Source organism: Streptomyces sp. CT34, from assembly GCF_000805335.1.
In the GTDB taxonomy this organism is placed as follows: Bacteria; Actinomycetota; Actinomycetes; order Streptomycetales; family Streptomycetaceae; genus Streptomyces.
Window position 1 is genome coordinate 5,285,884 of record NZ_KN708638.1, and the last position, 115,343, is coordinate 5,401,226.

The window sequence follows — 115,343 nt, forward strand, 5'->3', positions numbered from 1 at the left end:
CTGTGCTCGTAGCGGCGTAGTAGTTCGGGGGCTCCGGCGAGGTCTTGGGTGATCCGTCCGTGGGAGCGGGCTCGGGTGAGGGTGTCGGCCAGCAGTCGGTCGCCGTTTTGCGCGAGGGCGGATGCGGTGCGTAGTGCTTCTTGGTCGAAGGTGTCGGGGATGGTGAGGGTGCGTCCGGCGAGGAGTTCTCTGACCCGGCTGTGCGGGTCCGGCTCGGCGGGGCGCGGTAGGGCTGTGTACTGGTTGGCGTACTCGGGCCAGAGGGTGCCCAGGACGAGGACCGGTCGGCGTTCGGGGTGGGTGAGGAGGGTGTGGAGGGCGGCCGCGATGCGTTCGCCGATCTGGGGGTTGCCGAGGTAGTGCTGGGCCTCGTTGAGCCACACCACCGTGTAGGGGGCCACGCGTTCGAGGTCGCCGAGCGCGGCTTCGGCCCGGGTCGGGTCGTAGGGATGCCACAGCCGCCACCCTTGGGCCGCGAGTGGCTGGACCGCTTCCCAGCAGGCCCTTGTCTTGCCTGTTGAAGACGTTCCGATCAGGACCAGCATCCGGCTCTTGCCCTGTGCGGCCTCGGCCGCCACCTTTGCGAGAACCCGGTCGTGACCGCGCGGGACGTAGCCGGGCAACACCCACTCCTGCACAGCGCCCTGCTGGTGCCCGCCGGAGGCGGTTCCGGCAGGGTGGACCTCCAGGTCGTGAGGGTTCCACTCGCCAATCGGCTTGCCCGGGCCCAGGTCCTCAGCGAGCACAGGACTGGCCTCTGAGGCCGCGGTCCGTCGAAGGTTCAGCAGTTCCGTGTCTGGCAGACGCAGCACGCGGGCCAAGGCCGCTACCGTCTCAGCCGATGGAGCGGGCGCGCCGGCCCGGAATGCCTCCTGAACGGTGGTGCGGCCCAGTCCTGTTTGGACGGCGAGCTGGGTCTTGGTCAGTCGGGCGCGGGCCAGCCCGTCGGCTAGTTTCTCGCGCAGCTCGGTGAGCGCCGCGTCGCGCTCGCCATGTTCATCGTGCACCCGTCCACCCCAGCTGTGTGCGCTGGTGTTCATCTTCGTCTGGCTGGACCCCGGCGAACACCGTTTCCGCGACCTTCGACTATGTCAACACCCCACCGTCTACAGGGAGTCTGTCGTGACCCGCCTCGCCGTTGTCCTGCTCACCACCGTGCTGGTCGTCGTGTTCGCGCTGCTGGTCGCCGCCGCCGCGGGCACTCTCGCCCGTCTCGACGGCGCCACCTACCCCGCCGCCCTCATGCGGGCCGCCACCACTTTCGCCGCGGTCCTCACCCTCGCGGCCGCCGTGACCGGAGCACTCGCTCAGCTCATCCCCTGAACCCACGTCAGGCCCGCTGCCCGCACCGTGCGACCATGCCGAAGCCACCATTCGCACTCCCGGCAGCCAGAGCACCGGCGCTTCGGCCGCACGCCGTGGGCCTGGCACGGCGGCGGACAGCGAAGCTCACCGACGGCGGGAACGCGGCGAGGTCGCGGGGGAAGTCTGCCCGTCGCAAAGTTCGGGACCAGGACGGGCCGCCCGCGCCCGAGAGGCGGCGCAGCTGCTCGGAGGCCCAGGTTCGGTAACCGTACGCTCGCTGCACCATTGGGTGGGGAATACAGCACCCGTCGGGTGACCCATCTCAAAGCATGTAGTCGTTCGCATCCGGGTGACCTGCGTCGACTGGATTGCGTGAGGTGCGTGGCCTCCGCTCATTGGGACAGGCGACGGGCTGCGTGCCCGTCTCGGACTCAGCGGCGACGTTTCGCTGGTCTCGTTCCCCCCTGATTCGTCAGCAGCAGTTAGAGGGTTGGCCGTGTCTTGGGGGTTGACGATGACCGCGCGTCGTCCGTGTCCGTCCGCGCCGGGTCCGCTGGAGGAGTACGCGGCCCGGTTCGACGACCTCTTCGTCGGTCTGGCCCAACGTCGCGGCTTTCGGGAGTACGTGACCGGGCTGCTGGCGCCGCGGGACCGGAACAAGACGCTGACTGCCTGACCGGGGCGGAGCCGGTCGTGGGCGCCGGGGCACCGTCGGTGCAGCGGCTGCAGTTCTTCCTTTCGGAGTCCACCTGGGACTCCGGGAAGGTCAATGACCGGCGGCTGGAGATGCTGCGCGAGCAGCCGGAGACCGCGCCGCACGACGGCGGGGCCATCGTCATCGACGACTCCGGGGACCGCAAGGACGGCAAAGCCACCGCGCACGTGGGCCGGCAGTGGCTGGGAAGGTGGGGCAAGACCGACAACTGCGTGGTCACCGTCACCACCGTGTGGACCGACGGGCGGGTGTACTACCTGCTGCACGCGGTGCCGTACACCCCGGCCCAGCACTTCCGGCGCGGCCGAAACGATCCGGACTTCCGCGCCAAGCCTCAGCTGTCGGCCGCCCTCGCGGCCGCGGGCAAGGAGGCCGGCTTTCCGTGCCGGGTGGTGGTGGCCGACTGCGCCTACTCCGTCAGCGACGACTGGTGCTACACGCTGCGCGAAGCCCGCCTGCCTTACGTGGTTCACCTCACGCCGCACCGCGGCACTTGGGCGCCGGCCGACCAGCCGCACACAGCCGTCGACGCCGCCCGTGCCCTGGCCTGGCGGGATGCCGGGTACCCCGGTGACTGGACTTCGGTCGAGCGGCACTTCCGTGACGGGCACACCGAGTCCTGGTGGGCGGCCGACGCCACCCTCGGCGGCTGGCAGCCCCACGGCCCGTGCCGCCTGGTCGTCGCCACCACCGACCCGGCCACCCTGCCGGACAAGGCCACCTGGTATCTGGCCACCAACCTGCCCCACCCCGACGCGCCCCACACCGCCACCAGCCCCCACCGGCCGGCCGACCTCGCCGAGATCGTCCGCCTGTACGGGCTGCGGCCGTGGATCGAGCAGAGCTACAAACAGATCAAGGACGAACTTGGCTGGGTCGACTTCCAGGTCCGCTCCGACACCGCCATCCGCCGTCACCAGACCCTGGTGAACTGCGCGTTCACCTTCTGCTGGGACCAGTGGTTCGCCCCACCCGGACCACTGGATGCCACCGCACCGGACCCCTGCCCCGACACCGGGACAGAGAGGGGGACCAACCACACCCCACCAGCCCCAACCGCCCTGCTGGCCCAGGGCCTTACGCGCAGTGCGGTCCTGGCTCACCCCGGCCACCACCCTGCACCGCTGGTGGCAAGCCTGGACAGACAAGGACCCGCCCGCCGAACTCCAAGCCCTGCTCGACGCGGTCACCACCGCCAGACCTCTTGATCTCTACCGCCGGGTTTAACGAACTACCGCTAATGTCCTGAGTCGGGGATTCGTTTGCAGTATGCGGTGACTTTCTCGAGGATCTCGTCGGCGGTCTTGGTCCAGGTGAACGGTCGTGGGTTGTCGTTCCAGTCGGCCAGCCAGGTACGGATGTCGCGTTCGAGGGCCTGGACGGAGCGGTGGACGCTGCGTCGCAGTTTCTTGCTGGTCAGCTCCCCGAACCACCGTTCCACCAGGTTCAACCACGATGATCCGGTGGGGGTGAAGTGCAGATGGAAGCGGGGATGGGCCAGCAGCCACTTCTTGATCGCCGGTGTCTTGTGGGTGGCGTAGTTGTCCAGGATCAAGTGCACCGCGAGCTTGGCGGGAACCTCCTTGTCGAGCTTGATCAGGAACTTCTTGAACTCGGCGGCACGGTGCCGGCGGTGGAGTGATCCGATCACCTTGCCGGTGGCCACCTCCAAGGCGGCGAACAAGGTGGTGGTGCCGGCGCGGACGTAGTCGTGACTGCGGCGTTCAGGTACCCCGGGCATCATCGGCAAGACGGGCTGAGACCGGTCCAGTGCCTGGATCTGCGACTTCTCATCCACGCACAGCACCAAAGCCGTCTCCGGCGGGTCGAGATAGAGGCCGACGACGTCGCGGACCTTGTCGATGAACAGCGGGTCGGTGGACAGCTTGAAGGTCTGTGATCGGTGCGGGGCCAGAGCGAACGCCCGCCAGATCCGCGAGACGGCCGACTGCGACATCCCCGTCGCCGCGGCCATCGACCGCGTCGACCAGTGGGTGGCGTTCGTCGGCTTCTCCTCGAGGGTTTTGACGATCACCCGCTCGACATCGGCATCGGTGATCTTCCGGGGGCCACCGGGCCGAGGCTCGTCGCACAGGCCATCTGGGCCGTGTTCCAGGAAACGCCGTCGCCACTTGCGGACCGTGTCCGGAGCGATCCGCAGCCGGCGCGAAACCTCCATGATGGACAAGCCCTCGGCGCACTCGAGCACGATCCTCGATCGCAGCGACAGGGCCTGCGCAGTCGAGCGGCGACGCACCCACCCCTCAAGCACCGTCCTTTGAGCATCAGTTACCGTCACCGGCGGGATCTTCGGTCCTCGTTGAGTCACATACAACCAACGACGAAAACCCGACTCAGGACACTAATAGATTGTCGCTGCTTAGTTTTGCTGTGTGGCTGGGTAGAGGTGGCGCAGTTTCACGCGGGCGTCGTCGGTGGTGAAGTGCCAGTCGACTTGGCGCTGGTCGCTGTTGGTCTGCTGCTGCCAGGCGGCGAGTTCGGCGTTGAGCACGGCGAGGTCGTCGATGCGACGGTCCAGGCACTGGCGGGTGAGCGCGGAGAGCTCGATCTCGGCGATGTTGAGCCAGGAGCGGTGCTTGGGGGTGTGGCGGATCTCCAGGCGCTGTGCCAGCGTGAAGGCTTTCCCAGGGTCGAACGCCTCATGGAGCGAGGCGATGGTGTGGGTGTTGAGGTTGTCCATCACCAGCACGACCGTGGCGGCGTCGGGATAGTCCACAGTCAGCAGGTGTTCGACCTGGCGCGCCCAGTCGGCCTTGGTCCGGCGGGGCTGGGCATCCACGCGTCGCCATCCGCGCAGCGGTTCAACCCAGCAGAAGATCGAGCAGGTCCCGAGCGGACGTACTCGTCGTCCTCGCGGTGGTCACGGCCGGGCCGCGGGGAAAGCGGGTCGCGGACGTGGCCGAGCAGCTGGTACGGCTTCTCGTCCATGCACACCACCGGACGCTCCGGGTCGCAGGGGCGGCGGTAGGCCGCCAGGACGTCTTCCATCGCCGCGGCGAAGGCCGCATTCGCGGCGGGCGGGATGGTCCAGCACTTCTTCAGGTGAGGACGCAGTTCTGTTTTTTAAAACCCGGCCGATCGTGGAGTGGTCCAGGTTCGGGATGTCCTCGATCAGCGCCACGTGCCTCTCCAACAGGCGCAGCGACCACCGGGCGTGGCCCTTGGGCGGCGTCGAGCAGGCCAGCGCGATCAGCCTCGCCTCGACCTCGCCAGTCACCGGGGAGGGCACCGGGGGGCAGGCGCGTTCCTTCCGGCCGACCGTGGCTCACACATCGCCGCCGGTCTCCGCGTACCGCTTCGAGACCAGCCGGACCGACTCGCACGAGACGCCGACCCGGTCCGCGATCACCGCCCGCGGATCGACCTCGCCGACCGATGTATCCAGCGCGAGCAACACCCGCGCCCGCCTGATCTTCGACGCGCTACGGACTCCCGTCGTGGTCACCCGCACCAACGCCTGACGATCCTCAGCACTCAAGGCAACCGGATACTTCTTCTGTGACGACATGACACCCCCGCCCGGCCGAAGTGAAGCGACGAGGGGAGACTGCTGGCCTTCAACTCCACCAACCAGAACCGTACTTAGCCGCGACAATCCACTAGGGCGGCATCTGATCAGCCGTTAGTGTATGCGTACGCATACCCGAAGCAATGATGTGTCGTGGAGGTGCAGATGAGCACGGAGCGGATCAAGTCCCGCTATCTGCAGTGGATCGACGAACTGTGGCATGCCGATCCGCAGAAGATGGAGGGCTTCACCGAGCAGATCGCGGCACCCGATTTCATCGGTCACTGGCCGGGCAGCGAGGTGCACGGACCGGTGCAACTCGCCGAGATGGTACGGAAAGGCGTATCGCTCTTCTCAGAACACCGGGTAGAAGTTGTAGTGGGCCCTATCGTGGAAAAAGACCTGGTGTCTGCCAGATGGATTTTCCGCGGAAAGTACAACGGCGAACTCCCCGGTTCTCCGGCTGAACCGGGAACGGAAGTGTCCTTCGCTGGGATGGACATCTTCCGCTACCGCGATGGGAAGTTCACCGAATACTGGGTGAGTTCCGACGGGCTCCAGTTCATGGAGCAGTTGGGTTTCGCACCGAAGCCGTGAGGAGAGGCGGCGAGGCGTTCTGGGGCGTAGCAGGAGTCCATCCTGACCGGGTGACTCCGGGGGCACACCATGTCGACCGGGAGCCCGATGGCGTGCGGTCGTGCGGTCACGTCCGCGGTGCCGCCGCCCTTGCCCGTGGGCGATGTGCCCCCGGTGCGGGGGCGACCGGTGACTGCCAGTGGGGGAAGTGCGGTTCCACGAACTCCCCCCCCGCGAGTGCGGGGACGACGGTCACCGAGAGCCCCCTAACGGGTTCCGCACGGAACAACCCCCGCGGGTGCGGGGACGACAGCGCGTCGCCTACCAGCGCACCCCTGGTTCACCGAAGAGGGCTACGCCCTTCACCTTCCCGAAGGCTGGATGACCGGACTGCGCGCCCTGTATGGCCGGGCTTCTTCCAACAGGTGACGGAACGATGACGACCTGCCCGAGCAGCCACCTCGTGGGTTCTGCTGGAGACATGAACAGTAAGACCAGACCTACCCCACTTCTTCAGCGATCTCCCGTCGTACCCGAGGACTTGTCCTAGTGGATTGTCGCGGCTAAGTATGGTTCTGGTTGGTGGAGTTGATGGCCGGGCAGTCTCCCCTCGTCGCTTCACTTCGGCCGGGCGGGGGTGTCATGTCGTCACGCTTTTCATCGCCCACATGTTCACCGAGTCGATCGCGCACCTCGACCAGTCCAACTCCCCACGGGAGCCGAGTTCGTCGAGAACCAGGCGGTGCAGCTTCGCCCACCCCTGGCCCTGTTCCACTCGGCGAACCGCCGATGGGCAGTCGCTCCCGACGGCCCGAAGGACGCCGACGGCAACTGCTGCCAGGTACAGGCCGGACGTCGCCACGAACACGATCGCGGCCAACACCTCGCGGTCGCCGTACCGACGCCGCCCGCCACCTTGAGGACGCATCGGCGCCTCCGGTACCACCCTCTGGAACAGCGCCCACAACCCGTCCACACCAGCCGCTCAATAATCCCCACCACAGCCGACATCTACCGAGACAGCCAAATGAGATGACGTCTAAACGGAGGCGGCTGGGGCACCGTCGAGGTGGACAGCCATGGTTGTGGGTCGTCCCGGCTCGCGTCGTTCGTAGAGGCTCACCCGGCGCCCTCGCTCGATACTGTCTGAGCGGCGCACGAAGTGTTCGTCCAGAACGCGTTGCTTGGCGCGGTCGCGTGCCGTGCCGGCTTGGCGTAGCTCAGGATCGGTGACGAGCACTATGCGCCTTGTGGCCAGCATGGCCCGCTCGATGTCGTGCGGTTCGGCCTCTATGCCTTTGAGCGTTCCTGACTCCACCGGTCCTTGAGCCAGGGCCAGATCCCGCAGGCCCGTGAACTCGCGGGGTGAGACGAGGGCGGTGTCGCGGCGCGCGGCGGGAATGTAGAGCACACCGTCAGCGGAGTCGCGGACCTGTCCGACCGTTGCTGCCGCATTGAGTACGTCGTCGACCCGGCTTTCCACGGTGCGCAGACGGAGCTCGATCGGGAGAAGCGCCAGGAGGGCCAGGGCGACGGCGGCGGGAAGCAGCACTCGGGCGTGCGCTCTGAGGCGCGCGGCGATCGTGGCCAGCAGGGCGCCGATGAGGAGCGCGAGGCCCACGTACGCGAACAGCACATAGCGGGTGATGTAGAGAGGTTTGACGAGAGAGATCAAAGCCAGGCCGACCTGGGGCACCGCGCAGAGGGGAAGCGCGACGGTTGCGAGGTTCACGCGCGCATGCGGCACCTCCTCGCGCACGCTGTCCGACACGCGCGCGAGCGGCAGGCGCGCACAGAGGGCCGCGATCGTGACGGTGATCAGCACCCCGAGCACCGTCGACCAGCCGAGCGGATGGATCCAGGAGACCTGCGAGGCTTGGGCCCGGCTGGCCAGGATCACCGGCAGGGCCACAGCAACGGCCCCGGAGGCGGCAAGAACCCATCTGACAAGTCGAGTTCGGCCAGGACGGACGTACACCATGGTCATGCCGTGCGAGACAACCGCGAGCAGCGAGAACCAGTTGAGCAGCGCGGCGATCAGAACCGCCGTCGCATACCCGGCCCACTGCCGGCTGTGCGGCCGCTCAAGGGCGCCTACGAGAAGCCAGGTCGCGAGGACCACGAAGGCTAGGACGAGGCCGTAGGGCCGCCCTTCCTGGGCGTGCTCCTGGACTGCGGGAACGACTGCCAGGGCGAGCCCTGCCCCCACCCCGACCCGGCGGCTCGACAGCCGGGCGCCAACCAGCGCGGTCAATCCGCATGCAGCGGCGGTAGCCAGCACCGACGGCAGCCGCAGAGTGACCAGACTGTCGCCAAAGACGGCGAACACTCCGTGCATCACCGCGTAATACAGGCCATGGACGATGTCGACCTGGCCGACCATGTGTCCTATCTCGGCCAGCGGCCGATGCGCTGCCTGCCAGGTCGCCGCCTCATCGCGCCACATGCTGTGTTCGCGGGTGATGCCCCATAGCCCAAGGGCGAGTGCGAGGACGGTCGGACTGGTGCAGATGGATATGCGACCGTGCCGCACTGTGCCTCCAATTGCCTATTGTGTAGGGGGTCTGGCTCACCCGACCGAATGCCGAATGTCCCAGCGGCCGCATCCAGGTGCGCGGGGCCGCGCCAGATCATGGCGACGACGCCTGCAAAAACCGCATAGGAGACCTGCTAGACGACAGTGGCACCGGTCAACGTCGCGGCGATGTGCAATGCCATGCTCTGCCAAGGCGTGGTACCTGGGGCACCGGGAAATTCGATCTAACGCACCGGCGCGGGACCTGACGCCTGTCATTCCTCTTCAGTACGGTCCAGTTGCCGTCTGTTGGTCCCGCGCCAGCGGTATGTCATTCCCCAAAGGGGCGCCAGTCGCTCGCCTGCCGGACAGCTGCTCGCGAGCCCCACCACCAGGTAAGGAGAGCCAGGAGAGCGAGTGCGCCAGACGTAGCGGCGAGGATGCTGTTCGACAGTTCAACACCGTCTGCTGGCCGTTCCTGGGGAGCTGCCAACCAGCTTGCAGCTACCACGCTGGTGGCGACTGAGGCCAACAGCGGTACGAGGAGGGTCCAGGCTGCAGTCGAGTAGTAGATCTTTCGATGACCGGTAAGCACGCTCACAGGCGCGATCTTGCGGCTGAAACGCAGGAACTCGGCCAGGTTGGCCAGAGCAACCGCCAGAGCGACGATGAGCACACCGGGCACACCGAAGAACAGCACCCACCTACCATGCGCAACGGATTCCTTGGCGCCGACCAGCCACCCGGCACCCGGAGTATCGACGGTCGCCGAAGAGACCGGCAGTACGTCCCGCAGAAGCTGTTTGATCTGTGTCTCGGGCAGGTCCTTGCCATCGGCGGAAACGAGGACGAGGGTTTCGGGAGCCTTGGACGAGAGAGCTGGCAGGACGGGGGCCTGTCGCACCTCAACCTGATCAACCACGGGGCCGACCCAACGCAAGGTTTCCAGCAGCCGTTGATCCACCCTTTGTGCCGGGGTGACCACAGGCTGGGGTGAACAGGTGAGTTGCAGAGTGCGCAAGGCGTGGCAGGAGCCTTGGATCCGGGCCGGTGCCGAAGAGCTGGGGTTGCTCGGTCGGTACACCGCAAGGGTCTCCACTCCTGCGGGGAGTTGGTGGAGCACGCTGTCCACCTGGTTCCGGGGAAGTCGGTCGGAGACGCTCATCAGCAGCACACTGTGCCCGACACGATTTGCCGTGGCCTGCGCCGCCTGCGCACTCGTACCGAATTGGGCATTCTTCAACTGCACTTGGCTCACGAGCACCAGAGCGATGCTGATCCCGGCGACCAGGCGCGCGGTCACTCCGGGGTGTGCTGCGATGTGCCGGCCGGAGACCAAGGCTCCGACATCACCGGTACGCCTCGACCAACGACCCAACTGCGGGCCCATCGCCGCCGCGCAGACGGCAACGGCACAGGGCAGGGTAGCCATCACCGCCACGACACCGGTGTTGTACAGCTTCATCCTCAGGTCGGCGTAGTGAGAGGGGTCCAGCTGAGCCGGTCCCCACACCGTGGCAAAGAGAAGGACGGGGCAGGCCAGCGCCGCCCAGTGAAGCGCACGGCTTCTACTGGCGGCGAGCCGCGTCGAGCGAGACTTCTTTCGTGCCGCGGGGCGATGCACGAGGCACGCGAGAAGGAGCATCCCGACTGCGGCGGTAAGACCGGCAAGGGCAATCGCCCAAACCCACTGTCGCAGGTCCGCCGACGACAACCAGTAGTCGATCCAGGGCAACCGGACGTTCCCGACGGCCGCCACGGACAGCGCAGGCAGTGTGCCCAGTACGGCACCGGCCACCACGGGTCCCACTGACTCACCGAGGTTGAGCAGAGCACGATGGCGCCAGCGACCGCCCAACGCGCTGACGAGCGCAGCGCGCTTATCCCGTCCTGCAGAGCCCATGCGCAACGCGACAACAGCGAGCGCGGCGGCCGGCAGCAGGATCAGATAGAGGGCGGTCAGGAACTTGCCGCGGTCAGCGATGAACCGCACGTCGCCGGTGGGCATCCCTCGGTCGCCGAAACCGACGATGGGAAATGCGCTCTGCTTGTCGAGCTGTCGGTCTGTGGGGTTGACGTAGGCGTATCGCTCACCGGGACTGGCCAGGCCCTCGTCACGGATGGTTCCAGCCACTTTGCCGTATCTGTTCAACGCGCCTTCAGCCTGCAGAAGGCGCGTCAGCTTCGGCGACAGGAACGCCTCGCCGGGATCGGGCCAGCGATCAACGCCCGGTGGCAGCGCCATGTGAGGGGACAGCGGGCGAACGTAGACCAGGCTGAACTGCCTTCCTTCGATCTCATCGAAGGTCGGTTTCGCCAACGCTGTGACAGGCCGCGTGGGAAAGGCGTCATGGAATTGCGGGCTTCGTGCGGCTGTCCGCTGCGCGATTCCGTCGTATGCGGCGTACGTTGCGGCAACCGTTGTCAGCCCGAGTCCCAGAACGGCCGTCGCCAGCAACAGTGCGACCGCCCGCACCCGACCGCCACCAGCCCGCTTCCCGGCCGCTTGCCCCATCCGCAACAACTGCCACGAAAGCGAATTGCCCTTCATGAATGGCCCCCCGTCATCCGCTGGACGAGTGCCGCATCCGTAAGCTCAAAGCAGCGGTCGGCCCGTTCCGCGACCCCAGAGTCATGGGTCACCACCACGAGGGCGCAACCCCAGCGTCGCGGGACGTCGAAAAGCAGCTCTGCAACGGCGTCCCGGGTAGCGCGGTCCAGCGCGCCGGTCGGCTCGTCCGCCAACAGGACGGCTGGCTGATTAATCAAGGCTCGGGCCACGGCGGCCCGTTGGCGCTCACCACCCGAAAGCTGACCGGTCGGAACACCGTTGCAGGGAACACCAAGGTCACGGAGCAGACTTTCCGCACGCTCATAGGCTTCTCTGGTTGGCACTCCACCCAGCAGGGCCGCCAGGGCCACGTTTTCCACAGGGGTCAGTTCGGGCAGAAGCTCGCCGAATTGGAAAACCACGCCCATGTGACGGCTGCGATGACGCTCCAGGGCACGCTGCCTCATTCGGACGACGTCCTGGCCTGCTACCTCAACTCGCCCTTGCGACGGCCGGATCAGCCCAAGGATGCAGCCGAGCAGTGTGCTCTTGCCGCTGCCGCTGGGACCGACTATCGCTGCCGACTCACCTGCTGCGACCTGCAGATCCAGGCCAGTCAGCAGTACGCGATCAGCTACCGCGTAGTGAAGCCCGCTGATGTTCAATATGCGCTCGTCAACTCGTGCGCCGTTGCCTTGACCCACTGGTCCCTCTCTCACTTCCCGCTCGCAGCACTGGCAGGGTGGGAGGCTCACAACGCCTTTCCCACCCTGCCGTTTCACCTTCTACAACCGCGTGACCTGCAGGTCAGGCGGGTTGCGGCGAAAATCAGCCGCGGATTTCCCAGCGGCCGCACTCGTCGTTGTTGTCCTTGACCCACGTACAGGCGCGCAAGTCGGTTACCCGACCCCCGGTGCCGCTGTACGTGATGCTGCGGGGGCCGCCCTTGTTCCACAGCGTGTAGTAGCTGTCAGGGTCCGTAGTGCGGTAGTAGTTTGCGAAACCTATGTTGCGGGCGCTGTGGAGCATCACTGCGACCTGTGTGTCATTCTTCTGGCTCCATGCCCCGACCTTGCCGCCGGGCGAGTAGCTCTCGAACGCGGCGACGGCGGGCGATGCCCCCACCAGTGCGGCTCCCGCCACAGCGAGCCCGACAATCGTCTTCTTCATCATGATTCTGTGTTCCTGCCCCGAGAGGTTCTGTACCTGCTTGAGTGGTGTCGGCGCCTGAGTGCCTGGGAAGCGAGATCTCTGATCTTTCAGAGCATCAGCCGCGGACTTCCCACCTGCTGCACTGATCGTCGTTGTCCGGAACCCAGTTGCAGGTCCGCAGGTCGGTCACGCGCCCGCCAACGCCGCTGTAGGCGATGTTGTTGACTATCCCCGACTTGTTCCACAGCGTGTAGTAGCTGCCCGAGTCGGTAGTGCGGTAGTAGTCGGCGTGAGCCTTGAGGCCCCGACTGTGGATCATCGCTGCGACCTGAGTGTCGTTCTTCTGGGTCCACGACCCCGCCTTGCCGCCGGGCGAGTAGCTCTCATACGCGGCAAAGGCCGGCGATGCCCCCATCAGCGCCGCCCCGGCAACGACACATCCCACGATCGTCTTCTTCATCACTAGCAGTCCCTCCCTCGTAAAAGGCGCCAACCTGGCGCCATGTCTCTTGATCGCGTTAAAAGCTATATAAGTAGAAAAGATCTTGGCAAGTTGGTGAACTTGAGGCGGAGAGGGTGGAAGTCGGACTGCGCCGTCGTTGTCGGTTTTGAGACGACTGCGGCCACTCCGTCTCGTCGCCCAGGTCGCCCCGCCTCTCCCGCAAGACGGAGACGGATCAACGGTCGGGCCGACGTCCCGCCTAATGCGCCGGGCTCGTGCCAAGCATGCTGCCCGGCAGGCGGGTGCTGAGGCCGTCGACGGACTGTCGGCACTTGCGTACGACGGAGTGGCCCCGTGCGATCGGAAGCGGAGTCAACCTCTCGGGTGGCACGACGAGTCGGGGTGAAGGGGTGGTTCGTGTGGAGGATGGACGTCATATCCAGTCGGCGGTCCTGCGCGCTCGCGAGAAGGGGCTGGCTCGTCGCAATCGCGTCGGGCCTTCTACCCGCGCCGCTCGTAGACCGTCACCTGCCGCCCGCGGACTTGCGTGTCCGTCACCGCTGTGGAGTGTTCCTTGAGCACCGCAGTTTTCGTCGTGTCCCGCTCTGTCGACACGGGCCGGCTTGCGTGGGATACATCAGTGACCAGCAGGATCCGTTGTTGTGCCAACATTGCGGCCCGTATCTGGTCCGGACCGGCTTCACCGCTCGGGAGCGCGCGGAGGCGGATCGCCCAGGTCGGGTCGGTGTGAGCGTGTTGTGCGCCGTGGCGTTGGGAGCCACGACCGTGGCCGCGTGGCAGACGGACACAGGGGGGCGCGGGAGTCCGACAGGTCCCACGCAGCGCTTCCGGCGCCCGTGGCCGCACCCGCACAGGTCAGGGCGCTGCAAGCGGTCGCCTGGCTCCAGTTCGGTGGGCGGGAGCTGATCCTTCGCTATGCCGCTGCCGACGCGGCTCTCGGCAGGGCTTTGCTCCGAGCCGCGGACGCGCACGGCCACATCGAGTCGGCTGTCTTCAAGCCGGTGTGCGAAGCTCGGTCGGGTCGTGCCGGACACCGTTTACTACTTCCCGATCCCCGACCCGCAGGCCGCAGCACCGTGGCGGACGTTCGTGGTTCAGGTGCGGGCAGGTAGCCGGGACTGTGCACTCGCCTTCGATCAGGGCGACAGCAACACCGTTTCATGAGGTCGCTGAAGGACTTCCACAACGGTGACGTCGCTCTCAGATCGGCGCAAGGCCGTATCGCCGAGGTGCGGCGCGCCGGCGGCGGGTCCGCAGCGACCAACGGCCGGTGAAACCGACTTCGAGATCGCCCGCACAGTCCTCCCACAAACCCGGCACCGGCACTCCGCTGGCCAGGAGCTCCGTCGTACCGGTGGGGGAGGGGCCCGCTCCTGGAGCCCCGCCCCTCCCAACCCAAACAGAAACGCTGCTTGACCTGACAAGCCGCCGGACCGGTACGACAGCTATTTACCCAAGTGACTCTTCGTCAACTGCGACGCATTCCGTCACCAGTTCCTGAAGTTCGTATGCGGCTTCCGTGATTTTTTCGGCCTCGGGACCACTATAGAGGGGCGAATTTCCTTCCGTTGCCGGGAAAATGTCGACCAAGATATTTGCTGCGAGGCGCGGAATGGTGTCGCTGGACGCCCAGGACTCGGCGCACTGGGCCAAGGCGGTTTTCAACTGGTTGAACGCCATCTCGTCGAAGCCGCGGCGCATCCTCAATGAAACGTCGAATCGCTCCCACGACGAGGCCAGTTCCGCTACAACGCTGTCCATCTCAGGGACCTCCAACTACCCAAGAAATTGCCTCTGTCGGCACATGCCCGGTCAACAGTACCTCCTGAGACGCCTTGGTCCGGTTGACAGCGGTGACGCCGCGGATGTCATTCGCTGTCCGCCCCTCCGGGGTGGAGAGGTCGTGGATTCCACCAGGGTGCTTGTCAAGATCGATCTTCACCACCCGCCCGGTGGTCCACTGCTCACCAAGTGCAACCTCCTCGCTTCTTGTCGTTGATATGAACTGGGACTTCCAGTTCGGCTTGCTGCCGTGAATTACGTGACCGGCTGGTTTATAAGTGGCGTTCGGGTTTTTCGCGTCAAGGCCATGGCGAGGGTCCTCGTCCGGTCGAAGATTTCGATAGACGAAGTTGCCATCTTCCTTCTTGCCGTCCTGTGCGTAGGGGCTGAGGCCCAGCGGGTCCGCGATACTGTGCGGATTCGGCACGTATGCAGCCGGGTTGGGAGAGGGTTCAAGTCCCAATGGATCCGGCGACAGGTATCGACCTGTTTCGGGATCGTAGTGCCGGAAGTAGTTGAAGTGCAGGCCAGTCTCGACGTCGAAGTACTGCCCTGGGAACCGTAGAGGGGTGTGGGCGGTGGCCTGGCGATTCCAAGTGGTGGATCCCCAGAGCGTGTTGCGGGTGCGCCATGCAATTTCGCCGTTTTCGGAGACGAGCTCTGTGGGAGTGCCGACCAGGTCCGTGATAATCGCGAAGAAGCGGGAGTCGATCACCTCTTGTGAGGCATCTGTCGCCATGATGCGTTCGGTTTGCGCGAGGGGTCGCAGGCCCTGGTGGTCCCAGGTGAGGGTGGCCTGCGTCGCTCGTCCATGGATGATCGTGGTCTCTTCGCACAGGGTGGTGCCGTCCCAGGTGAACGCCACCTGCTCGGCAACGTGCTCGCCGTCTTCAGCCAGGCGTTGTTTGGTGGTGCGGCGGCCCAGCGCGTCGTAGGTGTAGCGCCAGCAGGTCCCGTCCGGGGTAGTGCAGGCGACCAGGCGATCCTCGGCGTCCCAGCTGTAATGCCAGGTGTCGGGCTTACGGGACAGCCGGGTCTTCTGGCGCAGGGTGGTGCGGCCGGCCGCGTCGTATTCGTAGCGGAAGCCTCCGGCGACATTGACGCGGGTTCCGGTGTAGGCGCGCTCACCCCGGGCTTCGGGCGCCGCGTGGCGGTCGGGCCAAGTGGCATGGGTTTGGTTTCCGGCCGCGTCATAGGCGTAGGTCTCGGTCCAGTTGTGGGCGGAGACGGTGGTGACCCGGCCGGTGGGATCGAGTTCGAAGTGGCGCGCGCCGTTGAGGTGGTCGTCGATGCCGGTGAGGTAGCCGTCCGCACGGTAGGTGTACGCACGGTGCTGGATGGTTTCAGCGGCTGACGTGACGTGCTGGTCGGTGAGACGGCCGAGGGCGTCGTAGGTGTGGGCGAAGGTGATGTCGCCGAGAGTGCGGGAGAGCTCCCGGCCGAGTGCGTCGTGTGCGAAGGCCAGGGCGTGGCCGGATGTGTCGAGTCCGGTACGCCGGCCCGCCGCGTCATAGCTCCATCGGCTCACCGCGCCGGTGGGAGTGGTGCGGGATATTCGGCGGCCCAGGACGTCGTAGCTGAAGGTGGTGGTGCGGCCGTTCGATGTCTCGGCAACGACCTGCCCGTGTTCATCGCGGGTCCAGATGAGCTCGCTGCCTGGAGAGTTGGCCTGGAGCGGGCGGCCGGCGGCGTCGTAGGTGAAGGTGGTGATTTCGCCGTCGACGTCTTTGGTGAGGGTTCGGCCGAGGGCGTCGTACTGGAGGCGGATGGTGTGGCCGAGCGGGGTGGTGCGCGAGGTCAGGCGCCCGGCCTGGTCGTGCGTGTAGGTCTGGGTTCGGTTGTCGAAGTCCGTCTCGGAGACCAGGCGGCCCGCTGGGTCGTACTCATAGGACCATGTCAGGCCCTGGGGGTTGGTTACCTGCACGAGCTGGAGTTCGGCGTCGTGGAGGAACTCGTGACGTGCGCCGTCCGGGTCGGTGCGCGTTTTCAGCTTGTCGAAGTGACCGTATTCGAAGGTGGTGACCTGACCCAGGGAGTCGGTGTGGGTGGTGCAGTTGCCCTCGCCGTCGTAAGTCCACGCTTCCTGTGTGGAGTCCGGGTTGAGGCGGGCTACGAGGTGACCTTCAGGGGCCCACTGGTAGTGGGTGGTGTGGCCGAGGGGATCGGTGACGGAAGTGGCGCGGCCGAATGCGTCCCGGTGGAAGGTGGTGGTGGCGCCGAGCGGGTCGGTGACGGTGAGCGGAAGTCCTGCCTCATCGCACTCGATACGGGTGACGCTTCCCAGCGGATCGGTAACGGAGGTGAGGTGGCCGCGTCCGTCGTAGGTGAAGCGGGTGGTGCGTCCGGCGGCGTCCGTGAGAGCAGTCCGGTTGCCCTTGGCGTCGTACTCCTGATGGACAGTCTGGCCGTCCGGGCCGGTGACCTCCGTCGGGAGGCCGAGGTCGGTGTAGGTGGCGGTGTTGGTGGTGCCGTCCGGGCGGACGACTGCGATGAGGCGCCCGCCCTCGTCATACGCAAGATGTGTGGTGGCGCCGAGCGGATCGGTGGTTTGAACAGGCCGGTCGTCCGTGTTGTAGGTGGTGCGGCTGGTATTGCCGAGCGGGTCGGTGACCGCGATGACTTGAAGGCGTTCATTGATCCGGTACCGGGTGCTGGCGCCCTGCCCGTTCGTATGGACGGTGGTGCGTTCGCCGGTCTCCGGATCAGGCTCACCGTAGGAGAAACGGTTGGCCAGGTGGCCTTCGGCGCCGGACTGGCTGATGCAGCGGTGGCGGTGGTCGTAGGTGTACTCGTAGCGGGACTCGTTGGAGTCCACCCAGGCGGTCATCCGGTGCTCGGTGTCGTACTCGAACCGAGTCACCGCACCAGCGGAGTTGGTGACGGTGGTGAGGTTGCCGTCATCGTCGTGCCCGTAGGACCTGATGAGCTGGTCCGAACCGTCCTCGGCTGCGCCGACCAGGTGCAGGGCATCGAGACGGCCCTTCTCGTCGCAGGTCAGCTTCAGCTCGTAGCCGGCGCTGTGCCGGATCGCGTACGGGATGCCGGTCTCATCCGCGTAGTCGAAGGTGATCCGGTGCCCGTTGCGGTCCGTGATCTCATCGGGCAGCGCGATACCGGGCGCGTGCAGGGCGTCGCTGAAGTAGCGGGTCTGTCCGGTCTGCGGGTCGTGGACGGCCCAGTCGCCTTGGATCGTGCGCATCAGCGGCCAGCGCGGACCGTCCGTGGGCAGTACCCGCTCGCCGGTCTCCGGGAGTGTGTAGCGCAGCAGCATCCCGGTCTCGGTGACGAAGACGACGCCCTTGTCGTCGATCTCCAGGTGTTGGTCGATGGTGGAGGACCAGGAGCGGCCGATGTGGTGGCCGATACGGGTCGAGGACTCGTACTTGCGGGTGAAGGCCAGCGGCAGCGCGCCGGGCAGGGTGATGTCGGTCTGGGACAGGAACACCTTGCCCGAGGCCAGGTCGACGGGGTCGGTACCGTCGGTACATTTGCTCTCGTCGCGACGGGTCTTGTCGTTGGGGTGGCCCGACTCGGCTTCGTTACGGGCACCGCGGGACGTGCCTCCGCCGCGAGGACGGCCGGCGCCGCTCGTGGCGTGCGGGGCGCGTGGCATGTCGTGCTTGTTGCCCTTGAGGAGTTTGTCGAGTTCCGCGGCGTGTTTGGCGTCGTTCTCGGCGTGGTTGGTGGCGACCTTCTTCAGCCGGCCCCCGGCATCGTGGTACAGGTCCTGGACGGCCTTGCTCGCGTCCTTGGCCAGGGTCTTGCCCAGTTTCTCCGCGCCGTGCTCCAGCGCCTTGACGATCCGGTTGCTCATTCGAAGCTCACTCCCGCAGCCTTCGATTCGAATTCGGCGGCGTGTGACGCCACGGTCTGCGCATGCCCGCGCAGTGTTTCGGCGCGCTTGTGCAACTCCTCTGGATGGATGGAGAAGCTCGCCCCCGCACCACCCCCGCTCCCGCCGGTGGCAGGGACACCGAGCGCGGATTCAGCGGCCTGGAAGACCATGCCGCTCACCGCCTTGCCCACCACGTCCACCAACGGGTTGATCGCGGCCTCGATGACCTGCCCGATGATGTACTGCTCCAACTGCTGCTCAAGGAAGTTCACCAGCTTCTTGCCCGCCGCTATGACCAGCGCCTCGGCCGCCTCCGCGATCCCCAGGGTGACGGCCGCGGCAGCCTGATCGGCCACGAACGTGATGGCCAGCACGATCAGTTCACCGATCGCCTCCACCTTCATCGCCACGATCGTGTCCGCCGCAATGTCGAGCGCGGTGGCCACCGTGTGGCAGGCGTTGACCAGTTCCGTCATGTGACCGTTCGACAGCTGCCCCCACTTGGCCAGCAACGCCTCGTACGACGCACCCTGATACACCTCGGCCAGCTGGTGGATCGTCGCAGTCGAGTCCTTGTGCGTGTCGTCCAGCTTCTGCGCGAAGTCCCTTACGTGGGAGGCGAATTCACGGACTTTGTCCTCATTGACGTTCGGCCAGTTCACCCCGATGAACTGGAGGAACGAGACCACCTCGTCAGGCAGCTCGATAGCCATGTCGATTCCCCCCTCAGCGTTATCGACGCAACAGTCCATCAGGCGATGACCAAGGAGAGCTAATGGAAAGGTAAAAGCATGTCCCATGTATCGACAGAAGTGCGCCCAGAATGGGCAAAAGCGAACGAGGAGTGATACCAGGTGAATGCTGCTGAGCAGCTCCTCTCGGAGGCCCGGCGCGGGCGGTTCGGCGAATTGCTGCCCGAGCTGCTGGAGATGGCGAAGCGCCCAGGCGGTGCTCATGACCAGGGGGCGGGGCGGAAGGTCAGGCGCCAGCCACAGGGGTCGGCTCCGCTTCGCGCCCTCGGGCCCGGCAGGCTCCTGCGCCGCGGCGGGACGGCCGAGCGGGCCGGCCGTCACACAAACGGCGACCAGCGCGGCGGCGACCAGGACGATCCCGGCCGACCACCAGAAGGCCGTGGTGAACCCGGAGACCATGCCCTCCTGGTGGACGCGCGCCGTGTTCTGGGCACCGGACGAGTGAGTTGCGACGTACGCGCTGGTGATGCTCGCCGCGATGGTGTTGAGCAGGGCTGTGTCGATGGCGCCGCCGATCTGCTGGGAGGTGTTGACCATCGCGGACGCCACGCCTGCGTCGCTCGGCTCCACGCCCACCGCCGCTCCGACTGAGGCGGTTCTGTCGGGCGGGGCGGCATTCGCCGGATCGGCGATGCTCTGCCTGGGGCCCCGTAGTTCACCAGCTACGGGAATGCCGATAGTTGCCTGACAGACACCTGGGCCAAACGGGGTTGACTGAATTGGGTCGACCCCGTTGTCGTCCGTTCCTGAATCCGCGACGGGACAGGGGCGACGGCACACCCACGGCAATCGGGGCGGCCCCGGGCCAGCTTGCGTATTCCACGGTGGTACGGGGCCCATCGTTCAGCCCAGGCCGGGTACTGCCGATACGGGTGTATGGCCTCGGTGTTCCAGCGTTGTAGGACCGACAAGCGCAGCAAGCACTATTAGGACTCCGTTACGTCTTCCCGATCACGGTTTCGGGGAGCATGTTGGGTGGATGGACATGCGACAAGTCAATGGCCTGCGGGCGGAGTTAGCGGAGTTCGTGGCGGATGTGTTCGCCACGGTGCCACGGCGGGACCAGCGGTCCAAGGGAGACTGCTACCTGCGGGGTCTGATGCTGGACGGGCGTCGCAAGTCGATCCAGGCGGTGGCCGGGCGGCTGCCGGACGGCAATGAGCAGAACCTGCAGCAGTTCGTGAATCAGTCGACATGGGATCCGACGCGGGTGCGAAGGCGGATCGCGGAGCGCATGGTCGGTCTGATCGGTCCTGATGCCTGGGTGATAGATGACGTGTCGTTCCCCAAGGACGGGACGATGTCGGTCGGGGTCGCTCACCAGTACTGCGGCACGCTGGGCAAGCAGGCCAACTGCCAGGTGGCGGTGAGCGTGCACGCGGTCACCGACACCGCCTCCTGCCCACTGCAATGGCGCTTGTTCGTGCCCGAGGAATGGGCGCACGATGCGGTGCGACGACGCAAGGTCGGGATGCCCAAGGAGATTCGGCGCCGCGAGAAGTGGCGCCTGGCCCTGGAGACCCTGGACGAGTTGGCCACATGGGGCTTGGTGCCGCCGGTGGTGGTGGCCGACGCCGGCTACGGGCAGAACGCCGACTTTAGGGCGTCACTGGCCGACAGGGGCATCGCCTACGTGGTGGCCATCCGCTCGGATGCGACTGTCCACCCGCACCACGCGGTACCCGTTGCCCCGCCCTGGTCCGGCAACGGCCGCCGGCCGCAGCCCCGCTACCGGGACAAGCCGTCCTCGGTGGCCGCACTGGCAAGCGCCCACGGCCGGCAGGCATTCACCGAGGTGACCTGGCGTGAAGGCTCCCGCGGCCAGATGCGCTCCCGCTTCCTGACCTTGCGGGTGCGGCCGGCCGGCGTCAGGGCCCGCCGCCTGGCCCAGGCCGCCGCCACCGCACGCCAGGGCAGCTGGGACGGCGTCCTGCCTGAGGTAACGCTGCTGGTCGAATGGCCCGAGAAAGCCGAAGCACCCAGCAACTACTGGCTGGCCGACCTGCCTGCTGACACTCCGCCCGCCGAGCTGATTCGCCTGGCGAAAATCCGCTGGCGGATCGAGCACGACTACCGGGAACTGAAACACGGGCTCGGCCTGGACCACTTCGAGGGGCGATCCTGGACCGGATGGCACCATCACGTCACGCTGGTCACCGCCGCTCACGCCTTCCTCACCGAACAGCGGCTCTCCCCAAAAGCCCGCACACCGGCCTCACGCTCTATCAGGTACTGGACGCCATCCAGAGCCTCCTGAACTGCTGGACTGGCATCTGCACCACGTGCCAACAACCGCTTGCCAGAACCGCCCCCAGACACCAAACCACAAGATTCACAACGACCTAACGGAGTCCTACTATCCGTGTGCGAAGTCGCGCTGTGGGCACCCGTGGACGGTCCGGTACCGGGAGCCGGGGGGACAGACGGGGCGTCAGCGCGAGGTGAGCTTCCCGTTGAAGACCCAGGCTCGGCAGTTCGCCGCGCGGGTAGAGCATTTCAAGGACCAGGGACTTTTCCTGGACCCCAAGCGCGGTGCCGTCACCGTCCGCGTATACGCGGCGGACTGGTTGGAGCGCCGGCTCGTCGGGGAGAACACGCACCGCAGCTACGAGAGCTTCCTGCGCTTGCACCTCTTGCCGCAGTTGGGTCGCAAGACGCTGGCCGGTGTGGAGCGGGCGGACATTGACCGGTTTGTCGCCGCCGTCAGTAGCAGGCTTTCGGCGAGTACGGTGCATGACCGCATGACGTTGGTCCGCGGCCTGTTCCAGACCGCGGTGGACGAACGGCGTATCCCCCGCAGCCCGGTGGACGGCGTCAGGCTCCCGCGGGTCGGCACCGGCGCGGTGGACGAGGACGCGATCCCGACCCGGGAAGAGGTCGACCTCATCGCCTGGCACATCGGGCCGTACTACCGGCTGTACAGGCCGGGGTGGGCCTGAGGGTCAGCGAGGCCCTCGCCTTCGCCACCCAGTGCCGCCGGTCCGGCGTCCTGCGGGTGCGGGAGCAGGTGCGCCGCACGGCGCACCGCGCCGACTGCCCGGACCGCTTCGGCCCCCTCAAACACCGCACCCCCGGCGCCTATCGGGACGTTCCGCTGCCCGCCTCTCTGGAGCGGGAGATCGATGCGCACCTGCGGCGCTGGGGCGCCACCTTGGTGGGTGGCCGGGAGGTGCTCTTCGCCCGGCGCGGAGTGGCGGCGGGCACCATGCCGACGGCGACCACCTACGGCCCCGACTTCCGGCGGGCGGTGCGGGCGGCCGGCCTCCTCGGCCGGGACCGGGCCCCTCGGTATACCCCGCACACCCTGCGCCACTTCTTCGCCTCCACCGCGCTGGCGCACGGGGTGCCCCTCCACGAGGTCTCCCGGTGGCTGGGGCATGCGTCGATCAAGACGACGGTCGACATCTACGGGCACCTGGTGCCCGCCGCGTGGGAGCGTTGCTGGCAAGCCCTGGAGCAGGCGCTGGGCCCGGCGCCGGCCGACGCGTCCGCGGCGCCGTGGACGCCCACCGGATGGCCCCGGCTGCTGGATCGTCGCTGGATCCGGTCGGCGGAATCCGGGTTTGCGCAGGTCACTGCCGAGTCGTCGATGTTTCGGTTCATCTCGTCCCCGCCTCCTGGGACCGCTGCCGGGCTGTGATGCAGACCGCTCTGCGTCCCGGATCGCCCGCGTCCTAATCGGGCAGGAACGGTGTCGATCGTGAGCAGGCCCGGACGCCGGATCGTGCCCGGATCGGACGATCACCGAAGGGTTCCGGCTCTTCGGGGTCGGGCCCTTGGTACTCTCCGTGCTGGGATGGCGCTGGTAGGGGCCATGCCCCCTGTGGTGGTGTAGCGGGATCGATCTGCTCTTTGTCCCGGGAGTAGATCGTGTCCATGCTTCCCTGGCGCGGGACCCGGGACCCGGGACCCGGGACATGGGAACAGGGGAGCTGTTGACTGGGGCGGGCAGCTGGTGATCCAGATGGTCCTCGGACTGAAGCGGTAGACCGTGGGTACTTGGCCGCAGGTTCTAATGCGAGGCATCTGTCGAGTGCGCCCGCATGCACAATGGATTTTGTACTCCAATCGGAGAATAGGCAGCCTTCACGCTTGCGCAGCCGGTCACATGATTAACAATTGCGGGTGCCGCGAATCGAGCCGGTAGCACCACGCGGAGTCAGACTCAGCCCAACACTGTGGCGATGGCGAGGGCGATTCGCTCGATCCAGTCGATGGCGTCTGTGACATCGGCGTCCGAGATCTCACGCCTGCGCTTGAGGTCGCCGTCCAAGAGGTCCGCGTCGTGGGCGATGCGATTGCGGCGGTCGGTGATGGAGATGTACTGCTGCTTCAGAGACTGCGCGTTGAACGACGTGCGCTCGTGGTTCCAATGGTTGAGCTGGACGGCGGCCTTCGCCCAGATGTCCTCTTCGGTGACCAGCTTCAGTGCCTCGCTGATCTTACGAGGATTCTGGAGTGCTGCGTTGCCCCACTTTGCCTTGATATGCTCGGAGACGGCGTCGGCGAGCGTGGTTGTACCGCGCCTCACTTCCTCGACCTTGACCAGCGGCAGCTCGAACTTGGTCAGCTGGTATGGCATACAGGGGCTGTCCTCGGCGGCCAGTTCAGCCACACGTCGGTAGAGCTCCTCGTGGAACCAGTGGTCGATGGCGCTGACGGCCTGGACCCAGGCGGCACGGTAGAAGTCGCCGATGTCGATGACCGGAGACTGGAAAGCAGCAAGGCTGCGGCCGGCGACGACCATCTTCCGGGCGTACTCAAGGTTGGTCAGGAACGCCCGGAATTCACGCGTCTGTGGATGTGCGGCTGCCGGCATGGAACGGATCCCCCGTCTCGCTGAAACTGTCTGTGTCAGGATTCCTGTGAAGGCGGGGGATCGGCAACCCGTTGTGGATCAATCAGTTCCAGTTGGCTGGATGTCGTCGGCGTCAGCCGAGACCTCACCGCCGAGTGCCACGGCGATCGCGGCGAACTCGCTGAGCGCGGCCTGCAGATCCTCGACGATCTCCTGAGCGATCACCTCGGGCGGCAGAAGACTGTCAGCGTCGTTGAGCGCAGGGTCCTGCATCCAGGTGATGTCGAGGTTGACCTTGTCGCGGGCGATGAGCTCGTCGTAGTCGAAGGACTTGAAACGCTCGGTCTCCACTCGCTCGTTGCGGGGCTTGCCAGGCAGGTACGCCTCGACGAACTCCTCCAGGGCAGCGCGCGTCAGCGGGTGCTGCTTCAGCGTGAAGTGCTTTGCGGTACGGAAGTCGTATACCCAGAGCTTCGAGGTGTTGTGGGCACCCCCGCTTCGCGGCGGCTTCTTCTCGAAGAACAGTACGTTGGCCTTGACTCCTCCCGCGTAGAAGATGCCGGTGGGCAGCCGCAGGATGGTGTGCAGGTCGAAGTCTTCGAGAAGGCGGCGGCGCACCCTCTCTCCTGCGCCACCCTCGAAGAGCACGTTGTCCGGAAGGACGACAGCGGCTCGCCCGTTCATTTCCATCAGCGACATGATGTGCTGAAGAAAGTTGAGCTGCTTGTTGGTAGTGGTGGCGCGGAAGTCGTCTCGCTCGTAAGAGATGTCCTCCTTCTCGGCCTTGCCGTCTGTCCCGATGACGGTGATTGCGGACTTCTTACCGAAGGGGGGGTTGGCGAGAACGAGGGAGGCGTGCCTGTTGGGCTGTTCTGCGAGGGCGTCGCCGACGGTGATGAGCGACGGCCCGTCTGCGTCACCGATCCCATGCAGGAGCATGTTCATCGCGGCGAGGCGGGCGGTGCCGGTGACCAGCTCGTTGCCCCAGATTTTCCCGGCCCCGAGCGCGAGGCGCTGTTCGCGGGAGAGGTCCCGCATGTGGTGCTCGCGGATGTAGTGGTGTGCTGAGATCAGGAACCCGCCGGTACCGCAGGCGGGGTCGGTGATGGTGTCCTCGGGGCGCGGTTGCATCACGTCGACCATCGCGTCGATGAGCGCGCGGGGCGTGAAGTACTGGCCGGCGCCGGTCTTGGTGTCCTCGGCGCCCTTGGCGAGCAGCCCTTCATAGGCGTCGCCCTTGAGGTCCGTCCCCTGGATCGTCCAGTCCTCCTTGCCGATCAGCTCGACGACGAGCTTTTCGAGGAGGGCAGGCTCGGTGATGCGGTTCTGTGATTTGGCGAAGATCGTGCCGAGGGTGGTGCCGGGGTTCTTCGCGAGTTCTTCGAGGATCTTGCGGTAGTGCACTTCGAGGTCAATGCCCTTGAGCCGGGCGAGCGACTTCCAGTCGTATTCGGCGGGTACAACGGCCTTGGCCTCCTGTTCCGTGAAGGGGTCGGAGGCGATCTCGTCGGCCATCTTGAGAAAGAGCAGGTACGAGAGCTGCTCGACGTACTCGATGGTGGAGAGGCCGTTGTCCCGAAGGACGTTGCAGTAGTTCCAGAGCTTGGCGACCAGGGCGTTGGTCTGTGCGGGTTCCAGGGCGGGGGATGCGGGGGTCACAGCGGAAGCTCCTGCTGAACGGCGGTGGTGGGGGCGGGGATCGAGGCGGCAGGGGGGGGGGGCGGCGGTTTCCCCGCTTGGGCTTGCTGCCGCTGGCTTCGCGCTCGGCTCGGATGCGGTCGAGGAGGACGGAGGCGGGCTCGTCGGTCGGGTCTTGGGGAACCAGGCTGCCGGTGAAGGCCAGTCTTAGTACGGCCTGCCGGAGGTGCTGAGCACGTGAGGAGACAGCTGCTGCCTGCGAGGCGAAGCGATCAGCGACTTCCAACAGCTCGGCGGACTGGGCCACGAGGTTGAGCTGAACATCCATCGGTGGAATCGGCAGGGGCAGTTCGCGGCATGTTGAGAGCGCAACATTGAACTGTCCAGCGGTTGCCTTCGCAGTCTTTTGCAGCATTCCCAGAATGAATGGCGAGCGAAGTGCGAGAGCTAGCCATTGCGGGTGAATCTCGCTGCCCGCGCGAAAAGCAACAATGGCTTGATTGATATTCCATTCGGGATGCTTTTCTGGGACGACAGCTGTTTTCCCGAGGGGTGGCCCTACGATATTGGTGAGGACATCGCCCGGTCGCACGCGTGACCGCTTCAGCTGATTCTCGTGCGTCTCCCGATCGACATAAGTCGGCTTATTGGTGAAGTCTACTCGTCCATCCTGGGTGATGTTGTATACCTTCAGGAAAGGGACGTCGCCGTTTCCTGCGTGCATCAAGTGTGCCTTGGGTGTAGAACCACTGCTGATGAACTCGCAGACGTCAGCGGAGCGGCGCCAGAACCAGTCCTTCGGCAGAGCCGGCAGGGAGGCATAGTCGAAGCGCTTGCTTGAGAGATTCGCGAGGAAGCGTTGACTATCTTCTACTGGATTCTGGCCCGGATGAGTGTTCGATGAAGCTCCGAGCACATTCCTGTCGAGTACAGCGGAAGTGTAAGGTTTGATGCGCCGCCTCGCGTCTGCCACTGCTTTGGTTGCCGCGTCGAGGCGGGACAGGTGGTCCTCGAGAGCCTCGATGATGCGGCGCTGCTCCGCGATTGGGGGGACAGCTGCCAAGAGTTCATCGAACTTACCGCGTGTCACGTGTACCATCCCGGATCCGTGGCTAGCTGCCAGGAGCTCCTGGATTTTGTATTCGATCAGGTAACGAAGGAACGACCGATCAATGAATGATTCAACCTTGAAGATGTGCTGGTTCAAGGCGGCTTCCGGCCCTCGCCAGATGTAGACCCCCAGCGTAGCCGCCCATGAAACAAGAAGATCGCCAGGGTGAACTGTATGGCGATTCTCCAGCTCGCCAGCGTAGTAGTTGAAATTGTCGCCGGATCCGGTGAGATTCTGAATGCGAATAATGGGGCGGCCAGCGTCTGACCACTCAGACTTTTTAAACCCCCGACCGTTGATGTACTCGCCGAGTTCTCCCAGTTGAGACCAAGCCCATCCCGTCGGAAGTTCCACGTCACCCAACCCGCTCAAGCCAACTCTCGATTCAACTCACTCAGCAAAGACCGGACATTCCGCCCCGGAAACGCGTGCTGGAACCCCCGCCCACCACCACGCCCCTTGAAGGGCTCAGCGTTGAACTCCGCGGGGCTGATTCCGACGTCGCTCGCTACCACGTCCCGTATGGCCCGCAGCCACCACAGCTGCTCCTCTGTGAAGTCCGCCCCAGCCTGCTGCTGCTTCAGCAGCCAGCCCTCGAAGCGCTCCTTGACCGTCTCGTGGTATGGCCGCAGTTCATTGTCCACGCCCAACTCGTACCGGATCAGCGAGATCAGATCAGGAACCCCAGCCTCTCGGTCACCGCCACCGGAGTGCACCGCCGCGCCCAGATCCTCGTAGAATGTCCACAGTACCTGCGGCGTCCACGCGTACTGCGGGCGGCGGATCTCCAACGCGAGTTCCTGGAGTGCGGCGTAGGTCTCTGCGGGCGAAACCGACCGCGGGCTGGTCAGCGCGATGTTGACCGCCGCGATGCGGTCGCGCTCGTCCTTCAGGAGCTGGCTCCAGCGGCCAACCTGCTCCCGGGCGCGTTCGGCGCGCGGGATCTCGTTCACGTCCGTCACCTCGACGGCCGTGAACTCGTCGAACAGGTAGTCCTTGTCCCGGCGGATCTCGATGATGTGCTTCCGCAGATCAGGATGCTCGGTCAGGGGCGCGATGGCGTTCTCGATCAGTCGCCGGGCCGCCGCGTGGCCGCCGTCTTCCAGCGCCTGCTCCTGCCGGTCCGGGTCCACAGCTTTGACGATGGCGCCCGCGATCTCCGATAGGGTGCGTCCGCCCGACGCTCGCGTCAGCTGCTCGCGCTCCTCGTCCGTCAGCTGCTGGTTGAGGCGGGCCAGCCGTCCTGCCAAAATCTCGGCCTCGCCCGCGCTGATCGACTTTGTGCCAGCCTTGTCCAGCAGCTTTGCCAGCGAGACCTGCCGCTCACCTGCCGGGACCAGCGGCTTCGCATCCACCAGCGGGGAGTCCGTAACGCCTACTGCATCCACGAGCACGAAGCGGTCCTTGCGCACTGCCGCGTTCGCGTCCGGTGTGACCTCCTGGAGCTCGGTCGCGTCGATCGTCCGGGCGCCGCGTCCCTTCATCTGCTCGAAGAGCACTGCGCTGCGTACCTCGCGTAGGAAAATCACGCACTCCAGTGCTTTCACATCCGTACCGGTCGCGATCATGTCGACCGTGACTGCGACCCGCATACGCGACGACGTCCGCAGCGCGCGGATCAGTTCGTTCGGGTCCTCGCCGGCCTGACGGCTCTTATAGGTGATCTTCTTTGCGAAGTCGTCCCCACGCCCGAAGACCTCCTTGACCTGGGCGAGGACGTCCTCGGCATGGTCCTCACCGACAGCGAAGATCAACGTCTTCGGCAGCTCGGCGCGGCCGGGAAACCAACGCCGCCAGTTGTCCCGGTACGCGGTGAGCACTGCCCGGATCTCGTCCACCGTGACTACCGACCGACCGATCTGTCCGGTGGTGTATGTGAAGTCGTCGTCCAGCTCCTGGTAGCGCTGCCGGCGGGTCTTGCGGTCCTTGACCCGCACCGTCGTGCCGGAATCGATCGTCGCGACGCCCTTGTCTCGCAGGTCGGTCCGCATCCGTACCACATCGAAGTCAACGTTCACGCCGTCCGCGACTGCCTGTGGATAGGTGTACTCGGAGACGAGGTTGCGGCCGAAGAAGCCGAGAGTCTGGAGCGTGGGAGTGGCGGTCAAGCCGACGAGGTGTGCATCGAAGTACTCCAGGACGCCTCGCCACAGTCCGTAGATCGAGCGGTGGCACTCGTCCACGATGATCAGGTCAAAGGACTCGATCGGGACCTTCGGGTTGTAGGACACCTCGATGGGCAGGTCGGTTTGGTACGTGTCCTCGTACGCTGTGCTGTCCGTGGCCTCGTCCGCCGGCTCATCGTCGACAAGCGTCTCCCCGCGCAGCAGCGAGTACATCTTCTGAATCGTACAGATGACCACTGACGAGGTGTCCTGGAGGCCTGCGGCTCCGAGTCGATCCACGTTGTAGATGTCGGACAACTTGCGCCCGTCGTCCGGCGTCGTGAACTTCCGGAACTCGTCGTACGCCTGTTTACCGAGGTTGTTGCGGTCGACGAGGAACAGGACGCGGTGCGCCTTGGCATGTTTGAGCAGCCGGTACGTCTGCGCCACGGCGGTGTAGGTCTTGCCCGCGCCCGTCGCCATCTGGATCAGCGCCCGCACGCGGTCCTCGCCCAGAGACTTCTCCAGGCCGCTGATGGCGTCGATCTGGGCGAGCCGCAGTCCGTTCGGCTCCAGCACGGGCAGTTGGCGGACGGCTGCCCTGAAGGTCGGGGCATCTGGAGATTCCTCGGCGCATCGCATCCAGTCGGCCACTGTTTCGGGACGGTGGAAGGAGAACACCTCGCGGGAGCGCGCGTCGGGGTCGAGTCGGTTGATGAAATAGGTCTCGGTGCCGGTCGTCGCGTAGCGGAACGCGAACGGCTCCGTCGCTTGCCAGACGGCGAGGCTGTGCTCCTTGAGGACGCCGGCCGCGTACCGGTCGTTCTGCTCGACCGCGCTGGAGAGGTGGTCGCCCTCACGCTTGGCCTCCACCACGCCGACGATCTTGCCGTCGACATACAGGACGTAGTCCGCACGACCGGTGGTGAGCGTGAACTCCCGTACGGCCACACCTTGCCCGGCCTTCGGGGCGACCTGGTCGCGGTCCTGGACGACCCATCCCGCCAGGCGCAACATTTCGTCGATCGCTTCGCGGGCCTGTACCTCGTTGAGCGGTGCGGGCCGCTGTGCGCGGTGGATGATCGCTTCCCGCCGTTTGGCGTCGACCTGCCGCGGCTGCTGCCGGTCGGCCTCGTACTTCGCCTCCTGGGCGGTGCGCAGCTCCTTGATCTGTGTGGTGAGCTGCTCAAGGCGTGCGAGCGCTTCATTCTTGTACGCGTCGGCGCTGGCGATCAGGCGCTCCGCCTCGGCCCGTGCCTTCCGCTCGGCTTCGAGAGCGTCAGTGGACTCGGCCAGTCTGGTACGGGCCTGGGTGAGCGCCTGACGGTGGCCGGCGAGTGCTTCTCGCAGCTCTGCCAGCTCGGCCGGGTCCCGGACCTGCGCGTGGTCCCCGGGGTCTGTGGGCGGTACGAACTCGGCGACCGACCGCCGGCCCTCTATCGAGTCGTGGAACCAGAGCCCGAGCTTGTAGCAGACGCGGACAGCGGCGAGAGCCCGTGATGTGTCGAAGAGGTGGCTATGTGCCGCTTTGTTCCGGTCGCGACGCAACCGGTCGAAGTCGTCGCGGATCTCGGGGACAAGTACCCCTGCTCGCGTCAGAGCGGCCAGCCGGTCGATCTGACGATCCCCATCGATACGCATCCCGACACGGGTGACCAGTTCCTCGGCGAGGACCTCTCCGAACTGGCCCGCCTGAACCAAGGACGAGTTGGGGTTGGTGAAGACGGTGGTTTCGGCCGAGGCACCATACAGCGAGAGCAGGGGCTGGTGCTGGTACAGAACTCCGAAGTTGGGTGAGCCCTTCGCGAAGTCGCGAAGCCGGTCGTCCATGCTGCCCTTCCCCCGTGTGTCGCGCCGTACGTATTGGTGGCAGCCCAGCTTACGCAGCCAAGCGCGGGTGAGTTCTCGATCGCGCCAGTTTGCCCACTACCTTGTCCCGAGTCTCCAGGGGGTACTCCTCGTCCCGAAAGGTTCCTGCCTCGGGGGCGAGGCCACCGTAAGGGTGTGGGTACTCGTTCTGGCAGGCTTCCGCCCATGAGGAGCACATGCTGGTCAACTCTTGGCTGGTGGCCGGTCCAGTGACTCTGCGTGTCGGTGGCGGATCTTCAGCAGAGGGGCTTGGTCCCCGACGATGTGATCGGTGGCCGACCAGAATGGCCAGCCACGATCCGTGATCTTGGCGCCTTGCGGATTGGAGTCATTCACCGTGTGCTTCACCGCCACTGCTGCGGTGGAAAGTCTCGTGAACGTCGTGCCTAGTAGGACTCCGTTACGTCTTCCCGATCACGGTTTCGGGGAGCATGTTGGGTGGATGGACATGCGACAAGTCAATGGCCTGCGGGCGGAGTTAGCGGAGTTCGTGGCGGATGTGTTCGCCACGGTGCCACGGCGGGACCAGCGGTCCAAGGGAGACTGCTACCTGCGGGGTCTGATGCTGGACGGGCGTCGCAAGTCGATCCAGGCGGTGGCCGGGCGGCTGCCGGACGGCAATGAGCAGAACCTGCAGCAGTTCGTGAATCAGTCGACATGGGATCCGACGCGGGTGCGAAGGCGGATCGCGGAGCGCATGGTCGGTCTGATCGGTCCTGATGCCTGGGTGATAGATGACGTGTCGTTCCCCAAGGACGGGACGATGTCGGTCGGGGTCGCTCACCAGTACTGCGGCACGCTGGGCAAGCAGGCCAACTGCCAGGTGGCGGTGAGCGTGCACGCGGTCACCGACACCGCCTCCTGCCCACTGCAATGGCGCTTGTTCGTGCCCGAGGAATGGGCGCACGATGCGGTGCGACGACGCAAGGTCGGGATGCCCAAGGAGATTCGGCGCCGCGAGAAGTGGCGCCTGGCCCTGGAGACCCTGGACGAGTTGGCCACATGGGGCTTGGTGCCGCCGGTGGTGGTGGCCGACGCCGGCTACGGGCAGAACGCCGACTTTAGGGCGTCACTGGCCGACAGGGGCATCGCCTACGTGGTGGCCATCCGCTCGGATGCGACTGTCCACCCGCACCACGCGGTACCCGTTGCCCCGCCCTGGTCCGGCAACGGCCGCCGGCCGCAGCCCCGCTACCGGGACAAGCCGTCCTCGGTGGCCGCACTGGCAAGCGCCCACGGCCGGCAGGCATTCACCGAGGTGACCTGGCGTGAAGGCTCCCGCGGCCAGATGCGCTCCCGCTTCCTGACCTTGCGGGTGCGGCCGGCCGGCGTCAGGGCCCGCCGCCTGGCCCAGGCCGCCGCCACCGCACGCCAGGGCAGCTGGGACGGCGTCCTGCCTGAGGTAACGCTGCTGGTCGAATGGCCCGAGAAAGCCGAAGCACCCAGCAACTACTGGCTGGCCGACCTGCCTGCTGACACTCCGCCCGCCGAGCTGATTCGCCTGGCGAAAATCCGCTGGCGGATCGAGCACGACTACCGGGAACTGAAACACGGGCTCGGCCTGGACCACTTCGAGGGGCGATCCTGGACCGGATGGCACCATCACGTCACGCTGGTCACCGCCGCTCACGCCTTCCTCACCGAACAGCGGCTCTCCCCAAAAGCCCGCACACCGGCCTCACGCTCTATCAGGTACTGGACGCCATCCAGAGCCTCCTGAACTGCTGGACTGGCATCTGCACCACGTGCCAACAACCGCTTGCCAGAACCGCCCCCAGACACCAAACCACAAGATTCACAACGACCTAACGGAGTCCTACTAGTGTCCTGAGTCGGGGATTCGTTTGCAGTATGCAGCGACTTTCTCGAGGATCTCGTCGGCGGTCTTGGTCCAGGTGAACGGTCGTGGGTTGTCGTTCCAGTCGGCCAGCCAGGTACGGATGTCGCGTTCGAGGGCCTGGACGGAGCGGTGGACGCTGCGTCGCAGTTTCTTGCTGGTCAGCTCCCCGAACCACCGTTCCACCAGGTTCAACCACGATGATCCGGTGGGGGTGAAGTGCAGATGGAAGCGGGGATGGGCCAGCAGCCACTTCTTGATCGCCGGTGTCTTGTGGGTGGCGTAGTTGTCCAGGATCAAGTGCACCGCGAGCTTGGCGGGAACCTCCTTGTCGAGCTTGATCAGGAACTTCTTGAACTCGGCGGCACGGTGCCGGCGGTGGAGTGATCCAATCACCTTGCCGGTGGCCACTTCCAAGGCGGCGAACAAGGTGGTGGTGCCGGCGCGGACGTAGTCGTGACTGCGGCGTTCAGGTACCCCGGGCATCATCGGATAGAGGCCGACGACGTCGCGGACCTTGTCGATGAACAGCGGGTCGGTGGACAGCTTGAAGGTCTGTGATCGGTGCGGGGCCAGGGCGAACGCCCGCCAGATCCGCGAGACGGCCGACTGCGACATCCCCGTCGCCGCGGCCATCGACCGCGTCGACCAGTGGGTGGCGTTCGTCGGCTTCTCCTCGAGGGTTTTGACGATCACCCGCTCGACATCGGCATCGGTGATCTTCCGGGGGCCACCGGGCCGAGGCTCGTCGCACAGGCCATCTGGGCCGTGTTCCAGGAAACGCCGTCGCCACTTGCGGACCGTGTCCGCAGCGATCCGCAGCCGGCGCGAAACCTCCATGATGGACAAGCCCTCGGCGCACTCGAGCACGATCCTCGATCGCAGCGACAGGGCCTGCGCAGTCGAGCGGCGACGCACCCACCCCTCAAGCACCGTCCTTTGAGCATCAGTTACTGTCACCGGCGGGATCTTCGGTCCTCGTTGAGTCACATACAACCAACGACGAAAACCCGACTCAGGACACTAGGGCGGATATGACGAGGGAGCCGTCGGAGCGGAGCTTCGCGGACACACAGCAGGAGTTGCGCATCGTGATCGTGACCTGTATCGAACGCAGCTACCACCGGCGCCGGCGCCAGAGACGCCTGGCCCGATTTCCCCCATCGAGTACGAGACCGTCATGACCTCACCCGCAGCCCTGGCTGCATAACCCCCCGCTGTCACCCGATCACGCAGCAGTCCCTCGCTGGATCCGGTCGACGGAATCCGGGCTCGCGCAGGTCACAGCGGTTGTGCCGATGTTCGGGTTCCCCTAACCGAGGAGGCGAAGGTGTCGGGCCTGAACGCTTTCCGATGGCGCAGCATGTGGAGCGTGTGGCGATCCTTGTCCTCCGTGTTGCGTGTGCGCGGTGCGTTACTTGCCAACTTGCCAAGCTATAGCGGCGCATTGAAGGGTCACGTAGTCTGCCGGCTGCGGGAGCGGCTTGCCGTCGAACAGGACTGCTGGGGTTCCCTGGAGTCCCGGGCTTCCTGTTCTAGCACGGGCCGTTCCGGGCAGGCGGCCCCCTGGACTTCGCTGCGAGCGGCCGGACCAGCCTTCGGGTCAGCACACGAAGTAGCGCATCTGGGTGCCGAGTCCATCCCGTGGCGCCATTGCGTCTCGCCGGCTAGGTGTATTGATCACGAGCGTTGTTAACGCTGGCCGGGCTTGATCATGGCGAAGACCTCCGGTGTGGTGGGGCTGACTAGGAACGCACCGCACGGAGGCCTTCGTGTCCCACCGTAATGCCCGGCTGACCGTCTTCGGCAGGCGACTACTCGTCGAACGTGTCCATTCCGGACGTCCCATCGCCCATGTCGCGGCCGAGATGAGCGTATCCCGCACCACGGCACACAAATGGTGCGCCGGTGGAGGCACGAGGGAGAAGCCGGGCTGGCCGACCGTTCCGGCCGCCCCCGCAGGACGCCGCACAAGACCGCGGCCGCCACCGAGGGGCACGTGTCTGCCGCCTACGGCAGGACCGCAAGCTCGGCCCAGCCCGCATCGGCCCGATCCTGGGCCTGCCCGCCTCGACCGTGCACCGCATCCTGGCCCGCCACGGCCTGAACCGCCTGGCCTTCCTGGACCGGCCCACCGGCCAACTCAATCAGACGCTACGAACGCGACCGGCCCGGCGAACTGATCCACGTAGACGTCAAGAAACTCGGCCGCATCCCCGACGGCGGCGGCCACAAGATGCTGGGCCGCCAAGCCGGCCGGGCCACCCGCAGCGCGATGGGCTTCGTCTACATCCACTCCGCCGTCGACGACCACACCCGCCTCGCCTACAGCGAGATCCACCGTGACGAAAAGGCAACCACGTGCGCCGGCTTCCTGCGACGGGCCGCAGCCTTCTTCGCCACCTGCGGTATCGACCGCATCGAACGTGTCCTGACCGACAACGCCTGGTCCTACCGCAAGAGCTTCGCCTGGCGGCAGGCGCTTGCCGACCTCGGCGCGGCCGGCAAGCTCACCCGCATCTACCGGCCGCAGACCAACGGCAAGGTCGAACGCTTCAACCGCACCCTGCTCGACGAATGGGCCTACATCCGCCCCTACACCAGCAACACCGACCGCACCACCGCACTGGACAGCTTCCTGCACAGCTACAACCATCACCGATGCCATACCGCACTCGGCGGCCAGCCACCCATCAGCCATGTGAACAACCCTGCGGGTCAATACACTGGGTGTGGACGGAGGCGAGCGAGGCGGCTGGGGCGGGCACGACGATGTCGAGGGTGCCGGTGCCGGGCACGACGACGGACTGTTCGCCGAGCGCGTCGAAGACGTCGTTGACCAGCCGCTGGGCCACGCGCGGCGCCTTGGGCCCGATGAGATCGACGAGTCGGCGGCGGCCGGCCTACCGTAGGGCGGCCGAGGAGCCGTAGCGCTCTAGGAGCCAGGTGACGGCCTGCTGGTCGAGGCGAGGGCCGAGGACGCGTTCGAGGCCGGGATGGAACTGGGTGAGCAGGCCGCGCATCCGGTTGGAAGTGCGGGTGGCCTCCGCGACGAGGTCCTGGTTGAAGCCGACGAGTACGGTCAGCTCGGCGGTGATCTCGTCGGTGAGCTGCAGCGTGCGCAGGGTGCGGGCCGGGTCCACGATCACCCGGACGGTGCCGAACTTCGCGGCCAGCTTGTCGAAGGCGGTCCGCAGCTTCGGCTCGCTGTTGGGAGCTGCTTGTCGAAGACCTTCTTTCCGGCCGGGGTCAGCCCGTGTACCTGATGGGCACTCTTGCCGACGTCCAGGCCGAGAAACACGCCTACGTCTTCGGTGTCGAACATCGCGCCCTTTCATGAGAGTTGAACGTGCCAGCCTCGGTTTCGGTGTCGTACGCGCGCATCCACGTTATGCAGGCCTGCCGCCCGCGAACTGCCCGGTATTGCGCCGGACCGGGCGGTGGCCGAACCTCTCATCAGCGTCTCCGACGGCACCTCCCGGGCCCGGTGACACCACCCCCAGGTCAACCGTTCGACAGGGGGCAACAGTCATGCCGGGCCCGGAGGCCAGCGGCCCTCTTGCAGGATTGCGGAAAACATAACGGGGCGGAGCCGGGCATGGCGTCGATGGCATACTTGTCCCGTGTAGGCCGGCGTCGGCGAGGAGGGACTGTGGCGTGGCGGCTGAGGACCTGGGTGATCGGCTCGACGGCAATGCGGGACAAGTCGATTCCACGGTAGGCCGTTTGACGCGGGGACAGCGGCCTGCGTGCGGCGTTGACCGGGCGCCAGGCAATCGGTGAGCCCGTCGGCTTGGTCCCCGAGGAACTGGGCGAAGATGTAATGGAGCCGGCCGGAGCGGCGAGAACTGGGGACGTGCAAGCTGGAAGCTGGAGTTGGCGCGCTACCATCCCCCTGAGCCTGGCTCGGTGTGGTGGCAGGCGGTTCGGGGGAGTGGATGACATTCGCACAACCAAGGCGGGTAGATTTCCCGTCTTCGGCGCGATCGCCGCGGCTGGCGATTCTGCGTCCTGACAACGACTTACTTCGTCTGCTCGATGCCGACCATGCCAAGGAAAGATCCTACTCCCAACCCTGCCGTGACTGGCCCGAGGTCAAGTCACACCTCGCGATCCTGCTTGCTCCTGCCGACCAGCAGGGTGACGAAGGTGGCGGGGAACAGGGGGAGCGGATATGGGGGCTGGGTATCGTGCGCCCTGCTCATGAGACCGATCGAGACCGGAAGGTCGTCGTCACCCGTGCGCGAAGCCTTCGAGGCCTGGTGCCTGTCTCAGGGCTCTGGTGCGCCGGCGGCGAGCGAGATGCCCCACTCTCCAAGTCGTTACCGGAAAGCGGTCCTGTCACGGTCGGCACGGACACCGTGTTCGCCAATCTCCGGCGGATCTCCCCTGATGTCGAGGCCGAAGTCCAGAGGCTGATGCCTTTGCTCGACGACGCCGAAGGCTGGAGCGAGGGGGAACTCCGCTGGCGTGATGAGCGTGACGCCCTGCTGCTTTTCGCCAAGATAGCCGGGGCGCCCCCTAACGACTTCTCGGAGGTACATCTCTGGGACAGGACAGCCGCCCGGGCAGCCTTTATCAGCGGGTTTATCGGGACTGCGGTTCAGCCGATGCTCGACGACATCCGCGGGCGGGCAGCGGAGAGGTTCAGCGGCATCGGTGAGACCGTCGTCCAAGCATTCGCGAACCGCGGAGGTAACCGAAGCTATGACTTCGAGGCCACGTCGATAACCGATCAGCGGGTGGTGGACGGTGGGGAGGGCTCCCTCGACGCCTACTACTACCACGTCGACACCCGGACGCTCGTCATGCTGCGCTACGTGCGTCTTGGCCCGAACGGGCTCTTCTCGCCTGACGCCCGGCCCAGTCTGGACGACTTCCGCAGCCGTGTTCACCGCCTGCCGAGACGCGCCCGGCGGAGCGCCGACGATTACAGCTTGCTGGACGACCCCCTCTTCCTCCGCATTCATGAGCCGGTGCCCTTTACCGCCACTCTGCACCGGACGAGCTCCGGTGCGATCTACCCCTACGACCAGGTCGCCGCAGAGATCTCGGCCGCGGCGGAACTCGGTCTTCCAGACCCTCGCGGGGGCGCGCTCACCCGCCACCTGGTACCGACCCACTTCGCCCAGCTGGTGCGCGACGGTTGGTTCGGCGCGAGAGAGGTGCCCTTCGAAGTGGCCTTGGACTGGGTGCAGGCCACGATCGACACGGCGGGTGTTGCTTTGGTGGTCGTGGACTTCAGCCATCGGCAGCGCGGCAACGGCTCAGGGATCAAGACGCGGGCCTAGGCCGGCGACAAGACACCACCAGTGGGAAGGCAACCATTCATGGCCACCTCGGGGGCGGACACACCTCGCCAGGTCACGCAGGTGCGCGAGCAACTGCACGAGACATTCGACGGGGTGATAGATGACAGCGACATCGCCCACTTCCGCGGGGACAACTACGAACAGCGTTTCCTCTCCCGTGCACTCGCAGCCCTTGCGGTACGACGCGTGGCCCAATGCACTGTGGCCGATGCTGCCCGGTTCGTCACGGACGGCATCGCGGACCAGGGGTTGGACGCCATAGCCCCCTTGCCGGAGAGCGGGCAGGCCCTGCTCGTCCAGGCGAAGTGGAGCGACAAGGGCATGGCGACCTTCGACGTGGACGCCGCCAAGGCGATGGTGGATGGCCTGAACCGGATCGAGAACGAACTGTACGACCAGTTCAACCAGCGTGCCGGCGCCCTCGCTCTGGAAGCCAGGCCGTTCATCGTCAACAAGAAGGCCATCCTGCTCATCGCGCTGATGGGCACCGCGGAGCCCTCCCCGCCAGCTCTAGAGGTTCTCAACAACGCTCTCGACGAGTTCAACAAGCACGGTGCCCGCTTGAGCGTCGAGGTGCTGTACGCCGCAGATTTCCATGACCAGATCCACGCGGATCTTCGGCCGGAGCCGATCTGCCTGGATGTGCGCCTTGACGACTGGTACCAGCAGAAGGGACCGCTCGAGGCCTATCAGGGTACGGTCTCCGCCGAGAGTGTCGCCGACTGGTACGAGACGCACGGTACCCGCCTGTTCGAGCAGAATCTCCGGGCCCCGCTCGGGACCACCGTCACGAATGCGGAGATCGGTCAGACCCTTACGTCCGATCCGACCAGGTTCTGGCACCTGAACAACGGCATCACCATGATCTGCGACTCGCTCACGGCGAAGAACGACAGCGCCAAGGCACCGCAGAGCAGGCCGACCACTCTCACCGTGACGGGGGCGAGCATTGTCAACGGCGCTCAGACAGTAAGGGCTGTCGCCAGGGCCATGCACGACGACGGTGAGGCCGCGGCCAACGCAACTCTGAGCATCAAGGTCATCAACACGCACGAGGACCGGAAATTCGGCGTACAGGTCTCGCAGGCGGCGAACCGGCAGAACGCCATCGAGCAGCGTGATCACATCGCGCTCGAACCTGTGCACCAGGCGATCAAGGCCAACCTGCGCGCCGAACTGCGTAAGCAGTATGTGATCAAGAGGGGCGAGCCGGTCGCTGCGCCCGAGACCGGTTGTTCACTGGACGAACTCGCCCTCGCCCTTGCCTGCCTCCACCCGGATGCAGAACAGGCCGCCCGGGCCGCCAGTTCCACGGAGAACCTCTGGGAGCAGGGTCCCAAGGGCAGCCACACCCTGCTGTTCAAACGCGAACCCTCTCCACAGAAGGTGTGGCGTTCTGTACTCACACTGCGCGCAGCGCGGAGCGCGGTCTACGAACTGGGCAGTGGGCAGAACAGCCGTGAGGCGGCGACCGCGGAGCACGGTGGCTTTCTCGTCACCCACCTGCTCTTCCAGCATCTCGGCGCCACGAGCATTGATGACCCCGACTTCGACTGGGACAGCGAGGTCCTGGAGAAGATCCCCGCCCTTGCACCGGACCTGGTGCGTCGGCTGACGCACCAGATCGTCACTCGTCACGGGCCGCGTCCTCAGATCAGGACCGCCTTCCAGACCGCAGAGACATGCCGAGAGCTCGCGAAACATGTCCTCGGCGACCTGGCCGATGGCGTCGCCGTTCCTGCACCTCCCGTGAAGGAGCGCAAGCCGCGCCGCCAAAACACGGTGCCGCTCCTGGTCGACCGCCGTGTCATCAAGGACGGATCCCCTCTTCGATACGTGGCTCTGAACGAGCCCGAGCGTGATGCCATGGAAGAGTGGCTCGTCGAAGACGAACGGCGACGCCAGGCGACCTGGGTCAATCACCGGACCAAGCCGATCCTGTGGGCGTACGACGAGCAGCAGTACTCGCCGTCCGGGCTGGTGTCGAAGATGTGGGCGGATGCTGAATGGGACGATCGGCCGGTGGCCAACCAGGGGACGGCTCGCTGGTCCGTCGCGGATGGTTCCAGCCTGTGGGACCTGGCACGGCGCATCCACAGCGAAGAGGACGAAGAGGGTGAGGACGGGGCCTGACGGCACCGGCGGGACGTCAGTAGGGGTCGGGCCCTTCTGGGCAGTGCAGCCGGGCGAGGAGATCGGCGATCTCGCGGGTCTCCTCGTGGTCCCCGCCGAGGAGAACGCACATGTCCTCGTGGAGAGCGTCGAGGACACCCTCGGCCTCGGTGCGGCGGCCATAGGAGAAGAGGAGCACACCGATACTGCGGTGCAGATCGAGAGCGGTCTCGGAGGCGTCCCCGGCCGCGTCGGACACGACCTCCAGGACCTCCTGGAACTCCCGCAGGGCTACCGTAGCCTGACCGAGGTTGGCTCGGCGGTGGGCGGCGTGCCGACGGCACTCCAGCGCGCTTTCATCGGCCGGTCCCGCCGCACGGGCGTAGACGGCGGTCAGCGCGTCGAACTCCGGTAAGGCGCGCGGAAGTCCTCGCCAGCCATGAGGACCGACGCGCGCTGCCGCCGTCGATCGAGCACACGGGCGTTGTGTACGCCGAGGGCGGTGGCCGCCGTCGCGATCGCTGCCTTGAGGACGTCCGCAGCCTGGGCGAACCACCCGCTCTCGGCGAGGTCCGCGGACCGGGCGTAGGCGTCCCGGAATCGTATCCCGCAGCGCAGTGTCGACGCGCGCCGGGACCGGTATGGGAGCCACTGGAACGGGCGAGGGCGTAGGCGCCGTGGTCCGCCGCAGGGGTGCGTTCGGCTGTCGGTAGACCACCGTCGGGTCGGGAACTTCGGGAGGGGAGCCGTCGTGGGTGAGGGCCGCGGGCTCGGCTGTTGATCCCGGTTGCGGCAGGTGCGGCGACAGGCGCTCATACACCGCGTACGCGTCGGCCGGACGCTGCTACGACTACGACCACCTGCGCCGATGGCTTCGCCAGCGCGGCATCCGCCACCGCATAGCCCGCAGGGGCATCGAGTCCTCGCAGCGGCTGGGACGCCACCGCTGGGTAGTGGAGAGGTCCGTGTCCTGGCTGGCCGGCTGCCGACGCTTGCACCGCAGGTACGAGCGCAAGGCCGAGCACTTCCTCGTCTTCGTCGGCATAGCCGCAGCCCTCATTGGCTACCGCCGACTCACCAGATGACGCGCAGCGGCATCAGCGATCCTGGCATGCTCAGCAGTGTGATCGGATGGATACGCCGTACCCCACGGTGGGCAGTGGCACTGATCGTGCTGTACGTCATCGTCCTGGTCGTCGTGGGCGCTGCCTCCCACGTCGCCGCCCTCTTCCGGAGAGGCTTGCACCCTTACCCGTGGGCTCCGCAGTGGCTGAACCTGTTCTGGTCGTCCCTGGCGATCTTCGATCCTCTGGCAGCGGCGCTTCTGGTGTGCGGTAAGCGAGTCGGAGTGGATCTGTCCTGCGGCATCATGGCAACCGATCTGGCCGCCAACTGGTACGCCGCTTACGGCGTCCAGAACACCACCCTGGCCACCCAGCCAGGGCTACGAAAGCTGACGGCTTTCACCCTCCTTGTGTTTCTCACCGGGCCCTTCATACGTTCACGCCTCCGGTTCATCACCATCTGAAACAACGTCTTATTAGTGGGGATGTCGGATACCGGAGATGGGCAGGGGGCATCGCACCCTCCCGATGGTGGGGCATACCCGTCGCCGAGGTCAGTTTTGAGGCGCCACGTCGTGCGCAGTGGCGCCGTGGAGGGCGCCGATGTCGTGGCGGAGTGGTGGGTCTCGGATCCTGCCTGGCGGCCCAAGGCGTAAGGACCTGCCGGGCCGGTCGCCCACGAGTTCCGTCAAGTAGGCGTTTGCCTCCCGGAGTTTGGGCGCGAGCTCCCAGGTCTGGCCGCTCAGATCGGCCCCGGTGAGTTCGCAGCGTCGGCGCCGGTGTCGTCGTACTCGCGTTTCTCAACAGCGCACAGTTGCTTCCCTTGATCACTCCGACGAGGCGGAGAGTGCCTGTCAGAGCATGCTGTCCCAGAGAGCCCGTGGCACGGCCGGTGAATGTGCGGCAGGCATCTGTGGGGCTGGTATGCGCTCTGTCGCTCCCGCCGCTGACCGTCCTACGATCGTCACTTCGCGTACGAGGGCGGGGGCTGGATATGGCGGCAGGGGGATCGGCGTCGCGACGGGCGCAGGAGGCGCGGCGACAGGAGCGGCTGCTGCGAGAGCAGTGGCAGGTGGCCCGCCAGCAAGCCCGCCAATGGGGAGCAGCAAGCGAGGGCGAGCGACGTGTTGCCGCCCAGCTGCTCGTGCTGACCGCGCGCGGATGGCGACTGCTCGTGGACCGGCGCTGGCCGGGCACTCGCACATCGAACGCGGACATGTTGCTGGTGGGACCCGGCGGTGTCTTCGTCGTCGACGTAAAGAACTGGCGCTCTGCCCCAGAGGCCGCGGACGGAAAACTGTGCGCCGGAGGCGAGCCGCGGGACGACCAGGCAGCCAAGCTGCTTGCTGTCACGAAGGCTGTCGAGGGCGCGGTGGCATCCCTTGGTATGTCCCCAGTGGCAGTCCAGCCCCTGATGGTGTTCGCAGGACAGCGCATCGATGCCGGCCTTGGCCGGATACGACTCCTGGGGGAGCAGGAAACCGGTCCCGCGCTGCTGTCACAGCGGCACAGGCTACGGCCGGAGTCGGTCCGCGCCATCGCCGATCATCTGGAGCGGGTCTTCCCGGACTACGAAGGGGCGGCGATCACCCAGCAGGCGCTGCCGGCGTCAGAGCGACCCCAACACGACTCCCCTGATGGACTGTTCGACCTGCAAGGGCTGCGCGACGCCGCATTGGAGGAGGGGATGCGGGCGCCGATCGAGCAGTGGATGACCTTCCTGCACCCCGACCAGGTCGCGCTGGTGCGCCGCAACTGGTCGGGCCCGGCACGCGTCAGCGGCCCGGCGGGTACCGGCAAGACGGTGGTAGCCCTGCACCGTGCCGCCTACCTGGCCAGGCGCACGACCGGCCGCATCCTGTACGTCACCTTCGCCAACAACCTGCCCCGCGTGCAGAGTACGTTTCTCAAGACCATGGCTCCGGCCGTCGCTGACCGGGTGAACTTTCGCAGCCTGCACTCCTGGGCACAGGAGTTCTTGCAGGAGCGCAGCATCCCGGTGAGGCTGCACGGTGACAAGGCGGAGACCGCCTTCAGCCTCGCCTGGAAGCACGTCGGGCGCGAGAGCCGCCTGGTCGAGATCGATCCGGCCCCGGCCTACTGGCGTGAGGAGATTGACTACGTCATCAAAGGACGCGGCCTCACCACGTTCGAGGAGTACGCGACCGTCACCAGGCGGCGGCGGAAGGCGAGCCTGCGCCGAGCCCATCGGCAATCCGTGTGGGAGCTGTACGAGGCATACGAATCGCTGCGCGGCGAGCGCGGTGTGCACGACTTCAACGACGTCCTCTCGCTCGCCCTCACCGAAGCAGCACGCCACCGTGACCGGCCTTTGTACGAGGCCGTCATCGTGGATGAGGTTCAGGACCTCACGCTTGTCGGAGTACGCCTGCTGCACGCGCTCGTTGGTGATGTACCCAACGGCCTGCTGCTCGTCGGGGACGGCCAGCAGGCCGTATACCCAGGCGGCTTCCGACTCTCCGACGCGGGCATCGACATCCGCGGCGATCGCGGACAGGTCTTGCGCACCAACTACCGCAACAGCAAGCAGATCCTGGACACCGCCCTCACCGTCGTGGCCGACGACGCGTTCGAGGACCTCGACGGACTGACCACGCCAGGCCGTCGCGACGTCGACCTCACTTACCACGATGGGCGCGTGGCCCGCGTCACCAGGCCCACGGTGGACGCTCACGACAAGGAACTCCTGGACGCCATGCGAGCCCTGCCCGATGGTGCGCGCGCCGACACCGCGCTCCTGTGCCCCTCTATGCGAGCCATCGGCCACTACCAGCGCCTGCTCACCCAGGCGTCCATCCCGGTGTGCCTGTTGGAGCACTACGACGGCCACGCCGTCGACGCGGTCAAGCTAGGCACCTATCGCAGGGCCAAAGGTCTGGAGTTCAAGAACGTCTTCCTGCCTCAGCACGACGCGGCACTCCCACGTGAGACGCCGGCTGACACCGCCGACGGCACGAAAAAGTCAGAGACGGCTCAGGAACGCGAGCAACTGCTGCGCAGCCAGCTCTTCGTGGCCATGACCCGGGCTCGCGACCTGCTCTGGCTCGGCAGCATCACCAGGTAGCGGCCAGGGAGCCAGCGCAGTACGCGCCCAGTCCCCCTTTCTATTGGAGTACGCGCCGCAGCAGAGGGCGAACTTCGAAGGCGTGCTGGGCCTGGTCTGCATCAAGTCGCGACTGGCCCGCACCAAGTGATTGCGTCCAACAGGGGCCAGCGCCTTCATCGCCCGTGCCAAAAAGCCAGGTCGGAGGAGGTCTGCCGACCCGTCCGTTGGCGGGAAACGGGCTTGTTGTCCGCCTCGGTGCCGTCCGTGGAGTCGAGAACCTCGGTGACATGGTGGCCGATGGTCGGTGGAGCGACGGAGTAATCACAGGTGTTGACGCGAACGTAGTGATCCCGGGTTGTCGCGGCGCGGCCCATCTCCACAACACGTCAAAAGACCTCTGTGACGGTGGACCGTTCTGGCTAGTGGCCCTGTCGCCGCAGAAGCGGCAATCGCAGACGCCAAGGTCCATCGACCCCCGCACCGCTGCTCCTCGTAACGGGTCACCTCTTCTGTACCAGCCGTGCGTAGCCATACCGGAGCGCCGACCAAGATGCGTTGCGCGTCACTCAGATTGCCCCTGAGGGACCGACGGCTCTCGGTCAGTACGACATCGGTGTAGATCTGGGCGAACCACTTGCAGCAATCGGCGTGTCCGAGGGTATAGCCGCGAGTCCAAGGCCAGCCTTCATGATGCGCTTCGCTGCCGGTGCTCCCTTGGTGCACAGCGATTTTCAGGGCTTCGAGAGACAGCGACTCCGGATCGTTCCACTGGGACGTGTTCCGGCTCCCTCGGCTCTCCAGCAGTTCCGCAATCGCGTACCAGGCGGAGGAATACCATCCGTCCTCAGGGCCGTCCGACAGTTGAAATACGCGTCCGGGGATGTTGTCCATGCTGCCGAAGAGGACTAGATCGACCCGCTGACCTCTGCTGCTGGTCGTCGGGATGTGCACCAACGCTCCCTTGTCGCGCTCAGGTCCACCGATGAAACCTGGCAAGGTGGACTTGGCCGACGCCCCTGGCGAAGCGGGCTGGAGGTGGTGTCGCAAAGGTAGACACCGCTTGGCTGCCGATAGCGCTCTCGATCTTGCGTGCCTTCTCAAGGCGTGTCAGTTCTGTCCGTTCCCGGTTGCCGACTTCCGCCCCGACGCCCTGCGGCGCTGCCTTGACAGTCCAGCTGAGCTGCGCGGTCAAGCCGATGCCGTTGTCCAAGTCGATCTGCGCAACGCGACGCTCCGACCAATAGAGGTAGCTGCCCACATCACCCCTGCGCACCCCTGGCCCTCCTGCTGTGATTGTTCAACTCCACAGCGTAGAGCCAGACTTCACCAGGTGCGCTCTAAATGATGCTCAAGGATATGCCGCTCCGGTGACTGCCAAAACTCCCATTGCATTTTCTTGATCATTCTGCCAGGTTAGGCTTGATGTTCGCAGTAAAATCGTCAAGCAGCTTGGCGGGAATTCCATACCGGTCGGGCCCCTTGGTTGGGTCTGATATCTCTGGACCAGGTCGCTGCCCTCCTTGACCGCATGGAGCGAGCACTGGATACGCGCTTCGACTGCGACTCTGTGGTACGTAAGCGCTGCTCGGTTGGAGCACGGACGGATGGTTTCCCTGCCTGCGGCCCCGCGTGGCTCCACGCCTGTTCGCCGAGATAGGGGGCGATCTCACCCGCTTCGAGACCAGTCGCGGCCTGCGGGCATACGCCGGCACCGCCCCGCTGACATGGGCATCCGGGGAAAGCCGGGCCGTCACCCACCGCACCGTCTGCAACAGGCGTTTGAAGAACGCCGTTCATCAATGGGCATTCGGAACGCTCACCAGGTCTCCGGGATGCCGGGCTCTTTGAGGGCGAAAGATGCTCTCGCACCGTCCAGGACCTCTTCCTTCTGCTGCCCACGGCCTCGACGCCCTCCTGGACGTCGAGGCCGGGCCTACGGTGCCGCGCCCGTAGCGGCAGGGCGAAGCCTTCAGACGTCCGGGGGGGGAGACGCACGGCAATAAGCCCCTTTACCATCCGCTGGTTGGCACTCTGGATCTCTCCTTCGAGACCCTTCGCATTCCCGACGAACGGGGCTCGGACGCGGCCCGCAGCCTGCGACTGCTCGCGGGGAAGGCGAAGGCCGAGGAGTGGGAGTAGGAGTGGGAGTAGTGGGAGTGGAGGAGGTCCGTGATGAGGTCTACGACCTTGTTGAGGGTTTTGGGGGTGGCCGGTGCGACATCGTCGAGTTCGGGCAGGCCGTAGTGCCGCAGGGCGCGGGAGAGCAGGTCGGACTGCTCGGCCTCGCAGATGCCCAACTCGGCGCCCAGTAAGGCATATGGGGTGATCAGGCCCTCGGGGAGGGACAGGGCGCGGGCGTAGAGCGCCCGGACCGTCGTCATCAGCTCCCCGCGGTCCGGCACGGCGGCGGCTGCGGGCCCCGATCCGGCGGGCGTGGGTCCCGATGCGGCCACCGGCTTCGCCGATCCGCCGGTCCCGGCATCGCCGGACGCATCGCGGAACGCCGTCGCCCGCCGGCTCACCAGCTGGACGACATCGCGGCCCGCCGCCGCCCAGAAGGCGGCGAACTCCCGCTCCGTCAGCTCGGGCGCCAGCCGCGCCCGCAGCGGCTGGAGGCAGTCGCCCACCGCCAGCCCGGCCTCCCTGAGCGCGGTCAGCGTGTCGGGCAGCCGCAGTTCGTCGCCGTGCCCGGTGTAGAGCGTGGGCAGCACGGTGACGAAGTGGCCCGCGCCCTCCTCGCTCAATGTCCGGTGCACCAGGGAGGAGAGGGTGGCGCCCCCGCCGGTTTCGACGAAGGTCCGCTCGCCGTGCCCGTGCAGGGCCCGTACCGCGTCGGAGAAATTCTCGGTGAGGTTCTCGGTGGAGTTCTCGGAGGGCTTCGCAGGGCGGGTGAGATGGTCGGCCAGCAGGTCGGGCAGCGGCTCGGTCGTTCCGTAGCGGCGTCCGAGAATGGGGGAGTGGACGGGCACCGCCAGCGGCTGTTGGGGCAGGTCGCGGACGGCCGCCGCGAAGCGGGGCGCCACCGTCGCGAGCGAGGGGGTGTGCGGCGCGGATCCGGCGGCGAGATCCGCGTATCCGATGCCCAGCCGGCCGGCCACCGCCTTGACCTGGTCGATCGCCTCGCGCGGCCCGCTGAGCACGGTCTGCGCGTCGTGGTTCTCCGAGGCGACGGACAGCAGCGGATGGTCCACCAGACCCACGAGGTGGGCCGCGCGGTCCGGGGAGACGGAGAGCGTGAGCATCGCGCCGCCGGCGGCGTCCCGCTCGCGGAGCAGGCCGCTGCGGTGGATCACGATTCGCGCACCGTCCCCGACGGAGTACCCGCCCGCGGCCACCAGTGCCGTGATCTCGCCGAGGCCGTGCCCCACGAGCACGCCGGGGCGCAGCCCGTGGTCGGTCAGGATCCGGTGAGCGGCCAACCCCGAGCCGTAGACGGCAAGTTGGAGCACCCAGGGCTCGTCGGCGCCCAGGCGTGCTGGGTCGGCGGGTTCGTCGCCGAGCAGCAGATCGGAGAGGCGGCGTGCGGACAGCTCCTCGGTGACGGCATCGATCTCGTCGAATACGGCGCGGACCTGGGAGTACCCGTGGTCGGCCCGGCTCAGCGCCGGGCCGTCGAAGCCGCCCTGCCCGGGGAAGAGGAGTACGGGGCCACCGGTGCCACCAGTTGGCTTCTCCGTGCCGTGTGATGTCTGTGCGTCCTGTGCGGTCATCGTTGGGTCCCCCTTTGCCCGTACGAGGTGTCGCCTTGTCCGTACGAGGTGTCGCCCTCGGCTGGGCAGCAGTGCTCGGCGGCGCGCTCGTCGTCGTACGCGCTGCCGCAGACCAGGCACATCCGGCGCCGGTAGGCGAACAGGCCGGGCAGTGGGATGAACCGGTGTGGGCCCTGGTGGACGCACTCCAGCTCCCCGAGCGCGACGAGCTGCCGGATACGGGGCCGCGCAAGGCCCAGCAGGGACGCCGCCGTCGGGAGGGGCACGGAGAGCGTCGCCAGGTCCACGGGCCGGTAGTACACCCGGGGCTGGGCTCGGCCGTCCGGCTCGTGGGCGTACGGATCCGGCCCGCAGGCGTACGGGTCCGGGTCGAGGTGCGTACCGGCGGGATGGGCACGGGCGGGGGGCTCGGCCCGTGCGCGCGCCGGGGACGGGCCAGGCGCGGCGCGGGCCGCGGCGTTCGCAGGGGCGGCGGGCAGCAACAACTCAGCCATGCGGGAACCCTAGGCAGCGCCACCGCCCGCGATCCGGCGCTGCGCACCGGAAGAGACACCGGCAGGGGTCGAAAGTGGCATCGGCCGGCGCCCGCGATGTATCCGAAGGGCACGGTTGGACGAAGAGATCCGGTTGGGCGGAGAGGTCCGGTTGGCCCGGGCGAGACCCCGCTGGACGGAAAGATCGATGCCGGATAACATAGAGGGCATTCTTTTTTCTCTAGGGTCGTCAGGGGTCGATCGATGACGCGCACGCGACCGACGCAGGAACGCGCGGTACGGACGCGGGAGTTGCTGCTGCGCGCCGGGGCCGAGGTGTTCGACGAGTGCGGCTACGCCGGAGCCGGCGTCACCAAGATTCTCGAACGGGCCGGGCTCACCGCCGGAGCGCTGTACTTCCACTTCAAGTCGAAGGAGGGGCTCGCCAAGGCGGTGATGAACGCGCAGTCGGGGACCATCGAGCCGCTGCTGGCCTCCGAGGGGTTGCAGCGGCTGGTGGACATCACCCTGGTCTGGGCCCAGCGGCTCCAGGTGGACCCGGTGCTGCGGGCGGGGGTGCGGCTCTCGGTGGAGCAGGGCAGCTTCGGTGTGCAGGACGCCACCGCCTATCTGAACTGGCGGGACATCATGACGGAGTGCCTGCGCCGGGCGGAGAGCGACGGGGAGTTGCTGCCGGACGTGGACCCGGGCCAGGTGGCCGAGTTCGTGGTCGGCGCCTGTACGGGCGTGCAGCTGTATGCGCAGCTGGTGAGCAACCGCGCGGACCTGCCCCAGCGGACCGTCGCGATGTGGCAGCTGCTGCTGCCGGGCATCGCCGGTGCCGATGTCGTACGCCGCATCGACCTGGACCCCGAGCGCGGGCGCGCATGACCGAGGAGCACGGGATGTTGAGCGGCAAGGTCATCATGATCACGGGCTGCTCCAGCGGGATCGGGGCGGCCGCGGCGCGGCTGTTCGCCGCGGAGGGGGCGGCCGTGGTGCTGGTGGCCCGCCGGGCGGACCGGCTGCACTCGTTGGCCGCGGAGATCACCGGTGCCGGTGGCCGGGCCGCGGTGTCGGCCGGGGACGTGGTCCGCGAGGAGGACGTCGAGCGGGCCGTCGCGGTGGCGACCGAGCGGTTCGGCGGGCTGGACGGCGCGTTCAACAACGCGGGCTGGGCCACCGCGGGAAGCACCCTGCACGAGACCGACAGCGCGGTCTTCGACCGGGTCATGAGCGTCAATGTGCGCGGGCTGTGGAACTGCCTGCGGCACCAGATACCCGCCATGCTCGCCTCCGGCCGCGGCGGGTCGGTGGTCAACACCTCCAGCGTCGCGGGCCTATTGGCCACCGGCGCCACTGCCCCCTACGTGGCTGCCAAGCACGCGGTGCTGGGGCTGACCAAGGCCGCCGCCTCCGAGTACGGCCAGCGCGGCATCCGCGTCAACGCCCTGGTGGTGGGCAGCACCCGCACCGAGCTGATGGACGAGATGCTGACGAACACCCCGTCGCTTGAGGGGAGTTTCGTCGACCGCTCGGTGCAGAAGCGGATGGCCGATCCGGCGGAGATCGCCCAGGCCGCGGCCTGGCTCTGCAGCGACCGGTCGTCGTTCGTCACCGGAGCCCCGGTGCCGGTGGACGGCGGCTGGACCGCCGCGTAGAGCGGGTCGCCAAGCCGAAAACGTCGTCGAGCTCCCGGTCACCGGCCGCCGCACGGCGGGGGGCTCACGCCAGCGTGACCGTACTGCCGAAGACGGCCTCCTCGTCCTGGCGGAGGGTGACGCGCACCCGCCGCTGCCCCTGCGCGCTGTCGGGCAGCGGAGCGGTCTCCACCCAGCAGGGCCGGTCGAGTTCGACGTAACGGGCGAAGTCGCAGTCCATGGCGACGGCGGTCACCGGGCGGGGGTGGGCCGCCGCCTGTGCCGCCTGCCGGGCGGCCTCCAGGAGCAGCATGCCCGGCGCATGGTCGACGGGGTGGTCGAAGAGGATCGGGTGGGCGGTGTCCACCCGCAGCTGCCAGCGGTCGGCGGTGTCGGTGGGGGAGAGGACGACGTCCTCGTACCGGTCCCGGCCGACCCGGTGCGCGGGGGCCGGCGGCGGCAGCGGCAGCGCGCGGGCCATGGCGTGTGCCGCGTCGTGGCGCACGCCGCGCAAACGCCGGTAGACGGCGGGGTCCTGAATGGTGAACCGCGATCGCGCGGTGCCCAGCGCCACGCCGTCCCGTACCGCCTCGATCCGCATCGTCATGGCCGCCGCGCGCTCCTTGCGGTAGGCGATGTCGCAGCAGGTGACGTGCAGGGTGAGGCCGGCGTCGGACCCGGTGTCGCGCAGGGCCTCGGGGCGCAGGTCGCTGGTGAAGTCCTTCCAGAGCAGATGGTGTCCGACGGGTACCCGGTAGGCGGCGTGCGACAGCATCGGGAACATCTGGCGGATCGTCTCGGTGAACAGCAGCGGGTCGTGCAGACCGTTGCGGGTGCGGTAGAAGCCGTGGGCGCGGGGCCAGCGGGCGGTGACGGCGAAGCTGTCGGGGCCGGTGCGCCGCCAGTGTGCGAGCAGCACTTCCCGGGCGGACAGCTTGTGGGTGAACAGCTGCGGCACGGCGGTTGCCGTCGCCGGGGCGGGACGCTGAGCGGTGCGAAGCATGGCGAGAGTCCTTCTGGTGGTGCGGAGGCGCCGCGATCCGCGCAGACGCCGGCTAAGGCGCTGGTCAGGTGCGGTGCCGTGAACCTGTGATCCAACATAAAGGTCATTCTTTTTGTTTGTCGACAGGCGGCGGTGTGATGGCCGTCGCACCGCGCCGACGGGGTTGGTGGCCCGTCAAAGCCCAGGTCATCGGGGGGATTTGGCGGCGAGGCGACTCCGGGGTGACTCCCGACGGGAAACAAAACAGAATGTTCTGTATGGTTTTAGCGTCCGCCCGCTCCGTGAGGCCCGTGGGGGAGGACGTGTGTCCGCGCGCCGTGCAACGGCACACGGCACTCCGGGTACCGGTTCCCGAAAGGACCGACATGACTTTGATGACCGTGTCGCCGGCCGGCATGCCCGACCCGTCCGACCTGGCGGGCGTGCTCCGGCCCGGCGAAGCGGCCGCCGTGCTGCGCCGGTTCGAGCTGTCCCTGCCTGGTGTGCTGGATGCCACCGAGCGCCGCTCGGTGGCCCTGCACCACCAGCTCACCGCCTATGCGCGCCGCACGCTGGCCGCCGTCGACCCCGCCCTCGCCCCGCCCGTCGCCCATGACGCGGGGGGCGGTGCGCGGCCGACGCCCCGCCATACGGCCGCGGCGGCCGAGCTGCTGCTCGAATGCGCACTGCTGCAGATTCTGGAGAACGGCGTCGCCAACGAGGAGGCCGGGTTGCTGCGCGGCATCGGTGTCGTACGCACCATCGGCGCCGCCCTGCGGGGCACCGCAGGACCCGCGTCGTGTGGCGGCCCGCCCCGTGACGCCCCCGAACCCCGGGCGTTGGCCCGCCAGTTACACGACGAGGTGGGCAACGCACTGGCCAGCGCGCTGCGCCGGATGGAACTCTGCGAGAGCGGCCCGGCGCCCGCGCGGCAGCTCGCCGCCGCCAAGGACGCCGTACGCGAGGCCATCGCGCACACCCGCGAGATGATCACCGGGCTGCGCGGCCGCGGTGCGCCGCCCCCGCTCGAAAGCGCCCTGGACGTATGCCTCGCCGACCTGGCCCGGCCCGGGGTCGAGGCGAGTGTCCGGGTCGACGGAGAGGAGGCGAGCCTGCCCGAACACCTCCGCCGTGAGCTGTTTCTGATCCTCCGTGAGGGACTGCGCAACGCCTTCGCCCATGCGCGGGCAGCCCGTGTTTCCGTACGGGTGCGGATAGGCGCCCGTACGGTGTGGGCCCAGGTGGCCGACGACGGGGTGGGGTTCGACGCGGCGGGGGCGCCGGGCGCATCCGGCGGCGGGTACGGACTGTGCTCGATGGCCGAGCGCGCCCAGGAGTTGGGCGGCGAGCTGGCCGTGACCTCGTCCGCCGGGCGCGGTACCCGGGTCGATGTCCGGGTGCCGTTGTGAGAGGTGCCGTTGCGGAGGGCCGCTGTGAGGGGTGCGCGACCTGCGCCGCGGCGGGATGAGAGTCTGTGATTCCGTTTGCCCCTCATTCTCGTTCGGGTCCCAACTCCGACCATGAGCAAGGCAGTACGGACCAAACCAACCCAATCAGGAGGTGAACCAGTGGCGCGACAGGAGCGGGCCGAGCAGACCCGGCGAGCGCTGATCGCTGCGGCGGCCTCGGAGTTCGACCAGCACGGATACGCCGGGACGTCGCTCGCGCGGATCGGCGCCGGCGCCGGGGTGACGATGGGCGCGATGACGTTCCACTTCCCGGTCAAGATCGCGATAGCCCGGACGGTGCACGAGGCCGGCGCCGGGGCAACCCGGGACGCGCTGCGGCGGGTCCACGAGGACGCCGGGCCTGGACTGCAGGCGGTGATCGATCTGACGCATGCGCTCGCCGGGATCCTGGAGTCCGACACCCAGGTCCGCGCGGCGGCGCGCCTGGCGCGGGAGAAGCCGGACGCGGTGGGCGACTGGCGGGCCGAGTGGCTGCCGGTGCTGAAGGACCTGCTGGACGCGGCCGGGGACCATCTCCCCGACGGGATCGAGCCCGCGGAGGTCGGGCCGCTGGTCGAGTTCCTGGTCGCCGGGGCCGAAGAGACCAGCCGTGAGCACCACCGGCGGACCGGGGGCGCGGCGGCGGGAGAAGAGTCCGGCGAGACGCGCGAACTTCTCACCGGAATATGGGAGTTGCTGCTGGTCGGCCTCGCCCATGCCTCCGCCCGCGAGGAGCTGCGTCCCGCGGGGACACCGACACCGCGCAGATAGCGCACCTGGCGCACCAACGGGGGAGAGGACCTCACGGGATGGACCCGATACGCATTCTGATCGCCGACGACCACACCCTGCTGCGCAATGCGCTGGCAGAACTGCTCTGCGCCGAGGAGGACTTCAGCGTCACCGGGGTGGCCGCGGACGCTCCCGAGATGCTGCGGCTGGCGGCCGAGACCAGGCCCCATGTCGTACTCATGGACATCGAGATGCCGGGCAACGACCATCCGCCGGCCACCGTGCGCCGGCTGCGGGAGCTGGCGCCGAGGACACAGGTCATCGTGCTGTCGATGCACGACGATCCCGCGCTGGTGCAGTCGTTACTGCCGCTGGGCATCAGAGGATTTCTGCACAAGACCGTCACCCGTCAGGCGCTGGCCGCAGCCGTGCGCGACGCCTGCGCCCCCGGCGGCCAGGTGATGATGCTGCTGTCCGCCGACAGCCTGGCGCAGCCCGCCCCCGTCGCGTCCTCCGTGGTGCTCTCCGAGCGGGAGACGCAGGTGGTGGAGCTGGCCGCGCAGGGGCTGAGCAATCTGCAGATCGCCCACCGGCTCGGCATCGTCGAGGGCACGGTGAAGCGCCATCTGCAGAAGGTCTTCGAGAAGCTCGGCGCCCGGTCACGGGTCGAGGCGGCAAACCGGGCGATCGAACAGGGCCTTATCCAGCCGCCGGTCAGGTCCTTCGGCTCCGACCGGTGGACCCCGGCGGCACGGCCGGTCAGCCGGGCCGGCTAGCCGGGACCTGCCATCACACTCCCGCTGTCCGCACCGAACGGCACGGTGTGCCGCCCCACACCCCCGCCCCACAACTCCCCCGCATCCGGCACCTTCTCGGCCAACGCGTCCGCCAGTGCCGCCAGGGCGTCCCACGTACGGGCATATCCGCAGGTGGTGCAGATGCGTACGGCCGAGGGGGAGGCGCGTACGGTCACCTCGCACTGGTCGGTGGCACGGGCGTGGGCGCGGGCCGCCGCGGGGTGCCGGAGGAGGAATCCGGCGCGGGCGTCCGGGGAGGCGGGGGCGAGAGTGACGCCCAGGGGGGCGAGCCAGGCGGTGTGCAGGGCGCGGATCACCTGCGCGATGTGCTGATGGCGGGCCGGTCCGGGGGGCTTGGCGTCCCAGCGGTCCAGGATCTCCATGTCCGTGCGGGTCAGCGGCGGATGTGCGGCCACCGGTGGCCGCTCCTGGTGTGTGGGACCTGGCATCTTCTCTCTCCTCCTGGTCGCTCGCGGCGGCGGCCGGTCCGCTGGTGCCCACCGGACCGGCCGCCGCCCGTACGTGCCCTGATCAGCCCGCCATCGCGGGCACCGCCGCCGCGGCCGGTGCGACATCGCCGGCGTTCATCGCGAGCGGCACCGGCCGGCCCTCCAGTGCCTGGCACACCGACTCGACCGCCTGGTGGCCGGCGCGGTCCTGAGCCTCGGCGGTGCTGGCGCCCAGGTGCGGGGTGGCGGTGACGGTGTCGAGGTCCAGCAGTGGGGAGCCGGTGGCCGGTTCGGTCTCGAAGACGTCCAGCGCGGCGCCCGCGATCCGGCCCTCGGCCAGCGCCTCGGCCAGCGCCCGCTCGTCGACGATGCCGCCGCGGGAGGTGTTGACCAGGTGCAGCGTCGGCCGGGCCAGGCGCAGTTCGCGCTCGCCGATCAGCCCGAGCGTCGCGGGGTTCTTCGGCAGATGGACGGTGACGATGTCGCAAGCGGACATCAGCTCGTCCAGCTCCACCGAGCGCGCGCCGAAGGCCTGGGCCTGCTCCGCGGTGACGAACGGGTCGTACGCGTACAGCTCGACGTCGAAGGCGGCCAGCCGGCGGGCGACCAGCCTGCCGACGTTCCCGAGCCCCACGATGCCCACCCGGCGGCCGGCCAGTTCGCCGCCCTTGAAGGCCGAGCGCTCCCAGCGGCCCGCGCGCAGCGAGGCTCCGGCGGCGTAGACCTTGCGCAGCGAGGAGATGATGAGCGCGACGGTCAGCTCGGCGACGCTGAGCACATTGGACTGCGGGGCGTTGGCGACCAGAACGCCGGCGCGGGTGGCCGCGGCCACGTCCACATTGTCCAGTCCCACTCCGGCCCGGCTGATGATCTTCAGATGCGGTGCGGCGGCGATCGCGTCCGCGTCGGCGGTGGTGCCGCTGCGGATGAGCAGGGCGTGTGCGTCCCTGACGGCCTCGCGCAGGGCGGCCGGGTCGCCGCCGTCGCAGCGCCGGACGTCGTAGGCGGACAGCGCAGCGAGGGTCGCCGCGGGCAGCGGGTCGGCGACGAGAACTACGGGTTTTTCCGGTGTGCTGGTGTGCGTCGGCGTCATGTCGTCAACAACTCTCTGTCGTTCAAGGGGCGTTAGAGGGCGGCGGCCAGCTCTTCGACCTGGCGGCGGGGCAGGTCGTGGCGGTGCCACAGGGCGTCCAGCGCATCGGCGAAGGCGTGGATCTGGGCCTCGGTGTGGTGCGGGGTCGGCGTCACCCGCAGGCGCTCCGAACCGGTGGGCACGCTGGGGGAGTTGATCGGCTGGACGTAGATGCGGTGCTGCTCCAGCAGCTCGGCGGCGACCGCCCGGCACTTGGCGGAGTCGCCGATGAGGACGGGCACGATATGCGCGTCGTCGGAGACCACCGGGATGCGCCGCTCGCGCAGCAGGTCCTGGAGCAGCGCCGCCTTGGCCTTCATGTCCTCCCGTTCCAGCTCGGAGCGCTTGAGGTGGCGTACGGCGGCGAGCGCGCCGGCGGCGACCGCGGGCGGCAGGGAGGTGGTGAAGATGAACGCCGAGGCGAAGCTGCGGATCGCGTCGATCGCCGAGGCGGGGCCCGCCACATAGCCGCCGGCGATGCCGTACGCCTTGGCGAGGGTGCCCTGGATGACGTCGAAGCGGTCGGCGATGCCCAGCTCGGCAGCCTTTCCGGCGCCCTCGGGCCCGTACATGCCGACCGCGTGGACCTCGTCGAGGTAGCTGAAAGCGCCGTACTCACGGGCGAGTTCGGCCACCCGGGCGAGCGGTGCGATGTCCGACTCCATCGAGTAGATGCTCTCCACCGCGATGATCTTCGGGGTCTCCGGGGCGATGCCGGCCAGCAGCTCTTCCAGGTGGTCCATGTCGTTGTGACGGAAGATCAGTTTCTCGGCGCCGCTGTGCCGCATTCCGGCGATCATCGAGGCGTGGTTCAGCTCGTCGGAGAGGACGACGCAACCGGGCAGCTTGCCGGCCAGTACGGTCAGCGCGGCGTCGTTGGCCGAGTAGCCGGAGGGGAAGATCAGGGCAGCCTCGGCGCCGTGCAGCGAGGCCAACTCCTGTTCCAGCAGGACGTGGTAGTGGTTGTTGCCCGAGATGTTGCGGGAGCCGCCGCTGCCGGCGCCGGTCTCGTCGATCGCCCGGTGCATCGCCTCGAGAACCAGCGGGTGCTGGCCCATGCCCAGGTAGTCGTTGCTGCACCAGACGTTGATTCGGCTGTCGGCGTCGGGGCCGTGGCGCAGGGCGCTGGGGAAGCTGCCGGCCTCGCGCTGGACGTCCAGGAAGGTCCGGTAACCCCCGCGGGCCTTGAGACCGTCGATCTCGGCGGAAAAGAACCCGTGATAGTCGAACAACGATTCCTCCAGGAACACAGGAACATGCGAGCGCATGAAGAAGGGAATGCCGTGCTCCGCGTAAAGGAGCAGGCGGTCGCCTCAAGGGAGAGTCGGTAACGGGCGGACCGGGAATCCGTTCCGCTGCAAAGAACGTATCTGCGGCGCCGTCCGCTGTGAAATGCCGAGCCCCTTCCGCCTATACGGAAGGGGCATGGAAGGGGTGCGTGCGGCGATGTCGGAGACCGTGCGCCGGCGACTTATGTCGTCCCCGTATGGATGGTGCGTCCCGGTATTTCTGTCGCGTCCGCCGGATCATTAGTGTCCTGGACTGTGGACGGACATCGAAACGGCCGAAAGGGCTGCGCTGCTCGGCTCAGTGCCCGGGTGTGGCCTCGTCGGCATCGCCGGCGGCCGCCTGCTCGGCGCGGAAGCTGCCGACCAGGGTCTCCAACAGCCCCGGATAGCGGCTGTCCAGGTCGCCCCGGCGGAGCGAGATCCAGCAGCGGGTGCTCTCCGAGCGGGTACGGGTCACCCCCGCCTCCCGAAGGATCTTGGTGTGGTGCGATGCCGTCGACTTGGGGGTCTCGCCGCTCAGCTCCCCCGATGTGTACTCCCGCCCGTCCATCAGCCGGGCGACCATGCCGAGCCGTGTGTCGTCGCTGAGCGCGTGCAGCACGTCGGCGAGCCTGATGTCCCCCGTCGCGGGGTGTCGGTATCTGCGCACCTCGTCAGGATCGCACACTCGGTCGCCGATGCACCCACCACCTGCTATGTTCAATGTTCTCGAACTTCGAATGATTGAGAGGAGTCGACGGCGCATGCGTCGCATCCTGCTGCTGGCCCTGGGTTCGTTCGCCCTCGGGCTGGACGCCTATGTCATGGCCGGCCTGCTGCCGGTCGTGGCGGGTGATCTTCATGTCTCGGCCTCGGCCGCGGGCCAGATGGTCACCGTCTTCACGCTCTGCTATGCCCTCGCGGCCCCCGTTTTCGCCACCGTGCTCGCCGGGCGGCCCGCTCGCGTGATCCTCTCCCTGGCGCTGACCGTCTTCACGCTCGCCAACGCGCTCTCCGCGCTGTCGACTTCGCTGACGATGCTGCTCATCGCGCGCGCCGTGGCGGGCATCGGTGCGGGCATCTACTCCCCGCTCGCCGCGGCCACCGCCGCCTCCCTCTCGCCGGCCGAGCGCCGGGGCCGGGGGCTGGCGATCGTCATGGGCGGCATGAGCATCGGCACCGTCGTCGGCGTCCCGGTCGGCGTGGTGCTCGCCCACCACATCAGCTGGCGCGGCACCCTCTGGCTGGTCACCGCGCTGGGCTTCATCGCCCTGCTCGGTGCGGCCACCATGCTGCCCAAGCTCCCGGCCTCGCCCCCGCCGGCGCTCAAGGAGCGCATCGGCGTGCTGACCAACCGCCGGGTCGCGCCCATCGCGCTGGTCTCCTTCCTCGCCGGCATCGCGAGCCTGGGCCTGTACACCTACCTGGCCTCCTTCCTCTCCGACTCCGCCGGCCTGTCGGACCCGACCGGGTACCTGTGGGCCTGGGGCATCGGCGGCGTGGTGGGCAGCCTGTGCGTGGGCCCGCTGGTGGACCGGACCAAGAAGGCGTACGGCATCGCCACCGTCATCTTCGTCCTGCTGGTCATCTCCGAAGCCGTGCTGCCCGGCGTCGCCTCGACCCACTGGGGCATGATCCTGCCGCTCATCGTCTGGGGTGCCTCCGGCTGGGCCCTCCAGGTCCCCCAGCAGCACGAGCTGATCGCGGCCGAGCCGGAGCACAGTTCCGTCGCCGTCTCGCTCAACAGCTCCGCCGTCTACCTGGGCAGCGCCGCGGGCTCGGCGCTCGGCGGTCTCGTCCTGGCCTCCGGTGTGTCCCCGTCCGAGCTGCCGTACTGCACGGCGGGGGTCGCCCTCCTCGCCCTGGCGCTGCATCTGACGCTGGTCCGGTGGGGCCGGAGGCGCCCGGTGACGGCACGCGGCGCGGCGCCGGTCGCCTCCGGCGTCGAGGAGAAGGTCTCCGCGTAGGCCCGACGGCTCGGCCGGGGCACTTCCGAAAAGCCGACCGCAGCCCCGAATGCGTTTCCCGCATTCGGGGCTGCGGCACGTTTCCGTATCTATTCGGAATGCGCATAGGGGTCCCCGAATTGGTATTTCCGTCCGTCTCGGAAACCCCTTACGGTCTCCCACCATGAATACGGATCCGCGACCAGCCACCCTTGCCGACATCGACGAACTGATCAGACTGCGCGGCTTTCTCCTGGATACCGGAGCGGGGCATTACGTATCGCCCGACCCCGCAGCCGGCCGCGTCTGGCGGGACAGCTACCGGAACTGGCTGCACACCCACCTGGAAACCTCGGAGCAGATTTACGTCGGGACCATCGGTTCGCCGCAGCGCCTCAGCGCCTGTGCCATCGCCGTCATCGACAACCGAGCGCCGACCCATGCGTACCCCAACGGCAAGGTCGGTTGGGTCCAGACGGTGGTGGTCGATCCCGTCCGGCGCGGCGAGGGCCTGGGCAAGGCCGTCGTCCATCACGTCCTGGACTGGCTGAGCGGGGCGGGCGTACGGGAGTCCGTACTGCAGACCACGCCCTCGGGTACCGGACTCTACTACCGCCTCGGCTTCCAACCGTCCGGCGAGGACCTGCTCTTCAAGCAGCTCGGCGGATCCACCGGGCTCACCGGGCCGCAGCCGCTCTGACGCCCGTCACACCGACAGCTACTCCCACACCCCCACCCCCCCACAGATCCACTGCGAAGGGAAACGGAACATCATGAAGGTCGCCATCGTCGGACTCGGTTACGCGGGGACCCGCTTCCTCAAGGCCTTCCGCAACGTCGCACGGGAGGCCGGCACCGCGCACCGGCTGTCGTTCGCCTACGTCGGACGCCACCGCACCACGGACGAGATCCCCTACTACCCCACCGTGACGGCGGCGTTGGCGGAGTTCCGGCCGGATGTCGTGGTCGTCAGCGTCCCCGAGCACGCCCGCGCCCAGATCTTCACCGAGTTGGCCGGCTACACCGGCTTCGTCGTCTCCGAGAAGAACCTCGCCACCTCACGCGACGACCTCGACCTCGTCGCCAAGAGCCTCGCGGACGTCTCCGGCTTCACCCTGGACCTCGTCGAGCGTTACTCCGAGGCCACCAGGTACCTGCGCGAGTACGTGCGCGCGCACCAACTGGAGCTGGTGCGCGCGAACTTCATCTGGGGCAAGGACCGGATCAACGACCACCGGCCCACCTCCGGCGTGCCCAGCGAGGTCGTGCACTCCCTCGACCTGGTCCCGTGGATCTGCGGCGGCGGGCACCGCCTGGAGGTCGACACCGCCATCGGCACCCGCTCCGACTTCTCCGTATCCGGGCCGGAGGTCCTGGACAGCGTGGCGCTGACGGCGCGGCTGGGCCCAGGAGCCGTCACCGGGTACAGCAGCTTTGTGCACATCACCCGCAAGCGGGAGGTCGACTTCGTCTTCCGCACCCCGGACGCGGAACTGCTCTACGCCAGTATCGTCTTCGACACCCCGGTCTGGGACGCGGACCATCTGCGCATCTGGCAGCGTCGCGACCACGGCGACGAGCTGATCCACGAGCTGCGCACCGACGGGGAGGCCGGCGATCCGGAGCTTCGTACGGTCATCAAGCTGGGGCGGCTGGTGCGGGATGTGGCGCGGTTCGTCGAGGACGGCATCCGGCCCGAGGTGCCGTTCGCCTCGCTGGAGGACTCGCTGTCCCTGCAGCGGCTGCTCAACGACGTGGAGGGCCGCTCGCGCACCGTCGGCCCGGTGTCGTACTTCCCGGACGGCCGGGCGGCCCTGGCGGAGGTGGACTGGGAGCGGCTGGGCTGAAGCGCGGACGTTTCCTCTGGGAGGGGGCGTTGTCAGTGGAGAAGGTTAGCGTGGTGATCGTGCAGCTTCGTTATCAGTACCGCATCGCCTTGACGCCTGGCCAGCGCATCCGCGCTGCGAGGGTGTTCGGGTGCCGGCGTGTGGTCTGGAACGATGCGCTAGCGGTTCAGAAGCTGCGCAAGGCGTCGAACAAGCTGCTGGGAAACCCCAAGGCACGTCTTGCCGAGGGGCCGTATCAGCCGGTCCCGAAGAACGCCGAGCTGGGCAAGACGCTCATCACGGCCGCGAAGAAGTCCGCTGAGCGGGAGTTCCTGTCGGATGCGCCAGTCGGTGTGATGCAGCAGACCTTGCGGGACCTGGATGGGGCGTGGAAGGCACACGAAGACTCCAAGACCGGCAACCGCAGAGGCCCGAAGGTCGCCCCGCCGAGGTTCAAGAGCAAGAAGGATAACCGGCAAACCGCACGGTTCACCCGCTCCGACCGCTTCTCGGTCACCGACGGCGGCAGGCTGCGTCTACCGAAGATCGGCGAGGTGCGGGTGAAGTGGTCGCGTGATCTACCCTCGGCTCCGTCGTCGGTGACACTGATCAAGGACTGCTCAGGTCGGTACTGGGTGTCATTCGTCGTGGAGACCGATCCGGCAGCCGACATGCTGCCCCCGACCGACCGAGACCAGGGTATCGACCTGGGCCTGGATCGTTTCGCCGTGCTGGCGGACGGGTCGCAGATCGCCTCGCCGAAGTACCTGCGGCGGGCGGAGAAGAAGCTGAAGAAGCGGCAGCGGGAACTGTCGCGGAAGAAGAAGGGAAGCAGCAACCGGGACAAGGCCCGCATCAAGGTCGCCCGTGCACATGCCAAAGTGGCCGACTCACGCCGCAATTTCCACCATCAGTGGTCTCACAAACTGACGCGCGAGAACCAAGCCGTCTTCACCGAGACCCTCAACGTCCGTGGAGGACTGGCGCGTACCCGGCTGGCCAAGAGCGTGCACGACGCGGGCTGGGCACAGTTCGTGACGTTCTGCGAGTACAAGGCAATCCGGCGCGGGCGGTCCTCCGCCAAGGTCGCCCGGGACTTCCCCTCCTCGCAGATATGTTCCGCCTGCGGATACTGTGACGGCCCCAAGCCGCTGCACATCCGCGCCTGGACCTGCGCGAACTGCGGCACCCGGCACGACCGGGACTGGAACGCCGGACGCAACGTCCTCCACGAAGGCCGCCGCATCCGCGCGGCCGACACGACAGCACCACCCACCCCCGGACCGGGGGCCTCACGCCGGTAACGGCGGGAGTAATCGCCTGCGGAGCGCACGTAAGACCGGGCGCAGCCCGGCCGCGCGCACAACCCCCACCCGCGTGGGGAGGAACCAGGAACCCACCCGAAGCCGGTGATCTCTCACACGGAGATGCCACCGTCAGACGGAGAATCCTCGGTTTTCAAGCCGATGGAGGAGGTCAATGCAAGAGACACCGCCCCTGGCCGAAAGTGACATCGCGCCCCGCTCCCGGTGTCTCCTTGGGTGCACCGCGCTGCTCCTTCCGTACGCACCGCACCGCCGCCCGGCGGCCCCCGCCATAGGCTCCCGACGTGCCGCTTCACCAGCGGCGATGCCCCGATCCCAAGGAGCCTGTGGTGAACACATCGGTGAACACAACGGATGTGGGTATCCGGCACCTGCGTGCCTTCCTCGCGGTCTGCGAGTCCCTGAACTTCACGCACGCCGCCGACGTACTGGGCACCAACCAGCCCAGCCTCACCCGCCGGATCAAGCGCCTCGAAGAGTCCCTCAGCACCCGGCTGTTCGACCGCACCACCCGCTCGGTGCGCCTGAGCCCCGAGGGCCGGCGTCTGCGCGACGAACTCGCCCCACTCCTTCCCCGCCTGGAACAGGCCCTTTCCCTCCGTACGGACCGGACGGCGCCGCTCCGCTTCGGCTTCACCTGGCTGCTCCCGGACGGCTGGGTCCAGGACGCCGTCGCCCGCTTCGAGGAGGAGACCGGGGCCGAGGTCGAACTCGTACGCCGCGACGAGCGGTACGCGGGCGTCGACCGCGGCACGGTCGATGTGGCCCTGCTGCGCGGCACCGTGGACACCACCGGCCTGCGCGTGGTCCCTCTCCAGTCCGAACGCCAGGTCGCAGCCGTCCCCTCCACGTCGCCCCTCGCCCGCGCCACCGGCCTGAGCCCCGGGATGCTCGCCCCGCATCCCTTGGTGGTCAACACGACGTGCGGACCCGCCCAGTTCGACGAGACCCACGGGGGTCATGAGGGCTCCGGGGGCCCCGAGGGGCACCGCTCCTCCCCCCTCATCCCCTGCAAGAACTTCGACGAACTTCTCGAACTGGTCGCCGCCGGCAAGGGCAACGGCATCGTCCCCGAACCGGCCCTCCGCCGCCGTCTGCACCCCGCCGTACGCTTCGTCCCCCTCACGGGCGCCCCCCAGGTACCCGTCTCGATGGCCTGCCCCCTGCAGGGCTGCCACCCTCTCGCCCAGCGCTTCACCGTCGCCGTCAAGGAAGCCCTGGCGGAACACAGCCGCGGGCAGACACCACCGTTCTACCCGCTCCGCGCGCGGGCTGTGGCCTGAGCCGGCCCTCTGCCTCCCCGCCAGCTGAAAGGACCTCCCACACCATGCCGGATACCAACAGCAGCCCCGACACCCTGTATGTCACGGTCCATGGCCCGCACCATCCCGTCCGTCACCCCGACTTCGACCCCGACGGTCACCCCGATCGCCACGCCCCTCGTCAACGCGACCTCATCGGCAGCCTGTTCAGCCAGCTCGCCCGCTTCGACGCCACCGTTCTGGACGTGGAGCAGGTCCAGCTGCGCGGCCGCCTCGCCCTGTGTGCCCAGTTCGCCACCCCGTCCCGCACCACCGTGACTGAGGACGAACTCCAGTCCGCCGTACGGCAATGGGCCACCACCCAGCAGGTCCACGCCGAACTCACCCAGGCCGCCCCCGCGCGCACGGCATCCGCCCCCACCCGTACGGCATCCCGGCGCAGCCACGTCACCGTCGTCGGCCACCCCCTCACCGCCCGCACAACTGCCGCACTGACCACGGCCATTCACGACACGGGCGGCCACATCGAGCGCATCACCTCGCTCGCCCGCCGCCCCGTGACGGCCGTCGAATTCGATGTCACCGGCGTACGGACGGAAGCCCTGCGCAGCGCCCTGTCCGCCGGTGCCCACGACCTGGGCGTCGACCTCGCCGTCTGCGCGGCCGGGCTCTCCCGTCGGGCCCGCCGTCTGGTCGTCATGGACGTCGACTCCACCCTCATCCAGGGCGAGGTGATCGACATGCTCGCCCGGCACGCCGGCCGGGAACCCCAGGTCGCCGCCGTCACGGCCGCCGCCATGCGCGGCGAACTCGACTTCGAGGAATCGCTGCGCGCCCGCGTCGCCCACCTCGCCGGCCTGGCCGCCACCGCCCTGGACGAGGTCCGCGACGCCGTCGAACTGACCCCCGGCGCCCTCACCCTGATCCGTACGCTGCAACACCTCGGCTGCCGCGTCGGCATGGTCTCCGGCGGCTTCACCCACATCACCGACCACCTCGCCCGCCGCCTCGGCCTCGACTTCGCCCACGCCAACACCCTCGAAGTCGCCGACGGCCGCCTCACCGGCCGCCTCACCGGCCCGGTCATCGACCGCCGAGCCAAGGCCGAACTCCTCATCCGCCAGGCCGACCGGGCGGGCATCCCCCTGGCCCACACCGTGGCCATCGGCGACGGCGCCAATGACCTCGATATGCTCAACACGGCCGGCCTCGGCGTGGCCTTCAACGCCAAACCCGTCGTCCGGGGCGCCGCCCCGACCACCCTCAACGTTCCGTTCCTCGACTCGCTCCTTTACCTCCTCGGCATTCCTCATGAGGAGTTGCGGGGGTGAGGGCATAGCCGGGAGCGATCGCGAGGCGGGGGGCCGCTGCGGCGCCCGATGATCAGCGGGCCAAGACCGGGGGTGCTCATAGTGTCTCCCGACGAGGGTCTGGGGCGAGTGATACTCATCCTGACAGCAGCCGCTGACAACGGAGTTGGGCTCTGAGCGGAGCATGGGCTGCGACCGCTGTAACGGTGTGGGTGAGGACGGCTGCTACTCGGGGCTTGCACAATGGGAATGGGAACGGGGCAGTGTCCTCCACTGATCAGCGGCGTGGTGCGTGTGGTGTTGACGGTGCCGGCGTCCGCCGGCGGCCTCACGAGCATGCCGGCACCCGTCTCCGTGGCCCGACTTCAGCGAGCTTCGCTTCTCCGGTGGGCGTCAGGACGCTGCGGGGTCAGGTAGAAGGGTAGAAGGTGGAGAGGCGTCTGCGGTCTTCCGTGGACAGACCAGCCCGGCCCGGTCCTGCCCGGCGCGCTGCGCGCGGTACGGGTTGCAGCGCTGCGGCGACTCTCCCTTGGGCCGCCGGATCGGGGGACTGGTAGTCATAAGCCAGTGGTCGTAACGGACAGAATCAGGAGCACGGTGAAAGACACCATGCGCGGCCTCACCGAGGCGAATCTCAAGATGCTGGCCGGTGCCCGTTCCTTCGAGCGCGGGCGCGGATACCTGGATGCGGTGTCCGGGGTCGAGGTCGGTGACGGGTGGGTCACCGCGAGCGTCCACGGCACGGAACGGTACGAGGTGGAGCTCGCCCTGGAGGGGCCCGGTGGGCTGTCCGGGGAGTGCGACTGCCCGTACGGCCTTGAGGGCAACTTCTGCAAGCACCTGGTCGCCGTCGGCCTGACCGTGCTCGCCCGACCGGAGAGCCTGCCGCGGCAGCGGAAGGCGGCGCGGGAGCGGGCGCAGGACCTCGACGGATGGTTGTCCGCCCGGTCCAAGGACGAGTTGCTCGCTCTGGTGCGGGAACTGATCGGTGAGGACCGGCAGTTGCGGCGCCGCCTGGAGCTGCGGGCCGCGAGCGCCCGTGGGGATATCACCTCGGTCCGGGCCCGTATCCGTGAACTGCTGGACATCGGCCCGTTCGCACAGTACGGGTACGTCGAGTACGCCGATGCCCGCGCCTACGCGGACCAGGCCGGGCAGGCGGTGTCGGCGATCGGCGCGCTCACCGGCTCCGGACGGGCAGCCGACGCGGTCGTCCTGGCGGGGGAGGCGATGGAGCTGCTGGCCCGGGCGGTGGAGTGCGTCGACGACTCCGACGGGTGGCTCGGGCAGGTGGGTGCCGGTCTCGCCGACGTCCATCTCGACGCGTGTCGTGCGGCGCGCCCCGACCCGGGGGAGCTGGCGCGCTGGCTGGTCGGCCATGCGCTCGGCGAGGTGGACGACGGCCTCACCGATATCGATCCGCTCGACTACGAGGACGTTCTCGGGGGAGAGGGGATGGCCGTCCTGCGGAAGCTGGCGGTCGAGGCGTGGCAGGGCAACCGCCGCGGCTGGGCGGAGAAGTACCTGATGGAGCGTCTGGCCAAGGGGGGAGGCGACGTCGACGCGGTGATCGCGGTGCATGCCGGCGATCTCGCACCGAACGGTCACACGCACCTGGTCATCGCTCGCGAGCTGGACACCGCCCGGCGCCCCGACGAGGCCCTGGGCTGGGCGGAACGCGGCGTCCGGGAGGCTCGGGACCTCGCTGCCGTCGACACCGCCCTCGTCGACCACCTCTGCGACCGCTACGCGCAGGCGGACCGGCTTGCCGACGCCGTCGCTCTGCGCCGCGACCACTTCGGCGCCCGCCGCACCCTGCTCGCGTACCAGCAGCTGCGTGCCGCCGCCCGGGCCGCGGACTGCTGGCCGGCCGAGCGCGAGGGCGCGCTGGCGGTGCTGCGCGCCGATGCGGGGCAGCGGCAGCAGGGCTGGTACGGCGGTGCCGTCCTTGTCGACGCCCTGCTCGACGACAAGGACGTCGACGCCGCCTGGCAGGCCGCCACCGGGACCGGCGCCCATGACCGGCAGTGGCTCGCCCTCGCCGACCAGGCCCGTGCCACCCGCCCCGCAGACGCGCTCGGTGTCTATCTGCGCCTGGCGGAGCCGCTGACCGAACAGACCGGCAACGCGGTCTACGAGCAACTCGTCAGCCTGCTGCTGAGCATCCGGGACTGTCACCGCCGCCTGGGATCGCCGGACCGGTTCACCGAGTACGTCAGCGCCCTGCGTACCGCCCAGAAACGCAAGCGGAACCTGATGCGCTTGATGGACGAGCACAGACTGTGAGCCGGACGACGCCAGGGAGGTCCACCTGCCCGGCACGCCGCTGCCGTCGGATGGCGCTCCGTGAGCCGCGCGACGGCGGCGATCGCCGACTACTGGGTACGGCTGGATCGGACGCTACGACGACCACCGGAACCCAAGGCCGCGTCCGGCCCCTTCCGTCGTGTTGCGCCGAACCGGTGCCGCCGGCCCCTCATGCGCGCCGGGGCGGGAGGAGCCCGTCCAGGTCCAGGCCGACCTCGAAGGGCACCGTGCGCCGGAAGGTGCCGCGGAAGATGCCGGCGGGAGCATAGGCACCGGTGGGCCGGTCCAGCTCGTAGACGTGGACGACGGGCAGTCCGGCCTCGTCTTCGGCGCACCAGTAGTGCGGGATCCCGGCCTCGGCGTACTTGCGGAGCTTGACCGTGCGGTCGCGGTGGGCGGACTCGGGGGAGACGACCTCGACGACGAGCTGGACCTCCTCCGGGGTGTACCAGGTGCGGTCGGGGTCATAGGGGGCGGTCGTCACCAGGAGGTCCGGTTCCGGGCGGTTGCGCGCGTCGAGGCGGATCGTCATCTCCCGCTCGATTTCGAAACCGGCGGGCGCTTCGGCCATGAGCGCGGTGGTCAGGCCGGTGACGAGGCGGCCGTGCCAGGACCGCTGGGGCCACATCAAGAAGACGAGGGCTCCGTCGATCAGCTCGGTGTGGCGGGGTGCCTCGGGGAGGCGGTCCAGGTCCTCCGCGAACCAGCCCTCCGCGCGCGGCGGGCGCATCCGGTCGGGCAGCGCGGTCATGGCTCGACCGTAGCGATGCGGCGAGGCTCAGGCCACGAGATCGTCGCCGCGCAGCCGCCCGCCGGGCGCTGCCCGGGGTCGTGCCGGCGCGGACGTTTCCGGGCCGGCGGGTGTGCTCCTGGAGGGGCTGAGCTGGGGGTCATTACTTTGGGTGAATGTCTGGCTTTGGCTTGCGGTTGGCAACGCGCGGTTGTCACGCTGTTGCTGACTGTCAAGCTGTTGGGAGGGGCCTGTGCCTTTCGGTGAGCAGCCTGCGTACCTCCGCGTCGCCGGTGACCTGCGTCAGAAGATCGTCAACGGGGTGCTGGCCCCGCACACCCGTCTCCCTTCCCAGGCCCGTATCCGAGAGGAGTACGGAGTCTCGGACACCGTCGCGCTGGAGGCGCGCAAGGTCCTGATGGCCGAGGGGCTGGTGGAGGGCCGCTCGGGGTCGGGGACGTATGTGCGCGAGCAGCCGGTGCCGCGCCGTATCGCGCGCGCCGGCTACCACTCCGGGGGCTGCACGCCGTTCCGCCAGGAGCAGACGGACGAGCGGGTGCGCGGCACCTGGGAGTCCAACAGCGAGCAGGAGGCGGCCAGTTCGGTGGTGGCGGCGCGGCTGCGGATCCCGGTGGGCGCCAGGGTGATGCGGACGCGCTATGTGTTCCGCGCGGAGGGCGAGCCGTCGATGCTCTCCACCTCCTGGGAGCCGCTGGCCGTGACCGGGCGGACGCCGGTGATGCTGCCCGAGGAGGGCCCGCTGGCCGGGCGCGGGGTGGTCGAGCGGATGGCCGCGATCGACGTGGTGGTGGACAACGTCATCGAGGAGGTCGGGGCGCGGCCGGGGCTGGCGGAGGAGGCGATGGCGCTGGGCGGTGTGCCGGGGCATGCGGTGCTGGTGATCTCGCGGACGTACTTCGCGGGTGGCCGGCCGGTCGAGACGGCCGATGTGATCACGCTCGCGGCGCGCCATCGGGTGGCGTACCACCTGCCGGTGAAGTGACCGGCGAAGTAGAGGGGGCAGACGGAGCAGACGGAGCAGGGGGCCGGTGAAGTGGCCCGCCTGTCCCCGGTGGGCTCCCCGCGTTCGCCGGGCGAGTCCGTCGTTTTCGTCGTTCGCGGAGCCGTGTTCGCCAAGTAGACGCCCGGTACTGGAATCGAAGGTCCGCTGACCGCGATTTTCGGCCGAGTTCGGTGTCCCTTTTATGGCGATTTGCACACTCGTGTCGTCCGTTTACCGGTGTTGGAAACCTCACAGAGGCTCAACTGGGCGGGATTTTTTGGTCGGTGTGGGAACCGGATCTACGGATTCGCTCATACGATGGCGAAGTTTGTGCACGGCACGGGGGAAGACCAGGAGACCAGCACGTGAGCACGACGAAGACAACGAGTGCGGAGCAGGGCTCGCACTCGCATTACCGTCGGTCCCTCGGGACCATTGCCCTGACCGCCACTGGTCTCGGGTCGATCATCGGTTCCGGTTGGCTCTTCGGGGCCGCGCGGGCCGCTGCCATCGCCGGACCGGCCGCCATCCTGGCCTGGGTCATCGGCGCCGTCGTCGCGCTCACCATCGCGCTCACGTACACCGAACTCGGCTCGATGTTCCCGAAGGCCGGCGGCATGGTCCGCTACGGCCAGTACTCGCACGGCTCGCTGGCCGGGTACCTCGCGGCCTGGGCGAACTGGATCGCCATCGTCTCGGTGATCCCGGGTGAGGCCACCGCCTCCGTCCAGTACATGAGCAGCTGGGGCTTCGGCTGGGCGAAGGCGCTGTACGACGGCAAGGAGCTGACCGGCACCGGCGTCGGGCTGGCCAGCATCCTGCTGATCTTCTACTTCTTCCTCAACTGGTTCGCGATCACGCTGTTCGCCAAGACCAACACCGCGATCACGGTCTTCAAGGTCGTCGTCCCGGTGCTGACCGCGAGCGCGCTGATGCTGGCGCACTTCGACACCGGCAACATCACCCACCACGGCGGGTTCACCCCCAACGGCTGGAGCTCGGTCTTCACCGCGGTCGCCGTCTCCGGCATCGTCTGGGCGTACAACGGTTTCCAGTCACCGCTGAACATGGCCGGGGAGGCCCGCAACCCGGGCAGGTCACTGCCCAAGGCCGTGATCTCGTCGATCCTGATCGCCCTGGTCATCTACGTGGCCCTCCAGGTCGCGTTCCTGATGGGTGTGCCCGGCGACCACCTCGCCGCCAACGGCTGGGCCTCGCTCGGCTACAACTCCCCGCTCGCCGACCTCGCGGTGGCCTGGGGCCTGAACTGGCTCGCGATGTTGCTGTACGCGGACGCGTTCATCTCGCCGTCCGGTACGGGCATGATCTACGCCGCCACCACCTCGCGCATGATCCACGGCGTGCAGGAGAACGGCCATCTGCCCGGCGTCTTCGGCAAGGTGGACAAGAAGACCGGTGTGCCGCGGCCGGCGCTGCTGCTCAACCTCGTGATCGCGTTCCTGTTCCTCGCGGTGTTCCGCGGCTGGGGCTCGCTGGCCGAGATCGTCTCGGTCGCCACGGTCATCTCGTACATCACCGGGCCGGTCGCGGTGATGTCGCTGCGCCGGATCTCGCCGGACCTCAAGCGCCCGGTGCGGCTGCGGATCATGCCGGTGATCGCGCCGATCGCGATGATCTTCGGTTCGCTGGTGCTGTACTGGGGCCGCTGGCCGCTCACCGGCAAGGTGATCCTGATCATGGCCGTCGGCCTGCCCGTCTGGGCCTGGTACGAGATCGGCAAGCCGCTGACCCAGGGTCGCAAGCCGTGGGCCCAGCTGATGCCGCACCTCAAGGCGGGCGCCTGGATGGTGACGTACCTGCTCGTCATGGCCGCCATCTCGTACATGGGCGGCAAGGAGTTCGGCGGCAAGGGCTACCTGCCGGAGGGCTGGGACGTGGTCCTGGTCGCGCTGGTCGGCCTGGCCTTCTACTTCTGGGGCGTGCGCAGCGCCTGGCGCAACCCCTCGCTGGTGCAGGTCGAGGCCGAGATGGGCGCGGTCGAGGCCGCCGCTACCCCGGAGGTGAAGACCCCGGCCGGAGCCTGAGCGCTGTTCTTCCGTGCCCGGGAAACGGGCAGAACCGGCCACTCGCAGGCGGCTCTTGGCGATCCAGGGCCCGCGGGTGGCCGGTTCGGTATCTCTTTGTGTAAATCCATATCCGGTGCGTAAAGGTCGGGCGTAGGCTCGGGCATATGCGGATTGCGATTTCGGCATCAGCACAGGAGGGGCGCGTCACGGCGCGCTGTCGGGCGGACGGAGGGGCGCAATGACTGACAACGGGGCTGTGCTGCCCTGGCTCGTCATCCGCCAGGACGAAGGCGGCAACCGCTATCGCGTCGGCCGCTATGCCACCCGAGCGGAGGCGGAGCGGGTGGCGGACCGCCTCGACATCCGCGGCAGCCGCCAGCTCTACGTGGTCGAGCGGGTGGGCCGCGGGACGGCGTGAGGGGGGCGGAGCGGGAAGCGGGACGCGAGCGGGGGACGTAGGCTGCCGCGCATGACGACGGTGCGCGTAGTGGTGGGCGCAGCGGTGTGCGCGCGAGGGCGGCTGCTGGCCGCCCGGCGCAGCGCGCCGCCCGCGCTGGCCGGCCGCTGGGAGCTGCCCGGCGGCAAGGTGGAGGACGGCGAGTCACCCGAGCAGGCGCTGGTGCGGGAACTGCGCGAGGAGCTGGGTGTGGAGACCGCGGCCGAGGAGCGGATCCCGGGCGAGTGGGTGCTGCGGCCCGGCTATGTGCTCCAGGTGTGGACGGCCCGGCTGGTGTCCGGAAAGCCGCGTCCGCTGGAGGATCATGACGAGCTGCGCTGGCTGCTGCCCGGTGAGGAGCAGCAGGTCGACTGGCTGGACCAGGACCGCCCGGCCGTCGCCGAGGCGATGCGGCGGCTGGCGGCGCGGGCCGCGACGGGGATTCCCGGCGCGCGGCTCTAGGGCCTGTCGTCGAACTCCCGCCTGCCCGCCGTCGCCCGGCACGCCGAGCGCACGCTCCGGACGCCGCCCGGCCCGCCCTTCGGGCGGACGACGGGAGTTCGACGACAGGGCCCAGGGGCCGCTTCAGGGGCCGCGGGTCGTCGTCTGACGGGCCCGGGCGCGCCCCGCCGGTGCCCTCGGTGTGCGCGGGCGGGGCCGCCGCCCGGGGAGGCTTCGGTGGCCGCCCGCGCGCCGGGTGTGCGCCACGGAGCCGTATCGCCGTCAGATGTTCCATTTGTGCAACAGTGCGGGAGTGCAGGCGATATTTGGGGTTCGATACCGGGTATGTCCTGATTGAAACCTTTCGGTGCGCGTGATGCCCCAGGGGAACCCTCAGTCTGGGAAGTGATCGGCGTGAGCGACGGCGCAGCGGCAGAGGCCCCGGAGCCCGTCTCCGTCGATGACCGCAAGCGCGGCGATGAGCGCAGGCGCGGCAGGGTTACCGGCGCACCCAGCGCCGAATGGAGCTTCCCGGCCGACCCCGGCGCGGTCCGCACCGCCCGCACCATGGTCCGTCAGGTGCTCGACGACTGGGGGCTGAACGGCGCCGCCGATGTCGCGGTGCTGCTGGTCAGCGAACTCGTCACCAACTCCCTGCGCTACGCCAGCGGGCCCATCGGCGTACGGATGGTGCTGCTCGGCGCCGGGGGGCTGCTCGTCGAGGTCTCCGATCCGCTCCCCGACCCGCCGCGCGAGCGCACCACCACCCCGGACGACGAGGGGGGACGCGGTCTCCAGCTGGTGGCGTGCAGTTCCCGGCGCTGGGGGACCCGGCGGGGAAAGACCGGCAAGACAGTGTGGTTCGAGCTGTCGGTGGCTGGTTAGGAGTCAGGAGGAGTCCTGATCGTTGCCATTTCATCGACATCTTGTAGATGGGCTGCGATCGAGACTGTGCTGTGATCGTGAAGACCGTGTTCCGGATAGCCGAGGTGCTGGAATACTCGGCAGGTCCGGTCCGGGCACGATGAGCTGGAGGGGACGGGGCTCGTGAGCGAGAAGTCTTCTGGCGGGGCGGTACCCGCGCAGACCGATGGTCGGGGTGGTGCGGACGGCCCGGGTGACCCAGGCGGCCGTCGCCGTGCGCGGGAGCCGCAGGGCCCGCCCGTGTGGCAGAGCAGCCGGCCCGGATCGATCTACGACTACATCAGAGTCGCCTCCTTCTCGCTGGGCCCCGACGGGCGCATCGACCAGTGGAGCGAGCGGGCCGCGCGGATGCTGGGCATCCCCGCCCGGTACGCCATCGGCAAGGACCCCGTAGCGGCCTTCGTGCCGGGTGAGTTGCACGAGACCGGGCACCGCAAGGTGTCCGAGATCCTCGACGGGCGGGAGTGGACCGGCCTGGTCCCCTACCGCCGGGACGCCGACGGCGACGGGGGCGCCGACGGGCTCGCCGAGATCTATGTGATGCCCGCCGAGAACGAGCACGGGGAGCGCGGCGCGGTCTGCCTGGTCGTCGACGTACGGGCACTGCGCGGCATCGAGACCGACCTGGCCGCCTCGCAGGCGGTATTCGGTCAATCCCCCATGGGCTTCACCCTGTTCGGCACGGACCTGAAGCTGCTGCGGGTCAACGAGCGCTTCGCCACCGTCTTCGGCGGCCCGGCCGCCAGGTACCGCGGCTGCACCCCGCACGACTTCCTGCCGCGCCCCGAGGCCGAGCGGATGACCGCCGCGCTGCGCCGCGTCCTCGCCACCGGGGAGCCGGTCGCCGAGATGCAACTGGTGGGCGTGGTGCCGGGCGAGGAGGACCGCCGCCGCTGGTCGGTGTCGCTCTACCGGCTGCACGGCGCCAGCGGCCGCCCCATCGGCGTCGCCGCGCTCGCCTCCGACGTCACCGGCCGCCGCCGGGCCGAACGCGAGGCCGCCAACGCCCGCCGCAACCTCGCACTGCTCAACGAAGCCGGCGCCCGGATAGGCAACTCGCTCGACCTGGAGACCACCGCCCGCACCCTGCTGGACGTCGCCGTCCCGCAGTTCTGCGACCTGGCGTCGGTGGACCTCTACCAGGGGCTGCTGTCCGGAGACGAGGCGCCGCCCGGGATGAGCGACGGCAGCGCGGAGCTGCGCCGGGTCGCCTTCGCCAGCGCGGTGTCCGATGCCCCGCTCGCCTCCACCACCTGCTGCGTCCCCGAGGACGGGCCCGGACCGGTCGCCGTCGGCGCGGTCCACCGCTACCCCTTCAACTCGCCCTGTGCGGGCGCCCTGCGGACCGCCCAGGCACAGATCATCCCCGGCCGGGAGAGCGACGACGGCCCGGAGCTGGGCGCCGTGGTGCACTCCACCCTCGCCGTCCCGATGGTCGCCCGGGACACCATCGTCGGGCTGGTGCAGTTCTCCCGTACGAAGGGCAGCGAGCCGTTCGGCGAGCGCGACACGGCGCTCGCCGTCGAACTGGCCGCGCGCGCCGCGGTCTGCATCGACAACGCCCGCCTCTACCGCCGCGAGCACGAACGCGCGCTGATCCTCCAGCGCAGCCTGCTGCCGCCCGGCGACCCGGAGGCGGCCGGCCTGGACATCGCCTGCCGCTACCTGCCCGGCACCACCGCCACCGAGGTCGGCGGCGACTGGTTCGACGTCATCGAACTCCCCGGCCACCGCACCGCGCTGGTCGTCGGCGACGTGATGGGGCGGGGGCTGCGCGCCGCCGTCGCCATGGGCGAACTCCGCACCGCCGTACGGACGCTGGCGCTGCTGGACCTGGAGCCGGCCGAAGTGCTGGGGGCGCTGGACGAGATCGCCCGGGGGCTCGGCGGCAGCGGCGACGGGCGCTCCACGACGGCCGCCCGCAGCCGCCCGGGCGCCGCGCTCGGCGGGAGCGGTACCGGCCGCCCGGCGGGTGCCGCCGACCTCTCCGAGGTCTACCTCGCCACCTGCGTCTACGCCGTCTACGACCCGATCACCCGGACCTGCACCATCGCCAACGCCGGGCATCTGCCGCCCGTACTGGTCGAGGACGGCGAGGACGCGCTGCTGCTGGACGTGCCGCCGGGGATGCCCCTCGGGGTCGGCGGCGAGCCGTTCGAGGAGATCGAGGTCGAGGTGCCGGACGGCGCGCTGCTCGCGCTGTACACGGACGGCCTGGTGGAGTCCCGCGATCACCCGCTGGACGAGGGGCTGCGGGCGTTCCGGATGGCGCTCTCGGAGTCCGGCCGCCCGCTGGAGGACGTCTGCGACCACGTGCTGAGCGCGCTGGACACCCAGCACGGCGAGGACGACATCGCGCTGCTGATGGCCAGGGTGCACGGGCTGCCGAAGGACGCGGTGGGCGACTGGAGCCTGGCGCCGGAGCCCCGTTCGGTGGCCCGGGCCCGTGAGCTGGCCCGCGACCAGCTCACGGACTGGGGGCTGCACGCCCTGGTCGACACCACGGAGCTGCTGGTCAGCGAGCTGGTGACCAACGCACTGCGGCACGGCCACGGCGAGATCCGGCTGCGGCTGCTGCTGGACCGCACCCTGGTCTGCGAGGTGTGGGACGCGGATCTCGCCCAGCCACGCCGCCGCCGGGCCCGGGACACCGACGAGGGCGGTCGCGGCCTCCAGCTGGTGGGCCTGCTGAGCGAGCGCTGGGGCAGCCGCCGTACCCCGCGCGGCAAGACCGTATGGTTCGAACTGGCCCTGCCGGACGGGGAGTCGGCACCGGTGGACCCGGCGGAGGCACTGCTGAGCCTGTTCTGAGCGGGGCCGGTCGCGATCGGGCCGGTTGCGATCTGGTCGGTTGCGATCTGGTCGGTCGCGATCGGGCAGGGCCCGTCCCGGGCGGGGCCCGTTCCGAGCGGGGTTCCGCCGTGGACGGGTGCGCCTCTACCCTTGGACACAGGGGGCCCATCCGTCCCGTAGGGGACTTTCCGTACGGGATCTTCCGCAGGGAGGCTCCGGCGGGCGGTTTCTGTTGGGGATCTTCCCTAGGGACCTTCCCTGGGGATTTTCCGCGAGGCGCCCGCCCTGCGGCGCCCGCCCCGAGGCACCCACCCGGCCCGTGGCATGCGGCGGTCAGGCAGTGCCGATCAGGCGGTGCGCATCAGGCGGTGCGGATGTGGGACGCCGCCAACTCCGCCTCGTGGACGACGTGTTCGGCGTCGACGTGGACCAGCTCGCCGCGGTGCTTGCGCAGATGGCCGTCGACGAAGACCTCGCTGACGTTCGGCGGCTGGCCGTTGAGGACGATCTGGCCGGTCCAGTCGAAGCGCGGGGCGAAGTTGAGCGTGCCGGGGTCGAGGACGACGACATCGGCGCGCTTGCCCGGTGTCAGCGACCCGACCCGGTCCGCCATGCCGATGCACTCCGCGCCGCCCAGGGTCGCCATCCGCAGCACGGCAGGGATGGTGGGGTGGATCCCGGCGTCCTCGTGGCGGGCCCGCTGGAGGCCGACCGCCGCCTTCATGAGGTTGAACATGTCCGAGGTGTCGTTGGTCCCGCCGTCGTGGCCCAGCCCGGCCCGCACCCCGTGTCCGTGCAGCGCGGGCAGCGGGCAGATGCCGGACGCCAGCCGCATGTTGCTCAGCGGGCAGTGGGCGACCCGGACGTCGTGCTCGCCGGTCAGTGCGATCTCCGCGTCGGTGAGGTGGATCGCGTGGTTCATCAGCAGGTCCGGACCGAAGGCGCCGATCTCGCGGAGCGCGCGGATCGGGTCGTCCCTGCGGTCGTCGCGGTGCTCCAGGACGTGCGAGTTGAGCATCACGCCGAGCTCGCGGGCGAGTTCGTGCAGCGCCCGCAGGTCGGTCAGCTGCGACATCCCGGCGTGCGCCGACACCTGGACGGAGGCCAGCGGCAGCCGGTCCAGGAAGTCCTTCTTGATCCTGGGGATGAGGTGGATGTCGGCGGCGCGCTGCGTCGCGGCGTAGACGAAGCGCAGCCCGGCGTCGTCCAGCGCCCGTATGTAGCGCTCGCTGGTGTCGTACGGGATCGGGTGCACCCAGTCGACGACCGTGGTGACGCCGGCCTGGAGGGCGTCGAGGGCGGCCAGGTGCACGAACCGGTACATGTCCTGGGGGTCGATCCTCGGCAGGGCGACGCGGTTGCAGTCGGACAGCCAGCCGTTGAGGTCCTCGCCGGAGCAGCCGCCGCGGATGCTGGACTGCCACAGGTGGTTGTGCAGATCGACGAAGCCCGGCAGGACGATCTTGCCGCGGACGTCCAGGACGCGGGCGCCGTCCGGGGCGCCGAGCCCCCGGCCGACGGCCGCGATGACGCCGTCCCGCAGCAGGAGGTCGACATCGTTGTCCAGCCGGCCGAGGGGGCCGGTGCCCACCTTCGGGTCCATGGTGAGCACCAGGTCGGCGCCGCGCAGCAGGGTGGTCCGGCTGCGTCCCGGGGCCGCCGCCGGTCTCGCGGAGGGGGCCCGGTCGAGGTCGGGGAAGCCGGCCGCGGCGGCCAGGGGGACGGTGCCGAGGCCGGCCAGCACCCGGCGCCGGCTCATTTCCGGAAGATTCATTTCGTTTTTATACCGCGCCTGTTCGAACCCGTGGTGAGAACGTTTCCGGTCATGTGACGCGACATCAGAAATAAGGCATCCGGGGGCACTTGGGTGCCCGTCGGTCATTCCGTCCGGCGGCGGATCTTGTTCCCGAGCCACACCAGAGGGTCGTACTTGCGGTCGGCGGTCCGCTCCTTCAGCGGGATCAGCGCATTGTCGGTGATCTTGATGTTCTCCGGGCAGACCTCGGTGCAGCACTTGGTGATGTTGCAGTAGCCCAGCCCGTGCTCGTCCTGCGCGGTGCTCTTGCGGTCCAGCCCGGCCGCCGGCGCCGCGTCCAGCGGGTGCATGTCGAGCTCGGCGACCCGCATCAGGAAGCGAGGCCCGGCGAAGGCGGTCTTGTTCTCCTCGTGGTCGCGCACGACATGGCAGGTGTTCTGGCACAGGAAGCACTCGATGCACTTGCGGAACTCCTGCGACCGGTTCACGTCCTCCTGCTGCATGCGGTACTCGCCGGGGCCCAGGTCCGCCGGCGGGACGAACGACGGGATCTCCCGCGCCTTGGTGTAGTTGAACGACACGTCGGTGACCAGGTCGCGCAGGACCGGAAAGGTCCGCATCGGGGTGACGGTCACGGTCTCCGTACGGGAGAAGACCGACATCCTGGTCATGCACATCAGCCGCGGGCGCCCGTTGATCTCCGCGCTGCACGAACCGCACTTGCCCGCCTTGCAGTTCCAGCGGACCGCGAGATCGGGCGCCTGGGTCGCCTGGAGGCGGTGGATGATGTCCAGCACCACCTCGCCCTCGTGCACCTCCACCTCGAAGTCCGTCAGCCCGCCGCCGTCCGCGTCGCCGCGCCACACCCGGAAGTGCGCCGGGTACGCGCCGGCCCGCTGGTTCGCCTGCCGCTCGCTCACCGGCTCAGCTCCTCGTCCGTCAGATACTTCACCAGCTCGTCCTTGTCGAAGAGTTCGAGGAGATCGCGGCGGATCGGCGGGGTCTCCCGGCGGGCGAGCCTGATCTGTCCGAGGGCCGGGTCCGCCGCTCCCGACTCGGCCCGGGTGTCGGCGAGTTCGCAGACCAGGTTGACGTTGCGCCAGCGCCGGTCCATCTCGGGATGGTCGTCCCGGGTGTGCCCGCCGCGGCTCTCGGTACGTTCCAGGGCCGCCCGCGCCACGCACTCGCTGACCAGCAGCATGTTCCGCAGGTCGATGGCCAGGTGCCAGCCCGGGTTGTACTGCCGGTGCCCCTCGACGCCGGCCCGCCGGGCGCGTACCCGCAGTTCGGCCAGCCGCTCCAGCGCCTCGGCCATCTCGCTCTCCCGACGGATGATGCCGACCAGGTCGTTCATCGACTGCTGGAGCTCCTGGTGCACGGTGTACGGGTTCTCCGCCGGGCCGCGGTCGGCCTGCTGCCCGCCGCCCTCGGCGCTGAAGGGGCGCAGCGCCTCCGCCTCGGCGGCGTCGACGTCCCGCGGGTCGGCCTCCGGCCGCTCGTGCAGCGCCGCCGCGTACTCGGCCGCGTAGAGCCCGGCCCGGCGGCCGAAGACCAGCAGGTCGGAGAGCGAGTTGCCGCCCAGCCGGTTGGAGCCGTGCATCCCGCCGGCCACCTCGCCGGCCGCGAACAGCCCCGGCACGCCGGTCGCCGCCGCGGTGTCCGGGTCCACCTCCACTCCGCCCATCACGTAGTGGCAGGTCGGGCCGACCTCCATCGGCTCGGCGGTGATGTCCACGTCCGCCAGCTCCTTGAACTGGTGGTGCATGGACGGCAGCCGGCGCTTGATCACCTCGGCCGGCATGCGCGTCGACACGTCCAGGAAGACCCCGCCGTGCGGGGAGCCGCGGCCCGCCTTGACCTCGGCGTTGATGGCGCGGGCCACCTCGTCCCGGGGCAGCAGTTCGGGCGGCCGGCGGTTGTGGTCCGGGTCCTCGTACCAGCGGTCGCCCTCGGCCTCGGTCTGCGCGTACTTCTCCTTGAAGACGTCCGGGATGTAGTCGAACATGAAGCGCTTGCCGTCGCTGTTGCGCAGCACGCCGCCGTCCCCGCGGACGGACTCGGTGACGAGGATGCCCTTGACGGACGGCGGCCAGACCATCCCGGTGGGATGGAACTGCACGAACTCCATGTTGATCAGCGGGGCGCCGGCCAGCAGCGCCAGCGCGTGCCCGTCGCCGGTGTACTCCCAGGAGTTCGAGGTCACCTTGAAGGACTTGCCGATGCCGCCGGTGGCGAGCACCACCGCCGGCGCCTCCAGGACGAAGAAGCGGCCGGACTCCCGCTGGTAGCAGAAGACGCCGGAGACCCTGCCGGAGCCGCTGTTCGACTCTTTCAGGACCCGGGTGACGGTGCACTCCTGGAAGACCTTCAGCCCGGCGTCGTACGAGCCGGAGGCGCGCTCGTCCTCCTGCTGGAGCGAGACGATCTTCTGCTGGAGGGTGCGGATCAGCTCCAGGCCGGTGCGGTCGCCGACGTGCGCCAGCCGCGGGTACTCGTGGCCGCCGAAGTTGCGCTGCGAGATCCGGCCGTCCGCCGTGCGGTCGAAGAGCGCGCCCCAGGTCTCCAACTCCCATACCCGGTCAGGGGCTTCACGGGCGTGCAGCTCGGCCATCCGCCAGTGGTTGAGGAACTTGCCGCCGCGCATGGTGTCCCGGAAGTGCACCTGCCAGTTGTCGTTCTCGTTGGCGTTTCCCATGCTGGCCGCGATCCCGCCCTCGGCCATCACCGTATGGGCCTTGCCGAACAGGGACTTGCAGATCACCGCCGTCCGCATCCCGGCCTCGCGGGCCTCGATGGCGGCGCGCAGCCCGGCGCCGCCCGCGCCCACCACGACCACGTCCCAGGTCTGCCGGTCCACATGCGCCATCAGCGGGCACACCTTTCCTTGGGGTTCCTTGGAGTTGTTTTCCGTTGTCCGCAGATGTCCGCAGAGCCCTGCCGTCAGAAGAAGCGCGGATCCTCGAACGCTCCGCTGGCCAGCAGGAAGACATAGAAGTCCGCCACCGCCACGCTGATCAGCGAGGCCCAGGCGAGCAGCATGTGGCGCTCGTTGAGCCTGCTGACCCAGCCCCACAGCCGGTAGCGCACCGGGTGCTTGGAGAAGTGCCGCAGCCGGCCGCCGACGATGTGCCGGCAGGAGTGGCAGGACAGGGTGTACGCCCAGATCAGCACGATGTTGGCGAGGAAGACCAGCGAGCCCAGGCCCATGTGGCCCCAGCGGTAGTGGTCGTCGCGGAAGGTCAGCGCGGTGTCGTAGGTGAGCACGCCGGCGACCAGTACCGCGAAGTAGAAGAAGTAGCGGTGGATGTTCTGGAGGATCAGCGGGAAGCGGGTCTCACCGGTGTACTTGGCGTGCGGCTCGGCGACCGCGCAGGCCGGCGGCGAGGCCCAGAACCCGCGGTAGTACGCCTTGCGGTAGTAGTAGCAGGTCAGCCGGAAGCCCAGCGGGAAGATCAGGATCAACAGCGCCGGGGACAGGCCCCACCAGCCGCCGAAGACGTCCCAGTTGGGGCCGCCGCGCATGGTGTGGCAGTTCTGCGCCAGGCACGGCGAGTAGAACGGCGAGACGTACGGGGCGTGGTAGTAGTCGGCGTTCGCGAAGGCCCGCCAGGTCGAGTAGACGACGAACGCGAGCAGTCCGGCGGTGGTGCCGGCCGGTGCCAGCCACCAGCGGTCGGTACGCAGGTGGCGGGCGGGGATGGCGGCGCGGGAGGATTCGCGTACGCCGATCGCGTCCGTTTGCGGCGGTGGTTCGATGCCAGTGGCCAACTCGGTCTCCGTCCTCACGGCGCGTGCCGGTCCTTGGCGCCCAGGCCCTCGTCCTCGGCGTCCTTCCACAGCGCGGAGTTGTAGGGGGTGTCGGAGACCGGCACCATCTCGTCCTCGGTCCTGCCGGGACGGCCCGGGGGTCTTGCGGCCATGCCCTGCCGCAGCAGCGACAGGCTCTCGCGCAGATGGTCCGTGTCGCTGCGCACCCGGCGGATGTCCAGCCCGCCGCCGATCCGCGTCTCCAGCTTTCCGACCGCCTGGACGAGTCCGTCCAGGCTGCGTTCAACCGCCGTCAGGTCGTCCTGAAGGGACATAACGTGCCCTCACTTTTGCCGGTGTGGTGGGCGATCTCATGCGCCCGCGAGTGTCGCGCGTCACAGTAGGGCTTGGGAAGGGGTCTGGCGCGACTACGACTCGAACCGGTGCGTTTCGGCGAACACGCGCCGTATTGCGTGCCGAACTCCCGTACGAGCGCGCTGATGCGGCGGTGCGGGCGATGCGCGGTACGCGCCCCCTTCCGGCACCTGGCGGAGCCCGTATTGGGCCGGGCGGGTGGCCTTGCCGGCGGTGGCCGCCGTGTCGGGCACCGGTGGGCGTGTCGTTCACCTTCAGTAGGGGCCCATAGATGTGATGAGCCGCAAAGTCGGCCGGACGTGTCGCTGCGGCTCGGTGCGGCGCGCGCGAGCCCGGAGGTAACAGTCATGACCGACCACGTCAGCTCAGGCCGTGCGGCGTGCCGGCGGCGCCGCTGTGCCGCGCTCATCGCGGCGGGCGTGCTGCTGCCGGTGCCGGTGCTGGCCGGATGCAGCGAGAAGGACACCACGGCGTCCGTCGCCGAGTCCCGGGACATCGCGCCGGCCCCGCGCGGGACGCTGAAGGACGGCGGCACCGTGCGCTGGGCGGTCGACGCGGTGCCCGGCACCTTCAACGCCTTCCAGAGCGACGCCGACGCCACCACCGCCCGCATCACCGGCGCCGTCCTGCCCAGCCTGTTCACCGTCGACGCCAACGGCCGGCCGCAGCGCAACGCCGACTATCTCGACGCCGCGGACGTCACCGCCCGCGAGCCCCGACAGGTCGTCACCTACCGGCTCAACCCCAAGGCGCGGTGGAGCGACGGGCGGCCGATCGAGGCCGCCGACTTCATCGCCCAGTGGAACGCGCTGCGCGGCAGGGACAACGCGTACTGGACCGCCCGCAACGCCGGGTACGACCGGATCGCCAAGGTCGAGGCGGGCGCCGGGCCGCACCAGGTCAAGGTCACCTTCGCCCGCCCGTACGCCGACTGGCAGTCGCTCTTCACCCCGCTCTACCCGAAGAGCGTGATGGGCAGCCCGCACGCCTTCAACGACAAGTCGCGGAGCCAACTCGCCATCGGCGCAGGCCCGTTCAGCGTCCAGAAGCGGGACGCCGACCGCCGCACCGTCACGCTCGTACGGAACCCGAAGTGGTGGGGCGACCCGGCCAGGCTGGACCGGCTGGTGCTCGCGGCGCTGCCCCGCGACAAGCGGGTCGCGGCGCTGTCCGCCGGGACCGTCGACGTCGCCGCCCTCGACCCGGCCGGCGCCCGGCGGGTCACCGCGGCCGGCGGGAGCGGTGACGCGCAGGCCGCCGACGCCAAGGCCGCGGCGCCGGAGAACTCCGCCGGGCTGCGCGGCTTCACCGTCCGCAAGGCCCTGGAACCCGCCTACACCCAGCTCGCCCTCAACGGCGGCGCCGGACCGCTCTCCGACGACCGGGTGCGCCGCGCGGTGGCCCGCGCCATCGACCGGCAGGCGCTCGCCGACACCGTCCTCAAGCCGCTGGACCTGCCGTCCCGGCCGCTCGGCAGCCATCTGCTGATGGCCGGGCAGCAGGGCTACGAGGACCACAGCGACGCGCTCGGCGACCCGGATCCGGCGGCGGCCCGCAAGCTGCTCGCCGACGCCGGCTGGAAGCCGGCGGGCGGCAGCGCGCCGCAGGAGCCGGGGGAGAAGGCCGGCGCCGGACGGGCGGTGCCGCCGGACGTGGCGGAGGACGCGGGCGACGCGGGTTACCGGAAGGAGTCCGGGGTGGACCGGCCCGGCGACGGGACCTCCGCCGACCAGTCCGGCGACGCCCGGTCGGACGGCCGCAACCCGGCGCAGGCCGGCCGCGCCCGCCACCACGGCGCCGATGCCGCGCACGGTGACCAGGAGGAGGGCACCCGCCCGGCCCCCGCCGACGCCCCGCTGTCCTTCGCCGGGGCGGTCGGCTCCGAGGTCCAGCAGGCCGCGCTGCTGCGGCAGAGCGCCACGTTCTACAAGGCGGGGGCGGCCGAGGAGAAGGCGGCGGCGGCCGGGGACACCGGCTCCGCGGCGTACGCCAAGTACCGGCGGTACAAGAAGCGGGCCGCGCAGGCGCTGGGCGCCGCCGAGCTGATCGAGACCGGGCAGGCGCCGAACCTGCCGGGCTCCGCCGGCCACCTGGCGGCCCGGCAGATGCGCGCCGAGCGGTCCCCGGAGGCGGCGGCAGCGGGCCGGCCGGGCCGGGCGCCGGTGCTGCGCAAGGACGGCAAGCCGCTCGCGCTGCGCTTCGTGCTGCCCGACGGGGCCGGGTCCGAGCAGCTGCGCACGGTGGGCCGGCGGATCGCCGGGATGCTCGACAAGATCGGCGTGCGGACCTCGATCCAGCGGGTCCCGGACGTCGGCTACTTCCAGGACCACATCGCCTCCGGCGACTACGACCTGGCGCTCTACTCCTGGCCCGGCACCGCCTTCCCGGCGACCGACGCCCGGCCGATCTTCGCCAAACCGCAGCCGGCGCCGGACGGCTCGTTGACCGTCGAGCAGAACTACACCCGGGTCGGCACCGACCACATCGACCAGCTCTTCGACCAGGCCGCCTCCGAGCTGGACGCGGACGCCGCGCGCACCCTGGTCCAGCAGGCGGACGCCCGGATCTGGGCCGCCGCCGGATCGATTCCGCTGTACCAGCGGCCGGAGCTGGTGGCCACCAGGAAGTCGCTCGCCAACATCGGCGCGTTCGGCTTCGCCGCCCCCCGCTTCCAGGACATCGGCTACCGGAAGTAAAGGCCCCACCAGAGCTCATAATCGGTAAGAAACCGCAGGTCAGAGGTGCTGTGCACGGGCTGGGGCGGCCCTTTCCGCCGCAGCCCCGTACCATGGGATAGGCCGTGGCGTCGTTATGCCCGGCGGGCGCGCGTACCGGACCGTACGCGCCGCCATCCACGATTCCGGGAGAAGCGCCGCAATATGGCCGTGTCCGCAACACGTCACGACATCCGTAACGTCGCCATCGTCGCCCACGTCGACCACGGCAAGACGACCATCGTCGACGCCATGCTCAAGCAGGCCGGTGCCTTCGCCGCGCACCAGCTCGACTCCGTCGACGACCGCGTCATGGACTCGAACGACCTGGAGCGTGAGAAGGGCATCACGATCCTCGCCAAGAACACCGCGGTGAAGTATCACCCGAAGGACGGCGGGGATCCCATCACGATCAACATCATCGACACCCCCGGCCACGCCGACTTCGGCGGCGAGGTCGAGCGCGGTCTGTCGATGGTCGACGGCGTCGTCCTCCTCGTGGACGCCTCCGAGGGCCCGCTGCCGCAGACCCGCTTCGTGCTGCGCAAGGCCCTCGCCGCCCGGATGCCGGTCATCCTGTGCATCAACAAGACCGACCGCCCGGACTCCCGGATCGACGAGGTCGTCAACGAGACCTACGACCTCTTCCTCGACCTGGACGCCGACGAGGACCAGATCGAGTTCCCGATCGTCTACGCCTGCGGTCGCGACGGCATCGCCTCGCTGACCAAGCCGGACGACGGCACCGTGCCGGCCGACTCCACCAGCCTGGAGCCGTTCTTCTCCACGATCCTGGAGCACATCCCGGCCCCCACGTACGAGGACCAGGCTCCGCTCCAGGCGCATGTCACCAACCTGGACGCGGACAACTTCCTCGGCCGTATCGCGCTGCTCCGCGTCGAGCAGGGCGAGCTCCAGAAGGGCCAGACCGTCGCCTGGATCAAGCGCGACGGCTCGGTGCAGAACGTCCGCATCAGCGAGCTGATGATGACCGAGGCGCTGACCCGCAAGCCCGCCGAGAAGGCCGGCCCGGGTGACATCTGCGCGGTCGCCGGTATCCCGGACATCATGATCGGCGAGACCCTGGCCGACCCGGAGAACCCGGTCGCGCTGCCGCTGATCACGGTCGACGAGCCGGCGATCTCCATGGTCATCGGTACCAACACCTCGCCGCTGGTCGGCCGCGGCGGCTCCGGCAAGGGCGCGGACGCCAAGGCCGCGGTCAAGGACCGCAAGGTCACCGCCCGCCAGGTCAAGGACCGCCTGGACCGCGAGCTGATCGGTAACGTCTCGCTGCGCGTGCTGGACACCGAGCGCCCCGACGCGTGGGAGGTGCAGGGCCGCGGTGAGCTGGCGCTGGCGATCCTCGTCGAGACCATGCGCCGGGAAGGCTTCGAGCTGACCATCGGCAAGCCGCAGGTCGTCACCAAGGACGTCGACGGCAAGACCTACGAGCCGATCGAGCGCATCACCATCGACGTGCCCGAGGAGCACATGGGCGCGGTCACCCAGCTCATGGGCACCCGCAAGGGCCGGATGGACAACATGTCCAACCACGGCTCCGGCTGGGTCCGGATGGAGTTCATCGTCCCCTCCCGCGGGCTGATCGGCTTCCGTACGGAGTTCCTGACCAACACCCGCGGTACGGGCATCGCGCACTCCATCCACGAGGGCCACGAGCCGTGGTTCGGCAACCTCCAGACCCGTAACAACGGCTCGCTGGTCGCCGACCGCTCCGGTGTGGTCACCGCGTTCGCGATGACCAACCTCCAGGAGCGCGGTGTGCTCTTCGTGGAGCCGGGCACCGAGGTGTACGAGGGCATGATCGTCGGCGAGAACTCCCGCTCCGACGACATGGACGTCAACATCACCAAGGAGAAGAAGCTCACCAACATGCGGTCGTCCACGGCCGATGTGGCCGAGTCGATCGTCCCGCCGCGCAAGCTCTCCCTGGAGCAGTCGCTGGAGTTCTGCCGCGACGACGAGTGCGTCGAGGTCACCCCGGAGGCGGTCCGCATCCGCAAGGTCGTCCTCGACCAGAAGGAGCGCGGTCGCGCGGCGTCCCGCGCCAAGCGGTAGCCGCCACTGACGCGTTGAAGCGCCCCGCCGGACCGTGGTCCGGCGGGGCGCTTCCGTCATCCGGGCGGTTTCTCGGGATTTCGGAGCAGCGGCGGTCGACTCCGGAGTGCGATACATGCTGGTTTGGGCTCTGATGTGGGCTACGTGTGGTCCCTGTGGCTACGTGTGACCCCGGAGTCCGGACCAAAGGAGGCGCCATGCGCAACGCCGTGCGCGCGAAGTGGGCCGTCTGGGCCGGAGCCGTCGCGCTGGCGGCCACGGCCTGCGGGGGCGGCGGTGGTACGGACGCCGGGGTGGTGAGCGCCTCCTGGGGGGACCCGCAGAACCCGCTGGAGCCGGCGAACACCAACGAGGTGCAGGGCGGCAAGGTCCTGGAAATGCTGATGCGCGGGCTCAAGCGCTACAACCCGAAGACCGGGGCCGCGCAGAACGCCCTCGCCGACCGGATCGAGACGACGGACGCACAGAACTACACGGTGACGCTCAAGCCCGGCTGGACCTTCAGCAACGGGGAGAAGGTCACCGCGAAGTCGTTCGTGGACGCCTGGAATTACGGCGCGCTGCTGGACAACAAGCAGAAGAACGCGGCCTTCTTCCAGTACATCGACGGCTACGACCGGGTCCATCCGGACCATGGCGCGGCCACCGCCAAGACCCTGTCCGGGCTCCGGGTGAAGGACGACCGGACCTTCACCGTCAAACTGAACCAGAAGTTCTCCAGCTGGCCGGACACCCTGGGCTATTCGGCGTTCATGCCGCTGCCGCAGGCGTTCTTCCGGGATCACGACGCCTGGCTGAAGAAGCCGGTCGGCAACGGCCCGTACGTGGTGGATTCGTACACCAAGGGCACCGTGCTGAAGATGCGGAAGTGGAAGAAGTACCCGGGGCCGGACCCGGCGCGGAACGACGGGATCGACCTGCGGGTGTACACCGACAACAACACCGCCTACACCGATCTCCAGGCGGGCAATCTCGACCTGGTCGACGACGTGCCCGCCGCGCAGCTCAAGAACGTCGGAAAGGACCTGGGGAACCGGTACATCAACCAGCCGGCCGGGATCATCCAGACCATCACCTTCCCCATGTACGACCCGAAATGGGGCCGGCCGGGAATGGAGAAGGTGCGCCGCGGCATCTCGATGGCGATCGACCGGCAGCAGATCACCAAGGAGATCTTCCGGAACACCCGGACGCCGGCGACCGACTGGACCTCGCCGGTGCTGGGCGCCGCCGGCGGCTACCGGCAAGGGCTGTGCGGCGACGCCTGCGTGTTCGACGCTGCCAGGGCCCGGCAGCTCGTCAAGGAGGGCGGCGGCCTGCCCGGCGGCCGGATGACCATCACGTACAACGCGGACACCGGCTCGCACAAGGACTGGGTGGACGCGGTCTGCAACAGCATCAACAGGACGCTGGGGAACGACCGGGCGTGTGTCGGCGAACCGGTCGGGACCTTCGCGGACTTCCGGAACAAGATCAGTTCGAAACGGCTGACCGGGCCTTTCCGGGCCGGCTGGCAGATGGACTATCCGCTGATCCAGAACTTCCTTCAGCCGCTGTATTACACCGATGCCTCGTCCAACGACGGGAAGTTCAGCAACCCCGCCTTCGACAGACTCGTCAACGAGGCCAACGCCGCACCGGACACGCGTCACGCGGTGGCCACGTTCCAGGAAGCGGAGAAGATCCTGGCCCAGCAGATGCCGGCCATTCCGCTGTGGTACCAGAACGGCAGCGGCGGCTATTCCGACCGCATCAGCAATGTGTCGCTGAATCCCTTCAGTGTGCCGGTCTACAACGAGATCAAGGCCAGCCGAGCCGGCTGACCGTGAAGTGAGGCTCGTGCATGGGACGTTATGTGATCCGGCGGCTGCTCCAGATGATCCCGGTCTTCGTCGGCAGTACGTTTCTGATCTTCTTCATGGTCTACGCGCTGGGCGATCCGGTCGCCGCGATGTTCGGCGACCGGGCGCCGGACCCGGCCACCGCCGCGCAGATCCGCCACGACCTCTTTCTCGACCAGCCGCTGTGGAAGCAGTATCCGCATTACATGAGGCAGATCTTCCAGGGGAATTTCGGCACCGCGTTCAACGGCCAGTCGGTCACCGAGCTGATGTCCACGGCCTATCCGGTCACCCTCCGGCTGACCGTCGTCGCGATCGTGATCGAGATGATCGTGGGCATCGTGCTGGGGGTGTTCAGCGGGCTGCGGCGCGGCCGGGGGGTGGACACCACGGTGCTGGTCCTCACCCTCGTCGTCGTCTCGGTCCCGACGTTCGTCAGCGGCTATCTGCTCCAGTTCGTGTTCGGCGTGAAGTGGGAATGGGCCGCGCCGACCGTCGCGCCCGAGGCGCCGCTGGGCCAGTTCCTGCTTCCCGGGCTGGTCCTGGCGCTGGTCTCGCTCGCCTATGTCACCCGGCTGACCCGGACCTCGCTCGCCGAGAACGCCCGCGCCGACTACGTCCGCACGGCGGTCGCCAAGGGCCTGCCCCGGCACCGGGTCATCACCCGCCATCTGCTGCGGAACTCGCTGATCCCGGTCGTCACCTTCATCGGCACCGACATCGGCGCGCTGATGGGCGGCGCCATCGTCACCGAGCGCATCTTCAACATCCACGGCGTCGGATACCAGCTCTACCAGGGCATCCTCCGGCAGAACTCGCCTACCGTGGTGGGCTTCGTGACGATCCTGGTGCTGGTGTTCCTGATCGCCAACCTGCTGGTCGACCTGCTGTACGCCGTCCTCGACCCGAGGATCCGCTATGCCTGAGAGCCCTGAGAGCCACGTCCCCAAGGAAGCAATCGGCCACGGCGACGGCGGGACCGCCGCCCTGGCCATCGGCGAGGCCGAGTCGCTGGAGCGGGTGCCCGCCCCCGGCCGCCCGCCCGGCGCGGCGCTCACCGGCCGACCCCGCAGCCTGTGGAGCGACGCCTGGCACGACCTGCGCCGCAACCCGGTCTTCGTGGCCTCCGCGCTGGTCATCGTCTTCCTCGTGGTCATCGCCATCTGGCCGCAGCTGATCGCCAGCGGCAACCCGTACCGCGCCGACCTGTCCAAGGCCCAGGAGGGCCCCGCGCCCGGCCACCCCTTCGGCTACGACACCCAGGGCCGGGACGTCTACACCCGGGTCGTCTACGGCGCCCGCGCCTCCATCACCGTCGGCACCTGCGCCACCGCCGGCGCCGCCCTGCTGGGCAGCCTGCTCGGCGGGCTGGCCGGCTTCTTCGGCGGCTGGTGGGACACCCTGCTCTCCCGCCTCGCCGACATCTTCTTCGGCATCCCGGTGCTGCTCGGCGGCCTGGTCTTCCTGTCCGTCGTCACCAGCACCACCGTCTGGCCGGTGGTCGGCTTCATCGTGCTGCTCGGCTGGCCGCAGATCGGCCGGATCGCCCGCGGCTCCGTCGTCACCGCCAAGCAGAACGACTACGTCCAGGCCGCGCGGGCACTGGGCGCGGGCAACGGGCGGATGCTGCTGCGGCACATCGCGCCGAACGCCGTCGCCCCGGTGATCGTCGTCGCCACCATCGCGCTCGGTACGTACATCGCGCTGGAGGCGACGCTGTCCTACCTGGGCGCCGGGCTCAAACCCCCCACCGTCTCCTGGGGCATCGACATCTCCACCGCCTCGACCTACATCCGCAACGCCCCGCACATGCTGCTGTGGCCGGCGGGCGCGCTGAGCATCACGGTGCTGGCGTTCATCATGCTCGGCGACGCGGTGCGCGACGCCCTCGACCCCAAGTTGCGCTGAGGAGGCGGCAGATGACCAACGGCGGTGCGCGGCGCGGGGAGGTACTGCTCGAAGTCCGGGACCTGCGGGTGGAGTTCCGCACCCGGGACGGGGTGGCACAGGCCGTCAACGGCGTCAGCTGCGCCGTGGCGGCAGGGCAGACACTCGCGGTGCTCGGCGAGTCGGGCTCCGGGAAGTCCGTCACCGCCCAGGCCGTGATGGGCATCCTGGACTCGCCGCCGGGCTTCGTGACCGGCGGCGAGATCCTCTTCCAGGGGCGCGATCTGCTCAAGCTGGGCAGGGAGGAGCGGCGCCGGATCCGCGGCGCCAGGATGGCGATGATCTTCCAGGACGCGCTCTCCTCGCTGAACCCGGTGCTCAGTGTCGGCGCGCAGCTGGGGGAGATGTTCCAGGTCCACGAGGGGATGTCGCGCAGGAAGGCCCGCGGCCGGGCCGTGGAGCTGATGGAGCGGGTCGGCATCCCGGCGGCCCGGGAGCGGGTGGGGGACTACCCGCACCAGTTCTCCGGCGGGATGCGCCAGCGCATCATGATCGCCATGGCGCTGGCCCTGCGCCCCGACCTGATCATCGCCGACGAACCGACCACGGCGCTGGACGTCACCGTCCAGGCGCAGGTGATGGACCTGCTCGCCGAGCTCCGGCGCGAGTTCACCATGGGGCTCGTCCTGATCACCCACGACCTGGGCGTGGTCGCCGACGTCGCCGACACCATCGCCGTGATGTACGCCGGCCGGATCGTGGAGACCGCCCCCGTCCACCAGCTCTACAAGGCACCCGCGCACCCGTACACCCGCGGCCTGCTGGAGTCCGTCCCGCGCCTGGGCCACAAGGGCCGGGAACTCTACGCGATCAAGGGCCTGCCGCCGAGCCTGACCGCCATCCCGCCGGGCTGCGCCTTCCACCCCCGCTGCCCGCTGGCCCGCGACATCTGCCGGACGGATCCGCCGCCGCTCTACGAGGCGGGCCCGGACCGGGCCAGCGCCTGCCACTTCTGGAGAGAGACCCTCGAGCGCGGAAAGGAGATCTTCGATGGCGGCCGGTGACCCCGCATCCGCTCCCGCACCCGAACCCCTCATCGAAGTCCGCGACCTGGTCAAGCACTTCCCGCTCACCCAGGGCGTGCTCTTCAAGAGGCAGGTGGGCGCCGTCAAGGCCGTCGACGGGATCTCCTTCGACCTCCACCGGGGCGAAACCCTCGGCATCGTCGGCGAATCGGGCTGCGGAAAGTCCACCGTCGCCAGGATGCTGGTGGGCCTGGAACGCCCGACGGAGGGTCAGATCCTCTACCGGGGAGAGGACATCACCCGACTCTCGGGACGGGCGCTGAAGTCGGTGCGCCGCAACATCCAGATGGTCTTCCAGGACCCCTACACCTCCCTGAACCCCCGGATGACGGTCGGCGACATCATCGGCGAGCCGTACCAGATCCACCCCGAGGTCGCGCCCCGGTCGGACCGCCGCCGCAAGGTCCAGGAACTCCTCGAAGTCGTCGGGCTCAACCCCGAGTTCATCAACCGCTACCCGCACCAGTTCTCCGGCGGCCAGCGCCAGCGCATCGGCATCGCCCGGGGCCTGGCCCTCCGCCCGGAGATCATCGTCGCCGACGAGCCGGTCTCCGCGCTCGACGTCTCCGTACAGGCCCAGGTCGTCAACCTCCTGGCGCGCCTCCAGAGCGACTTCGACCTCTCCTACGTCTTCATCGCGCACGACCTCTCCGTCGTCCGCCACATCTCCGACCGGGTCGCGGTGATGTACCTGGGCCGGATCGCCGAGATCGGCACCGGCGAGGAGATCTACGACCACCCCACCCACCCCTACACCCAGGCCCTCCTCTCCGCCGTCCCGGTCCCCGACCCCGAGGCCCGCGAGCACCGCGAGCGCATCCTCCTGACCGGCGACGTCCCCTCCCCGGCCCACCCGCCCTCCGGCTGCCGCTTCCGCACCCGCTGCTGGAAGGCCCAGGAGCTGTGCGCACGGGTCGAGCCGCCGCTCGAAGTCCCCCCGGAATTCCGGAAGTCGACGGGCCCGGCGCGCCATCCCTCGGCGTGCCACTTCGCGGAGGAGCGGCGGGTGGTGGCGGGCGGGTAACGTCCGCTCAGGTCCGTGTGCTTGCCTCCGCAGCGGGCACGTGTGGTGTGGAGGGCTGTACCGAGGCGGCCGAGCGGTTCGGCTGTTCCGTTCGCCCTGAGTGCATCGATGGCAGGAACTACCATCGGAATGCCGCCACCGAGCCTGAGCAACCCGCCGAGGTGAACGTGAGTAACTGGGCCGACCTTTCGAACGGTACGCGTATCAAGCACCTGAGGGGCTCCGATCTGACGCAGCAGGGGCTCGCCGATGCCGCGGGCGTCTCGCTGGCTTTAGTGCAGAAGGCCGAGCAGGACCGGGGCGAACTGTCGGTCGGCTCATTGCTCAAGCTCGCGCATGCGCTCAAGACCGACGTTGCGGTGATCCTGGGGCAGCAGGCGCCGCGCCGGGGAATGAGCCGAGGTACCAGGGCCGCTCTACGGAGGCTTTCGGACGCCGTGCACGACAGCGCCCTCGGAGGCTGGGACGGCATTGCGGAGCCGAGCACCCTCGCCGAGCTTTCAGCTGCGCATGACCAGGTGTACAGCGCCTACTGGCAGGGGGATTACGGGAAACTGAGTGAACTCCTCGCCAGGGTATTGCTCGAAGGGACTGCTCGGTACGGGCAAGCGACGGGGCACGAGCGCGAAAGGCTGGGCGCGGTTCTCGCCAGTGCCTACCAATTCGCCTCCTCGGCCGCGATTCTGCTCGGGCAGCGCGATCTCGCGCTGAGCGCCCTCACCTCGGCGCGTCGCCTGGCCGAGGACTCCGGCGATGCGGTGCTTGGCGCGCTTATCGAGTCGACTCTGTCGTGGATTCACCTGCGAAGCGCGAAAGTTCCTCGGGCGATTGCCGTAGCCGAACGAGCGGCCCTGCGGATCGAGCCCTCGTTCAGCAAGGCGCCCCGCCCTCAACTATTCGGCTACGGAAGGCTGATGATCTCTGCTGCTGTGGCCGCATCTCGTCAAGGCGACGCCGTATCCGCGGATGACTACCTGTCGCAGGCGCATGCCGCAGCAGCTCGGCTGGGTCATGACGAGGCGCTTTACGGCACACATTTCGGCCCGACTGCCGCGAATACAGAGGCCGTAGGAATCGCCGTGGCGCTCGGGAATTACGGAAGGGCGCTCAAACTGGCCTCGCGCACCGAACTGCCTCGTTCCATGCCCAAGCTGGCACGTAACCGCTACAAGCTCGATGTCGCCTTGGCCCAGTGCGAGACGAAGCTGTACGACCGGGCCGCCGACACGCTGATCGAGGTAGGTCTCGACGCCCCGGAGTGGGTCAGGCATCAGGCATTGCCCGGCGTCATCGGGAAGCGTCTCGCGAAGGTGTCCACGGCGCGCGTGCGGAACATCAGCGAGCTGATCGGCGTGCCCCTGATCACCTAGGTCCTACGGGGCGTACGAGTTGGGGCCGGGCGGCCTGAAGCGCTCTTACGACCCATGGCTTCACTAAACGTGACCGGCCGGACACGATTGACGCATGGCCAGCATCGAGCAGGGACAGAGGCAGCAGGGGCCGGCTACGGCCCGCCGGACCGAGGGGGACCTGAAACGGCGACAGGCGCTTGCCGACGCGGCAGCGGGTATCCCGGCGAGTTCGGCCGAAGTGCCGGGCGAGGACGGGAAGATCGAGCGGTTCCGCTGCGTGATCTACCTGAGCAGTGCGCCTGACACCGACAGCGGAGAGATGCGCGAGGAGTGCACCGAGTACGCCGAGGCGTTCGGGTGGGAGATCGCGGCCGTGATCGAGGAGCGCACGGGGTTACTGCCGCCCGAGGGCCGAGAAGGTCTCAGGCAGGCCGTCGACCGCATCAAGGACGGCAAGGCTGGCGCCGTGCTCACGGCCTCGCGTTCGATGATCTCTCCCGTAGCGGAGGAGTACGACCGGGTCGTCGGCGAGATCGAGAAGGCGGGCGGTTTCCTGCACGTCACGGAAACGGCCGGTAACGACCACGGGATCGAGCGGTGATGGTTCAGGACATCACCGCGCGCCTGCTGCCATGGGCGGCGCCTGGGGGCAAGCCTTGCTACCTCGTGAGCGACGGCGGTTTGGTGTCCCGTATCGCCGACAGCGTCGAGGCGGTGCAGTTGGGCATGGCGGGCGACCTTCTCCACCACGCGGGCGGCATGCTCGCCGACCACAAGGGCAGCGGTGGTGAACTGTGGTTTCTCGCTGCCCGGTTGATGGAGTCCCTCCGTGATGTGAAGCGCATCGCGGACAGCCGGGGCGCCCGGCTGCCGCAGACCGATGACGGATCCGACGCGGACGACGGCGACGACGGGGACGACGAAGACGACGGGGACGACGAAGACGACGGGGACGACGAAGACAGCGCGGCACGTCCCTGGCCCGTCCGCCCGCACAACTTCCCCCGACCGGAGATCTCTTGAGCAGGGACAGTACGTGTCGTCCCGACCGAGCCGACGGGCTCCGCTCCCGCTCCGGTCCGTCCAGCGGGGAGCGTCCCGGGCGCTCCCTTCACGGATGCCGTGCCATCGCGGCGCGGTGAGGGAAACGGGTCCCGCCCTCCCTCTTTGCAGGGGGGAGGGCGGGACCTGGCCGGGTGGTCGCTGAGCACCTCGTCTCCCGTAGATGCACGGTAGGGGCAGCAGGCAATGGTGGCGGTTGGTTCGCGTCGAGGCACTGCCAGGTGGTCGAACCACCCGTCTGGCAAAGCGAATTGGAGACGGGCGAGCATGCCTGTTCCACGACCAATACTGATTCCCTGACGCGAAACCGTAGCTGTGGCCGGTGAGCTCCGACCCGGCGCTGTGAGAGTGCGAGGAAAATTCAGTCAATTTCGGATATTGGGGCGCCATGGATGCGAGATCTATGTAATACGCGGACCCTGGAACGTGCGACAAACCCTCGTTAAGTTCGCTGGCGCGAGAGAGTGATTTGGTATCTAATGATCTCGTCGGCCGCTACGGGAAAGTGAGCGGCGTGATGCTTCCTGCGAAGGTGACCGCTTCAAGGGGAGGGTGCGGTTCGTCTGTCGCGTTAGTTGTGGGCGAGCTGGCCTGTCAGCGTCAAACAGGCAAGGGAAACGAGGGGGAAAATTGAAGCGTAAATTTGGCATGACCATCGCTGGGCTGGCTGCGACCGGATTGGTGATCTTCGGCACGACGTCGGCATCTGCCACGCCTGTCCGTGGGTTCAACATCAAGAACGTCGCGACCGGGAAGTGCCTTAAGTTTAACGGAATGGGTCATCCCGTGACCGCGGAGGCGTGTGACGTTGAGGTTCAACAACAGCGATGGGCTATGAACCCCGATGGGATCATCTCTGTAGCGGCTGGTAATCCGGCGTATGGTCCCTGCCTGCTGGCCAAGAAAGGGGGCGGCGGGGATGTCTACGTGAATACCTGCAACTTCGATGGATGGACTCCGGGCTTTGTTGTGAGTTCCTTCCACGACAGGGAGAAGGCCATATATGCAAACCCGGCTGCAGGGTGCTACCTGAAGGTATCGGGGAGCGATGCGGTCTGCACTCCGGGCCAGACAGACGAGAAGTGGTGGATGGCTATCTACGGATAGTCGGTACCCATTCGCAGTTCAATAAGCCGGGACCCACCTTCTTTGCGAGGGGTGGGTCCCGGCCGCTCTATGGCTGCAAGACCGTTTAGGCGGTGTCGTGTCCGTCAGCGGAGCCTGGCGGCGGGCACGGGGAACTCGCCCGTCCTCGGTGATCCACCGGCCGGACAGTCTTGATGCCGACACCGCAGCTCTCCGTCAACTGGCGCGGCGTCCCTCGACGGGAACGGCCCGACCACAACAGGTGTGCTGTGCCGCGAGATCCGTCCGCCCCGTCACGACCGGGGGTCGCACCAGCAGTGAGGGACGCCTGCATGAATGGGCCTCGGCGCGATGGGTGGGCTCGCGTCGACCCGACTACGGGAGCGTGTCCACCGCGGCGTGCCACGGGTAGGCGTCGAGGTTGCCGTGGCGTGGCCTGTGTGGCACGAAACGGCCGTTGTCGAAGAGCACTTGGACGCCCGCGGCGCGCAGGGTCTCGACGCGGAGCGGCACGGCCGGGTGCGCATTGTGGGCATCGCTCCAGTGCGGCAGTGCCAGGATGGGCAGCTGCAGCCCGATACCTTCGGTGATCAGTCCGAGAGCCAGTGTGTCGCTGATACTCGCGGCCCACTCGTCGATCGTGTTGGCGGTGAGCGGCGCGAAGAGCAGCGCATGCGGCCGGCCCCCGCAACGGCCTCTCCGCGCTTCGGCCAGTCCCTTACACACTGAGCACGTGCCCGTGATCGTGAAGCAAGCCGCGGACTTCAGGTACCTTCTCGAAGTCCCCGAGCCGCTGGAGTACGACACGGGCCCGCGACACGGTGCGGTCACTCGTCATGTCCGCGGACGCAGAGATGACACGTCGTGCTTCCTCGGCTGCTCGCTCCGGCTCGTTGGCGTCGGCAAGAGCGACGGCGAGCCATGAGCGGTAGAGGGCCACCTCTCGCGCGTGTGTGGCGTCGTAGCGGCTGAGTACGTCGGTCAGCAATGGCACAGCGCGCAACGGGCGGTGCAGCTCGGTGAAAACTCGGGCGTCCATCACCTCTAGCTCTTCCGTGCTCACCCAGTACGCCCACTGTGGCGCGTCGTCGTCGGCTTCGGTCAGCGCGTCATGCGCTTGCTCAAGTGCCTGCATGGCGGGCTGTGCCTCTCCGGCGCACGTGTGAGCCCACGCCACACGATCAAAGAACAGTGCACGCGCCCTGGATGGGGCATCGGGCCCGCCTTCGTCCAGAGCGGCTCGGGCGAGATCGAGGCCGGCGCGCTCGTGTCCGGTGTTGCTGAGTTGGTAGGCGAGGCTTCCCGCGAGATGCGCGACCAGGGGTCCGTCGCCCGCTTGCCGCGCTGCTTCGATCCCGATGCGGTACACACGTTCAGCTTTCTCGTGTTGCCCGGCATCGCTGGCGATCCATCCGGCGATCTGGGCCAGTTCACCGATCTGGGCAAGCAGCTTGCTGCCGACTGCTTCGGTGTGGGTGCTCTCGCGGTAGAGCTGTATGGCTGCGTTGAGTTCGCGGAACACGGGTGCGACGAGGTCGCCTCCGGTAAGCACGTCGTCAGCGAGTCGAAAGCCGTGCACGCGAGCGGCGAGGCTCGCTACGTCGTCGCTGCCGATGCGGCGGCCGGTCCTGCTGGCGAGTGGCGCCAGAGGGTCGCCCGGCGGGATCAGCTCACAGAGGACCGCGGCGGCCCCGAACGGTGGCCCGTCCATCTCGCCTCGGGCGTACGCGGCGGCTCGCTCCAGCTCCCCGAGGGGAGCCCTCAAGGTTTCCGCGATGAACGGGAGCCAGGATTCCGGGATGCGCCCTCCCCGCTCCCACCGGGAAACCTCGTTCCGTGTGAGGGACTGCGTACCGGAGACGGCGCACAGCATGGCGGCAACCTGCCGCTGACTCTTATGGGCATCGCGCCTCAGACGTGCCAAGTAAGCGCCGAACTGCCGCCGTTGTTCATCGGTCACCCGCCGGCCCCCTCTCCCCTTCAGTGTGGCCCCTCCCTGGCCTCCCGTGTGGCTCCTCTCCCAGGTCTACCCGAACGGTTCGATGAAGTGTCTGTCCACGACAGACCCCCGCGACCGTCGGACCGGCCCGGGGGCATGGCCATCAACTACATGGGAGTTGACAACGTGCTCAACGCTACAGCGAGATTCCTTGTCCCGCTGCTGAGGCTGCTGCTTCCCGCGGGAGGCCGCCATCGGTCGGCCGGCGCGTTACCCGCTGCGTGGTACGAGGGCGCGCCACCGCTTGAGCTTTCCCGCATGTCCGTCGGGCAGTTGGGCCTGTGGCGAGGCGAAGACGTCGCTTTGATCCGCCCGTACGTCCTGACTCCTGAGGAACGGCGCGAGCGTCGCTTGCAGCGTGGTCGGCGGCGGACGTTGTGGCTGGCCGTGCAGGGCATCGACGCCGGGCCGCGCTGGATTCACGGTGTGGAGGTGGCGGGCTGATGCCCCATAAGTGCCGACCCGTTCACCTGAGGGACCCGGATCCGATGCTGGAGCCCGAACCTGCCCCCGGATGCGACGTATGCATGGCGTTGGCCGAGCAGTGTGAGGCGGCGCGTTCCGCTGGAGACCGGACGACGGTGATCGAGTGCAACGTTGAGATGCGCCGCCATCCTCACGCCAAGGTTGTGCGCTGATGAGCGCGGGCACATGGTCGCGGTTGTGCGACCGGGCCAAGGAGGCATGGAACCGGCACGTCAGGTATCGGGAGTTGCATCGGCAGCTTGATCACATGCGGGCGGATCTCAGGGCTCGTACCGCGTGGATGGATGAGCTGACCGAGGAGGATCTCGCGGAGTTGCTGCGTGGTCTCACCGAGTGCATCGACGCCGTGCGGGCACCGGGCAGCGATGCTCCGGACCATCCGGAAGGCGCGCCATGAGGAATCGGTACCGCTCCTGAAGGGTGCGACCAACACGCTCCGGCCGTCGTCACCCGGACAGGTCGAACCGCCGGAGCGGGGCCAACTTCTCTACTTCCGACACCGCAAGGGAGGTGAGAATGTGGGAGACAACGAGGAGATCAACGGTTACGACGTGTTCGAGCAGGAGGTCATCTCCCCTGCCGAACCTGAGCCGGACCCCCAGCGGGACGAGGACGGCAGCGATGGCTAAGAAGCCCTGGGCAGGCATCGGGCCCTACATCAAGCGAGACCTGCCGGACCGCGCCCCGGCTTCGACATGGTGCGGCAAGCACCCCCAAGAGCGGACCCGGCTGGTAGCCCGCGCGGGATGGGTGTGCCTTGACTGCGTGCGTGAAGCCGGCCGCCGTCCTACCCTGCCGTAGGTCACGGCCGCCCCCCGGACCAGCGCTGGGGCCCGCTTCATCCGAAGGGCAGCCGGCCCCAGCGCGCTGCGTAGCGGCGGTATTCGGCGGGATGGCGCGGCAGGTTCAGCTCTCCGAGCCGTCGGTGCCCGCCGCCCCGCTTTCGTTTCCGGCCCCCTCCTCGATCGCGGCCAGCGCCGGATCGAGGACGATGTCCTCGCCCCGGGCGGCGGTCGTCGGCTCCTCCGGGAAGTGACAGGCCGTCAGGTGCCCGTCCGCGTTGCCGCCGAGCTGGATCAGCGGCGGCTCCTCCGTCGCGCACTTGTCCTGCGCCTTCCAGCAGCGGGTGCGGAAGCGGCAGCCGGACGGCGGGTTGATGGGGGAGGGGACGTCGCCGGCGAGTCGGATCCGTTCGCGCTCCTCCTCGCCCTCGTCCAGCAGCTTCGGTTCGGGTACGGCCGAGAGCAGGGCGTGGGTGTACGGGTGGCGCGGGCGGTTGTAGATCTCGTCGCGGGTGCCCACCTCGACGATCTTGCCGAGGTACATCACCGCGACCCGCTCGCTGAAGTGCCGCACGATCGCCAGGTCGTGGGCGATGAACACGAACGCGATGCCCAGCTCGCGCTGGAGGTCCTGGAGGAGGTTGACGACCTGCGCCTGGATGGAGACGTCGAGGGCGGAGACCGGTTCGTCGGCGACGATCAGCTTGGGTTCCAGGGCGAGGGCGCGGGCCACGCCGATGCGCTGCCGCTGGCCGCCGGAGAACTCGTGCGGGAAGCGGTTGTAGTGCTCGGGGTTGAGGCCGACGGTTTCGAGGAGTTCGCGGATCCGCTTCTCCCGGCCGCCGGTCGGGTTGATCCCGTTGATCTCCATCGGGCCGCCGATGATGGTGCCGACCGTCTGCCGCGGGTTCAACGAGGCGTACGGGTCCTGGAAGATCATCTGGATCTCGGAGCGGATCGGCGCCAGCTGCTTGCGGCCAGCGTGCGTGATGTCCTGGCCCGCGTAGGTGATCTTGCCGGAGGTGGGCTCCATCAGCCGGGTCAGCAGCCGGCCGGTGGTGGACTTGCCGCAGCCCGACTCACCGACCAGGCCGAAGCTCTCGCCGGCGTGCACGGTGAGGTCGACCCCGTCGACCGCCTGGACGGACCCGACCCGCCGCTTGAACGGGAAGCCGCCGTAGATCGGGAAGTGCATGGTGAGGCCCTCGGCCGTGAGCAGCGGCTCGCCCTGGGCGGGGGAGGTGTCGCGGGGCGCGGGGAGGGTGACGTTCTTGGCCATGGTGGTAGCTCCCTAGCCCAGCCGGGGCTTGATCTGCTCGGTGAAGAGGGTCTGCTTCTGCTCGGCGGTCAGATGGCACGCGGCGGCGCGCCCCAGTTCCAGCACGGGGCGGTCGTCGGTGCAGCTGCTGCCGCCGACCTCGCCGGTGAAACCGCAACGCGGGTTGAACGCGCAGCCCGAGGGCGGGTTCAGCAGGCTCGGCGGGGTGCCCGGGATCGGGTGCAGCTCCTCGTTGACGTCCGAGGAGAGCCGCGGCATGGAGCTCAACAGGCCCCATGTGTACGGGTGTCGGGGCTCGGTCAGGATCTCCCGCACCGAGCCGCGCTCCACCGCCCGGCCCGCGTACATTACCAGCAGGTCGTCCGCGGTGTTGGCGACCACGCCCAGGTCGTGGGTGATCAGGATGATCGCGGAGCCGAACTCCTGCTGGAGGTCCTTGAGGAGGTCCAGGATCTGCGCCTGGACGGTGACGTCCAGCGCGGTGGTCGGCTCGTCGGCGATCAGCAGCTCCGGGTTGCAGACCAGCGCCATGGCGATCATGGCGCGCTGGCGCATACCGCCGGAGAACTGGTGCGGGTAGTCGTCCACCCGCAGACCGGGCTGTGGGATGCCGACCTTGGTGAGCATCTCGATCGCCCGCTGCCGGCCCTCACGCCTGCTCGCGCCGGTGTGCTTGATGAACGGCTCGGCGATCTGCCGGCCGACGGTGTAGTACGGCGACAGGGCGGTCAGCGCGTCCTGGAAGATCATCGCCATCTTGTTGCCCCGGAGCTTCTCCAGGGTCCTTTCCTTGGCGCCGGTCAGCTCCTGGCCTTCCAGGTGGATCTCACCGGTGATCTCGGTGGACTTGGGGTTGTGCAGCCCCAGCACCGCGAGGTTGGTGACGGACTTGCCGGAGCCGGACTCGCCGACGATGCCCAGGGTCTTGCCGCGCTCCAGGTCGAAGGAGAGGCCGTCGACCGCCTTGACGATGCCGTCCTCGGTGGAGAACCGGATGTGCAGGTCGCGGACGGAGAGGAAGGGGCCGGAACCGGATCCGTTCGCGGCCGGCTTCTCCTCGGTCTTGGGGGGTGTGGTCACGTCAGGCTCTCCTAGGACAGGCGCACGCGCGGGTCGATGAACGCGTACGTCGCATCCACGATGATGTTGAAGATGAGGATCATGGCCGCGCTGAACAGCATCACGCCCATCACCATGGGCAGGTCGAGGGTGGTGACGGAGTCGACTGCCAGCCGGCCCAGCCCCGCCAGTTGGAAGGTGAACTCGGTGATCATCGCGCCACCCAACAGCGAACCCAGGTCCACACCGAGGATGGTGACGATCGGGATCAGGGAGCCGCGCCAGGCGTACCGCAGGAAGACGTAGCGCCCTGGCATGCCCTTCGCCTTGGCGGTGCGCACGTGCTCCTCCTGGAGCTGCTCGACCATCGTCGAGCGCGCCATACGGGTGTACTGCGCGGTGTAGATCGTCGACAGCACCAGCCAGGGGATCAGCAGACCCATGAACCAGCCGACCGGATCGCTGGTGAAGTTCACGTACTGGGGCGCCTCCATGATGCCGCTGTAGACGAGGATGCCCAGCACGATCGGGCCGAGGATGTAGATCTGCACAGAGCTGAGGACCATCGAGATGCCGGTGACCGTCTTGTCCAGCACCGAGCCGCGCTTCCAGGCGGCGAGCAGGCCGGCGCCCAGGCCGATCAGCAGGAAGACCACCGTGGCGCCGATGGCCAGCGACACCGTGAGGGGCAGCCGGTCCATCATGGTCGACCAGATGTCCTGCTTGGTGGCGAAGGAGTAGCCGAAGCAGGGGGCGCTGCAGTGGCCGAGGGTGAAGTCACGGCCCGCGAAGATGCCGACCAGGAAGTGCCAGTACTGCACCGGTACGGGCTGGTCGAGGCCCAGGTTCTTGTGGATCAGGGCGACGTTGTCGGCAGTGCAGTTCTTTCCGCAGGCCATCAACGCCGGATCGCCCACGGAGAAGAAGACGAAGAAGGTGAAGGCACTCAGCAGGACGAGGATGACGACCGCGCCGATCGTCCGGCGAAGGAGAAAGGGAAGCATGACAGTTCGCTGCTCTCAGGACGGCGGCTGCAGTGGGGTGAGGGGTGGTGTGGGAAGGCCCCGGAGGCGCGCGCCCCGCCGTGCGCGCGCTCCGGAGTGCCTTCGACCGTCGCTTGCTACTGCTACTTCTTGACGAACAGGGTGTTCACGTCAAGGTAGTTGGTGTCCGTGTTGTAGCGGGCGCCGCCGATCTTCGAGCCGTACAGCTGGAGCACCTTGGTGTAGAACACCGGGACGGCCGGGTTGACCTTCTCCACGATGTAGTGGTGGAGCTTCTGCCACTCCGCGGTCTGCTTCTGAATGTCCGGGATCTGCTCGATCCGGTCGATCTCGTCGCTGATGTGCTTGTCGCGGACGTGCGAGTAGTTGGACGAGCCGTCCTGGATGGTGCGGCCGTCGTAGGACGGCGGGATCACCGTGGAGGCGTCCGGCCAGTCCTGGCCCCAGCCGGTCAGGTAGACGTCGAAGCCGTTGTCGACCTTGCCCATCTGCTGGTACCAGGAGGACGAGTCGACCTCCTTCTTCTGCACGTTGAACCCGGCCTTGGTCAGCCCATCGGCGATGGCGACGGCCTCGTTCTGCCGGATCTCGGTGTTGGCGAAGGCGTAGACGAGCTTCATGCCCACCTTGCCGGCTTCCTTGAGGAGCTGCTTGGCCTTCTCCGGGTCGCCGCCGGGCTTCTTCAGCTTGCCGTAGGGGTCGTAGCCCTTCTCGTAGCCGGCGACGGTCGGGGAGAGCAGACCGCCGGCGATCTCACCGCCGTAGCTGCCGCCCTCGACCCGGACGACCTGCTGGCTCGGCATGGCGTAGGTGATCGCATCGCGGATCCTCTTGTCCTTGATGCGGTCCATGTTCATGTTCAGCTGCCAGACATACGGCTGGTAGCCCTGCACCAGGCGCTTGCTGGCGCTGGGGTTGCTCAGCACCTGCCTGGTCAGCGTCGGCTCCACGGAGTTGGTGAAGCTGATGGCGGTCTTGTCCTCGCCCTGGTCGGCCATCAGCCGCTTGGTGGAGTCGGAGAACTGGTGGTTGAAGGAGATGTTGTAGCCGTCGACGTACTGGTGGCGCGCCGGGTCGGTCTTGGGGTCCCAGTTGGTGTTCCGCACCAGCTGCATGGACTTGCCGGCCTTGAAGTCCGCGATCTTGTACGGACCGGAGCAGACCGGCGCGACGTCGTACTTGTCCTGGGTGTCCTTCGCGCTGTCCGGGACGGCGCTGTAGCCCGCCATCGCCAGCGCGTAGGGCAGCTGCGTCTGCGGGGACTTGAAGTGGAAGACGACGGTCTTGTCGTCCGGGGTGTCCAGGACGTTCTTGGGCAGGTGGTCGCCCTTGTACGGGCCGTCCGGCAGCGCCTTGCGGTAAGTCGTTCCCTCGCCCGACAGCCACTGCTGGACGTAGGTCGGGCCCTCGGTGATGAACGGGGCGTACATGCGCTCTATGGAGTGCCGGATGTCCTTCGAGGTGATCGGCTTGCCGTCCTCGAACTTGATGCCGTCCTTGAGCGTGTACTTCCAGGTCTTGCCACCGTCGGACATCTGGCCCGCGTCGGTGGCGAGGTCGCCGACGAGCGTCTTCTTGCCCTTGTCGTCCTGGGTGTAGGTGGTCAGACCGCGGGAGACCAGTTTGGCCAGGTCGCCCATGTCGCTGACATACTGCTGGGCCGGGTCCAGGTGGTTGAAGCTGTCCCGCTGGTAGACGGTGATGGTGCCGCCGTTCTGCGCACCGGACACCGGGGCGGCGGGGCCCTTGGACTGGGCGGCGGTGCCGAGCGGGACCACCTTCGACTGGGCCGCCGCGTCCTTGTCCGTCTGCGACTTGTCCTTGCCCGCCTTGCCGCCGCCGCTGCAACCGGTGAGCGCGAGCGAACCGGCCGCCAGGGCGGAGATCACCGCGCCGGTTCTACGCGTGGAGAGGGTGTTCATGAGGATCCAAGCACCTACCTGTCAGTCGTTGTCCAGATGTGCTGTCTGACGCATCCGGTGCGAACCCGGCGCGGTGGGGGTGACAGCAGGCCCCCCTCAAATGGACGATCAGCGCCCGGACTTGGGGTCGAATGCGTCTCGGACCGAGTCACCGAGCAGGTTGAAGCAGAGAACGAAGATCACCATCGCGGCGCCGGGGAAGAGGAGGAAGGTCGGGTCGTTCTCGTAAACCTGACCGGCCGTGTGGAAGAGCCGTCCCCAGTCGGGGGTCGGCTCCATGATGCCGACGCCCAGGAAGGACAGGCCGGCCTCCGCCGTCACGAACAGCGGGAGCATGTAGGTGGTTTGCACGAGGATCGGGGTCACCACGTTGGGGAGCAGCTCCTTGGTGATGATCCGCCAGGGGGAGGCACCGGTGATCTTCGCGGCCTCGACGAAATCCCGCTCCCGTAGCGACATCACCTGGCCGCGCAGCAGACGGGCCAGAGCCATCCAGCCCAGCGCCCACTGCACGACGATCAGCGCGATCACCCTGATATAGGTGGGGGTTTGGTCGCCCGGCGGCACGAAGAGCTCGACCACCACGGGCATGAACGCCACGAAGGTCAGCTGGGCCGGGAAGGCGAGCAGGAAGTCGATGACCCGGCCGACCCAGTAGTCGGTCTTGCCGCCCAGATAGCCCGCGGCGATACCGACGAGGGTGCCGGTGAGGACCACCAGGACGGTGACCGCCAGCGAGATGCCGAGCGAGGTCCGCATGCCGTAGAGCAGCTGCGTGAAGAGATCGCGGCCCAGGCGCGGCTCGATTCCGAACCAGAAATCGCCGGACATCCCGCCGTTGGGACCCGCCGGATAACTGAACTCGTCGAGAAGATCGGGATTATCGCTGCCGTACAGCGTGTACGGACTCTTCCCGTACAGCGACGCGATCACCGGAGCCAGCGCCGCGACGACGAAGAAGGCCAGCACGATGATTCCGCAGATCACGCCCGAGCGGTCGCGCTTGAAGCGCGCCCACATGAGCTGGCCGGGGGAACGGCCGACCAACTCACCGCCCTTGCCCTTCTTTTCCTTCTTCAGACCCTTGGGTGCCAGTTCCGGGGTGTCGGACGTGGCCGCCGAGGTCTGGGATGGACTAGTCATCGCGAAGTGCCCCCGCGCCGAGTTCTCTTGGAACGTGAAGCGGCACCGATTGCACCGCTGGATGAGCGCGACTTTCGCAAGTGATTTATGGCGGAGTCAAGGGCATGCGGTGTGCTTCTGCACCGGTCGTCCGCTTCTTGAGCGAAGATTGCGCAGATTGACGCCAATGCGTGCTTGACATGCGACTGTCATGCGCGGCATATAAGGGCAAATCACCCAACACCACTTAACGTGGTGGCAACTTGGCTGTCGCAACACCGATATACGGACGCGTCATGCTGGGCAACGTACGGCCGTGCGGGTGCCGTAGGCCGGCCGAAGGCGTCGATCGCGCCTCCGGCCGGCCGTCGTTTTGGGTGTCTTTCGGGTACCGCTTCCTCCGTGTCTGTTGTCCGTTCGCCGCGCCCGGGCAAGGCCCGCGGTAGCGCCTTCACGTATGCGGGGGCACCGTGGGCGGAGCGGGGCATCGACGTGGACGGGGGTGCGGGCCGTGTCCACGGTGCGGGAGCGCCGTCGCACCCGCGGTGCGCGCGGCGCCGGTGGCCTGGTCTGCCTGCGCTCGCGCTGCTCGGTTGCTCGCGCTGCTCGGCGCGGTCTGGATCGCGTGGGGCGCCACCGTCGCCCTCGCCCGGGGCCCCGCGGTGCTGTGGCGGGGGTGTGTGATCGCCCAACTGGCATTGTCCGGTGTACAGTTCGCCGCGCTGTTCGCCGTGCAGTTCGCCGTGCGTGCGGCCGACCGGCGGCCCGGCGTACCGGACGCCGCCGCGGACCGACCCGACCCGACCGGGACCGACCCGACCGGGACCGACCCGACCCGGCCGCGTACGACCGTGACGCCGCGGTGTGCCCCGGCACACCCCGTCGCCGCCCTCGACGCGCCCGCCGGGCCGGTGATCGCGCGGCGCCGCTCAGACCATCCCCAACGCCCGCTTGAGGAAGTCCACTTGGAGCAGCAGCAGGTTTTCGGCCACCTGCTCCTGGGAAGCCATGTGGGTCACCCCCGACAGCGGCAGCACCTCGTGCGGGCGGCCCGCCGCGAGCAGCGCCGAGGACAGTCGCAGCGAGTGCGCCACCACGACGTTGTCGTCCGCCAGGCCGTGCACGATCAGCATCGGGCGGTGCGGCTCCACCGCCCCGGACAGCCCCTCGTCCGTGATCAGCGAGTTGGCGGCGTAGACCGCCGGCTCCTCGTCGGGGTGGCCGAGGTACCGCTCCTGGTAATGCGTGTCGTACAGCCGCAGATCGGTCACCGGCGCCCCCACCACGGCGGCGTGGAAGACATCGGGCCGGCGCAGCGCGGCGAGCCCCGCGAGGTAGCCGCCGAACGACCAGCCGCGGATCGCCACCCGGTCCAGATCGAGCGGAAAGGATCCGGCCAGCGCGTGCAGTGCGTGCACCTGGTCGTCCAGCGCGATCTCCCCGATCCGCCGGGACACCGCCTTCTCCCACGCGGGGGAGCGGCCCGGGGTGCCCCGGCCGTCCGCGACGATCACCGCGAACCCCTGGTCGGCGAACCACTGGGAGGTCAGATGGGCGTTGTGCGCCGCGACCACCCGCTGGCCGTGCGGACCGCCGTACGGGTCGAGCAGCACCGGCAGCGGACCGTCGCCCTCTGTGTACCCCTCCGGCAGCAGCACCGCACACGGGATCTCCCGCTCCCCGGCGAGCACCAGCCGCGGGCGGGCGGTCAGCCCCGGCCGCTCGGCGTACGACCCGATGGCGGCCAGCACCTTCTCGCCGCCGTCCGGATCCAGCCGCACCACCTCCACCTGCGCCCCCGGCCGCTCCAGCGACGCCTGGGACAGCACGGTCACCGCGCCGCCGCGCACCGCCGAGGACACCGTCGGATACGGCCGCTCGCCGACCCGCTCCCAGCCGCCCTGGTCCCCGCTGCCGCGGAACCACGCGCGGTAGACGCCGATGTCGTGCACGTCCGGCCCGCTGGCGGAGAACAGGACGTCGTCCGCGCCGATGTCCAGCACCGCCCGGACGTGCAGCGGCGCCCCGGTCAGCGGCCGGTCGCCGACGAACAGCTTGCGTACCCCGCCCTCGTCGGCGATCCGCACCAGCCGCCCGTCCGGCGTCCAGGCCGGCGCCCCGGGGAACGGCTCGACCCACGTCTCGTCCTCGTCCTCGTGCACCGTGGTGGTCGCACCGGTCCGGGTGTCCACGGTCAGATAGCGCTGGTCGCGCTGGTCCCGGGCCTGGACGAGCAGCAGCGGCGGCCCGGCCGCCGACCAGTGGACGCGCGCCAGATACGGATAGCGCCCGGTGTCCCAGCCGACCTCCGTCCGCGTCCCGTCCAGCCCGAACAGGGTCAGCGTGACGTGGGCGTTGCGGCTGCCGGCCACCGGATACGCGACCTGCGCCGGCTTCCGGTCGGGGTGCGCGGGGTCGGAGATCCACCAGCGGGTCACCGGCGCCTCGTCGACCCGCGCGGCCAGGATCCGGTCGCTCTCCGGGGACCACCAGAAGCCCCGGTGGCGGTCCATCTCCTCGGCCGCGATGAACTCGGCGAGCCCCCAGGTGACATCGGGCCCGTCCGGCTCCGCCAGCGCCCGGTCCGCACCGGCGACGCCGTCCCCTGCGCCGTCCGCCGCGACCACCCGCAGCGCACCGTTCGCGACATAGGCGACATGGCGGCCGTCCGGCGCCGGCCGGGGATCCACCACCGGCCCCGCCGCCGGGAGTTCACGGGTGGTGCCGGCGCGCAGCTCCGAGACGAACAGTCGCCCCGAGAGCGCGAACGCGGCCAACTCCACGGCGCCGTCCACCGCATAGCCGACGATGCCCGCCGACCCCTCGCGGCTGCGCTCGCGCCGCGCCCGCTCCTGCGCCGGGAGCTGCTCGTCCGCGCCGGCCAGTATCGCGTGCGGGTCGGCGGCGGTGAACTCCCGTCCGTCCGCCAGATCGAGGACCCAGAGCTGCTGGCTGCGGTCGGTACCGGTACGGGAGCGGAGGAAAGTGACGCGTGTGCCGTCGGGGGCGATGGCGAAGTCGCGGGGCGCGCCCAGGGTGAAGCGCTGGGTGCGCGCGTAGTGCCGGGGGAAGGGCAGCTGTCCGGTCATACGGCCGAGCCTACGGGGGAACCGGCTCACTGTGGCCGGGCTTGCAAAGATGGCGTGCGCCCCCGCTGTGCTCCGGTGCACCGACTTATGCCCGCGGACGGAAAGTTATGATCCCTTGCGCGTAGTGGGTACGGGGTAAAGAGCCCTTGGCATACCCGGTGCGTGGGACCGGCCCGTTCGGTTCACGCACCATCAACTCTGTCCGGACCGTGTGTACTTGGAGGTGAACCGCCGTGGCACTCTCGATTTCGGCGGTGGTGCTGCTGGCGATCATCGTCTTCTTGCTGATCAGGAAGTCCGGGCTGAAGGCCGTGCATGCTCTCGTCTGCATGCTGCTCGGCTTCTATCTGGCCAGCTCGTCCGTCGCCCCGACGATCAAGACCTTGACGACCAATGTCGCGGGGATGCTGGGGGGCATCAAGTTCTGACCCGTCCCCGGCCGGGGACGGCCGCCCCGCCCCCGTTGCCCTGCGGGGCGCGGCGGCCACCGGGATCACCTGCGGCCGGCGGTCCGGCCGGCTCGTAGGCTGTCCGCATGACCGCCCAGCCGTCCCCGGCCACCGCCGGGGGGTACCCACAGCCGCCCGCCGCCCCCGCCCGCCGCCTCCTGCTGGTGCACGCGCACCCGGACGACGAGTCGATCAACAACGGCGTGACCATGGCCAGGTACGCGGCCGAGGGCGCCCAGGTCACGCTGGTGACCTGCACCCGCGGGGAAGAGGGCGAGGTCATCCCGTCCGAGCTCGCCCATCTCGCGCCGGACCGTGACGACACCCTGGGGCCCCACCGCGTCGGCGAGCTGGCCGACGCGATGGCCGTGCTCGGGGTCGCCGACCACCGCTTCCTCGGCGGCGCGGGCCGCTACCGCGACTCCGGGATGATGGGCGCGCCCCAGAACGACCGGCCGGGCGCCTTCTGGCGGGCGCCCGTGGACGAGGCCGCCGCCCACCTGGTCGCCGTCATCCGCGAGATCCGCCCCCAGGTGCTGGTCACCTATGACCCGAATGGCGGATACGGGCACCCCGATCACATCCAGGCCCACCGCGTGGCGATGCGCGGCGCCGAGCTGGCCGCGCGGGCGGACTTCCGGCCGGACCTCGGCAGCGCGTACGCGATCGGGAAGATTTACTGGAACTGCAACCCCCGCTCGGTGGTCGAGGCGGGCTTCGCGCGGCTGCGCGCGGCCGGCCACGGCTTCCCCGGGGTCGCCGCGGTGGACGACGTGCCCGGAGTGGTGCCGGACGCCGAGGTCACGGCGGCGATCGCGGGCTCGGTCGGCCAGGCGAACGCGAAGTCCGAGGCCATGCGCGCGCACCGCACCCAGATCGCGGTCGACGGGCCGTTCTTCGCGCTCTCCAACGACCTGGGCCAGCCGCTGTTCGGCACCGAGTACTACCGCCTGGTGCGCGGGGTGTCCGGCGCGGTGGACGGGGAACGCGAGGACGATCTCTTCGCGGGGGTGGAGGAATTGGACGGTTTGGCGGGTATGGAGGCTAGTGCCCGGATTGAGGAGGCGGAATGAGTACGTCCAAGGGCGGCGGATCCGCGGGTAAGGGCGGTGCCGGCGGCAAGGGCAACGGTGCCGGCGGCAAGGCCAACGGTAAAAGTGGCGCCAACGGCGGCCCCAAGGGGGGCGATACCCGGGCGGCTGTCGGCAACGGGAGCGCGGGTGCGCCCAAGGGGCAGCGGTCCCGGGCGGCCGGCGGTGCGGCCGGGACCCGGCCCGGAGCGCCGGGGGCGCCGCCTGCCGGTGCCGCGCCGGTCGCCCCGCTGACGCCCGGCAGGGTGGGCATATACGTACTCCTGCTCGTCACCGGCGTGCTGCTGGCGCTCGCCGGAACGCTTCTTCAAGCGGCCTGGTTCCCGGGCGGGTTGGCGCTGGCGCTGGCCGGTCTCGGTGGCCTCTTCCACGGGGGCGCGCGGGCGACCGGGACCACGGCCGGTGTGCTGGTGCCCGGCGCCGCCTGGCTGGTGACGGTGTTCCTGCTGCTCAGCGATACCCGCCCGGAGGGTGACTTCCTCTTCGGCCCCGGGCTCGGTTCGTACATCTTCCTGTTGGGCGGCATCGTGATCGCTGTGATCTGCGCCACCGGTGCCCAGATGCGCGTGATGACCGCACCGCGGGGCCGAGTTGGCGGATGACGCGGTCCATACCAGGACGGATGCCGCGGGGTTGCGGGTGACCGGCCCCGGAACGGGGGCGTCGCCCGGCGCGGCAGTGTTACCGCGCACCTCGGGTGCCGGCCGGCGGCGGACAGTATGGTGGTGCGCGCCGCCGCGACGCCCTGGGGGCACCCTCCGGTCCGAGGCCGGGGATCATCTCTGACGAGCGGCGGAGCCAACCGGGAGAACCTGCTTTGAGTCGTGAATCTGACAGTTCGTCCTCCGGCCCTCAGGGTCGTGGCGGAGCCGCGTACCCCTCGGGGACACCGCCGTACGGCTCGCCCAGGGGAGAAGCCGGCGAGGCGCTGGCGCCCGGTGCCGCGGCCCAGCCGGAGGAGCCCAAGACCGAGACCACGCTGACGACGCGGATCAAGATCAATATTCCGGGGTCCCGCCCCATCCCGCCGGTCGTCGTGCGCAAGCCCGTCGGTGAGGAGTCCGGCATGAACGCATCGGCCGCATCCGGCGGTTCCGCCGGCCCGTCCGGGCCCCCGGGCGGCTCGCGCCCGGCCTTCGGCGGCGAGCGGAACGCCGAGCGTACGGCGAACACCCCGCGTCCGGACGCGGCGGACAGGGCTCCCGGCGGCGCTCCCGCGGACAAGACCAGCGACTGGTTCGCGCCGCGCAAGCCGCAGGGCGGGGCCGGCGGGCAGGCGGCGACCACCGGTACGCACGCCGCACTGCCGGTACCGGAGAGCCCGGCGGCCCCGGGGGGCGCGTCCGGTGCGCGCGGGGCATCCGGTGCGAAGCCGGGGCAGCGGCCGGATCTCCCGTACTTCTCGGACGCGCCGTCCGCCTCGCGCGGCGGCGGCACGCCGTTCGACGGCGCCCGGGAGCACGGTGGCCCGTCGTACGAGGCCGACCCGCTGGGCGGCGACCCGCTCCGTAGAGATCCTCTCGGCAGCGATCCCCTGGGCGGCGACCCGCTGCGGAGCGATCCTCTCGGCAGCGACCCGCTGGGCAGCGATCCCCTCGGCAGCGATCCGCTGGGCAGCGATCCCCTCGGCAGCGATCCGCTGGGCGGCGGCTCCCCGTTCGACGGCGGGCCGCGCGGCGGGTCCTCCCCCTTCGACGGCGGCTCGCCGTTCGACACCCCGGCGAAGTCCGCGCGCGACCGCAACCCGTTCGACGCCCCGCCGGCCGGTCCCGCCGCCCCCAGCGGCCCGACGACCGGCCCCGCGCGCGGCGACTCGGCGCTCAACCTCCCGCCCGGCTTCAGCGACCCCAGTGCCGGCAAGAGCGCCGCCGCCCACCTGACCGACGACACCGCCGAGCTGACCCCGCAGCCCCCGGCTCCGCTCACCGGACCCGGCAGCGGCCTCGGCGTCTCCGGCGGCGTGGCGGGCGGCCGGCCCGGCGGTGCGGCGCCCGGTGGCCCGAAGGGCCAGGGCCCCAAGGACGGTCCGCCGGCCGGCGGACCCGGCGGCCGGGTGTCCGGCGACACCCTGGTCAGCGGCATCCCGAAGGTGCCCGGCGCGGAGGGCCAGAAGTCGCCCTCGGCGTTCCCGGCGGGCGCGGCGGCCGGCGCGGACGAGAGTGCCCCCGCGAAGCCGCGGCCCAAGATCCCTGAGCCGATCAACTCCAAGAAGGGCCGCAGCAAGCTGGTGCTGGCGGGCGCCGGCGTCGTCGGCCTGGCCGCCGTCGCCTACGGTGCCGGTCTGCTGCTGGACCACGCCGACGTGCCCAACAACACCACCGCGCTCGGCATCGACATCGGCGGCACCAGCAAGGAAGACGCCGTCAAGCGGCTGGGGTCGGGACTCAAGGACCGCCGGACCGCGCCGCTCAAGCTCACCGTCGACGGCAAGCCGGAGACCCTGCTGCCCTCGACGGCGGGCCTGGACATCGACCTCCAGGCGACGGTCCGCAACGCCGCGGGCCGCGACTACAACCCGGTCTCGGTGATCGGTTCGCTCTTCGGCGTCAAGCGCACCGCCCAGCCGGCGATGATCACCGACAAGGAGAAGCTCCAGGTCGCGCTGGCGAACGTGGCGGGGGCCGCGGACGCCGCCAAGGACGGCGGGATCACGTTCGAGAACGGCAAGGCGGTCCCGCACTACGGCTCGCCCTACAAGGCGATCGACGTCGCGGCCTCCCAGGACAAGATCGCCAATGCCTATCTCGACCGGGCCACGACCGGCACCGACACCCCCGTGGTGCTCGCCGCGAGCACCCAGCAGCCCAAGGTCGGCAAGGCCGCGGTGGACGAGGCGATGAAGCAGTTCGCCGAGCCGGCGATGTCCGGACTGGTCACGGTCCGGGCGGACGGGCACGCGGTCTCCTTCAGCCCGCAGAAGTCCATCCCGAAGTTCCTCTCCTTCAAGATCGTCAACGGCCGGCTGGTGCCGTACTACGACCGCCCGGCCCTCAAGGAGCTCTACGGCACCACCTTCGACGGAGTCATGGTGACCAAGGGCGACGGCACCAAGCACCCGGTCAGCGTCGAGGAGGTGGCGAGCGCGGTGGGCAAGGCGCTGGTCGGCAAGACCCCGGCCGAGCGGGTGCAGAACATCGCGACGAACGGCTCCTGACGCCGTGACGGGCATCACCCGGCGGCCGTGACGCACGCCGGCCGGCGCACCGCCGGCCGCCGTCGCCCGCCCTCGGTACGGAACGAAGCCGCAGGTCACCGGCGCCCGCGGGCGAGTCCTCAGGGATCCCCCTAGAGGGCCTCCCCCATGACATCCGTCATGCCGCTCTGCGTACAGCCGACACTGCCGGGCGGCCGGCGGATCCGCGAAGCTTGAGCGCATGAAGACGACAACTACGACCGCGGCCCGCGCCGAGCGGCGCGAGGCACGGACACCGGTGGTCTGCTTCCAGGGGGTCAGCAAGAGCTATGGCGCGGTGCGCGCGGTGGCCGATCTGCACCTGGAGCTGCACCCCGGCGAGACCGTCGCCCTCCTCGGGCCCAACGGCGCCGGCAAGTCCTCCACCCTGGACCTGCTCCTCGGCCTGCGCTCCGCCGACACCGGGACGGTGAGCCTCTTCGGCACCACCCCGCAGCGCGCCATAGAGCAGGGCAAGGTCGGCGCCATGCTCCAGAGCGGCGGCCTGATGGAGGGCGTCAAGGTCAGGGAGCTGGTCGGGCTCGCCCGCGACCTGCACCCGCGCGGCTATCCGCTGGACCGGATCCTGGCCACCGCCGGCATCACGGAGATCGCCGACCGGATGGTCGGCAAACTCTCCGGCGGCCAGGAACAGCGGGTGCGGTTCGCCCTCGCCACCGCCGGCGCCAACGACCTGATCGTGCTGGACGAGCCGACGACCGGGATGGACGTCTCGGCCCGCCAGACCTTCTGGGGCGCCATGCGCCGGCAGGCCCAGGAGGGCCGTACGGTCCTCTTCGCCACGCACTACCTCGAAGAGGCCGACGAGATCGCCGACCGGGTCATCGTGCTGCACCGCGGCCGGGTGCTGGCCGACGGCACCTCCGCCGAGATCAAGGCCCGGGCCGGCGCCCGCCGGGTCACCTTCGACCTGGACGGGCCGGTCGACCGCGGCGCGCTGGAGGCGCTGCCGTTCCTCACCGCCCTGACCGTGTCCAACAGCGGCTCCGCCGCGGGTTCCGGGCGCACGGTGCGCATCCAGTCCCAGGACGCCGACGCGACCGTGCACGCGCTTTACGGCCTCGGCCTCTACCCGCGCAACCTCGAAGTTTCCGGCCTCGGCCTGGAGCAGGCCTTCATCGCCATCACCACGGCGTCCGACGCGACCCCCGCCACCGCCGAGGAGGCGGCCCGATGACCACCCTGATCAAGCTGGAGATCGTCCGCGCGCTGCGGAACAAGAAGTTCATGTTCTTCTCGGTGATCTATCCGCCGGCGCTGTACCTGATCATCGCGGGCGGCGCGGACCGCAAGCCGATCCCCGGGATGAAGCTCGACATGGGCCTGTACTACATGGTCTCCATGGCAGCATTCGGTGCCATGACCGCCGTCCTGCTGGGCAACAGCGAGCGCATCGCCAAGGAGCGCGAGCAGGGCTGGGTGCGCCAGCTGCGGCTGACCGCGCTGCCCGGCCGGGGCTATGTCGCCGCCAAGATAGGCGCCGCCGCCACCGTCAGCCTGCCCTCGATCCTGCTGGTCATGATCGTCGCCGCGTCCGTCAAGGGCGTCCGCCTCGAAGCCTGGCAGTGGCTCGCCATCGCCGCCGGCACCTGGCTCGGCAGCTTCGTCTTCGCCGCCCTGGGCGTGGCCATCGGCTACCTGGCGACCGGCGACGCGGTCCGCCCGATCTCGATGCTGTGCTTCTTCGCGCTGGCGTTCCTCGGCGGCCTGTGGATGCCGCTGACGATCCTCCCGCAGTGGGTGCAGAACATCGCCGAGTGGCTCCCGACGCACGCGTACGCGGCGCTCGGCACCGCCGTCGAGGGCGGCAGCGCCCCGCACGCCAAGGACATGGCCATCCTGCTCGGTTACCTCGTCCTCTTCGCGGGGGGCGCGGCCTGGCTGTATCGCAAGGACACCCGGAAGGCATGAGACCGGTGGAGACGAAGAGCGCGTCCGACGACCGGAACCCGGTGATGATCGGCCAGCCGCCGCGCAACCGCCGCCAGGCGGTGACCAAGACGATGTGGATCGGCCTCTGGCTGTTCTACCTCGCGGGGCCCGCCGGCTCGCTGTTCCACCCCGGGACCTCCACCGCCGCGCGCCTGTGGGGAGCGGGCGGCCTGGCGCTCTTCGTCCTCGCCTACTTCTCCCTGGTCCTCCGCCACATGTGGCGGAGGACCACCCGCCTCCAGAGGTACGGCGTGCTGGCCCTGATGCTGGCGCTGTCCGTCGCCCTCACCTGGACCCTCGGCTTCGAGTGGCTGGTGCTGTTCATCTTCGTCAGCGTCGGCTCCGCCGTCGTCCTGCCCGCGCAGCAGTCCCGCTGGGCCATCCCGCTGATCACCGCGGTGCTGCTCGCCGTCGGCGCGCGCTATCCGGAGATCCGCGACTACTACGTCTTCGCCTACGCCCTGCCCGCCCTGGGCAGCGGTTTCATGATGGTCGGCGTGCAGTACCTGATCCGTACGACGCAGGAACTGCGCGCCGCCAGGGAGGAGGTCGCCCGGCTCGCCGCCAACGACGAGCGGCTGCGACTGGCCCGCGATCTGCACGACCTCCTGGGGCACTCCCTCTCCCTGATCACCCTCAAGAGCGAACTGGCCGGGCGGATGCTGCCCGGCAGCCCCGAGGACGCCGCGAAGCAGGTCGCCGACATCGAGCGGGTCGGCCGCCAGGCGCTGGTCGACGTCCGCGAGGCGGTCACCGGCTACCGCCGCCCCCGCCTGGCCGTCGAACTGGCCGGTGCCCGCTCCGCGCTGCGTACCGCCGGCGTCGACCTCACCGTCGCCCCCGGCCTGGAGGGCGAGCACCCGGCGCTGACCGCCGATA

91 protein-coding genes and 6 pseudogenes (1 of these 97 running past the window's edge) are annotated in these 115,343 nt (G+C 68.7%); 56 read left to right on the forward strand and 41 right to left on the reverse strand.

Going from position 1 to position 115,343, the window contains the following annotated elements; genetic code table 11:
- Nucleotides 1–1,040, reverse strand: a 1,040-nt coding sequence (locus tag RZ84_RS41590; protein WP_241777823.1) for a helix-turn-helix domain-containing protein, incomplete at its 3' end; no start/stop codon positions are given.
- A gap of 82 nt (nucleotides 1,041–1,122) precedes the next feature.
- Between RZ84_RS41590 and RZ84_RS23190 the strand changes: the two genes are divergently transcribed.
- The 3 genes from RZ84_RS23190 to RZ84_RS23195 all read left to right on the forward strand — a co-directional run bounded on the left by RZ84_RS23190 (nucleotide 1,123) and on the right by RZ84_RS23195 (nucleotide 3,228).
- Nucleotides 1,123–1,323 carry a hypothetical protein gene (locus tag RZ84_RS23190; RefSeq protein ID WP_043265905.1) on the forward strand — a complete coding sequence of 67 codons (201 nt, stop codon included), beginning with the start codon at nucleotides 1,123–1,125 and terminating at the stop codon, nucleotides 1,321–1,323.
- A 496-nt stretch (nucleotides 1,324–1,819) separates the two neighbouring features.
- Nucleotides 1,820–1,981, forward strand: a complete 162-nt coding sequence (locus tag RZ84_RS41595; RefSeq protein ID WP_241777824.1) for a hypothetical protein — start codon at nucleotides 1,820–1,822, stop codon at nucleotides 1,979–1,981.
- Nucleotides 1,982–1,998: 17 nt separating this feature from the next.
- Nucleotides 1,999–3,228: an IS701 family transposase gene (locus tag RZ84_RS23195; protein ID WP_241777825.1), complete on the forward strand. Its 1,230-nt coding sequence runs from the start codon at nucleotides 1,999–2,001 to the stop codon at nucleotides 3,226–3,228.
- A 29-nt stretch (nucleotides 3,229–3,257) separates the two neighbouring features.
- Here the strand turns inward: RZ84_RS23195 and RZ84_RS23200 are convergent, their stop codons facing one another.
- Both RZ84_RS23200 and RZ84_RS23205 read right to left on the reverse strand, forming a co-directional pair.
- Complete coding sequence (locus RZ84_RS23200; RefSeq protein WP_043265906.1) at nucleotides 3,258–4,349, reverse strand: IS630 family transposase; 1,092 nt, start codon at nucleotides 4,347–4,349, stop codon at nucleotides 3,258–3,260.
- A 51-nt stretch (nucleotides 4,350–4,400) separates the two neighbouring features.
- Complete coding sequence (locus RZ84_RS23205; RefSeq protein ID WP_157878996.1) at nucleotides 4,401–4,859, reverse strand: transposase; 459 nt, start codon at nucleotides 4,857–4,859, stop codon at nucleotides 4,401–4,403.
- Nucleotides 4,860–5,121: 262 nt separating this feature from the next.
- On the opposite strand from RZ84_RS23205, the gene RZ84_RS41600 reads away from it, so the two are divergent.
- Both RZ84_RS41600 and RZ84_RS23215 read left to right on the forward strand, forming a co-directional pair.
- Nucleotides 5,122–5,502 carry a hypothetical protein gene (locus tag RZ84_RS41600; protein ID WP_241777827.1) on the forward strand — a complete coding sequence of 127 codons (381 nt, stop codon included), beginning with the start codon at nucleotides 5,122–5,124 and terminating at the stop codon, nucleotides 5,500–5,502.
- 200 nt (nucleotides 5,503–5,702) lie between these two features.
- Nucleotides 5,703–6,146, forward strand: coding sequence for an ester cyclase (locus RZ84_RS23215; RefSeq protein WP_198540033.1), 444 nt, complete (start codon nucleotides 5,703–5,705; stop codon nucleotides 6,144–6,146).
- Between the two features lie 634 nt (nucleotides 6,147–6,780).
- On the opposite strand, the pseudogene RZ84_RS23220 reads toward RZ84_RS23215, so the two are convergent.
- From RZ84_RS23220 to RZ84_RS41605, 10 genes and pseudogenes are all read right to left on the reverse strand, one after another.
- Nucleotides 6,781–7,101, reverse strand: a pseudogene (locus RZ84_RS23220) (transposase); the annotation flags it as partial.
- Between the two features lie 63 nt (nucleotides 7,102–7,164).
- Complete coding sequence (locus RZ84_RS23225; protein WP_078894108.1) at nucleotides 7,165–8,571, reverse strand: glycosyltransferase family 39 protein; 1,407 nt, start codon at nucleotides 8,569–8,571, stop codon at nucleotides 7,165–7,167.
- A gap of 400 nt (nucleotides 8,572–8,971) precedes the next feature.
- On the reverse strand, nucleotides 8,972–11,191 hold the full coding sequence (locus tag RZ84_RS23230; protein ID WP_043265908.1) for a hypothetical protein: 2,220 nt from the start codon (nucleotides 11,189–11,191) through the stop codon (nucleotides 8,972–8,974).
- Complete coding sequence (locus RZ84_RS23235) at nucleotides 11,188–11,973, reverse strand: ABC transporter ATP-binding protein (protein WP_347232779.1); 786 nt, start codon at nucleotides 11,971–11,973, stop codon at nucleotides 11,188–11,190. Before RZ84_RS23235 ends, RZ84_RS23230 begins: the two co-directional genes overlap by 4 nt.
- 46 nt (nucleotides 11,974–12,019) lie before the next feature.
- Nucleotides 12,020–12,364 (reverse strand): hypothetical protein, encoded by a 345-nt coding sequence (locus RZ84_RS23240; RefSeq protein WP_043265909.1) that lies wholly within the window; start codon nucleotides 12,362–12,364, stop codon nucleotides 12,020–12,022.
- A 94-nt stretch (nucleotides 12,365–12,458) separates the two neighbouring features.
- Nucleotides 12,459–12,803, reverse strand: a complete 345-nt coding sequence (locus tag RZ84_RS23245; protein ID WP_157878885.1) for a hypothetical protein — start codon at nucleotides 12,801–12,803, stop codon at nucleotides 12,459–12,461.
- A 1,452-nt stretch (nucleotides 12,804–14,255) separates the two neighbouring features.
- On the reverse strand, nucleotides 14,256–14,567 hold the full coding sequence (locus RZ84_RS23250) for a hypothetical protein (RefSeq protein WP_043265911.1): 312 nt from the start codon (nucleotides 14,565–14,567) through the stop codon (nucleotides 14,256–14,258).
- 1 nt (nucleotide 14,568) lies between these two features.
- Nucleotides 14,569–18,402 (reverse strand): DUF6531 domain-containing protein, encoded by a 3,834-nt coding sequence (locus RZ84_RS23255; protein ID WP_078894109.1) that lies wholly within the window; start codon nucleotides 18,400–18,402, stop codon nucleotides 14,569–14,571.
- Nucleotides 18,399–19,379 (reverse strand): WXG100-like domain-containing protein, encoded by a 981-nt coding sequence (locus RZ84_RS23260; RefSeq protein WP_347232809.1) that lies wholly within the window; start codon nucleotides 19,377–19,379, stop codon nucleotides 18,399–18,401. The genes RZ84_RS23255 and RZ84_RS23260 overlap by 4 nt, the downstream gene beginning before the upstream one ends.
- A gap of 129 nt (nucleotides 19,380–19,508) precedes the next feature.
- Nucleotides 19,509–19,748 (reverse strand): annotated as a pseudogene (locus RZ84_RS41605) (MFS transporter); the annotation flags it as partial.
- A 406-nt stretch (nucleotides 19,749–20,154) separates the two neighbouring features.
- Here RZ84_RS41605 and RZ84_RS23265 point away from each other — a divergent pair.
- From RZ84_RS23265 to RZ84_RS35600, 3 genes are all read left to right on the forward strand, one after another.
- Nucleotides 20,155–21,432: an IS701 family transposase gene (locus RZ84_RS23265; RefSeq protein WP_043265912.1), complete on the forward strand. Its 1,278-nt coding sequence runs from the start codon at nucleotides 20,155–20,157 to the stop codon at nucleotides 21,430–21,432.
- 184 nt (nucleotides 21,433–21,616) lie between these two features.
- Entirely contained in the window at nucleotides 21,617–22,114 is a 498-nt protein-coding gene (locus RZ84_RS23270) for a site-specific integrase (protein ID WP_043265913.1), read from the forward strand.
- Complete coding sequence (locus tag RZ84_RS35600; protein WP_063772696.1) at nucleotides 22,105–22,815, forward strand: site-specific integrase; 711 nt, start codon at nucleotides 22,105–22,107, stop codon at nucleotides 22,813–22,815. Before RZ84_RS23270 ends, RZ84_RS35600 begins: the two co-directional genes overlap by 10 nt.
- A gap of 525 nt (nucleotides 22,816–23,340) precedes the next feature.
- Here the strand turns inward: RZ84_RS35600 and RZ84_RS23280 are convergent.
- Both RZ84_RS23280 and RZ84_RS41610 read right to left on the reverse strand, forming a co-directional pair.
- The gene (locus RZ84_RS23280; protein WP_043265914.1) at nucleotides 23,341–23,994 is read right to left on the reverse strand and encodes a hypothetical protein; all 654 of its coding nucleotides are present in this window, start codon (nucleotides 23,992–23,994) and stop codon (nucleotides 23,341–23,343) included.
- Between the two features lie 78 nt (nucleotides 23,995–24,072).
- On the reverse strand, nucleotides 24,073–25,632 hold the full coding sequence (locus RZ84_RS41610) for a type I restriction-modification system subunit M (RefSeq protein ID WP_043265915.1): 1,560 nt from the start codon (nucleotides 25,630–25,632) through the stop codon (nucleotides 24,073–24,075).
- Nucleotides 25,633–26,071: 439 nt separating this feature from the next.
- On the opposite strand from RZ84_RS41610, the gene RZ84_RS41615 reads away from it, so the two are divergent.
- Nucleotides 26,072–26,209, forward strand: coding sequence for a hypothetical protein (locus tag RZ84_RS41615; RefSeq protein ID WP_241777828.1), 138 nt, complete (start codon nucleotides 26,072–26,074; stop codon nucleotides 26,207–26,209).
- Nucleotides 26,210–27,090: 881 nt separating this feature from the next.
- Here the strand turns inward: RZ84_RS41615 and RZ84_RS23290 are convergent.
- Nucleotides 27,091–30,657, reverse strand: coding sequence for a type I restriction endonuclease subunit R (locus RZ84_RS23290; protein ID WP_043265916.1), 3,567 nt, complete (start codon nucleotides 30,655–30,657; stop codon nucleotides 27,091–27,093).
- Between the two features lie 481 nt (nucleotides 30,658–31,138).
- Here RZ84_RS23290 and RZ84_RS23295 point away from each other — a divergent pair, with 481 nt between their 5' ends.
- Nucleotides 31,139–32,416 carry an IS701 family transposase gene (locus RZ84_RS23295; protein WP_043265912.1) on the forward strand — a complete coding sequence of 426 codons (1,278 nt, stop codon included), beginning with the start codon at nucleotides 31,139–31,141 and terminating at the stop codon, nucleotides 32,414–32,416.
- 99 nt (nucleotides 32,417–32,515) lie between these two features.
- Here RZ84_RS23295 and RZ84_RS23300 read toward each other — a convergent pair whose 3' ends face one another.
- Entirely contained in the window at nucleotides 32,516–33,523 is a 1,008-nt protein-coding gene (locus RZ84_RS23300) for an IS630 family transposase (RefSeq protein ID WP_043265917.1), read from the reverse strand.
- Between the two features lie 80 nt (nucleotides 33,524–33,603).
- Here RZ84_RS23300 and RZ84_RS41620 point away from each other — a divergent pair.
- Both RZ84_RS41620 and RZ84_RS23305 read left to right on the forward strand, forming a co-directional pair.
- Nucleotides 33,604–33,743, forward strand: a pseudogene (locus RZ84_RS41620) (IS3 family transposase); the annotation flags it as partial.
- A gap of 562 nt (nucleotides 33,744–34,305) precedes the next feature.
- Nucleotides 34,306–35,258, forward strand: a pseudogene (locus RZ84_RS23305) (IS481 family transposase); the annotation flags it as partial.
- 1 nt (nucleotide 35,259) lies between these two features.
- On the opposite strand, the pseudogene RZ84_RS36980 reads toward RZ84_RS23305, so the two are convergent.
- Nucleotides 35,260–35,858 (reverse strand): annotated as a pseudogene (locus tag RZ84_RS36980) (transposase); the annotation flags it as partial.
- A 1,036-nt stretch (nucleotides 35,859–36,894) separates the two neighbouring features.
- Here RZ84_RS36980 and RZ84_RS23315 point away from each other — a divergent pair.
- Nucleotides 36,895–37,824, forward strand: coding sequence for a hypothetical protein (locus RZ84_RS23315; protein WP_043265918.1), 930 nt, complete (start codon nucleotides 36,895–36,897; stop codon nucleotides 37,822–37,824).
- Nucleotides 37,825–37,863: 39 nt separating this feature from the next.
- The gene (locus tag RZ84_RS23320; protein WP_043265919.1) at nucleotides 37,864–39,978 is read left to right on the forward strand and encodes an AIPR family protein; all 2,115 of its coding nucleotides are present in this window, start codon (nucleotides 37,864–37,866) and stop codon (nucleotides 39,976–39,978) included.
- A 16-nt stretch (nucleotides 39,979–39,994) separates the two neighbouring features.
- Here RZ84_RS23320 and RZ84_RS39920 read toward each other — a convergent pair whose 3' ends face one another.
- Complete coding sequence (locus RZ84_RS39920) at nucleotides 39,995–40,216, reverse strand: hypothetical protein (RefSeq protein ID WP_198540035.1); 222 nt, start codon at nucleotides 40,214–40,216, stop codon at nucleotides 39,995–39,997.
- Nucleotides 40,217–40,817: 601 nt separating this feature from the next.
- Between RZ84_RS39920 and RZ84_RS23330 the strand changes: the two are divergent.
- The 3 genes and pseudogenes from RZ84_RS23330 to RZ84_RS23340 form a co-directional block, all read left to right on the forward strand.
- Nucleotides 40,818–41,042, forward strand: a pseudogene (locus RZ84_RS23330) (transposase); the annotation flags it as partial.
- Between the two features lie 74 nt (nucleotides 41,043–41,116).
- Entirely contained in the window at nucleotides 41,117–41,485 is a 369-nt protein-coding gene (locus RZ84_RS23335; protein WP_063772697.1) for a hypothetical protein, read from the forward strand.
- A gap of 608 nt (nucleotides 41,486–42,093) precedes the next feature.
- Complete coding sequence (locus RZ84_RS23340) at nucleotides 42,094–44,106, forward strand: nuclease-related domain-containing DEAD/DEAH box helicase (protein WP_241777829.1); 2,013 nt, start codon at nucleotides 42,094–42,096, stop codon at nucleotides 44,104–44,106.
- A gap of 952 nt (nucleotides 44,107–45,058) precedes the next feature.
- Here the strand turns inward: RZ84_RS23340 and RZ84_RS23345 are convergent.
- Nucleotides 45,059–45,346: a hypothetical protein gene (locus RZ84_RS23345; protein WP_157878888.1), complete on the reverse strand. Its 288-nt coding sequence runs from the start codon at nucleotides 45,344–45,346 to the stop codon at nucleotides 45,059–45,061.
- A gap of 371 nt (nucleotides 45,347–45,717) precedes the next feature.
- Between RZ84_RS23345 and RZ84_RS36990 the strand changes: the two genes are divergently transcribed.
- On the forward strand, nucleotides 45,718–45,936 hold the full coding sequence (locus tag RZ84_RS36990) for a transposase (protein WP_157878889.1): 219 nt from the start codon (nucleotides 45,718–45,720) through the stop codon (nucleotides 45,934–45,936).
- 161 nt (nucleotides 45,937–46,097) lie between these two features.
- On the opposite strand, the gene RZ84_RS42515 is transcribed toward RZ84_RS36990, so the two are convergent.
- Both RZ84_RS42515 and RZ84_RS23355 read right to left on the reverse strand, forming a co-directional pair.
- Entirely contained in the window at nucleotides 46,098–47,798 is a 1,701-nt protein-coding gene (locus RZ84_RS42515) for an acyltransferase domain-containing protein (RefSeq protein WP_043265924.1), read from the reverse strand.
- Nucleotides 47,795–48,292, reverse strand: a complete 498-nt coding sequence (locus tag RZ84_RS23355; protein WP_043265925.1) for a hypothetical protein — start codon at nucleotides 48,290–48,292, stop codon at nucleotides 47,795–47,797. The genes RZ84_RS42515 and RZ84_RS23355 overlap by 4 nt, the downstream gene beginning before the upstream one ends.
- 243 nt (nucleotides 48,293–48,535) lie before the next feature.
- On the opposite strand from RZ84_RS23355, the gene RZ84_RS23360 reads away from it, so the two are divergent.
- On the forward strand, nucleotides 48,536–49,162 hold the full coding sequence (locus RZ84_RS23360) for a ScbR family autoregulator-binding transcription factor (protein WP_043265926.1): 627 nt from the start codon (nucleotides 48,536–48,538) through the stop codon (nucleotides 49,160–49,162).
- A 14-nt stretch (nucleotides 49,163–49,176) separates the two neighbouring features.
- A complete protein-coding gene (locus RZ84_RS23365; protein WP_078894113.1) occupies nucleotides 49,177–49,932 on the forward strand; it encodes an SDR family NAD(P)-dependent oxidoreductase in 756 nt (251 codons plus the stop codon).
- A gap of 64 nt (nucleotides 49,933–49,996) precedes the next feature.
- Here RZ84_RS23365 and RZ84_RS23370 read toward each other — a convergent pair whose 3' ends face one another.
- Nucleotides 49,997–50,914, reverse strand: coding sequence for a ScbA/BarX family gamma-butyrolactone biosynthesis protein (locus tag RZ84_RS23370; RefSeq protein WP_043265927.1), 918 nt, complete (start codon nucleotides 50,912–50,914; stop codon nucleotides 49,997–49,999).
- Nucleotides 50,915–51,279: 365 nt separating this feature from the next.
- Between RZ84_RS23370 and RZ84_RS35185 the strand changes: the two genes are divergently transcribed.
- The 3 genes from RZ84_RS35185 (at nucleotide 51,280) to RZ84_RS23385 (ending at nucleotide 53,849) form a co-directional block, all read left to right on the forward strand.
- The gene (locus RZ84_RS35185; protein ID WP_198540036.1) at nucleotides 51,280–52,302 is read left to right on the forward strand and encodes a sensor histidine kinase; all 1,023 of its coding nucleotides are present in this window, start codon (nucleotides 51,280–51,282) and stop codon (nucleotides 52,300–52,302) included.
- A gap of 159 nt (nucleotides 52,303–52,461) precedes the next feature.
- Complete coding sequence (locus RZ84_RS23380; RefSeq protein ID WP_052230121.1) at nucleotides 52,462–53,112, forward strand: TetR family transcriptional regulator; 651 nt, start codon at nucleotides 52,462–52,464, stop codon at nucleotides 53,110–53,112.
- A gap of 38 nt (nucleotides 53,113–53,150) precedes the next feature.
- Nucleotides 53,151–53,849 carry a response regulator gene (locus RZ84_RS23385; RefSeq protein ID WP_052230122.1) on the forward strand — a complete coding sequence of 233 codons (699 nt, stop codon included), beginning with the start codon at nucleotides 53,151–53,153 and terminating at the stop codon, nucleotides 53,847–53,849.
- Here the strand turns inward: RZ84_RS23385 and RZ84_RS23390 are convergent.
- The 4 genes from RZ84_RS23390 to RZ84_RS23405 form a co-directional block, all read right to left on the reverse strand.
- Nucleotides 53,846–54,319 (reverse strand): hypothetical protein, encoded by a 474-nt coding sequence (locus RZ84_RS23390; protein ID WP_157878890.1) that lies wholly within the window; start codon nucleotides 54,317–54,319, stop codon nucleotides 53,846–53,848. The genes RZ84_RS23385 and RZ84_RS23390 overlap by 4 nt on opposite strands.
- An 82-nt stretch (nucleotides 54,320–54,401) precedes the next feature.
- Nucleotides 54,402–55,412 (reverse strand): hydroxyacid dehydrogenase, encoded by a 1,011-nt coding sequence (locus tag RZ84_RS23395; RefSeq protein WP_052230123.1) that lies wholly within the window; start codon nucleotides 55,410–55,412, stop codon nucleotides 54,402–54,404.
- A 32-nt stretch (nucleotides 55,413–55,444) separates the two neighbouring features.
- Complete coding sequence (hemA, locus tag RZ84_RS23400; protein ID WP_043270652.1) at nucleotides 55,445–56,683, reverse strand: 5-aminolevulinate synthase; 1,239 nt, start codon at nucleotides 56,681–56,683, stop codon at nucleotides 55,445–55,447.
- Nucleotides 56,684–57,038: 355 nt separating this feature from the next.
- Nucleotides 57,039–57,389 (reverse strand): ArsR/SmtB family transcription factor, encoded by a 351-nt coding sequence (locus tag RZ84_RS23405; protein ID WP_043270655.1) that lies wholly within the window; start codon nucleotides 57,387–57,389, stop codon nucleotides 57,039–57,041.
- Nucleotides 57,390–57,483: 94 nt separating this feature from the next.
- Here RZ84_RS23405 and RZ84_RS23410 point away from each other — a divergent pair, with 94 nt between their 5' ends.
- From RZ84_RS23410 to RZ84_RS23440, 7 genes are all read left to right on the forward strand, one after another.
- Nucleotides 57,484–58,686, forward strand: coding sequence for an MFS transporter (locus RZ84_RS23410; RefSeq protein WP_043265929.1), 1,203 nt, complete (start codon nucleotides 57,484–57,486; stop codon nucleotides 58,684–58,686).
- Between the two features lie 163 nt (nucleotides 58,687–58,849).
- A complete protein-coding gene (locus RZ84_RS23415) occupies nucleotides 58,850–59,365 on the forward strand; it encodes a GNAT family N-acetyltransferase (RefSeq protein ID WP_052230125.1) in 516 nt (171 codons plus the stop codon).
- Between the two features lie 73 nt (nucleotides 59,366–59,438).
- Complete coding sequence (locus tag RZ84_RS23420; RefSeq protein WP_043265930.1) at nucleotides 59,439–60,512, forward strand: Gfo/Idh/MocA family oxidoreductase; 1,074 nt, start codon at nucleotides 59,439–59,441, stop codon at nucleotides 60,510–60,512.
- Nucleotides 60,513–60,562: 50 nt separating this feature from the next.
- Nucleotides 60,563–61,795, forward strand: coding sequence for an RNA-guided endonuclease InsQ/TnpB family protein (locus RZ84_RS23425; protein ID WP_198540038.1), 1,233 nt, complete (start codon nucleotides 60,563–60,565; stop codon nucleotides 61,793–61,795).
- 350 nt (nucleotides 61,796–62,145) lie between these two features.
- Complete coding sequence (locus RZ84_RS23430) at nucleotides 62,146–63,099, forward strand: LysR family transcriptional regulator (protein ID WP_241777830.1); 954 nt, start codon at nucleotides 62,146–62,148, stop codon at nucleotides 63,097–63,099.
- A 44-nt stretch (nucleotides 63,100–63,143) separates the two neighbouring features.
- Nucleotides 63,144–64,409: a phosphoserine phosphatase SerB gene (serB, locus tag RZ84_RS23435; RefSeq protein WP_078894121.1), complete on the forward strand. Its 1,266-nt coding sequence runs from the start codon at nucleotides 63,144–63,146 to the stop codon at nucleotides 64,407–64,409.
- Nucleotides 64,410–64,997: 588 nt separating this feature from the next.
- Complete coding sequence (locus RZ84_RS23440; RefSeq protein WP_043265931.1) at nucleotides 64,998–66,674, forward strand: SWIM zinc finger family protein; 1,677 nt, start codon at nucleotides 64,998–65,000, stop codon at nucleotides 66,672–66,674.
- Between the two features lie 190 nt (nucleotides 66,675–66,864).
- On the opposite strand, the gene RZ84_RS23445 is transcribed toward RZ84_RS23440, so the two are convergent.
- The gene (locus RZ84_RS23445; RefSeq protein WP_043265932.1) at nucleotides 66,865–67,446 is read right to left on the reverse strand and encodes a Uma2 family endonuclease; all 582 of its coding nucleotides are present in this window, start codon (nucleotides 67,444–67,446) and stop codon (nucleotides 66,865–66,867) included.
- A gap of 232 nt (nucleotides 67,447–67,678) precedes the next feature.
- On the opposite strand from RZ84_RS23445, the gene RZ84_RS23450 reads away from it, so the two are divergent.
- From RZ84_RS23450 to RZ84_RS23475, 6 genes are all read left to right on the forward strand, one after another.
- Nucleotides 67,679–68,428 (forward strand): GntR family transcriptional regulator, encoded by a 750-nt coding sequence (locus RZ84_RS23450; RefSeq protein ID WP_043265933.1) that lies wholly within the window; start codon nucleotides 67,679–67,681, stop codon nucleotides 68,426–68,428.
- A gap of 365 nt (nucleotides 68,429–68,793) precedes the next feature.
- Nucleotides 68,794–70,473, forward strand: a complete 1,680-nt coding sequence (locus RZ84_RS23455; protein ID WP_043265934.1) for an APC family permease — start codon at nucleotides 68,794–68,796, stop codon at nucleotides 70,471–70,473.
- 220 nt (nucleotides 70,474–70,693) lie between these two features.
- Nucleotides 70,694–70,873 (forward strand): SPOR domain-containing protein, encoded by a 180-nt coding sequence (locus tag RZ84_RS23460; protein ID WP_043265935.1) that lies wholly within the window; start codon nucleotides 70,694–70,696, stop codon nucleotides 70,871–70,873.
- A gap of 51 nt (nucleotides 70,874–70,924) precedes the next feature.
- Nucleotides 70,925–71,353: a (deoxy)nucleoside triphosphate pyrophosphohydrolase gene (locus tag RZ84_RS23465; protein ID WP_198540039.1), complete on the forward strand. Its 429-nt coding sequence runs from the start codon at nucleotides 70,925–70,927 to the stop codon at nucleotides 71,351–71,353.
- A 384-nt stretch (nucleotides 71,354–71,737) separates the two neighbouring features.
- The gene (locus tag RZ84_RS23470; protein WP_043265937.1) at nucleotides 71,738–72,217 is read left to right on the forward strand and encodes an ATP-binding protein; all 480 of its coding nucleotides are present in this window, start codon (nucleotides 71,738–71,740) and stop codon (nucleotides 72,215–72,217) included.
- Between the two features lie 279 nt (nucleotides 72,218–72,496).
- Complete coding sequence (locus RZ84_RS23475) at nucleotides 72,497–75,067, forward strand: SpoIIE family protein phosphatase (RefSeq protein WP_043265938.1); 2,571 nt, start codon at nucleotides 72,497–72,499, stop codon at nucleotides 75,065–75,067.
- A gap of 343 nt (nucleotides 75,068–75,410) precedes the next feature.
- Here RZ84_RS23475 and RZ84_RS23480 read toward each other — a convergent pair whose 3' ends face one another.
- The 5 genes from RZ84_RS23480 to RZ84_RS23500 form a co-directional block, all read right to left on the reverse strand.
- Nucleotides 75,411–76,823, reverse strand: coding sequence for an amidohydrolase family protein (locus RZ84_RS23480; protein ID WP_043265939.1), 1,413 nt, complete (start codon nucleotides 76,821–76,823; stop codon nucleotides 75,411–75,413).
- Nucleotides 76,824–76,927: 104 nt separating this feature from the next.
- Nucleotides 76,928–77,725 carry a succinate dehydrogenase/fumarate reductase iron-sulfur subunit gene (locus RZ84_RS23485; RefSeq protein ID WP_043265940.1) on the reverse strand — a complete coding sequence of 266 codons (798 nt, stop codon included), beginning with the start codon at nucleotides 77,723–77,725 and terminating at the stop codon, nucleotides 76,928–76,930.
- Nucleotides 77,722–79,671 (reverse strand): fumarate reductase/succinate dehydrogenase flavoprotein subunit, encoded by a 1,950-nt coding sequence (locus tag RZ84_RS23490; protein WP_043265941.1) that lies wholly within the window; start codon nucleotides 79,669–79,671, stop codon nucleotides 77,722–77,724. The genes RZ84_RS23485 and RZ84_RS23490 overlap by 4 nt, the downstream gene beginning before the upstream one ends.
- A gap of 74 nt (nucleotides 79,672–79,745) precedes the next feature.
- Complete coding sequence (locus tag RZ84_RS23495; RefSeq protein ID WP_043270665.1) at nucleotides 79,746–80,573, reverse strand: hypothetical protein; 828 nt, start codon at nucleotides 80,571–80,573, stop codon at nucleotides 79,746–79,748.
- Nucleotides 80,574–80,587: 14 nt separating this feature from the next.
- Nucleotides 80,588–80,887, reverse strand: a complete 300-nt coding sequence (locus RZ84_RS23500; protein ID WP_043265942.1) for a hypothetical protein — start codon at nucleotides 80,885–80,887, stop codon at nucleotides 80,588–80,590.
- Between the two features lie 387 nt (nucleotides 80,888–81,274).
- On the opposite strand from RZ84_RS23500, the gene RZ84_RS23505 reads away from it, so the two are divergent.
- The 11 genes from RZ84_RS23505 (at nucleotide 81,275) to RZ84_RS39150 (ending at nucleotide 95,078) form a co-directional block, all read left to right on the forward strand.
- Entirely contained in the window at nucleotides 81,275–83,623 is a 2,349-nt protein-coding gene (locus RZ84_RS23505; RefSeq protein ID WP_043265943.1) for an ABC transporter family substrate-binding protein, read from the forward strand.
- 183 nt (nucleotides 83,624–83,806) lie between these two features.
- The gene (typA, locus tag RZ84_RS23510; protein WP_043265944.1) at nucleotides 83,807–85,720 is read left to right on the forward strand and encodes a translational GTPase TypA; all 1,914 of its coding nucleotides are present in this window, start codon (nucleotides 83,807–83,809) and stop codon (nucleotides 85,718–85,720) included.
- A 197-nt stretch (nucleotides 85,721–85,917) separates the two neighbouring features.
- Complete coding sequence (locus tag RZ84_RS23515; protein ID WP_043265945.1) at nucleotides 85,918–87,543, forward strand: peptide ABC transporter substrate-binding protein; 1,626 nt, start codon at nucleotides 85,918–85,920, stop codon at nucleotides 87,541–87,543.
- 20 nt (nucleotides 87,544–87,563) lie between these two features.
- Nucleotides 87,564–88,487, forward strand: coding sequence for an ABC transporter permease (locus RZ84_RS23520; protein ID WP_043265946.1), 924 nt, complete (start codon nucleotides 87,564–87,566; stop codon nucleotides 88,485–88,487).
- The gene (locus RZ84_RS23525) at nucleotides 88,480–89,469 is read left to right on the forward strand and encodes an ABC transporter permease (protein WP_043265947.1); all 990 of its coding nucleotides are present in this window, start codon (nucleotides 88,480–88,482) and stop codon (nucleotides 89,467–89,469) included. The genes RZ84_RS23520 and RZ84_RS23525 overlap by 8 nt, the downstream gene beginning before the upstream one ends.
- An 11-nt stretch (nucleotides 89,470–89,480) precedes the next feature.
- A complete protein-coding gene (locus RZ84_RS23530; RefSeq protein ID WP_043265948.1) occupies nucleotides 89,481–90,512 on the forward strand; it encodes an ABC transporter ATP-binding protein in 1,032 nt (343 codons plus the stop codon).
- Entirely contained in the window at nucleotides 90,499–91,557 is a 1,059-nt protein-coding gene (locus RZ84_RS23535; protein ID WP_078894123.1) for an ABC transporter ATP-binding protein, read from the forward strand. The genes RZ84_RS23530 and RZ84_RS23535 overlap by 14 nt, the downstream gene beginning before the upstream one ends.
- A 167-nt stretch (nucleotides 91,558–91,724) precedes the next feature.
- Complete coding sequence (locus RZ84_RS23540) at nucleotides 91,725–92,927, forward strand: helix-turn-helix domain-containing protein (RefSeq protein WP_043270669.1); 1,203 nt, start codon at nucleotides 91,725–91,727, stop codon at nucleotides 92,925–92,927.
- A 94-nt stretch (nucleotides 92,928–93,021) separates the two neighbouring features.
- A complete protein-coding gene (locus RZ84_RS23545; protein WP_043265949.1) occupies nucleotides 93,022–93,510 on the forward strand; it encodes a recombinase family protein in 489 nt (162 codons plus the stop codon).
- 65 nt (nucleotides 93,511–93,575) lie between these two features.
- A complete protein-coding gene (locus RZ84_RS41635) occupies nucleotides 93,576–93,932 on the forward strand; it encodes a hypothetical protein (RefSeq protein ID WP_347232780.1) in 357 nt (118 codons plus the stop codon).
- A 687-nt stretch (nucleotides 93,933–94,619) separates the two neighbouring features.
- Nucleotides 94,620–95,078 carry an RICIN domain-containing protein gene (locus tag RZ84_RS39150; RefSeq protein WP_157878891.1) on the forward strand — a complete coding sequence of 153 codons (459 nt, stop codon included), beginning with the start codon at nucleotides 94,620–94,622 and terminating at the stop codon, nucleotides 95,076–95,078.
- 354 nt (nucleotides 95,079–95,432) lie between these two features.
- Here RZ84_RS39150 and RZ84_RS23555 read toward each other — a convergent pair whose 3' ends face one another.
- Both RZ84_RS23555 and RZ84_RS23560 read right to left on the reverse strand, forming a co-directional pair.
- On the reverse strand, nucleotides 95,433–95,783 hold the full coding sequence (locus RZ84_RS23555) for a flavoprotein (RefSeq protein WP_241777831.1): 351 nt from the start codon (nucleotides 95,781–95,783) through the stop codon (nucleotides 95,433–95,435).
- The gene (locus tag RZ84_RS23560) at nucleotides 95,776–97,017 is read right to left on the reverse strand and encodes a helix-turn-helix domain-containing protein (protein WP_043265950.1); all 1,242 of its coding nucleotides are present in this window, start codon (nucleotides 97,015–97,017) and stop codon (nucleotides 95,776–95,778) included. The genes RZ84_RS23555 and RZ84_RS23560 overlap by 8 nt, the downstream gene beginning before the upstream one ends.
- A gap of 135 nt (nucleotides 97,018–97,152) precedes the next feature.
- On the opposite strand from RZ84_RS23560, the gene RZ84_RS41640 reads away from it, so the two are divergent.
- The gene (locus RZ84_RS41640; RefSeq protein WP_241777832.1) at nucleotides 97,153–97,500 is read left to right on the forward strand and encodes a hypothetical protein; all 348 of its coding nucleotides are present in this window, start codon (nucleotides 97,153–97,155) and stop codon (nucleotides 97,498–97,500) included.
- Between the two features lie 193 nt (nucleotides 97,501–97,693).
- Nucleotides 97,694–97,939, forward strand: a complete 246-nt coding sequence (locus RZ84_RS23570) for a hypothetical protein (RefSeq protein ID WP_043265951.1) — start codon at nucleotides 97,694–97,696, stop codon at nucleotides 97,937–97,939.
- Between the two features lie 509 nt (nucleotides 97,940–98,448).
- Here RZ84_RS23570 and RZ84_RS23580 read toward each other — a convergent pair.
- The 6 genes from RZ84_RS23580 to RZ84_RS23605 all read right to left on the reverse strand — a co-directional run bounded on the left by RZ84_RS23580 (nucleotide 98,449) and on the right by RZ84_RS23605 (nucleotide 107,799).
- Nucleotides 98,449–99,603, reverse strand: a complete 1,155-nt coding sequence (locus RZ84_RS23580; protein WP_043265953.1) for an ABC transporter ATP-binding protein — start codon at nucleotides 99,601–99,603, stop codon at nucleotides 98,449–98,451.
- 12 nt (nucleotides 99,604–99,615) lie between these two features.
- On the reverse strand, nucleotides 99,616–100,683 hold the full coding sequence (locus RZ84_RS23585) for an ABC transporter ATP-binding protein (protein ID WP_043265954.1): 1,068 nt from the start codon (nucleotides 100,681–100,683) through the stop codon (nucleotides 99,616–99,618).
- An 11-nt stretch (nucleotides 100,684–100,694) separates the two neighbouring features.
- Complete coding sequence (locus RZ84_RS23590; RefSeq protein ID WP_043265955.1) at nucleotides 100,695–101,666, reverse strand: ABC transporter permease; 972 nt, start codon at nucleotides 101,664–101,666, stop codon at nucleotides 100,695–100,697.
- Between the two features lie 122 nt (nucleotides 101,667–101,788).
- Entirely contained in the window at nucleotides 101,789–103,588 is a 1,800-nt protein-coding gene (locus RZ84_RS23595; protein ID WP_043265956.1) for an ABC transporter substrate-binding protein, read from the reverse strand.
- Nucleotides 103,589–103,696: 108 nt separating this feature from the next.
- Nucleotides 103,697–104,731 (reverse strand): ABC transporter permease, encoded by a 1,035-nt coding sequence (locus RZ84_RS23600; RefSeq protein WP_043265957.1) that lies wholly within the window; start codon nucleotides 104,729–104,731, stop codon nucleotides 103,697–103,699.
- Nucleotides 104,732–105,639: 908 nt separating this feature from the next.
- Nucleotides 105,640–107,799, reverse strand: a complete 2,160-nt coding sequence (locus RZ84_RS23605) for a prolyl oligopeptidase family serine peptidase (RefSeq protein ID WP_043265958.1) — start codon at nucleotides 107,797–107,799, stop codon at nucleotides 105,640–105,642.
- Between the two features lie 233 nt (nucleotides 107,800–108,032).
- Between RZ84_RS23605 and RZ84_RS23610 the strand changes: the two genes are divergently transcribed.
- From RZ84_RS23610 to RZ84_RS23640, 7 genes are all read left to right on the forward strand, one after another.
- Complete coding sequence (locus tag RZ84_RS23610) at nucleotides 108,033–108,227, forward strand: hypothetical protein (RefSeq protein ID WP_043265959.1); 195 nt, start codon at nucleotides 108,033–108,035, stop codon at nucleotides 108,225–108,227.
- A 107-nt stretch (nucleotides 108,228–108,334) separates the two neighbouring features.
- Nucleotides 108,335–109,321 (forward strand): N-acetyl-1-D-myo-inositol-2-amino-2-deoxy-alpha-D-glucopyranoside deacetylase, encoded by a 987-nt coding sequence (gene mshB / locus RZ84_RS23615; RefSeq protein WP_052230129.1) that lies wholly within the window; start codon nucleotides 108,335–108,337, stop codon nucleotides 109,319–109,321.
- Nucleotides 109,318–109,941, forward strand: a complete 624-nt coding sequence (locus RZ84_RS23620) for a DUF6113 family protein (RefSeq protein WP_052230130.1) — start codon at nucleotides 109,318–109,320, stop codon at nucleotides 109,939–109,941. Before mshB ends, RZ84_RS23620 begins: the two co-directional genes overlap by 4 nt.
- A 215-nt stretch (nucleotides 109,942–110,156) precedes the next feature.
- Nucleotides 110,157–112,493, forward strand: a complete 2,337-nt coding sequence (locus RZ84_RS23625; RefSeq protein ID WP_043265960.1) for a hypothetical protein — start codon at nucleotides 110,157–110,159, stop codon at nucleotides 112,491–112,493.
- Nucleotides 112,494–112,713: 220 nt separating this feature from the next.
- Nucleotides 112,714–113,709, forward strand: coding sequence for an ABC transporter ATP-binding protein (locus RZ84_RS23630; protein WP_241777833.1), 996 nt, complete (start codon nucleotides 112,714–112,716; stop codon nucleotides 113,707–113,709).
- Nucleotides 113,706–114,443 (forward strand): ABC transporter permease, encoded by a 738-nt coding sequence (locus RZ84_RS23635; protein ID WP_043265962.1) that lies wholly within the window; start codon nucleotides 113,706–113,708, stop codon nucleotides 114,441–114,443. Before RZ84_RS23630 ends, RZ84_RS23635 begins: the two co-directional genes overlap by 4 nt.
- On the forward strand, nucleotides 114,440–115,343 hold the 5' portion of the coding sequence (locus RZ84_RS23640) for a sensor histidine kinase (protein WP_043265963.1). It continues 362 nt past the right edge of the window; 904 of the gene's 1,266 nt are visible here — the first part of the coding sequence; it begins with the start codon at nucleotides 114,440–114,442; the stop codon falls past the right edge of the window. The genes RZ84_RS23635 and RZ84_RS23640 overlap by 4 nt, the downstream gene beginning before the upstream one ends.

What these genes read in the sequence shown, in the direction of transcription:
- RZ84_RS23570 (WP_043265951.1), top strand. Translation starts at nt 97,694, where the DNA reads ATGAGCGCGGGCACATGGTCGCGGTTGTGCGACCGGGCCAAGGAGGCA.
- RZ84_RS23395 (WP_052230123.1), bottom strand. Translation starts at nt 55,412, where the DNA reads ATGACGCCGACGCACACCAGCACACCGGAAAAACCCGTAGTTCTCGTC.
- RZ84_RS35185 (WP_198540036.1), top strand. Translation starts at nt 51,280, where the DNA reads ATGACTTTGATGACCGTGTCGCCGGCCGGCATGCCCGACCCGTCCGAC.
- RZ84_RS23360 (WP_043265926.1), top strand. Translation starts at nt 48,536, where the DNA reads ATGACGCGCACGCGACCGACGCAGGAACGCGCGGTACGGACGCGGGAG.
- RZ84_RS23390 (WP_157878890.1), bottom strand. Translation starts at nt 54,319, where the DNA reads ATGCCAGGTCCCACACACCAGGAGCGGCCACCGGTGGCCGCACATCCG.
- RZ84_RS23520 (WP_043265946.1), top strand. Translation starts at nt 87,564, where the DNA reads ATGGGACGTTATGTGATCCGGCGGCTGCTCCAGATGATCCCGGTCTTC.
- RZ84_RS23535 (WP_078894123.1), top strand. Translation starts at nt 90,499, where the DNA reads ATGGCGGCCGGTGACCCCGCATCCGCTCCCGCACCCGAACCCCTCATC.
- serB (WP_078894121.1), top strand. Translation starts at nt 63,144, where the DNA reads ATGCCGGATACCAACAGCAGCCCCGACACCCTGTATGTCACGGTCCAT.
- RZ84_RS41640 (WP_241777832.1), top strand. Translation starts at nt 97,153, where the DNA reads ATGGCCATCAACTACATGGGAGTTGACAACGTGCTCAACGCTACAGCG.
- RZ84_RS23415 (WP_052230125.1), top strand. Translation starts at nt 58,850, where the DNA reads ATGAATACGGATCCGCGACCAGCCACCCTTGCCGACATCGACGAACTG.
- RZ84_RS23605 (WP_043265958.1), bottom strand. Translation starts at nt 107,799, where the DNA reads ATGACCGGACAGCTGCCCTTCCCCCGGCACTACGCGCGCACCCAGCGC.
- RZ84_RS23445 (WP_043265932.1), bottom strand. Translation starts at nt 67,446, where the DNA reads ATGACCGCGCTGCCCGACCGGATGCGCCCGCCGCGCGCGGAGGGCTGG.
- RZ84_RS23265 (WP_043265912.1), top strand. Translation starts at nt 20,155, where the DNA reads ATGGACATGCGACAAGTCAATGGCCTGCGGGCGGAGTTAGCGGAGTTC.
- RZ84_RS23590 (WP_043265955.1), bottom strand. Translation starts at nt 101,666, where the DNA reads ATGCTTCCCTTTCTCCTTCGCCGGACGATCGGCGCGGTCGTCATCCTC.
- RZ84_RS23225 (WP_078894108.1), bottom strand. Translation starts at nt 8,571, where the DNA reads ATGTGGCGCGATGAGGCGGCGACCTGGCAGGCAGCGCATCGGCCGCTG.
- RZ84_RS23580 (WP_043265953.1), bottom strand. Translation starts at nt 99,603, where the DNA reads ATGGCCAAGAACGTCACCCTCCCCGCGCCCCGCGACACCTCCCCCGCC.
- RZ84_RS42515 (WP_043265924.1), bottom strand. Translation starts at nt 47,798, where the DNA reads ATGACCGCACAGGACGCACAGACATCACACGGCACGGAGAAGCCAACT.
- RZ84_RS23525 (WP_043265947.1), top strand. Translation starts at nt 88,480, where the DNA reads ATGCCTGAGAGCCCTGAGAGCCACGTCCCCAAGGAAGCAATCGGCCAC.
- RZ84_RS23230 (WP_043265908.1), bottom strand. Translation starts at nt 11,191, where the DNA reads ATGAAGGGCAATTCGCTTTCGTGGCAGTTGTTGCGGATGGGGCAAGCG.
- RZ84_RS23545 (WP_043265949.1), top strand. Translation starts at nt 93,022, where the DNA reads ATGGCCAGCATCGAGCAGGGACAGAGGCAGCAGGGGCCGGCTACGGCC.
- RZ84_RS23490 (WP_043265941.1), bottom strand. Translation starts at nt 79,671, where the DNA reads ATGGCGCATGTGGACCGGCAGACCTGGGACGTGGTCGTGGTGGGCGCG.
- RZ84_RS23465 (WP_198540039.1), top strand. Translation starts at nt 70,925, where the DNA reads ATGACGACGGTGCGCGTAGTGGTGGGCGCAGCGGTGTGCGCGCGAGGG.
- RZ84_RS23620 (WP_052230130.1), top strand. Translation starts at nt 109,318, where the DNA reads ATGAGTACGTCCAAGGGCGGCGGATCCGCGGGTAAGGGCGGTGCCGGC.
- RZ84_RS23280 (WP_043265914.1), bottom strand. Translation starts at nt 23,994, where the DNA reads ATGCCGGCAGCCGCACATCCACAGACGCGTGAATTCCGGGCGTTCCTG.
- mshB (WP_052230129.1), top strand. Translation starts at nt 108,335, where the DNA reads ATGACCGCCCAGCCGTCCCCGGCCACCGCCGGGGGGTACCCACAGCCG.
- RZ84_RS39150 (WP_157878891.1), top strand. Translation starts at nt 94,620, where the DNA reads ATGACCATCGCTGGGCTGGCTGCGACCGGATTGGTGATCTTCGGCACG.
- RZ84_RS23370 (WP_043265927.1), bottom strand. Translation starts at nt 50,914, where the DNA reads ATGCTTCGCACCGCTCAGCGTCCCGCCCCGGCGACGGCAACCGCCGTG.
- RZ84_RS23595 (WP_043265956.1), bottom strand. Translation starts at nt 103,588, where the DNA reads ATGAACACCCTCTCCACGCGTAGAACCGGCGCGGTGATCTCCGCCCTG.
- RZ84_RS23255 (WP_078894109.1), bottom strand. Translation starts at nt 18,402, where the DNA reads ATGAGCAACCGGATCGTCAAGGCGCTGGAGCACGGCGCGGAGAAACTG.
- RZ84_RS23440 (WP_043265931.1), top strand. Translation starts at nt 64,998, where the DNA reads ATGCGCGGCCTCACCGAGGCGAATCTCAAGATGCTGGCCGGTGCCCGT.
- RZ84_RS23600 (WP_043265957.1), bottom strand. Translation starts at nt 104,731, where the DNA reads ATGACTAGTCCATCCCAGACCTCGGCGGCCACGTCCGACACCCCGGAA.
- RZ84_RS23530 (WP_043265948.1), top strand. Translation starts at nt 89,481, where the DNA reads ATGACCAACGGCGGTGCGCGGCGCGGGGAGGTACTGCTCGAAGTCCGG.
- RZ84_RS23630 (WP_241777833.1), top strand. Translation starts at nt 112,714, where the DNA reads ATGAAGACGACAACTACGACCGCGGCCCGCGCCGAGCGGCGCGAGGCA.
- RZ84_RS23385 (WP_052230122.1), top strand. Translation starts at nt 53,151, where the DNA reads ATGGACCCGATACGCATTCTGATCGCCGACGACCACACCCTGCTGCGC.
- RZ84_RS23480 (WP_043265939.1), bottom strand. Translation starts at nt 76,823, where the DNA reads ATGAATCTTCCGGAAATGAGCCGGCGCCGGGTGCTGGCCGGCCTCGGC.
- RZ84_RS23365 (WP_078894113.1), top strand. Translation starts at nt 49,177, where the DNA reads ATGTTGAGCGGCAAGGTCATCATGATCACGGGCTGCTCCAGCGGGATC.
- RZ84_RS41595 (WP_241777824.1), top strand. Translation starts at nt 1,820, where the DNA reads ATGACCGCGCGTCGTCCGTGTCCGTCCGCGCCGGGTCCGCTGGAGGAG.
- RZ84_RS23240 (WP_043265909.1), bottom strand. Translation starts at nt 12,364, where the DNA reads ATGATGAAGAAGACGATTGTCGGGCTCGCTGTGGCGGGAGCCGCACTG.
- RZ84_RS23460 (WP_043265935.1), top strand. Translation starts at nt 70,694, where the DNA reads ATGACTGACAACGGGGCTGTGCTGCCCTGGCTCGTCATCCGCCAGGAC.
- RZ84_RS23245 (WP_157878885.1), bottom strand. Translation starts at nt 12,803, where the DNA reads ATGAAGAAGACGATCGTGGGATGTGTCGTTGCCGGGGCGGCGCTGATG.
- RZ84_RS23500 (WP_043265942.1), bottom strand. Translation starts at nt 80,887, where the DNA reads ATGTCCCTTCAGGACGACCTGACGGCGGTTGAACGCAGCCTGGACGGA.
- RZ84_RS23515 (WP_043265945.1), top strand. Translation starts at nt 85,918, where the DNA reads ATGCGCAACGCCGTGCGCGCGAAGTGGGCCGTCTGGGCCGGAGCCGTC.
- RZ84_RS23290 (WP_043265916.1), bottom strand. Translation starts at nt 30,657, where the DNA reads ATGGACGACCGGCTTCGCGACTTCGCGAAGGGCTCACCCAACTTCGGA.
- RZ84_RS23420 (WP_043265930.1), top strand. Translation starts at nt 59,439, where the DNA reads ATGAAGGTCGCCATCGTCGGACTCGGTTACGCGGGGACCCGCTTCCTC.
- RZ84_RS23355 (WP_043265925.1), bottom strand. Translation starts at nt 48,292, where the DNA reads ATGGCTGAGTTGTTGCTGCCCGCCGCCCCTGCGAACGCCGCGGCCCGC.
- typA (WP_043265944.1), top strand. Translation starts at nt 83,807, where the DNA reads ATGGCCGTGTCCGCAACACGTCACGACATCCGTAACGTCGCCATCGTC.
- RZ84_RS23505 (WP_043265943.1), top strand. Translation starts at nt 81,275, where the DNA reads ATGACCGACCACGTCAGCTCAGGCCGTGCGGCGTGCCGGCGGCGCCGC.
- RZ84_RS23635 (WP_043265962.1), top strand. Translation starts at nt 113,706, where the DNA reads ATGACCACCCTGATCAAGCTGGAGATCGTCCGCGCGCTGCGGAACAAG.
- RZ84_RS23320 (WP_043265919.1), top strand. Translation starts at nt 37,864, where the DNA reads ATGGCCACCTCGGGGGCGGACACACCTCGCCAGGTCACGCAGGTGCGC.
- RZ84_RS23250 (WP_043265911.1), bottom strand. Translation starts at nt 14,567, where the DNA reads ATGGACAGCGTTGTAGCGGAACTGGCCTCGTCGTGGGAGCGATTCGAC.
- RZ84_RS23410 (WP_043265929.1), top strand. Translation starts at nt 57,484, where the DNA reads ATGCGTCGCATCCTGCTGCTGGCCCTGGGTTCGTTCGCCCTCGGGCTG.
- RZ84_RS23260 (WP_347232809.1), bottom strand. Translation starts at nt 19,379, where the DNA reads ATGAGCACCGCCTGGGCGCTTCGCCATCTCCAGCAGCTCGGGCAGCAA.
- RZ84_RS23295 (WP_043265912.1), top strand. Translation starts at nt 31,139, where the DNA reads ATGGACATGCGACAAGTCAATGGCCTGCGGGCGGAGTTAGCGGAGTTC.